Here is a 115,343-nt window from a genome sequence, read left to right as displayed (position 1 = left end):
CTTTAATCGCCTTTGATTGTTCGTTTGATTTTATCGAATAATGAACTTTCCTGTTCTTCTGGAATGTCACCACTGATTTCAGCAAATTCTCTCAACAATTGGCGTTGTTTCTCGCTGAGTTTTGTCGGTGTTTTCACGCGGATGATAACGTGCTGATCTCCGATGCCATAGCCGTGGACATTTTTTACGCCTTTTCCTTTCAGGCGGAATCGTGCACCACTTTGTGTACCAGCCGGAATTTTCAGTTTCACTTTGCCGTGGACCGTCGGCACTTCAATTTCATCGCCAAGTGCTGCCTGCGGATAAGTGAGACCCAATTCCAGATAGATATCATCGCCTTCGCGTTCGAATTCCTTGTGCGGTTTCACGCGGAAAACGACATACAGGTCTCCGGATGGTCCTCCGTTATAACCTGGTCCACCTTGTCCGCTGACGCGCAATTGCTGGCCGTCATCGACACCTGCTGGAATGCTGACTTTGATTTTTTTGACTTTACGTACTTTCCCTGCACCTTTGCAAGTTGTACATTTTTCTTCGATAATCTGACCAGTTCCTTCACAGTGCTGGCAGGCTCTGCGATTTACCATACGGCCGAATGGCGTATCCTGTGTAACATTCAATTGGCCGGTACCTTCGCAATATGGACACGTTTTCTTCTTCGTGCCCGGTTTCGCTCCGGAGCCGTCACATGTATCACAATTTTCTTCTTTCGGAATTTCGACTTCCGTTTCTTTGCCGAACACGGCATCCATAAAATCAATGGTCATGGAATATTGCAGATCGTCGCCTTTACGCGGTGCGTTCGGGTCACGGCGTCTTGTGCCGCCTCCGAAGAATGTGCTGAAGATATCATCAAAACCGAAACCTTCCGCTCCTCCGAATCCACCACCACCGAAGCCCTGGTTCGGATCCTGATGGCCGAATTGATCGTATTGCGCACGTTTCTGCTCATCGCTCAACACTTCATATGCTTCTTTTACTTCCTGGAACTTTTCAGATGCATCCGCTTCTTTATTAATATCCGGATGGAATTGCTTCGACAATTTCCGGTAAGCTTTTTTGATTTCTTCCTTGGATGCTGTTTTGGAAACACCAAGCACCTCATAATAATCTCGCTTATTCATATGTCACTCTCCCTCTAACAATCAACTGTAATTGTACACGGTTAGGTTTGGTGTTGCAAAGACATTGAAAAAGCCAAAGCATGTTGCTTTGCTTTGACTTTTTCGGGTCTTCCTTATTGCTTGTCTTTATCGTCGTTAACTTCTTCGAATTCTGCATCAACGATATCATCGTCTCCGCCTGCTGCGCCTTCTTCTCCGCCAGCTGCCTGTTGCGCTGCTGACGCCTGTTCGTAAGCTTTCATAGCCAAGCCCTGCAGAATTTCGTTCAATTTATCTTTTTTCTCACGGATGTCATCTGTGCTGTCGCTTTCTAGAGCAGCCTTCAATTCATCACGTGCTTCTTCTGCTTGTTTCTTCTCTTCTTCAGTGACCACTTCTCCAAGGTCAGCGATTGTTTTGTCTGTTTGGAAAACAGCTTGGTCAGCTTCGTTGCGAAGTTCTACTTCTTCTTTCACTTTCGCATCCGCCTCAGCGTTTTCTTCCGCTTCTTTGATCATGCGTTCGATTTCATCATCTGACAATGAAGTATTCGACTGGATTGTGATCGTTTGTTCTTTTTGAGTTCCAAGGTCTTTCGCTTTAACACTTACAATACCGTTTTTATCGATGTCGAAAGTAACTTCGATTTGCGGTACACCGCGTGGTGCCGGTGGAATATCAGCCAATTGGAAACGGCCAAGCGTTTTGTTGGCTGCAGCCATCGGGCGTTCACCTTGTAAAACATGGATATCAACAGCTGGCTGATTGTCAGCAGCAGTTGAGAATGTTTGCGATTTCGAAGTCGGGATTGTTGTATTGCGTTCGATCAATTTCGTGAATACGCCGCCCATTGTTTCAATACCAAGCGACAACGGAGTCACGTCAAGAAGAACTACATCTTTAACATCACCAGTCAATACGCCGCCTTGTACAGCTGCACCCATTGCTACAACTTCATCCGGGTTTACGCCTTTATGAGGATCTTTGCCTGTTTCTTTCTTAACAGCTTCCTGAACAGCTGGAATACGGGTAGATCCACCAACAAGGATTACACGGTCAAGTTCAGAAGCAGAAATCCCTGCATCTTTCAACGCCTGGCGAGTAGGTCCCATTGTACGTTCAACCAGTGAAGAAGTAAGCTCGTCGAATTTCGCGCGGCTCATTGTCACTTCAAGGTGAAGAGGGCCAGATTCGCCGGCAGTGATAAATGGCAATGAAATCTGTGTTGAAGATACGCCGGAAAGATCTTTTTTCGCTTTTTCAGCTGCATCTTTCAAACGTTGAGTCGCCATTTTATCTTTTGAAAGGTCGATGCCATTATCTTTTTTGAATTCCTGTACAAGATAATCGATGATCACTTTATCGAAATCATCGCCGCCAAGACGATTGTCGCCGGCAGTCGATTTCACTTCGAATACGCCATCGCCAAGCTCAAGGATAGATACGTCAAACGTACCGCCGCCAAGGTCATAAACAAGGATTGTTTCATCAGTTTCCATTTTATCCAAACCGTATGCAAGTGCTGCTGCAGTCGGTTCGTTGATGATGCGTTCCACTTCAAGACCGGCAATACGGCCAGCATCTTTAGTAGCCTGACGTTCAGCATCGTTAAAGTAAGCCGGTACAGTAATTACCGCTCTTGATACTTTTTCGCCCAGGTATTCTTCAGCATAGCCTTTGATATATTGAAGGATCATTGCTGAAACTTCCTGAGGCGTATATTCTTTATCTTCAGCCGTTACTTTTTCCTGCGTACCCATTAAACGTTTAACAGACTGGATTGTATTCGGATTCGTGATTGATTGGCGTTTTGCTACTTCACCGACCTGGCGCTCACCGTTTTTGAAAGCTACAACAGATGGTGTCGTACGGTTGCCTTCCGGATTCGGAATAATCTTCGGTTCGCCGCCCTCAAGAACTGCGACTGCTGAATTTGTTGTTCCTAAGTCAATACCAATAATTTTACTCATTTGAATTCCTCCATTTAACTATTATTCGTTTACTTTAACCATTGCCGGACGAAGGACTCTGCCTTTAAGGGTATACCCCTTCTGCAATTCCTGTAACACTGTGCCCGGTTCTGCATCTTCATCTTTTTCCTGCATCACTGCCTGATGGAAATTCGGATCGAATGGCTCTCCGACAGCTTTTATTTCTTCCAGCCCTTCGCGTTTTACCGCTTCAAGCAAGGATTTTTGAACCATTTCAACGCCTTTCATAATTGAAACAGCGTCTTCGCTTTTGGCTTCAACGGCCAATGCGCGTTCAAAATTATCCAATACCGGAAGAAGGTCAGTCAGCAGGGATTGCGAGCGGAATTTAGCTGAAATCTCTCTGTCTTTCTGTGTACGGCGTTTGAAATTGTCGTAATCCGCCAATAAACGCAGGTATTTGTTTTGTTCAGCTTCCAGCTCATCTTTCAGCATCGAAACTTCATCTTTTCCTTCTTCATTGATTTCATCTTCCTGGCTGTTTTCAGCCCCTTCAGACTCTTCCTTCAATGAAACGGTTGTCTTTTCGGCATTTTCATCCGACTGCTTGCCAGTTGGCGTTTCTTCGATGTCTGCTGCAGTTTCTTCCTCATTTGCTAGAGGTTTTTTTTCATTAGACAAAATGATGTTCCTCCTTTAATTCCGGAATATTCGATTTAGCTCTTTGGAGAGGTCGCCGCTCAATGTATCGAGCAACGACACAATTCTCTTATAGTCCATCCTTTTCGGCCCTATGATTGCAATCGAGCCTGTCTGTTCCTCGCCAATGTCATAGGACACGGTGATAACGGAACAATCTTCCATGGCTGTCAGCGCATTTTCGGAACCGATGCGGATATGGAGTCCCTGGTTGCCGACTGGAATGATCATCGGAATATGTTCTGATTCTTCCATGACATCCATTAAACTCCTGATCTTGTGAAGATCGTGGAAGTCCGGTTGATTCAGGATATTCAGCTTACCGCCATAATAGACATTTTTTTCCCGCGGAAGTATAACCGCTTGCCGGAAAGTGGAAAACAACTCACCATAACGTTCCATATGCTGTTTCATGATCATCATTGTTTCCTGCTCCAGCCGTGTATGAAGGTCATTGAGTGAGACACCGATCAGGCGTTCATTCAGTATATTGACCATCTTTTCAATCTCAGAAGGATTGAGCCCTTCGGGAATCGGGAAAACCCGGTTCTCGACATGGCCTGAATCCGTCACAATGATTGCGACTGCAGAATTGGATGTAAGAGGCACAATCGATAATTTCTTGACGATATGCCTGCGGACATCCGGTCCAAGCAGAATTGATGTGTAATTTGTCAGCTCCGATAAAATCATTGCAGACCGTTTGATCACTTCTTCAGTCTCGCTGATTTTATCTTCGAATATGGAACGCAATTGGATGATATCTTCTTTCGGAAGCGGACGCGGAGTCAGTAAATGGTCCACGTAATAGCGATAGCCTCTTTCCGATGGAATCCTGCCGGAAGATGTATGGGTCTTCTCCAGAAAACCCATCCCTTCCAGATCCGCCATTTCATTCCGGATGGTTGCCGAACTGAAAGTGATTCCGGATTTTTTGGCTAATTGGTTTGATCCTACCGGCTGAGCTGATTGAATATAATCATCCACCGTCACTTTTAAAATGAGCAGTTGCCGTTCTGTTAACATGATCATCACCTCTGTTAGCACTCTTATAGGGCGAGTGCTAAGACTACACTAAAATTACCAAATTCCTTTTGCCTTGTCAACGATTGCGCATCTATCTAGCTTAAATTAAATATTTAGCTTTGATACACCGCTTCGTCGCTTTGGACAAGCCTCACGCAATAAGCCGAGAAGAGCACTCGTCTTATTGCTCCGGCCAGTCCTGCGGCGCACCTTCGCTGGGGTCCACTTCTGGACATGACAGGAAGTTAAGAGGACTTAGGAACAAGAGTTGTGCTGCAAGCCACTCGGGCGAATGCCCGAGTTAAAAAAGTGTTATCCATGTTGAACAAAACAAATAATGTTTTATATTCTGATTTATTCTTAAGAGAAACTTCTATAGATATGGAGCAGAACAGCGAAGACGCCCTGGGGAACAGAAACGCAGTTGGCTTTCCAACTGTGTTTCGAGCGAAGTGTTGAGATCCACTCGGGCGAAGTGCAGCGAGCCCGAGTTAGCTCAACGCAAGCCAAGAGTTGGCCGTAGCTAGCAAGGCCGGCTTTTTGCGACGAAGCTAGCGCAGCGATGCAGGAGCACGGGTTTCGGCAAGCCCAGCTGTTTTGCGGAATATCGGTTCCTAGAAATTATTAATTCATCTTCTCTACTTTTTTATGCCAGCAAAAATTGCTCGAATACATTGTTGCCGATGAAACGGCCCTTATGCGTCAATTTGACCCTGCCGTTTTCAATTGCCAAATTCTCGCTGTCGATTTCTTTCTTCAGGATATCGCCGTAAATAGCTTCCATCCCGATTCCGAATTTCGTTTCGAAGTGTTCGAGCGACACGCCGGCAGTTTTGCGGAGTCCAAGGAACATCTCTTCTTCCATCTGCTCTTTCTTCGGAACTTCATGTGAATTTAAAATCGGACGTTCATCCGTTTCCAACGGCTCCATATACTTTTTCAAAGGACCGTGGTTCGAATAGCGGATGCCCTGGACATATCCATGCGCTCCCGCTCCTGCTCCGATATATTCTTCATTGTCCCAGTACAGAAGGTTATGGTGTGATTCCATTCCTTCACGGGCAAAGTTCGAAATTTCATATTGCAATAAACCGCGCTGATTCATTTCAGTCATCAGCTTTTGGTACATATCGGCTTCGAGGTCTTCCGTCACCGTATTCAGTTTCCCTTTGGTCATGAGATTATAGAAGACGGTTTTCGGTTCGATAATCAATGAGTAGGCCGAGAAATGTGGAAGGTCGAACGCAAATGCCTGCTCAAGCGTATCTTCCCATTGTTTCATCGTCTGTCCGGGCAAACCGTACATCAGATCAAAACTGATATTCGTAAAGCCGACCTTGCGGGCATCTTCGACGGCTCTCGCAACATCGTTATTGCTGTGTGTGCGCCCCAGCCGCTTCAATAGATCTTCATCGAATGACTGGACACCCATGCTCAGGCGGTTGACGCCGCCCTTAAAAAGCACCTGCATTTTTTCATACGTCAATTCATCAGGATTTGCTTCCGAGGTCCATTCGACGTCATTCGTCATCGGTACATATTCGTGAATATACCCCAGCAATTTTTCCAATTGGCGCGGATCCAGTGAAGTCGGTGTACCGCCGCCGAGAAAAATTGTTTCCAGCGGCTGCTCGAGTGCTCCCTGCTGTTTCCAGAGGGACAATTCCTTCCCGAGTGAATCGATATAGGCATCGACCGGCTGGTCTTTGAAAAAGACTTTATTGAAATCACAGTAAAAACAGATCTGGTGGCAGAATGGAATATGGATATACAATCCCTTTACCATGTTATTCCTCTTTTCTAATAGGAAAAGGAGGCTGAAAACACCGCCTCCTTTTTTCGTTTATTTTGATTGGTCGTCCATTTTTAAAATTGCCATGAAAGCTTCCTGCGGCACTTCAACATTACCGACTTGCTTCATGCGCTTCTTACCTTCTTTTTGTTTATCAAGCAATTTACGCTTCCGAGAAATGTCACCGCCGTAGCATTTCGCCAGTACGTTCTTGCGCATCGCACTGATCGTTTGGCGAGCGACAATCTTCTGGCCGATTGCAGCCTGGATCGGCACTTCAAATTGCTGTCTAGGAATAAGGTTTTTTAACTTGTCGACTATTACTTTTCCACGTTCGTATGCAAATTCACTATGGACAATAAAGCTCAAAGCATCCACTTGCTCAGAATTCAATAGGATATCCATCTTCACAAGTTTCGATTCTTTATAGCCGATCAATTCATAGTCGAACGAAGCATAACCTTTTGTTCCGGACTTTAATTGATCGAAGAAATCGTAGACGATTTCAGCAAGCGGCAATTCATAAATGATGCTGACGCGTGAATTATCCAAATAATCCATCGTCAAGAAATTTCCACGTTTTTTCTGGCAGATTTCCATTACAGCTCCGACGTAATCATTCGGTACCATGATTGTCGCTTTTACATAAGGCTCTTCTACGTAATTGATTTTTTGTGAATCCGGCATCATTGCAGGGTTATCAATCTTCAGGATTTGTTGATCTGTCATATGGACATTGTAGATAACACTTGGTGCAGTAGTGATCAGGTCGATATTAAACTCGCGTTCAATCCGCTCCTGAATAATTTCCATATGCAATAAACCAAGGAAACCACAGCGATAGCCAAAGCCAAGCGCCTGTGAAGATTCCGGTTCAAACTGAAGTGCCGCGTCATTCAATTCCAATTTCTCAAGTGCATCACGCAAATCATTGTATTTCGATGTATCGATCGGATAAAGTCCGCAATAAACCATTGGGTTCAAGCGTCGGTATCCCGGCAATGCTTCCGCTGCCGGTTTTCTTGCATGAGTGATGGTATCACCCACCGGTGCGTCACCCACATTTTTGATGGCGGCCGTCAGGAATCCTACATCACCGACCGTCAATTCTTCACGGAGCGTTGCTCTTGGTGTAAATACACCAGCTTCAATAACTTCGAACTCTTTGTCGCTGGACATCATTTTGATCTTGTCTCCAGGCTTCACTGTTCCTTCGACGATTCTTACATAGGAAACGATTCCACGGTAAGGATCATAAAGGGAATCGAAAATCATCGCTTTTAAAGGCGCACTCGGGTCCCCTGTCGGAGCCGGCACTTTTTCAACGATCTGTTCAAGGATCTCTTCAATTCCGATACCTGCCTTCGCTGAGGCAAGGACAGCTTCTGATGCATCAAGACCGATAACCTCTTCCACTTCCTGGCGCACACGCTCAGGATCTGCAGCAGGCAAATCGATTTTATTGATGACAGGCAAAATCTCAAGGTCATTGTCCAAGGCTAAATAAACATTCGCCAACGTCTGGGCTTCTATGCCCTGTGCAGCATCAACGACCAATACGGCGCCTTCACAGGCAGCAAGGCTGCGTGAGACTTCGTAAGTGAAATCGACGTGCCCTGGTGTGTCGATCAAATGCATGATATAAGTTTCGCCGTCTTTTGCTGTGTAATTCAATTGGACAGCGTTTAATTTGATGGTAATGCCGCGTTCACGTTCCAAATCCATGGAATCAAGCAGCTGCTCTTTCATTTCCCTGGCAGTAAGGGCATTTGTTCTTTCCAGTATGCGGTCGGCAAGCGTAGATTTCCCGTGATCGATATGGGCAATGATCGAAAAATTACGTATTTTGCTTTGACGCGCTAATCTCTGTTCTTGGTTCATGGTCCACACTCCTATACAAACTACTATGAATTATAGCAGTACCACGGCTAATGGGCAATGAAAGCACCGGAAATGATTTCTGTGTCAAGGAAAACTTCTTTGCACGTATCTATTGCATTCCGTTCCCCGGTTTGATAAAATAACTCATGTTGTATAGAGACATAAAAGAGTTGAGGTGTTTCCGCCTCTTTCCCTATTTGTCTAGGAGGTGAAAGATATGCCAAACATTAAATCTGCGATCAAACGTGTGAGAACGAACGAGTCTAAAAACGCTCAAAACACGCAAGCTAAATCAGCAATGCGTTCATCTTTGAAAAAAGCTGAGCAAGCTTTGTCAAACAATGACGAAAACGCAAACGCAACGGTTAAAGCTGCGATTAAACAAGTGGAAAAAGCGGCTTCAAAAGGCTTAATCCATAGAAATACTGCAGCCCGCCAAAAATCTCGCTTGATGAAACAAGCGTAAAAATGTGAAAAGCCGGTTCCTTTATAGGAGCCGGCTTTTTTTCTTTGATTTTTTTGATTCAGCTGTTCTTGGCTCCGCGTTTCATCAAGAAGAATTCCAGTACGCGTTCACGGTTGCCGCTTACGGTTTTTAATTGAAGATCGATATCAGCCAGGTCGCCCAATACTTCCAGCAGGCGCTGTTCGGAAATTTGCTGGCGCTTTTCGACGAGCAGTTTCACTCTGTACGGATGTGCTTTTAACTGTTTGGAGATTTGCTGGGCATGGTAGCCCTTCTTCTGGAGATAATAGACATGCACCATGAAACGGATTTGCGAAGCCAACAGCGCTGCAAGTGCAACAGGCTCCTCTTTCTGCCTGAGGAGATCGTAGTAGACGCTGAGCGCTGTGCTGATATTGCCATCCAGATAGGCCTGCAGCATTTTGAAGGCATCCTGTTCCAATGTGCGGGCAGTCATCTGCTCGACCAATTCTTCCGTAATCTCCCCATCCGCCCCTAGGTAAAGTGACATCTTTTCAACTTCAGAAGACAGCAAAGTAAGATTAGTGCCGGCCATTTCCACCAATTTGCGGACAGCGTTCCGGCTGATTTCCTTGCCGAACGATTTTGCTTCGTGCGCCAGCCAGGATTCCAGATCATTTGCCTGAAGTGATTTTGCCTCCACTACTACAGCATGCTGCTTCATGAGCTTGACCACTTTTTTCCGTTCGTCCAGTTTTTCGTATGGTGCCACAAAAACGGTTACGGAACTGGAAGGTGGATTTTCGAGCCATGCCTCAAGAACTTTCATGTCATGATTTATTTTTTCTTTCCCGCGTTCAGCGGCTTTTAAAAAAGAGGCATTTTTCGCGATGATCAGTTTGCGGTCACTGAAGAACGGAATCGTGTCCGCTTCATCGATGGCGTGATCGACCGGCACTTCATCCATATCAAAGAATGACAGCTCCAATTCTCCCGCTTGAGTCAGGCTGGACTTCAGCAAGTCCAGTGTTTTTTCAATAAAATAACTTTCTGTGCCTATAATAAGATAAACAGGGTCAATTTGACCGCTGCGTATCGATTTCCAAATTGAAGTGATCATATTTCCGCCTCCTCCCTCTACTATATCGGATTTTGTGTGATTTGTGGGATTTGTCTTTTCTGTGACGACACATGAAATTCGGCTGTTAAATAAAGTTCTATGTGGATTTTTCAGATGCAGTAGCTTATAATTAGAGGGAATTAGGAGGGATAGCCATGAATGAATTTGAAAATAATGTACAATCGAAACGTAACGACGCAATCGATGCCGGTATGGGATTTGTGGTATCATTCGTGTTCTTCGCAGCTATCTTTATCATCGCTGCAGTCGTACAATACGTAGCATTGTAGTAAAGAAAAGCGTAAGCGCCCGTTTAGATTCGAAAGGCATAAGACAATCTGGCGAAGCGGCATGTTTTCAGCCGCACAGCCAGATGGGCTTACGACCCGAGAATCTGGGCGCTGGAGTCTGGACAGGGATACTTTCTTTTTTAAGAGCCTTAAGACTAAAAAAGTTATACTTTCTTATCCATTCAAAAGGTTCCGGCTATCCAGCCGGAGCCTTTTTTCGTTTCACCGGTTAAACAAATTCACCTCCCGCTCCGATTACTCCATCGTCGATATACTATACCCACCATTTTGAAAGACGATTTTAATTGTGCCGACATCAGCCGTATTAAGTGTAGGCAAAGAGAGGGTGTCAAACCTTTCTTTAACTTCTTGTGCGGGATGGCCGTACCTATTGTCTTCGCCTGTGGAGAATATTGAAAGTTCCGGATCCAGCCTGGACAAGAAATTTTCACCACTGGAAGTCTTGCTGCCGTGGTGTCCCACTTTCAAAATCGTCGTATCTTCCAGCAAATCACCGTAGTTCTTGAGAATTTCATTTTCACCGTCAACTTCAAGGTCCCCCGTAAACAGCACTTTAAATTCTTCGTACTCCATCAGCAACACCAAAGAATCATTGTTTCCGGTATATTCAGTATCGGACGGACTTAGATAAGTGAATGTCGTATTTTTATTGCTCCAGACACTGCCGCGTCCTGGCAAGCGAATTTTCACGTCGCCCAATTCTTTCCCGAGACCAATTGCCAGATCCGTCTTTTGTGTACCTGGCGACATATGGAGTTCTGCCACATCGAACATCTGAAGAATTTCATCTGCCCCTTCTGCATGATCAGCATCGGGATGAGACAGGATCAAAGCATCGATTTGGGATATGCCGTTGCCTTGCAGATAAGGTGCAACCACCTGCCGTCCAATTTCAAAAGGGCGGCTTCGGTCACTGAAGCCTTCCCTGCCGAACCGCAGCACTCCTCCTGTATCAATCAGATAAACCCCTCGCCTATGGGGCAGCTCGATCAATGCACTGTCCCCCTGTCCAACATCTATGAAAGTCACACGAAGCGCCCCGTCCAAAAACGGCATGAATGTAAAAACAATCGGCGGCAAAATACCGATGCCGAATTTCCACCACCGGAATCCTTTTTCCGCCAAACTGTAAAAAAGAATGATAGCGGCGACCATTACGGCAAACATATAGCCATCCGGCCTCCCGGGTATCCACATCTGGTTCGGCCATTCCGCCAGCCAGGCTGTCCAGTGCTCAAGAAAGTTCCGGAACGGTTCGTAAAAATAAAACAGGAAATCAGCTGCAGGCTGAAACAGTAAAGTCAGCAGCAACAGCAAAATATTAATTGGTAAAATCAACAAGGTATACAACGGAACAAACAGGCTGTTCACTAAAAACGACGAAAGTGACAATCCATAAAAATGAACCAGCAGAATGGGATAAAGAGTGAATTGTGACAAGAAGGTAATTATCAGCCCCTGCTTTATCGGCGACTTGGCGGATTCCAGGAATCTCATCGAATAGATGATGCCAAAACTTGCGCCATATGACAGCTGGAAACCAATTTTATAGATGACATACGGATCAACAACGATAAAGAAGATGAAACTCAACAGCAGAATATAGGCTATGGAAAGACGAATTTTGAAAAGGCGAAATACCAGCACTGCTGCAGTCATACTGACAGCCCGCCAGACAGATGGCGCCCCGCCTGCCAATAATGCGTAAAAAGGCAGAATAACCAGCAGCATAATCAGCGCATCTTCTTTTCTGATTCCAAGTCGTATCATCAGAAAATACATCAAGCCGCTAATAATTCCGACATGCAGTCCGGATATTGCAAAAAGATGGGAAATGCCGAGTGTCTGTTGTATTCTTTGCTGTTCGGTGCTGAGTGTCTCCCTTTCACCGATTAATAATGCTTCTGCTTCCGCTTGTAAACTTTCCGGAAAACGTTGCCGAATATGCTCCTTCAGCTTTTGCCTCCGTTCTGACATAGCCGCAAAAAATCCAGTCGCATCTTTTTGATAATCCAGTTTTTCAATAGTTAATGCAGCGGAAGCTCCATTGCTTTTCAAGTATCGGGCCATATCGAATGCATACTCGTGAGATGGTAATTTCGGTTCCTCAAAAACTCCCGAAATACTGAACACTGAATTATGGATCAAATCCTTTTTCTCCAGCTTTTCGTCCGGTGTACCGAACCGGTAATTGGCATAGACGATGCCGCCATCTTCAAGCACAAGAAAGCCCCTGACCGTATCGCCGTCAACTTTATAGCCTTCTTTAAACGAGGCCGTTCCCGAGTAAGCCCCGGAGTAGGCCGGCATATCAGCATGCCGTTCATCCTGCAGGATATAGGTTAAACCCGCTGTAATCAACAAAATAAATATAAAAGAAATGCTTTCCTTTTTCCACGCCATCCATAAAAAAAGCAGCGCCATGAACACTAGAATTTCCGGTGTTTCATGCGCTGCTATTGTAACTATTGCCATTGCTGCGGCAAAATAGATGATGCTATTGCGGCTCAGACTTCGATTTCTTCTCCGAATAATTCCTTCACCCGTTCATTATAATGGGCCAATTCTTCATCACTGCCGCCTTTTTCTTTCAATTTGCCGATCAGTTCCATATAAAGTGCCGCTTTTTCAACACTCAAGAAATCGATTTGCCGTTCGTCAAATATGACCTGGACCACTTCCACTCCTGCCTGTTCCAATAATTCAATGGCATATTCATGGTTTTTGTAATCCGCTGAATAATAAAGACGGGAAATTCCTGCCTGAATAATTGATTTTGTGCATTGCAGACAAGGAAAGTGGCTGACATATATATCTGCACCGCTGACACTCACACCGTATTTCGAGCACTGCAGCAATGCGTTCATCTCTGCATGTATCGTCCGGACACAATGGCCGTCAACGACATAACAGCCTTTATCGATGCAATGGTCACCACCGGAAATTGAACCGTTATAGCCTCCTGCAATGATCCGGCGATCGCGGACAATGGTTGCTCCTACAGCCAGCCGGGTGCATGTGCTCCGTAACGCAAGCAAATGGCTTTGCGCCATGAAAAATTGATCCCAAGTTATTCGCTTCATTTAATTGCCCCCTGCTTTTTACTGTTAGTTTAAGTTTAGCAGAGGTGTTAAGTTCGTCAACAATCAGTTTATCGAAATCGAATCTTTCAATTGTTCAAAAGTTTTATCACCGATGCCGGTGACATCCTTTAGCGCATCAATAGTCGCAAAAGGTCCTTGCTCTTCCCGGTATGCGATGATTGCAGCAGCTTTTGACGGTCCGATTCCCGGCAAAGTTGCGAGCCCGGCTTCATCCGCCGTGTTGATATTAATCAGGCCGCCGCCCGACGGACCAGCAGCTGATGGGACGGGCGATTCAATTACAGGCGGCGATATGACTGTTTCACCGATTTCCGGCACATAGACGCTCATTTCATCTGTCAATTTCATAGCCATATTGAGCGACAAAGCATCTGCTTCCGGAAGAAAGCCGCCGGCAAGATCAATCGCCATGTGCAGGCGGGATTCTGCCGGCAATTCAAATACACCCGGTTTTTGGACATGTCCCTTTATCTCGATAAGGATATTTACCGGCTCGGTTTCTTTCATTGTTTCAGTTTCGTTGTTTAAGGTTGGAGTTTCACTCAGCTGAGGGGATTCAGCTTCTATCAGATCGGATGGCGCCGCAATAATCTCTTCGGATTCGCCACGGGGAAACAAAACATAAAGTGCCAGCATGATTAGGACGGCTGCGGGGATCAGCAGTCTGCTGTATTTACTGAAAATCTGTTGGAAATTCAGTTTGCATCCCTCTTTCCAGCGAGAGCAATTAAATGGAAGCTGTCTGAATTATACAATTATTAGAATCCTTTTGTCCAGTTCGCAAAAGAATATTTTTATAAATAAAAAAACCGCCAAAAGGCGGTTCAATATTGTGCATCAAACTTTTCTGGCGCAGAAAAAAATGCGTTCGCTTTCCCTGCCAGGTTCAGCTTCCGTAAAGTCAGCTGTAATGGATTCGATGACAAAGCCGGCAGCTTTCAACCAGGTGATGTATGTTGCCACCGGGAAAGTCCGCTGTTCATGGGTTTCCTCAAAGCGCTGATATAGATCTTCCTGCTGGCGTACAAAAAACGTAATGTCATGGATGACACTATGCTTGGCTTTGCCGGGTTCCGTATGCCAGATAAAAGAAACTTCTTCATCGTCAAGGATAAATGGGCTGTCCATATAAATTTCATCGACTTTATAGACCGAGTGCACATCGAAAAAGAGCATGCCGTCTTCATTTAAAGCTTTATGCACTTCGTTGAAGGTTTTCTGCACTTGTTCACCGTTCTTCAGGTAATTCAAAGAATCGATAGCGATTGTCACTGCATCAAATCCCTGTAGACCTTCAAGATTGTCCATGGACAATTGATAAGTCGGAATCCTGAGATTCGATTCATGGAATCGCTGATTTGCCATCGTAAGCATTTGCTCCGATAAATCACTGGCCGTCACTTCATATCCTAGTTCTGCAAAAAGCTGCGCAAGTGTTCCTGTGCCGCATGCGAGATCCAAAAGTTTACCGGAAGTTTTCCGTGATGCCACCCACTCCACATATTGGTCATATGGAATATCCTGCATTAAACTGTCATAAATTGAAGCGAACTTGCCGTAACTCATATTTCCATTTCAGGCGCTTCTCTCCAGAGGCGCTCCAAATTGTAATAAGAACGTTCATCTTTGTGGAAGACGTGAGCTACTACATCTCCAAGATCGACCAGGATCCAGCGTGCAGAATCAAACCCTTCGACGCTCTTGACTTCATTTCCAGCTTCGTTTGATTTTTCGATCAGTTCACGCGCAATCGCTTGAACCTGACGATCCGAATTTCCGCTGCAGATGACGAAATAATCCGCCAGCAGGGAGATTCCTTCCATATTAAGGACAACGATGTCCTCCGCTTTTTTTTCTTCAGCTGCTTGATAAGCCATTTGTAATAATGTATGTTCAGTCATTCTTTCACTTTCCCTTTCTGTTGCACGAAGTATTCATAACACTTCAGTGAATCCGGATAGACCGGCTGATTTTTTGATACCAGAAAATCGATGCTGTGTTTGACGCAGGCTTCCATCATAACATCCAATCCCTGTTCTTTTAATTGACGCAATTCTTCGACGCCTTTGAATTTCCTGCCAACTTCCACAAGGTCTGCAATATAGATTACTTTTTCAAGATCGGACATGCCGGCACGGCCGGTAGTATGATACCGGATGGCGTTGAGGATATCCTCATCTTTCACGCCGAATTCATACCAGGCGACATAAGCGCCGACCGGAGCATGCCAGAGTTCTGCGTGATATTCCAACAGCAGCGGATCCATTTTTTCTTTTTCAATAATGGATTTCATCCAATCCCTGTCAGAGAATTTTGCAACGTCATGCAGGATTGCAGCTATTTGAGCCTTGTCCTGTGGCACTCCAAAACGGATTGCGAGTGCAGTCGCCATATTTAAAACGCCAATAACATGGGCATAGCGATTATCCGGCAAACGTTTTTTAACGAGTTGAAGCATCTTGCTCTGGTCCATATAAACCCTCCTTCCGGATATAGGCTTCGACTTTCTCGGGCACGAAAAACGTTAATGGCCGATTGGCTGCGACTCTTTCACGCAGCATCGTCGAAGAGAGATGCATTTCAGGTGAATCGATCATCATCACCGGGAAGTCGGTAGCTGAATCATAGCCTGGACGGCCTATTCCGACAAACTGAATCAAATCTGCCAGTTCGTGGATACGGTGCCAGGAGTTCAATTGTGCCACTGAATCCCCGCCGATAATGAAGTAAAACTCCTTATCACTTTCCTGCTCCACCAACTGGCGTATCGTATTATAGGTATACGACACACCGCCGGTTTTGATTTCGTAATCTTCAATGCGGAATTGAGGAAAGTCTTCAATCGCCAGTTCGGTCATCTTCAGCCGCTGTGCTGTATCTGCTCCGTGGACTTCTTTATGGGGAGCAGCTGCATTCGGCATGAACCTGACTTCCTCAAGACCCAGACTATGATAAGCTTCGTTGGCCATGATCAGATGGCCGAAATGCGGTGGATTGAAGGTACCTCCCAATATCCCGACTTTTTTCATCGCTTCACCGGAAGCTCGATTCGTTTATTGTTCACAGATTGTTTATACAGAACCACTGTATGGCCGATTAATTGCACCAATTCTGCTTTTGTCCCTTTGGCTAATGTTTCTGCCACTTCATTTTTATCATCTTCATTGTTTTGAAGAATGCTGATTTTCACCAGTTCGCGCTTTTCCAGTGCTTCTGAAATTTGAACGAGCATCGCTTCGTTGACTCCGCCTTTGCCCACCTGGAAAATCGGGTCGACGTGATGTGCTTCACTTCTTAAAAAACGCTTTTGTTTACCTGTTAACATAATTTCCTCCTAGTTTTTCCGTTATCACTTGAATCATTTTTTCAGTATCCGGTTTAATGCCTGTCCATTTTTCAAAGCTGATAGCTCCCTGGTATACGAACATGCCTACACCATTCAATGTTTTACAGCCTTTTTCCTCTGCTTTTTTCAAAAATGGAGTATCAATTGGATTATAGACGATATCTGCAGCCAATGTGCCTTCTCTCACTTTTTCAAGTGAAATCGGCAAAGCCTCGTCTTCTGCCAATCCGACAGAAGTGGTTTGAATGATAATATCGAAGCCATTCAGGATTTGCTCGGCTTCCGCCTTCGTTACCGCTTTACTGCCAGTTTCAGCTGCCAGTTCTTCCGCTCTGCGGAAAGTTCGATTGGTGATTGTGACGTCTTTGAAACCTGCACGATTCAGCGCAAAAGAAATGCCTCTTGCAGCGCCGCCTGCACCGACCAGGAGAATTCTGGAATCGACTTTTGGATTTGCGGTCCGTAAAGACTGAACAAAACCATCGCCGTCAGTATTGCTTCCTTTAAATTTTTTGCCGTTCCGGACCACAGTATTGACCGCGTTCATCTTGGCAGCTGTATCATCAATCCCATCAAGCAAAGGTATAATCGCCTGTTTGTGCGGCACCGTCACATTAAAGCCGCTGGCCCCGAGCAGGTGCAGCGCCTCGCACGCCTGCTTCAATTTAGAAGGTTCAACATGGATCGGTAAAAAAGATGCATCGATATCATTTTCCTGAAACCAAATTTCATGCATGAATGGTGATAATGAGTGTGCAATCGGATCTCCGATCACTGCATACCATTTCTTCATCCAATTCCTCCTATATAAGAGATGGCCGCAGCATCACTTCGACGCCTTTAGGGGCATGCGCCGCGACAGTTACATCGGGGTGCTGAACCGTAACCCAGCCCAATCCCGAAAAGACAATATCGGTTTTTCCTTCTTTGATGCGGAATTCGTGGCGAACCAATCCCGGATAATCTTCTTTATATTCTTCTGAAGGCGGAGCAAGCATACCGCCGAAATGCTGTTCGTACAATGCATCTGCATTATCCAGTTTCGTCCGGTGAATCGGCAGTTCATTGGCAACATGGAATGTAAATGAAGAACGATCTCCTTTTACAAAATCGAATCTAGCAAGGCCTCCGATAAACAAGGTTTGTTCCGGATTAAGCTGGAACACACGCGGTTTGATTTCTTTTTTCGGCATGATCATCTTCAAATCAGCAGTGTGCAAATAATGAGCCAATTGATGATGGTTGATAATCCCCGGAGTATCGTACAAAGATCTTTCATCGTCCAGTGGAATTTCAATCATATCAAGAGTTGTGCCTGGAAAATGCGATGTTGTAATAATATTATCCTGTCCGGTAGCCTGTTTGATGATCCGGTTGATGAAAGTTGATTTTCCGACGTTCGTGGAACCGACAACAAACACATCGCCGCCTTTGCGGTAATGGTCGATCGCTTCCATCGCCTCTGCAACCCCTTTTCCTTTTTGTGCAGAAACAGTCAAAATGTCGACCGGCTTCAACCCCAATTTATTCGCTTCCCGTTTCATCCATTGAAGAAGTTTTTGCTCCTTCACTGACTTAGGCAATAAATCCGCTTTATTGGCAATCAATAAAATATCATTATTCCCTACAAAACGGTGAAGTCCAGGCAGCCAACTGCCATTGAAATCGAAAATATCAACAATCTTCACGATCAATCCTCTTCGTTCGCCAAGACCGTTTAAAATGCGCAGGAAATCATCATCAGTCAACGATACTGGCTGCAACTCGTTGTAATTTTTCAGTCTGAAACATCTTTGGCAAATGATCTCTTCTTTATCCAATGACGACGCTGGCGCATAGCCCAGCTTTCCAGGATGTTCTGTTTGTATCTGTGCACCGCAGCCGATGCAAGTTGGCATTTCGCTCACTTTTCTTCCTCCCAAGTCATATAACCTTTATCTTTAAGCCTCTTCATGATACGGCGCTCGACCATCCGATTGAAACGGGTAAAGAACCCGTCGGATTGAGCGACCGGCAAAACAAGAATCGTATGCAGTTTATTGCGGTTTCCGCCAAAAATGTCTGTCAGCATCTGATCCCCGATAACCACTACATTTTCGCGCTTGACACTCATGATCTGCAGAGCTTTTCGGAAAGCCTTGCCCATGGGTTTACGCGCCTGGAAGATGAAAGGAATTCCGAGTGGATCTGCAAACGATTTGACTCGCAGCTCATTGTTATTGGAAACAATAACGACCTGGATGCCTGCATCCTTCATATTTTTTAACCAATCGATGAGCATTGGAGTCGCTTCCGGGCGATCCCATTCCACCAGCGTATTATCAAGATCCGTGATAATACCACGAATGCCGTTCTCAAGCAAAGTTTCAGGGGTGATGTCAAACACCGTTCTGACGTATTGGCTCGGTATAAATTTTTGATACACTATCAACAACTCCCGTATCTTCGAACTTAATGTTAATGATTATAGCATATTTGCCAAGGCTTCTCCCACTCTGATCGGTTCACCAGCCACAATATTATCAGTAAAGCGGAAACAATCCGGCTCAAAAAACAAAACAACGGTGGAACCGAAACTGAAATACCCGACTTCCTCCCCTTTTTTCCACCGATCGCCCGTATTCGTCAATTCAATCGAGTTCACGAACATAGCCCCTACTTTTACCACCAATACGCGACCGCCTGCTGTCTCCAGTTCTGTAATCAGCCGATAATTCCCGCTGATCGGTGACTTGCCATAAAGCAACCCCGATTGATTGACCGGATATGATTTTTTCCCAAGCACAAATTGCCTGCTGACATTCCCGTCCACCGGGCTATGAATTCGGTGGTAATTGGCCGGGGAAAGATAAAGCACGGCATAATCGCCGTTTGCATAACGATTTGCCGACTCTTCACTTCCCAATAACTCAGCCAGCGAATAGTTCTGCCCTTTTACAATGAATCGGCTGTTTTCATGAAGTTTTCCGGCTATTTCAACCTTGCCATCTACCGGCGAAATCACCCCAGTGTCAGCCAGTGGCCGGCTGCCGGGACGCAATTTTCTGACAAAAAAGTCATGCAATGAAGGGAAAGAACCAACTTCCTCTTCTATATCATCCAACGCTATCTTATATGCCTTAACATAATTTGGAATGATTGAGCGACTTCCTGATGACCGTGCAAAACGCTGCAGCAGGTTGGAAGTAACAGGTCCATTGGTCAACTCAATTGTATACTGATATAATTTTTTCTTCATTTAGATACCCCCGTCCTGATAAAAGTCTACCATTATTTCCAAAGGGACAGTATAATGAAAGGAACATCATTATGTGCTTAAGGAGGATTCTCCATTGATTTTTATAGAACGGATGGACCATAACTTTAAAAAATTAAAATCACAGACAGCTAATATGCTGACAATCGGGAATATGGCGTTCGGCGGTGCGGCCGTCATGGCAGCTCTCAACGACGCATATAGCTTCAGTGTATTATTCATCTTCATCGCCGCTTTCCTGGATCGCTTTGACGGAATTGTCGCCAGGAAGTTTAATCAGGAATCTGCACTCGGCAAACAACTGGATTCCATGAGTGACATCATTTCTTTTGGGGTAGCGCCTGCAATCCTGATATATGAGCTCGCATTGAGCGATTTCGGCATCGCCGGTATGGTCTTTACCGTTATTTATATTTCCAGCGGCGCATTTCGCTTGGCCCGTTTCAATATCAGCGAATCAAATGGATACTTCACCGGTCTGCCGATTACTGCTGCAGGAACTGTACTGACTCTTTCCTATTTTGGCCTTTCAGCATTTCCTTCGGTCTTCTATATGTTCCTGATGCTGATTTGCTCCCTGCTTATGATAAGCACTTTCACATTAAAAAAAGTATAAACAAAAGCTGCCGGAATTTCTCCGGCAGCTTTTTGATTTCTCGTTTTTCAGCGTTCAAGCCTGGATGTTAAGCGCTCCACAACGCGCAGCACAATTTTCGTCGAGTGCTCCGCAGCCTTTGGCAGAAATTCATCAAATGATACAGAAGATTCTTTTCCGGCGATATCCGATAATGCACGGATAACCACAAAAGCAGTATCGAATTGATAGCATACTTGAGCTACTGCTGCCGCTTCCATTTCGGCAGCTTTCATTTCAGGGAAGTGGCCGCGAACAAGTTCAACGCGCTCAGGATCATTCATGAACGAATCCCCAGTGGCAATGAGTCCAACTGCGTATGGCAGCTCTTCCAACTCGCTGACCGCTTTTTCCGCCAACTCAACCAATTCCGGATTTGACTGGAATGCTGCCGGCATTTGTGGCACTTGGCCCATTTCGTAACCGAAAGCGGTGACATCCACATCGTGATGGCGCACTTCGTTTGAAATGACAATGGATCCAACTTCCAAATCTTTATCAAATCCACCTGCTGATCCAGTGTTGATGACCAACTCCGGTTTAAAATGCTGCAGCAGAATCGTTGTTGACATTGCCGCATTCACTTTGCCAATGCCACTTTTCAACAGAACAACTTCCTGTCCTTGATATGTACCTGTTGTAAATTCACAATTCGCGATTGTTTCAGCTTGTGCATTTTCCAAACTCGCACGCAGCAATTCCACTTCTTCTTCCATTGCACCAATTATCCCAATTTTCATCTGTCATTTCTCCTTTGCTATTTATGTTGACCTCTTGATTTGTAAGAGCCGATATTCCGCAAAACAACTTCGAAGACATTAGCCGACGCTTGCGAGGCTAAGTCTTTGCGACGAAGCAGCGCAGCGATGCAGGAGCACGGTTTTCACCTCCGAGTAGCCTTCTCGGCTTATTGCGGGAGGCAAGGTTCGCCATACGAAGATGGCGCAACCTTTGCGACGAGCAGTGCGCAGGAGCATAATCTTTGCACTGTCCTAAGCGCCGAAGCGGTCTATAAAAGCTGATTCTTTAATTTAGCATTTATAGTTTCTTCTCAGAAAAAAAGACGCTTTATCAATAAGCGCCTTCTACTGTATTCAGTATATCCATTTTAACAGGTTTCCAACCATCTTTACCAACCCATTCCAAATGTACACGGTATTTTTTCGACATATCTTTCGATTGGACAGTTCCTATGGATTTTTGTGGACCGCCGCCATTGCCGATATGCATGATATACATATCTTTTTCTGCAAGACCTGTGGCGTATGTGATAGCGTCAATTTTCTCCTGCCAATCCACCGAGTTGGTGTCATAAACAGAAACATGTTCGCCGGTCTGCTTGGTTCCTACCGGTTTCCAGCTCGTGTTAATGATTGTCTCTTTGACAACTGGATCGTCCGATTCCTGACGGGTAATTGTTCCGCCCGTTACAGTGCCTTCTTCGTCAGCTTTTTCTTCTTTTTCTTTATCTTTTTCTTTATCTGCCTCTTTGTCTTTATTTTCTTTTTCATCAGCAGATTCTTTGGATTCCTCATCTTTTTGCTCATCTTCTGAAGCTTGTTCCTGCTGTTCTTCATCTTCAGTTGCCTCTTCGGCATTTTCAGCTTGTTCTTCGCTGTTACCCTCTTCACTCGCTTCATTATCTGTATCTGTGGAAATCTGTACGGATTCAGGTTCCTGTGCGTTTTCCGAGCCATCGGTTTGACCCAGGAAAATAAATGCTCCCACGATAAGAATTAATGCAAATACCAGTCCGATCATTACATTCAGCATTGAATTAGTAGTGGAACGGTTCTTCTTATTTACACGAGAGGGATAAGGTTTTTTTTCTTCTGTCATTGTTATTGCCTCCCCTTCCTTGATATTCTATCATAATTAAATGTAACAAATTTAACTTTCATGATAAGTTTATGTTTCAATATGAATTATATTCCTTAAACAGAAAAAGTAAAACATTTTTTTGAAAAAACCAAAGAAAATGGATGCTTCGATGATCTCCGGATAATAAAAAAAGCAGCCATCCTTTAAAGAATGGCTGCAAGGATTACGTGATGGAAACGATTTCGATTTCCATTTCCCCGCCGGGAGTCAATACTTTTACACGGTCGCCGATAGTTCGGCCAATCATGCTTTTTGCAATCGGCGAATCATTTGAAATACGCCCTTCGAGAGGGTCTGCTTCTGCAGAACCTACGATTGTGTAAGATTCCTTATCACCGTCCGGCACTTCTACAAATGTTACCGTAGTACCTAACCGCACGATGTCGTTGCTCAAGTCGTTTTCATCTATGATCACCGCATTGCGGATCATTGATTCCAATGTTGAAATGCGTCCTTCTACAAACGCCTGGTCTTCTTTAGCTGAATCATATTCAGCGTTCTCAGATAAATCACCGAAATCACGGGCGATTTTAATCCGTTCAACCACTTCTTTGCGTTTAATTGTTTTCAGGAAATCCAGTTCGTCCTCCAACTTCTGCTTTCCTGCAGCTGTCATCGGAAATTGTTTTTCGTTAGCCATTGTTCCCCACTCCTTCAACTGCTGACTTGAGATTTTTGAATAATCCGTCAGTCTTGTCTCATCATAGTATAATTTACCAATCTATTCAAGAATTGTTTTAATTTTTGTAACCATCAGATCAATTGCTACTTCGTTTTGGCCGCCTTCTGGAATAATAACATCCGCGTAGCGCTTTGTCGGTTCGATAAATTGGTTGTGCATAGGGCGGACCACGTTCAAATATTGCTCAATAACAGAATCTATCGTGCGGCCCCGTTCATTGATATCACGAAGCAGACGGCGGATGATCCTAAGATCTCCATCTGTATCGACGAATAACTTGATGTCCATCAAATCCCGCAGCCGTTTATCTTCAAGGACCAATATCCCTTCAAGAATGATAACGTCTTTCGGCTCGATCAGGACCGTTTCTTCCGAACGTGTATGGACGGCATAATTATAGACCGGTTTTTCAATCGGTCTGCGCTCCAAAAGCTCGTTTATATGTTCGATTAGCAGATCTGTATCAAATGCCAAAGGATGGTCATAGTTTGTCGCCAGACGCTCTTCAAACTCCAGATGGCTTTGGTCTTTATAATAGTAGTCCTGCTCGATCACTACAACGGAATGTTCTTTGAACACTTCGTAGATGGAATTAGTAACACTTGTTTTGCCGGACCCCGAACCACCGGCGATGCCGATCACTACCGGTCTGTTTTTTGACATAGTAAACTGCTCCTTGCATCTTATCATTATTTTTACTTACCGCTTTCTGCAAACCATGATGCCGTCTCCTATATCGAGCAGCCTTGTTTCATATCGGGCATGTTCCATCATGGACTCCTTGAACTTCCTGAGATTCCGGATCATCGTCCGTTTTCTCCGCGGAATTTCCTCCAAGGGAACTGCGGACATGCCGTGCATATGCATATTATCACAATATATAACTCCGCCGCTGTTTAGTAAAACTTCATACTTTTCAAAAAAGCGCTCGTATTGGCCTTTTGCCGCATCGATGAAAATAGCGTCATAGGCATTATTCAGCAATGCCAGATCCATTTCCAGAGCGTCTGCCTTGAATATGCGGATCTGTTCCTGATAACCGGAATCATTGATGAACTCGGTTGCTTTCAGATAACGTTCTTCATCACGCTCGATTGTATCAATCAGTGTTCCTGGCAGTGCATCTGCCATTTTTAAAGCAGAAAAACCGATTGCTGCACCAATTTCCAGAATTGCATCCGGCTTCTGTTCCTTTAATAATGAAGTCAATTGGCTAATGCCTTCGTCTTCCATTATGGGAACATGGTTTTCCAGAGCAAACTTTTTCATGGCAGCGACCGTGTTTTCAAATTGTTCCTTATGCATTATGGAAAGCCCCTTTTCGCAACAGCAAAAATTCTTTCAAATGATAACATAAAACAAGAAGGAATGCGAGGTCGCTTCCTTCTTGTTAGTTTTTGTGATAAGAAAATATAATTTTTTTAAGTTGAAGGCGCTTAGGAAAAAATGTTGTTTTGTCCAGACTCCAGTGCCTAGCTCTTCGGGACATAAGCCGGTTCAGCTTTGCGGCAAAGATCGCCGCGCCGCTGCTCCGTCTTATGCCTTTCAGAGCTGGACAGGCACTTCCGCTTTTCCTAATTCCCTATATATTCATCACGTTTCTGAAGATGTTCTTCATAAGTGACAGAGAAATGATTGGTTCCTTCAGAGTCGGCAAGGAAGTAAATGTAATCTGTCTCTGCCGGATCGAGCACAGCTTCGATGGATGATGCGCCGGCACTGGCAATCGGGCCTGGCGGCAATCCTTTATTGATATATGTGCTGTAAGGATGCTCAAATTCGTAATCTTCGTTGAACAAGCGCTCCCGATGCTCACCCATTGCGTATATTACCGTTGGATCGGTCTGAAGCGGCATATCCAGTTCCATCCGGTTATAGAAGACGGAAGCGATAGTTGCCCGGTCAGCTTTGGCTGTCGCTTCTTCTTCAAGCAATGAAGCGAAAGTCAACAGCCAATGCGGCGATTCTCCCCGTTCTTCCAAGATGGACGTATAAGGCGCAATATTCGCCTGTGTCGCGTTCAGCATCTGCTCGATTATCAATTCAAGTGAAGGGTCTTCTTCATAGAATTGATAGGTGGCAGGGAATAAATATCCCTCAAGAGCATATCTGACGTTTTCGCCTTTGATTTCATCCGTCAAAAGATCCGGATAGCTCGCCATCAATTCGTCGATGTATGCTTCATCAGTCACTTTAGCCATGAAATCTTCAGCTGTATGATCTGTTTTTTCGGCAATGACGTTCTCGGCAATTTGCTCGAGTGTCAAACCTTCCGGAAAGTTGATCGTGTATAAAGGCTCCCGGTATACTTTCCCGGTTTTCAAACTCTCCGTTATTTCATCCAGAGTCATGGATGGCAACAAGCCATATGTTCCAGCCTGAAATTCTGATTCATTATTGAACTTCACATAATATTTATAGATCCGTGCATCTTCGATAATGCCATTTTCTTCAAGCAATTCTGAGATGCTGTCCAAATTGGAACCAATCGGTACTTCGATTTCAATTACTTCTTCAGAATCCGGATCTACCGGCTCCAAAGCGGATGTTACATAGTTATAGCCCTGATAACCTGCAATCGCAACAACGATCAATAACACCAGGGTAATGACAAGAACGATGCGCCGCACGATTCTAACTTCTTTTTTCTTCTCTTTCATGCGGTCAAACATGATATCAATTTTCGATTTCTTTTCCACGGGTTCCCCCCCTTAACTATTCTTTACTATTATACAAGAAAGCAGACAAAAAGAAAAAGGCGGAATTGAAACTCAATTCCGCCTTACTTTTTAAAGCTCTTCGTTTTCCTCTTCTTCAGCAAGGAAAGTATTAAGCATTTCTTCGATCATGTCCCATTCTTCATCAGTTTCAACCGGTAAAAGATCGCCGCCTGCCACTTTTCCATCAACATCTGTGTTTTCAGTGAAAGATGATGCCTGAATTTCGATTTCGCCTTCTTCATCTTCTTCAGCGCCAACCGGGAAATACAAAACGTACGATTTTCCGAATTCTTCTGAGTCAAATGTAAACAAAATTTCGAATAACTGCTCGTTGCCGTTTTCATCAACGACTGTGATGTGCTCTTGTCCGTGTTCCATTGTCGTCACCTCATTATTTTTTAAAATCAAGATAGCCTTGCAAAATCATTACTGCAGCCATCTTGTCGATCACTTTCTTACGGTTCTTTCGGCTGACATCTGCAGAGATCAGCATTTTCTCAGCTGCCGCTGTTGTGAGACGTTCATCCCATAAAACCACTGGTATAGCATACGCTTCTTTCAGCAATGCTGCAAACTTTTCTGATGCTTCTGCACGTGGACCGATTGAATTGTTCATGTTTTTCGGGTAACCTACCACGATTTCTGAAACTTCATACTGGCTGATCAGTTCACCCAGGCGGTCAAGTCCATACTCTTCAATTGCTTCATTGATTTTTACGGTCTCGATTCCCTGTGCCGTCCAGCCGAATGCGTCGCTGATCGCGACGCCGACTGTTTTAGAACCTACGTCCAGCCCCATTATTCTCATAAGTTATTCCTCATTATTCTTTTTGATATAAAATTTCACAAGTTCTTCAAGGATTTCATCCCGTTCGAGTTTGCGAATCTTGTTCCTTGCATCCTGATGGCGAGGAATATAAGCCGGGTCCCCGGATAAAAGATAGCCGACAATCTGATTAATCGGGTTATAGCCTTTTTCTTCTAAGGATGCGTGTACTTCCAGCATCACTCGTTTTACATCTTGCTCCATCGATTCATCAGACGAATCAAACTTCATAGTGCGATCGAATGAACTCACGACAAGCACCTCGCTTTCGGATTTAGATAGGAAAAACCTTTTCCGCTGCCTAATTTCCATTATATACGATAAAAGGCATTTATTAAACCTATTTGACTAAGTCGTACACAGACTCCAGTGCTGCATCCAATTTTTCCGGCTCTTTTGCTCCAGCCATCGCCATATCCGGACGTCCGCCGCCTTTTCCGCCGCATTGTTCCGCCACATGTTTGACGATTTGGCCTGCATGATAGTTCCCGCCAGCTAATTCTTTTGTAACACCTGCAGCAAGCATGACTTTTTCGCCATCCACAGCACCCAATACGATTACCGCATTATCAAGCTTTTGCTTCAGGTCATCCATCATCTGGCGCAATTGGTTATTGTCTTTTGCCTCAACACGTGCTGACAGCACTTGGACATTGCCAACTGTTTTCACAGCATCCAGGATACCGGCGGATTGTGCGTTTGAAATCTTCGCCATCAGCGATTCGTTTTCACGCTGCAGCGCTTTTTGGTCTGCAAGGAAAGTCTGCACCTTCTGAATCAGGTCTTTTGGATTCGATTTCAGTAAAGATGCCGCTTCTTCCAAAGTCCGCTCGCTGTTTTTTAAGTTTTCGTAAGCGCCTTTTCCTGTTAAAGCTTCAATGCGGCGGATACCTGCGCCGATCCCGCTTTCCGATACAATTTTGAACAAGCCGATTTCAGCTGTGTTGCCGACATGGACGCCACCACAAAGCTCCAGTGAATAGCCGCCGATTTCAACAACGCGCACCACATCGCCATACTTTTCGCCGAACAATGCCATAGCGCCCATCTCTTTTGCTTCTTGGAGATTATGGTAACCGGTTGCGACTGCAATGCTGTCCCAGATTTTATTGTTCACGATGCTTTCAATCTGCTCAAGTTCTTCTGCTGTTACCTGGCCGAAATGCGAAAAGTCAAAACGCAGACGGTCCGGTCCGACATAAGAACCTGCCTGGTTGACATGGCTGCCAAGAACATCTTTCAGTGCCTGGTGCAAAAGATGCGTTGCAGTATGGTTTTTCACTGTGTGGCTGCGTTCTTCGACATCCACTTTCGCTTCAACTGCCGACTTCGTCAATTCGCCGGAGTCGATTCGGATGGAATGGATATTCTGTCCGTTCGGCGCTTTTTTGACATCGAGAACAAATGCCTGTACCAAGTCATTGCGCAAAATGCCGTGATCCGCAATTTGTCCGCCGCTTTCCGCATAGAAAGGAGTCCGGTCAAGAATTACCTGCACTTCTTCACCTTCTTGCGCATGTTCGACAAGCTCGCCATCTTTAATTATGAATAAAACATTCGCTTCTGCGACTGTATCTGTGTAGCCGATAAATTCACTCGGTTCTTTGATGTTGCCGAGAACTTCTGATTGCGTCTGCATTGAATTGACGTTCTGGCGAGCGCTGCGTGCACGTTCACGCTGTGCCATCATAGCTTGTTCAAAGCCCGGATGGTCGATTGTCATTCCAGCCTCTTCAGCGTATTCTTCTGTCAGTTCGATCGGGAAACCGTACGTATCATAAAGACGGAATGCATCTTCACCAGGAATTTCGTTGCTTCCTGCGGCTTTTTGCTTGTCTGTAACATTCGATAAAATAGCTAGGCCTTCGTTTAAGGTTTCATGGAAACGTTCTTCTTCAAGCTTCATGACCCGTACGATAAAGTCTTCTTTTTCATTCACTTCCGGATAGAAGGCTTTCATGATATCGCCGACAACCGGCACCAATTGGAACATGAACGGTTTTTCGATGCCTAATTTCTTCGCGTACCGGACTGCACGGCGCAAAAGTCTGCGAAGTACATAGCCGCGTCCTTCGTTGGACGGCAGCGCGCCGTCACCGATTGCAAATGCAACAGTGCGGACATGGTCGGCAATCACTTTAAAAGCAAGATCACTTTCTTTGTCTTCGCCGTATTTCTTACCGGAAATCTCTTCCGTTTTTCTGATGATCGGCATGAACAGATCCGTATCGAAATTCGTCGGCACATCCTGCACGACACAAGCCATACGCTCAAGACCCATCCCTGTATCGATGTTCTGTTTTGGAAGCGGCGTATATGTGTGGTCCGCGTTATGGTTGAACTGGGAGAATACCAGATTCCAGATTTCAAGGTAACGGTCATTTTCACCACCAGGATATAATTCCGGATCACTTAGGTCGTTGCCGTAGCTTTCGCCGCGGTCATAGAAGATTTCCGAGTTCGGTCCGCTTGGGCCTTCCCCTATATCCCAGAAATTCCCTTCCAAACGGATGATCCGTTCAGCCGGTACACCGACTTCATTGAGCCAGATACCATAAGCTTCTTCATCTTCGGGATGCACTGTCACCGATAGAAGTTCCGGGTCAAAGCCGATCCATTTTGGATCCGTCAGGAATTCCCAAGCCCAGTGGATCGCTTCTTTTTTGAAGTATTCACCGATCGAGAAGTTGCCGAGCATTTCAAAGAATGTATGGTGGCGGGCAGTTACGCCCACATTTTCGATATCGTTCGTGCGGATGGATTTTTGCGCATTGACGATCCGCGGGTTTTTCGGAATGACGCGTCCGTCGAAATACTTCTTCAAAGTCGCGACGCCGCTGTTGATCCAAAGCAACGACGGATCTTCGAATGGCACCAAAGGAGCGCTCGGCTCCTGGTCATGTCCTTTTTCTTTGAAAAAGTCCAAATACAGCTGTCTGATTTCTTCTGCTTTTAAATTCTTCATTTGTTTTCCTCCTATCAAGATAAAAATTCAAAAATGAGCGCTTGGGACAATAAAAATAGCCTCCATCCCTTGCGTAAACGCAAGGGACGAAGGCTATTGATTCGCGGTACCACCCTAATTACACGGAAATATTCTTCCGTGTCTCTCATTGGTGCCTTAACGCGGCTTTACGGCAGGGATTAGCTGCACTCAGGAGTAGCTTTCTAAAATATCATCGCGAAGATCCTTTCAGCCGGGGGACCTATTTCTGGACGCATGCTATTTTATACTTTCTCCATCAACGTTTTGAATATGCTATAGGTTGAATTATAGAAAAGTTATTTGGTCCTGTCAACAACTGGTGTTTCATTGGCAAATATCTGTCCAGACTCCAGCGGCCTAGCTCTTCGGGTCATAAGTCAATCCAGCTGCGCGGCAAAAAACGCCACTTCGCTGGTTCGCCTTATGCCTTTCAGAGCTGAACAGGCGCTTACGCATTTCTTATGACTCAATAAAATCACGGGGCGTAACGCCTTTCATGCCGATCAGCGGATGGATGGCATGCACATTGTCATTCGTCAGAGAAGCTGGTCCACTTGTATCTGCAGTCACTGGCTCTTCTTCCAGCTTCTGCTGTTCAACCGTTTTCTGAGGTGCAGCCGGACTGGATGCAGCGGCTTTTGGCTGCTCAGCGGAATTTCCGGTTTTATTGTCCTCCGCTGCTTTAGGTTCTGACAGCGACAGCCGATCTTTTAATGTCGTCATCCGCTTTGTGTCGTCCGTGCGTTCGACACCATAGCGGAATACGCCGGGATCGCCGCAAAGGATCAGAAAATCCTTGCTGCGGGTGATTCCGGTATAGAGCAGATTGCGGCGCAGCATTTTCATATAGCCGCGGACAACCGGCATGATGACAGTCGGAAATTCAGAGCCCTGCGATTTATGGATGGAACAGCAATAAGCCAATGTCAGCTGATTGAGGTCGCTGCGCTGATACGTCACTTCGATGCCGTCGAACGATACGACCAGAACGTCCTGCTTCTCGACCGTTTCACTCGCTTTCATGATGGCGACCACTTCGCCCATATCGCCATTGAAAACATTGCTTTCCGGCTGATTGACCAGCTGCAGCACTTTATCCTTAACGCGGTAGGTGATGTCACCAAATACAAGTTCTTTTCGTTTACCGTCTGTATTGGGATTGACCATCTGCTGAATCATTTTGTTCAACGCGTCAATTCCGGCTGGCCCCTTGTACATCGGCGCAAGAACCTGGATATCTTTAATATGATGTCCTTTGGCAAGTGCGCTCTTAACTACTTTCTCAACCACTTCCGGTATTTGTTCGGCGCCCGCTTTGATGAACGAACGGTCTGCTGTCTTGGCAGTAATATCCGCCGGCAATTGGCCGTTTTTCATTTGATGAGCAAGTTCTATAATAGAAGATCCTGAAGTCTGGCGGTAGATATCCGTCAATTCAACCGTCGGAATCCGTTCGGACTCAAGAAGATCACGCAGCACCTGGCCGGGTCCGACCGGCGGCAGCTGATCCTGGTCGCCGACGAAAATAATCTGGGCGTCATCCGGCACCGCTTTCAGCAATTGGTGCGCGAGCCATGTATCGACCATCGACATTTCATCGATGATGATCAATTTCCCTTCGATTTCTTTTTCCGTTTCTTCTTCTTTTTCCTGTCCGTTAAAGCCCAGTAACCGGTGAATCGTCATCGCCGGAAGTTCCGTCGATTCGCTCAGGCGTTTTGCTGCGCGTCCCGTCGGTGCAGCAAGAATAATAGGAAACGGCTCTTTTTTCTTGGCGTAATCTTTCGGGTCGAGCGACAAACCGTGAAGTTCCGCATACACTTCAACTAGCCCCCGGACCACTGTCGTCTTACCGGTTCCTGGCCCACCTGTCAAAATCATGACCGATGAATTAAGGCTCGATTCGATTGCCTGGACTTGCGTTTCCGCATAATTGACTCCAAGACGTTCTTCAGCTTCGCCTAGCGCTTTCCGGACTTCTGATGATGGGAAGCCATCGCGGTTTTCCTGAGATGCTAGCAACGTTTCCAGTTTTGTTGCAATGCCTACTTCCGAATAATATAGCGACGGCAAATAAAGGCGTGTTTCTTCCCCCGCGACTTTGCTTTCTTCATTCAATTCAATGGCGGCCTTCGAAATGGCTTCGATTGTAATTTCTTCCTGCTGTCTTGCTTCTAGCATTTCCTTGACCTGTGGAATCAATGTCTTCGCATCCATATAAACGTGCCCTTCAGAAAGAGAAGCCTGGTTCAATATATGAAGGATCGATGCTTTGATGCGGTCGGGATGACTGCCTGTCAAACCCAGTTTCGCGCCAAGTTCATCGGCACGCTGAAACCCGATGCCTTCAATCTCTTCGATCAGGCGGAAAGGGTTTTTCGTCAGGATGTCAATCGTCTCTTCCCGGTAGGCCTGGAAAATGCGCATTCCTACCTGCGGACCGAATCCCCAGTCATTGAGCTGAATCATTACCCGTTCAAGCCCAAGATTCATCTGCAGTGTAGAGCGGATCGTGTCTTTCTTTTCATCCGACAAGCGCGGCACTGCATCCAGCGCTTCCGGGTCTTCGAGAATTTTCTTGATGGCGTCCCTGCCTAATTTCTTGACGATGGTTTCCGCCGTCTTCCTGCCGATGCCGTTGAACATATCGCTCGACAGGTAATGGATGATGCCCTGCTCCGTCTCCGGCACTTCTTTTGTGAAAGTTTCCACCTGGAACTGGATGCCATAGCGCGGATGATTTTTTACCGCTCCGGTAAAACGGTATTCCTCTTCCATTGAGAGTTCGGGAAAATAGCCGGACACAATAATTTCTTTTTCTGCGTAGGAGGTGTTGGTCTGTTGGATTTTCACTTTCGCGATGGAGAAAAGATTCTGGGGGTTATGAAAAATTGAAACGACCGGCCGACCAAGCACAAATTGCGTTTCTTCCTGAAATAAATCAATTTGTCCTGTCATGCCGATCGTTCCCCTTTCAAATTCCTATTGAAGATTTGTTTTAATCATATCATATGCATAGCGTGCCATTTCATTTTCTTCATCAAGAGTAAACGCCTGCTCGAGATGATGCATGGCATCTTCCGTGCGGTTGGTTGAAACAGCGTATAAAACGCCTAGATTGTAATGGGCGTCTGAATGGTTCGGCGAAAGTTCGAGAACTTTTATGAATTGGGGTTCTGCCAATTCAAATAACTCCATCGATGCCAGCGTCACGCCATAGCTCATCCGGGCAGCAACATCTGTCTCGTCAAGTTCAACTGCACGCTGCAGGTAAGGAAGCGCCAATTTTGTCTGTCCAAGCCGCTCCAGGCATTTGCCGATCATGAAATGTGCATCCGCGCCTTCCAATTGATACTGCACCGCTTTTTCGTACAGCTTTAATGCTTCTTCATAGCGTTCAGCGTTGAAATACAGATTAGCCAGCCCGTAATAAGCGGTTGCTGACGTTTCATCCAGCGTGATCGCTTTCTGGAAAAAGCGCTCGGCACGCTCTGTTTCTTCCATTGAAGTCAATACATGCCCGAAGTTGATGTAACCAAGCGGATTTTCCGGTTCTTCTTCAATGGCTTTTGTGAATGCCTGCACCGCTTCTTCGGTTTTGCCATCCTGGATGGCCTGTATGCCGATTTCATTGTAATTCATCCGAATCTCTCCCATTAACCTACATATTCAAGGCGTGCGCCTTTTTTAAACACTTTATCGATCGTTCCGCCGCCTAAGCATACATCGCCGTCATAAAACACGACTGCCTGCCCTGGTGTGATGGCGCGAACCGGCTCATCGAATATTACAATCGCTTCGCCGTCTTTCAGTTCAACCGTTACGCCCGTGTCTTCCTGGCGGTAGCGGAATTTAGCCGTGCAATGGAATTTTTCCGCAGGCATGTTGCCTGACGTAAAGCTAAGATTAACTGCACTTAAGCTGTCGGAATACAATGCATCGTGGTGGAAATTTTGGCCGACATATAAGATATTGCGGTCGAGATCCTTGCCGATAACGAACCATGGATCGCCTGCTCCGCCTATGCCAAGCCCTTGGCGCTGGCCGATTGTGTAATACATCAAGCCGTCATGGCTTCCCATTTTAATACCGTCAAGAGTTTCCATCGAACCCGGCTGCGCCGGAAGATATTGGCCCAAGAACTCTTTGAAATTACGTTCGCCGATAAAGCAGATGCCTGTTGAATCTTTTTTCGTGGCAGTTGCAAGTCCGGCTTCCAATGCGATTTCACGCACTTTTTTCTTTTCCATATGGCCGATCGGGAACATCACTTTCGATAATTGCTCCTGATCCAATTGGTTAAGGAAATAAGTCTGGTCTTTATTGTTATCCTTGCCGCGCAGCATTTTTGTTTCGCCGTTCTCCGCATGTTCTACTTGTGCGTAATGGCCGGTCGCCAAATAATCTGCTCCAAGGCTGAGTGCATGCTCCAAAAACGCTTTGAATTTGATTTCTTTATTGCACATTACATCCGGATTCGGAGTTCTGCCGGCTTTGTATTCATCCAGGAAATATGTGAAAACCTTATCCCAGTATTGTTTTTCAAAGTTGACTGCATAATACGGAATGCCGATTTGGTTGCATACGCGAATAACGTCTTCGTAGTCTTCCGTCGCTGTGCAGAAGCCGTTTTCATCGGTGTCATCCCAGTTTTTCATGAAGATGCCGATAACATCATAGCCTTGTTCCTTCAATAAATAAGCGGCAACCGAAGAGTCCACCCCTCCGGACATGCCGACAACAACCCGCGTATCCTGCGGTGTTTTTTCTGTCATATTAATCACCTTTTCACTTTAGCGCCAGGCGCTTGCTGATTTGGGCCGTTTTCTCGGCCGCTTTTAATACCTGTTCCAATGTCAGCCCAAGGCCGAAACTGAAACGGATGGAATTGCGGATCTCTTCCGCCTCTTCCCCGTACATCGCCACAAGAACGTGTGATGGGTCGATCGAGCCGGCAGTGCAGGCAGAACCGCTCGAAGCGGAAATACCTGATAGATCCAGATTAACAAGGAAGGATTCAATTTCGATTCCTTCTATGCTGAGATTGAGGATATGCGGCAGCTGCTGCTTGCCGTTCTCCTTATATACAACACCCGCATCATTGAGTGTTTTTTTGAAAATTTCTTTGTATTGCTCATATTCAGCCGTTTTTTCTTCTCTGGATTCCATAGAAATGGAAACGGCTTTTGCAAATGCGCTGATTGCCGGAACATTTTCCGTTCCCGCACGGCGCTTACGTTCCTGTTCGCCGCCGTAACTTAGCTGCGCCAGGTTTGTGCCTTTACGCTGATACAGGAAACCAACGCCTTTTGGTCCGTTCAGCTTATGGGCCGAAACGGACAATAAGTCCACCTTCAGTTCGTCGACATCAATCGGCAGAACGCCATAAGCCTGGACAGCGTCCGTATGGAACACTGTTTCAGTGCCTTCAAGTAAAGCTCCGATTTCTGCAATCGGCTGTACGCTTCCGACTTCATTGTTGCCGAGCATCACCGTCACAAGAATTGTATCGTCCCTGAGCGCTTTTTTCACGTCATCTGCCTTCACAAGCCCATCGCTGTCAACAGGCAGGTACGTCACTTCGTAGCCATCCCGTTCAAGTTTCTGACAGGCGTGGAGTACAGCATGGTGTTCAATCTGCGAAGTGATGATGTGCTTGCCTTCTTTTTTCAGCGCAGTTCCGAAGATTGCCAAATTATCCGATTCCGTGCCGCCGCTTGTGAAAATGATTTCCGGATCGTCCGCACCTATGCTTTTCGCCAGTATGCTGCGGGCTTCGTCCAGAATTTTTCTGGCTTCACGGCCTGTACCGTGAATACTCGAAGGATTGCCATAAACTTCCGCCAGTCTGTTTGAAAATAATTCGACCACTTCCGGATGCATCGGAGAAGTGGCCGCATGGTCAAGATAAATTCGATTCATCGTCTAAACTCCTCTATATATAAAACATATAATTTTCTGTTGTTGATTCCTGCTGGTTTGCAAGGTCTTCAATCGTCGTTGTATCAAGTACATTCTTAACAGCATCCCGTATGCGGATCCATAGTTCACGCTGCGGCTGTGCCTCGTCCTCGATTCCTTCGACCGGTTGGATCGGCCCCTCCAGAACGCGGATGACATCTCCTGCCGATATTTCTTTCGGATGGCGTGACAGCATATAACCGCCGTAAGCACCTCTCACACTTTTCACCAAACCGGCATTGCGGAGTGGTGCAACCAATTGTTCCAAATATGCTTCAGACAAATCGTACTCTGCCGCAATCTTGCGGAGCGGCAGCGGTCCTTCGCCATATTCTTTGCCCAGTGCAATCATTATTGTTAAGCCGTAGCGGCCTTTTGTTGATATTTTCATAAATACACCTCTGCATCAGATTCCATTATTCTTCAAAATAGTATAGCATAAATCCGGCCTATGGACTTGCAATGACTTTTGAAAGCTGTCGCGATATACTAATGGAACAGATGTACGGAAGGAGTTTTTTCATTGCAGAACGAACCATTGGCTTTTCGCATGCGGCCGCGCACCATCGATGAAGTGGTGGGACAGCAAGATGTTATCGGCCCGCATACCGCTTTATACAAAATGATCCAAAACGGCCATGTGCCGTCCATGCTGCTGTACGGCGAGCCGGGAATCGGCAAGACGTCGATCGCCCATGCCATAGCAGGCACTTCGAATCTGCCGTTCATCGCATTGAACGCGACAACCTCCGGCAAGAAAGATGTCGAGGACGTTGTCCGTGAAGCACGCGTTACGGGAAAAGTCCTCCTATTCCTCGATGAAATCCATCGATTCAATAAACTGCAGCAGGATGCCTTATTGCCTCATGTTGAAAGCGGTTCGATCGTATTGATCGGCGCCACGACGGAAAATCCGTTCCACGACGTCAATCCGGCAATCCGTTCACGCTGCGGCGAAATAAAACAATTGAAGCGGCTGACGCATGAAGATATCGTCCATTTGCTCGAGTCGGCTTTGAAAGACCCGAAGCGCGGACTCGGGCGGGAAGAAATCGAAATTTCTCCTGCGCAGGTCGAACGCATTGCTGAAGGAACCAACGGAGATGCCCGAAAGGCATTGACGATGCTCGAGTCGATTGTCATCGCGTCTGATGAAATTGACGGCAAATACATTGTCGAAGACCAGATGATCGAACAGATGATCAAGCGAGTCGGCGTCTTCGGCGATAAAAAAGGATCGCATTTCTTCAATCTCCTGTCGGCTCTGCAGAAATCCGTGCGCGGCAGTGACATCAACGCGGCTATGTATTATCTGGCACATCTTTTGGAAAACGGCGATTTGACCGCAGTCACCCGCCGCCTTCTGGTCATGGCCTATGAAGATATCGGACTTGCCAGCCCCTCTGTCGGCCCGCATGTTCTTGCAGCCTGCCAGGCAGCTGACCGTCTTGGATTGCCGGAAGCACGCATTCCGCTAGCGCAGGCTGTGGCTGAAATGTGCCTGTCTGAGAAATCCAATTCCGCTTATAAAGCAATCGATGCGGCAACTGCTGCCATCAATAAAGGATTGACAGGCGATATCCCGATGCATCTCCGCGATACGCATTATGCCGGCAGCGCCGAGCTTGGACACGGCGGCTATATCTATCCGCATGATACACCGATCGGATCATTCGGCGGCTGGGCCGATCAGGACTACCTGCCGAAAGAAGTGCAGAAAACCGAATTCTACAAACCGGTCATCGCCGGCGAAGAGAAAAAGTTTGCGGGTATCTATGAAAAATTGAAGTCGTTCCGGAAGAATAAAAAATAATAGCTTTTTGTATGGCCATTCCTTCGGGAGTGGCTTTCTTATATGGGATTCTGAAATTTTTGGGGAATTGTCTTGCATTTTGATAAGTCCATAGCGTTTTTGAAGAACATTTACTGCTGAAAAGCTTTCCGAGAACTAGTTTTAATGGTTATGCGCGGTCAGGCTTTTTTATGCGCGATTAAATTTTTTTATGCACGATTAAATAATTTTGCGCGCGTTCCTGAAGACTTATGCGCGATTAGAAACTTTTATGCGCGTTAATGGGTTTATAAAACGTTGTCACCCATAATCGTCCACAAAAAAACCGGCTCATCCGAAATGAGCCGGTTCATCTTAATTATTTCTTACACGGTTGATTGGAATCGACGAGGTAATATCGTTAACTACCCAGCTGGCGCAAATTAGGCCGACAGTGGAAGGCGTAAATGCGTTGGATGATGGCGGCATTTTCGCTTTACGGATTGCCGCATCCGGTTTCCCTACGTTTCCGACTACGTCTTCCCGTACGATTATCGGGCTTTCATCCGAAAACACTACAGGAATCCCTTTACGGATACCCGCTTCACGCAATTTCTTGCGAATGATTTTTGCCAATGGATCCGTGTGCGTTTTAGAGATATCCGCAATCTTGAAGCGCGTTGGATCGGTTTTATTGGCAGCGCCCATACTGGAAATGATCTTAACTCCGCGTTTATAACATTCCTGCATCAAATGGACTTTATAAATCATTGTATCCGAAGCATCAATGACGTAATCCGGATTGTAACTGAAAAATTCTTCATATGTATCTTCTGTATAGAACATATGCAGATCAATGACTTCGCAGTCTTCGTTGATATCAGCGATGCGGTTTTTCATGACGGCGCTTTTTGATTGGCCGACCGTGGATAGATTGGCAACCAGCTGCCGATTGATGTTAGTGATGTCGACATTATCCTTATCGACCAGGATGATGCGGCCGACGCCGCTTCTTGCGCAGGCTTCAGCTGCGAATGAACCCACTCCGCCGACTCCAAGGATTGCTACTGTGGAGTTTCTCAGCATCTCGATTCCTTCTTTGCCAACTGCCAGTTCGTTTCGTGAAAATTGATGTAACATAGTTCTCCTGCCTCTCTAATGTAGATTAACCTAGTAGGAATTATACACAAAGAAAAACCCTCCAGCAAATAGCTGAAGGGATGATTAACATTTTAAGTGAGAATCCCGATCGTGCCGTCCTTGACTTGCATATCGTTTTTGAACCCGCTTCTAGCAGGTGGGTGACCTCTTCAGCGCTTATAACTTCCCGTTAAGGCATGTTAGCCACGTCGAAATTCGGTCTCCCGACGACAAAATGTTGGGTCAAAACTGAATTGCTAGTAACGAACACATCAGGATTCTCTACTAAGGTTATATTAGCACACGCCACAAATTTCTACAACCGTTTTACTCTAGCCCTTTAGAATTATTCTGAACATTCAGTAATAGGCTTAATTCATCAAGCTGTTCTTGTGCAACTGGGCTTGGCGCGTTCGTCAACAGATCAGTAGCACTCGCTGTCTTCGGAAATGCAATGGTGTCACGAAGATTTGTGCGTCCTGCAAGCAGCATTACCAAACGGTCAAGACCAAAGGCAATTCCCCCGTGCGGAGGCGTTCCGTATTCAAAGGCTTCCATCAGGAAGCCGAATTGAGCGCGTGCTTCTTCTTCAGAGAAACCAAGCACTTCAAACATTTTTTCCTGAATGTCACGGCGGTAAATACGTGCAGATCCCCCGCCTAATTCAAAACCGTTCAATACAAGGTCGTAGGCTTGCGCACGGACATTTTGCGGTTCAGTTGACAATTTATCGATGTCTTCTTCATATGGCATTGTAAACGGATGATGTGCCGCGTAATAGCGTCCGTCTTTTTCATCATATTCGAATAACGGCCAGTCAGTGATCCACAGGAATTTATACACTGACTCATCGATCAAGCCAAGTTCTTTGCCGAATTTCATCCGCAAAGCGCCAAGTGCGTCAGCTACAACAGATTTTTTATCAGCAACGAATAAAAGAAGATCTCCAGCTTCAGCTCCAGCCGCTTCGATCAAGCCTTGGGCTGCTTCCCCTTCGAAGAATTTCGCGATCGGTCCTTTAATGCCGTCTTCTTCGACTTTCATCCATGCCAAGCCTTTTGCTCCGTAACGGCCTGCAAATTCACCAAGTGCATCAATATCTTTACGTGAATAGTTGGCTGCCTGGCCTTTGACGTTGATCAGTTTTACCTGGCCCTCGTTTTGGACTGCACCTGCAAAAACTTTGAATGAAGAATCCTTCACCAAGTCAGAAACATTTATAAGCTCCATACCAAAGCGGACATCCGGTTTATCCGAACCATAACGTTCCATTGCCTCTGTGTATTCCATCCGCTCGAATTTCGGCTCGATATCGATGCCTTTGACCTCTTTCATCATCTGCACCATCAAGCGTTCGTTCATTTCCAATATTTCTTCCATCGTTTGGAAACTCATTTCCATATCGATTTGAGTGAATTCCGGCTGGCGGTCAGCACGCAAATCTTCATCGCGGAAACAACGGGCAATCTGGTAATATTTATCGAATCCAGAAACCATCAGCATCTGCTTGAATAATTGCGGTGACTGAGGCAACGCATAAAATTCGCCATCATGCACACGGCTCGGCACCAAGTAATCACGCGCGCCTTCTGGAGTCGACTTCGTCAAAATCGGCGTTTCAACTTCCAGGAATCCTTCTTCATCAAGGAAGCGGCGAATTGACTTTGTTACTTCTGAGCGCATTTTGAAAGTTTCATACATTTCAGGGCGGCGAAGGTCCAAATAACGGTATTTCAATCTCAAGTCTTCACTGACATCCGTATTGTTTTCAATTGCGAACGGCGGGTTTTTCGCTGCATTGATAATGCTTGCTGAATCCACCTGAATCTCGATCTTGCCGGTCTTCAATGCCGTATTGATCTGACCGTCTGCACGTTCCACTACCAATCCTTCAATGTGGACGACGAACTCATTGCGCAATCTTTCACCAATTTCAACGGTTTCTTTAGAAATTTCTGGATTAAAAACTGCTTGAACAATACCCGAACGGTCACGGACATCAACAAATATCAAACCGCCAAGGTCGCGTCTTTTCTGTACCCAGCCTTTAATCGAAACGCGCTGCCCGATAGCAGTTTCGTTCACTTCACCACAATAATGCGTTCTAGTCATAACTATTCCTCCAATTGTTTCTTCACATTTTTCTTCTATATAAATAAAGCTGTTTTTTATCTATTCTCTAAAATTGCTCCCGCAATCGCTTCAAACTCCAGCTCCTGCTGTTCACCAGTCGCCATATATTTGAGAGCTACTTTTCCGGATTCGAGTTCTGTTTCACCGATGACAATGACGTAGGCCGCTCCTTTGCGATCGGCCGATTTCATCTGTGCTTTAACCTTCCGTCCGTTGAAGTCCATATCGGCTGAAATGCCGTTTGCACGGAGGTCACGAACCACCGTAAATGCTTTTTTCTTGGTCGACTCATCCATTGCCACGACGTAGACTTCCAAATCTGCTGACTGGCCGATTTCCACTTTTTCCATCTCCAGCGCCAATAAAAGACGTTCGATACTCATCGCAAATCCGATTCCCGGAGATTCCGGTCCGCCTAAATCTTCGACAAGGCCATTATAGCGTCCGCCGCCGCAAAGAGTGGTAATTGCGCCGAACCCTTCTGCGTCACTCATGATTTCAAATGCCGTGTGGTTGTAATAATCCAGCCCTCGCACCAAATTCGGATCAACGACATAATCGATGCCGAGCGCTTCAAGGTACCCTTTGACTCCGTCAAAATAGACTTGAGATTCCTCGTTCAAGTAATCCGCCAAAGAAGGCGCAGTTGCCATCAATTCATGGTTGCGGTCTACTTTACAATCAAGGATGCGCAACGGATTCTTTGTTAAGCGCGATTGGCAGTCCCCGCAGAATTCATCGATTCTAGGTTCAAAATGTTTGATCAACGCTTCTTTGTGCGCGATTCGGCTTTCTGTATCCCCAAGTGAATTGATGACCAGGCGCAACTGTTTCAAACCAACGGAACGATAAACTTCCATTGCCAGTGAAATAACTTCTGCATCGATTGCAGGGTCTTTTGAGCCGATCGCTTCAACGCCGAACTGGACAAACTGGCGCGTACGCCCTGCCTGCGGACGTTCATAGCGGAACATCGGACCCATATAAGACAGTTTCACCGGCTGATCCGGCAAACCGAATAATTTGTTTTCAACATATGAACGCACGACCGAAGCAGTGCCTTCCGGACGCAATGTCAACGAACGGTCGCCTCGGTCCTGGAATGTGTACATTTCTTTTTGAACGATATCCGTCGTATCACCGACGCCGCGCTGGAACAATTCTGTATGTTCAAAAACCGGCGTCCGGATTTCTTTGTATTGATAAAGTCTGCAAAGCTCATTGATTTTTTGTTCTACTTCCTGCCATTTGGCGGACTGTTCCGGCAGCACATCATAAGTGCCGCGCGGCAATTGAATATTCTTGCCCATGTCTTTCACTCCTCTTTTTTTCCATACAAAAAAGCTCCCGCCCCTTGCTTGCGCAAGGGACGAGAGCCTGTATTCAAGCTTCCGCGGTTCCACCCTAGTTGATGCGAAAATCTCGCACCCTCTCATTCCCGGATAACGGCCGGTTCCGTTTTCCCCTAGTAAATGCGGTATATAAATACCTTGCATCTTTCGAAGAAAAGCCTCTTAAGTGTTGTTCACCACACATTTCTGCAGGGAAGTTTGCAGCCTGGGACTTCCCCTCTCTTATCAGCCAATCATGCGGTTACTTTCTTCGTCATCGGCGTTTTAATTCATATAATAAGCTTAATCTTAAATTTTCCTATCCCCCTTGTCAACCTTTTTCACATTTCGTATGATTTATTTGCTAGAATAAATATACCGTCTTAAGAGGAGGTACTATATGAACCGTAAAACCACAATTGCATACATAATCCTGATTTTATTGATTACCCAGGCATTGCCTTTCCCTGATAATTCTACTGCGCTCGCCAATACTTCAGGAATTGAAGTATCGGAATCATCCATAAATGTACGAAGTGGCCCTGGCTTAAGTTATCCAGTAATCGCTTCAATGAAAAATGGAGATGCCGTAGATGAAGTTTCCAGAAGCGGCGATTGGATCGAAGTCTCCATTTCCGGCGAAACAGGCTGGATCGCATCCTGGCTGACGAAAAGCTCTGAACAGGCAGCATCAGCAGCATCCAGTAAAACTGCTGTATCTTCCGTAAACCGATTGAATGTCCGTGCACAGCCTAATCTTTCCGCCTCAGTCCTGGCGCAAATGAACGCAGGAGAGCAAGCGAATATTATCAACGATTCGGATGGCTGGGTTGAAGTCGAATTCCGTGGAAGCCGCGGATTTGTTTCGAAAGAATACATAAGCATCAACGACAATACGCAAGCGAATCCCGCTCCTGCCGCTAGCGACGTTTCTTCCATTGAAATCGCGGTGGATGTGCTGAACGTGCGCAAGAAAGCGGATCTCAGTTCTTCAAAACAAGGAACTGTCAAAAAAGGTGAAATTTATCCTGTCCTCGAACTTGCGGGCAATTGGGTAAAAATTCAACTGGACGGAGATAAAACCGGTTGGGTCTATTCATTCTACGGCCATCTGTCCAACGAAACTGTCGAGAAAAAGACCGACAGCAGTGTTGAAACCATAACCGTCCAGACAAATGGCACCAATATCCGGACACAGGCCTCCACTTCATCCGAAGTCGTCGCCCGTGCCAATGCCGGCGAACAATTAGCCGTTCTCGCCAAGCAAGGAGACTGGTATCAAGTACAGCTTTCCGGCGGCGGAACCGGCTTTATTGCCTCGTGGGTAGTTGCAGCAGGCGCGCAGGAAATCAAAGCTGAAAAAGAAAAAGCCGAACGAAAAAAAGGAACCTTGAACGGCCTTACGATAGTTCTTGATCCGGGACATGGCGGCAATGACGGCGGCACAGTCGGCGCCCGCAAAACCGAAGAAAAAGGGTTGACCCTGAAAACAGCGGAATTACTGGCTCAGCACCTTCAAGCCGCTGGCGCAGAAGTGCATATGACCCGCCAGTCGGACGTCTATGTCGATCTTCGTAAACGCGTGGCTGAAGGACATAACTCTGCGGCAGACGCCTTTATCAGCATCCATTACGATGCAACCGAAGACAGCACCGTCTCCGGATTCACGTCTTACTATATGCATGACTACCAGAAAGAACTCGCCAGTTACCTGAATGCCGGCCTCGGCAAGAAGCTGACCATCCGCGACCGCGGTGTGCAGCCGGGCAACTACCTCGTACTTCGTGAAAGTCGCCAGGCAGCGGTTCTTATCGAACTCGGCTTCCTTAGCAATTACAACGAAGAGCGCATCATTTCTTCCGAGCAGTTCCGCGAGCAGGCAGCACTTGGCCTGTATCAGGGAACCATCAATTATTTCGATGCACAATTGGAGAAATAAGAAAAAAGCTGTCCATTGCGGGCAGCTTTTTCTCGTTCTACTTTGAGTCAATTCAGTTGAGATGGAAAAATTATGCATTAAAGTTTTTTTAGTTGCGCGATTTGCAGTTTTAGTTGCGGTTAAAAGCTAGTTAGTTGCGGTACGCTTCTGTTTAGTTGCGGTTAACGGCCAATTAGTTGCGGTAGCAGAGAAATGCTCTTAAAATGGCCCGCAACAAAATGAAGCGACCCCTTAATACTTAAAAAAACGGCAATGCTGAACAATCAGCATCGCCGTTCTAACTTCTATTTCGATTCTACGATCATAGTCACCGGTCCATCGTTCACCAGTTCGACGTCCATCATGGCGCCGAACACCCCTTCTTCGACGCGCAGGCCTTCATTTCGGAGCACTCTATTGAAATAATTCCATAGAGGCTCCGCTTTTTCCGGCCGGGCGGCTTCTACAAAGCTCGGCCGGCGCCCTTTACGGATATCACCGTAAAGCGTAAATTGCGAGATGGATAGGATATCGCCGCCGTTTTCGAAAATCGAACGGTTCATCTTGCCATCTTCGTCTTCGAAGAGACGCATTTGCGCAATCTTGCGCGCACAATAATCAGCGTCTTTTTCTGTATCTTCATGCGTGATGCCGACGAGCAGCACATAACCGGATTCGATCGATCCGGTAACGCTGCCTTCGACGGTCACAGATGCTCTTTTGCTTCGTTGAAGAATAACTCGCATAATTCCTCCTTAATTCGTGACACGCGTTACCGAATAAACATCCGGCAATTGCTTGATCCGCTCCACTACCCGGTTCAGGTGTGAAATATGCGGAATCATGATTGACAGGTTGATGGTCGCGATTTTATTGTTGTCGGCACGGCCGCTGACGGCAACGATTGTCGTTTTCGTTTCGCTGACCATATGCATAACTTCGTTGATCAAGCCGGTGCGGTCATAGGCCTGCACTTCGATGTCGATTTGATAGGATTTATTTTCAGGTGTTTCACCGTTTTCCCATTCTACAGGAATGAGACGGTCGGTCTCATTGGCCTGCACATTCGGACAGTCGGCACGATGGACGGAAACGCCGCGGCCTTTTGTAATGAAACCGATGATGGCATCCCCTGGGACCGGGTTACAGCATTTCGACAGGCGGATCATCATGTTGTCGATGCCACGTACAATAACACCTGACTCGGTTTGTTTGCGCGGCTGGTTCGATTTCATCTCGACAGTGATTTTCTCGAGTGCTTCTTCCTGCTCGCGTTTTTTGCGTTCTTTTTCTGCAAGGCGGTTGACGACTTGCTGAGCGGTGATTCCTGTGAAACCAACAGCTGCATACATATCATCTTCACCGGCGAAATTGAATTTCTCGCAGACACGCTTGATGTTTTCATTGGTAAGAATGTCTTTCGGCACAAATTCCTGCGCTTTGATTTCGCGCTCGATCATTTCCTTGCCTTTTTGGACATTGTCTTCACGCAATTGCTTTTTGAAGAATTGCTTGATCTTATTTTTCGTCTGCGTCGACTTGGCGATTTTTAGCCAGTCGCGGCTTGGACCGAATGATTGCTTGGATGTCAGGATTTCAACGATATCCCCTGTGTTCAATTGGGTATCCAGCGGCACCATCTTGCCGTTCACTTTAGCGCCGATGGTTTTATTGCCAATTTCGGAATGCACACGGTAGGCAAAATCAATCGGGCAGGAACCTGCCGGCATTTCAATAACATCACCTTTTGGCGAGAATACATAGACCATATCAGAAAACAGGTCGAATTTAAGCGACTCCATGAATTCCTCGGCATTGTCCGACTCATTCTGGAAATCCAGGATTTCACGGAACCAAGACAGACGGGAATCGACGGAACTAATCGGCTTATCAGAAGTTTTTCCTTCTTTATAGGCCCAGTGAGCCGCCACACCGTATTCAGCTATGCGGTGCATTTCTTCCGTACGGATCTGCACTTCAAGCGGATCGCCCTGAGGACCGATCACTGTCGTATGCAGCGATTGGTAAAGATTCTGTTTCGGCATGGCGATATAATCCTTGAAACGTCCCGGCATCGGTTTCCATGTGGAATGGATGATACCAAGCACCGCATAGCAGTCCTTGATGCTTTCAACCGTAATGCGCACTGCCAACAAATCATAGATTTCGTTGAATTGCTTGTTTTGGATGGCCATTTTTTTATAGATGCTGTAAATGTGTTTCGGGCGGCCGAAAAGATCCGCTTTGATATCCACTTCATCAAGCTGGACGCGGATTTCATTCATAACATTGTTCAGGTATTCTTCCCGCTCGGTACGTTTCTTCTTCATCAGATTGACGATGCGGTAATATTGCTGTGGATTTAGGTAACGGAGAGCAGTGTCTTCGAGTTCCCATTTTATGGTGTTAATACCCAGGCGATGCGCAATCGGCGCGAAAATTTCAAGAGTTTCGTTGGCCTTGATGCGCTGCTTCTCAACCGACTGGTATTTCAATGTGCGAAGATTGTGCAGGCGGTCAGCGAGTTTAATGAGGATGACTCGTATATCCTGTGCCATCGCCACGAACATCTTGCGATGATTTTCCGCCTGCTGCTCTTCTTTCGACATATATTTAATCTTGCTCAGTTTCGTTACGCCGTCCACCAGCAAAGCGACTTCTTCATCAAAATCACGGACGATGTCTTCCCGGCTGACTTCCGTATCTTCCACGACGTCATGCAAAAAGCCCGCTGCTACCGTAGCGGGGTCCATTTCCAGTTCTGCGAGAATTCCAGCAACCTGTACCGGGTGCACAATATAAGGTTCACCGGATTTGCGGAACTGTCCCATATGGGCATCATATGCCACTTGATATGCTCTTCGGATCATTTCAACATTTTCTTCATTCATATACGAAGCAACAGTATCAAATACATCATCAGCTGTCTTTACTTGGTCTTTCGCCATAATTGCCCACCTTGCTCCTCTTTTTTCGAAAAGTATATCTACATATTATAGAAAACAATGGGGCTAATTGTAAAGCTTGGCTAACTGAAGAAAGATATTAATCCCCTGATTTTCACAGGAACTGGAAAACATGTCACCGATTAATTGAGATGCTTTACAAAGATTATGTTTCCGCCCGCAAAATATTATTTATTTGAACCGTCGAATCATCATTGCCTAGGTCCAACATCTCGGATGCCGAATTATAAGAATGAACATTTTGCACCAACACATTCCGGACATTCTTTTCGCCGGAAGCAATCGTTAAGTCAGTTTTCGCGCTCCTGAAACCCTGAATGCGCCCATTTGCCAGCGCGACATTGCCGGCCCGGAATTGAACCGAAGCCGCCGTCTCCCCCCGGTAATCATAATCCGGATCCCCTGCGAATAAAAAGCGGTTCACCGCCACATTCCGGTAACCCGATACTACCAATGCGCGCGGTGAAGAGTTTTTATACAGTTCGGTGTGGACCGGATGAATGGCCACCAGTTTCTGCGCCGTTATCGTAAACGCTGATTTCGACTCATCATCTTCCGCATGGTGATGTCCGATATGGCGAAAATTGAATGCCCTGTTATCATTCACTGACAGATGGCCTGAAATATGTACGCCTGCTGCAGCAGAAGAAGTGGCATGGGCTTTAATCTCAACTCCTCCAAAACAGCGCGCGCTTGAATTATTCACGAGCCAGACACGCCGGGAGCCGTCATCAATTTCAAAGCCGTTGGAATTGGAGAATCCTTTTTTATGGGAACGTCCGCCTGGATCATGAAAATGGCTGTTGGAAATGAAGATGAAATCGCTGTGATGCGTCGTCACCCCGTCATCTCCGAAACCATAACCGGTAACCTGGTCGAGCCAGACATATTGGCTGCCGCCTTTTGCCTTAGTCCCGTCCCCTGCATAACTATAGAAAGACGAGGAAATATCAAAACAATGAAGCCCAGGATTGATGGCTTCGACATTTTTCACCCAGCCGTTCTGCACATTTGCGAAAGTCAGGCAGCTGGAGAAATTATTGCCGGTTGCTGATTTTTGAGTGGGATCTAACCGTTCGATATTCCAATCCAGCGTCAGCCCCTCCACCGAAATATTACGGTTACCGCTGATCGGGTTTTTATTTGCGAGAAGCGTTCTGCGTCTTGGCGCATCATCGTGCAAGCGAATCACCGTCTTGCCTTTGCCGGCGCCGACTAACCGTGTCCAGGAAGGCAGATTTAATCCTTTAACTATATAGACTCCTTCCGGCACGAAAATTTTCTTGCCGCCGTTGCCGAACGCTTTCTTGAATGCGGCGGTCGAATCGGTCTGGCCGTCTCCGCGCGCTCCGAATTCCGTCACTGATATGTAATTGCCGGTTACTTTCTGCAGTCGGTCGTATTGGCGGTCGAGTTCCTTTTTCCAATAAGGATAAATCTGGTTTTCTTCTACTTGAAAGCCGATTTCTTTTTTGTCATCGATTGTGAAGTCGGTGGAAATTAATGACCAGAACCTTTCCTGGAGCGTTTTTTTACGCGTGGTTGTTTGCGGACTTACCTGCTTTCTGATTTGGTTGAACAGCTGCTGTGTTTCTTCGGTGATTTTTTTTAGCGGCTTATCTTCTATGTCCAACAGCAGGTCGATCAGCCGCGCATTATTAGATGGATAATGATTGTCATCCCATTTCAGCATAGTTGCACCTCTTTACTAATCGCTTTTCTTTCCATACCCGCTTGGGGAATAAAAATTCATAGAGGGTGTTTGTGTTATCTAATTTAAAATAAATCTCTCAACTTTCCACGGAAATATTTAACATAAATAAAATCCAATCTTTAATTCTCATGAAAGCACTTATCAAAATATCAGATTAATACTAAGTTGAGCATAAATCATGGTTTTCCGCGCACAAATCCTGTTTTGCGCACACAAATCTCATTCTCCGCACATAAATCTCGTTTTGCGCACATAAATTCCGTTTGCGGCTGACTTTGCTAAACTCATGAAAAAATAAAGAAAATATTTCCAGATATTATGACATGATTTCTTATTCCTCTAACAAAAAAACAACCCAAAACGCAATATGCGTCCCGGGCTGTCTCCATTTTTCATTAGTATTGCAATAAGGTACAGACTTCGTAGCCTTCGAGTTTGTCGCGGCCGTCGAGGTATGTCAATTCGATCAGGAATGCACAGCCGGCAACGATTCCGCCAAGCTGTTCGACAAGGTTAATCGTCGCTTCGATCGTTCCGCCTGTCGCCAAAAGGTCATCAGTGATCAGGACGCGCTGTCCCGGTTTGATGGCATCTTTGTGCATTGTCAGAACATCTTTGCCGTATTCAAGGCCGTATTCCGCGCGAATCACTTCGCGTGGCAATTTGCCTTCTTTGCGGACAGGGGCAAAGCCAAGTCCAAGTGCATAAGCAACCGGGCAGCCGATGATGAAACCGCGGGCTTCAGGCCCGACGATGATATCGGCATTCACTTGTTTTGCATACTCGACGATCTGGTCAGTTGCGTATTTATAGGCAGTACCATTATCCATCAAAGAAGTAATGTCCTTGAAACGGATTCCCGGTTTCGGCCAGTCTTCAACAATTGTAATATACTCTTTTAAATCCATACCTGTTCCTCCTTGGCAGACACTTTCGCGTCGAACCACTCTTTTAAGTCTCGATAAGATGCATACAGAAGCTTCTGTTCCAGGGCAATCTGTTGTTCACGCTTTTTGTAGCTCGGCGCTTCGGCCAAATCACGTTTGCCTGGAGATTCTGCAATCTCAGTAAGTCCATTGTTAAGTGTAACAAAACCGAGTTCAAAAAACACCTGCAACATGAAAAATAACGAATCACGCGTCCATCCTTTATGCTTCGCAAGTTCATCACAATGCTTTTTGAAGTCGAAAGTTCCACGTTTTTTAATGAAAGCAAACAGCCATTTAAATTGATCACGTGTTGGAATCTGCTCAAAATACTGTGATTCCTTCGCATAGAAATGCGCGTAAATCCGCTTCGGAGTCAACCTCTTCAGGACTTCCTCCAATTGTTCTTCCGATTCAGGCAGGTCCAGCAGCACAAGATGATGCTTGTCCCCTGCCAGCTCATCAATCGATTCAATCGAGTGGATCGGATGCGGTATCAAAGTTTTGAAAACCGCCACAGTTTCAGGATTAAATGCCAGGTAAACCTGGTCTTTTTCCGGAATCATCTTCGACCAGCGGGACACCTGACGGATGCCGCGGATGTCAAAAAGCTGCCATTGATCGGTCCGGATATCTTCAATCAGCATCTGTGCTTTTTTGCGGCCATTCCATTCATTGATTTGAAGATCGCCAATAACATCAATCAACACATCCGGCGTCAATTGATCACCAATTTCACCAATACCGAATCCAACAGCATCAAGTGTTGAACCGCCTGAAGCAAGTTCGACTTTCAAATGGTTCTGTGCAGCCCCGATTTTACGGATAGACGCTACTTTAACACCTTTGATATAAAATTTCGGTTTGGCAAAGCCCATGCCGAATGGCGCAAGAAAGCGCATGGATTCAATCGTATCGGTATCTATTTCCTCCAGCTGCACCGGAATATCGATATCGACAACCGGCACCAGGTCTTCACTTGTCAGACAAGCTTCCGCCTGTTTGTTCAAACGGCTGCGGAGCTCTGCCACATTTGCAGCTTCAAGCGTCATACCCGCTGCCATCGGGTGGCCCCCGAATGCCGGCAGGATATCACGGTTTTCCGCCAATTCGTTGTAAAGGTGGAAACCTTCAATGCTGCGTGCCGAACCTTTCGCTTTGCCCGTTTCCGGATCCAATGAAAGAACGATGGTCGGTCGGTAATATTTCTCAACCAATTTGGACGCCACAATTCCGACGACTCCCGGATTCCAGCCTTCCTGCTCGACGATGATGACATGCGGCGGCCCGTCCGGATATTGCGACTCTACTTGTGCTGTCGCTTCGTCCGCTATTTGCTTGACGATTGCCTGCCGCTCTTTATTCAGTACATCAAGTCCGTCTGCCAAAGAACGCGCCTGAGCCGCATCCTCCGTCAGCAGCATATCCACTGCCGGATCTGCATCCTGCAGCCGGCCGATTGCATTAATCCGTGGACCGAACATGAAGCCGATCGTTTCTTCATTGATTTCTTCCTGCTTGACGCCTGCGACTTCCGCCAGAGCCTCAATCGCGGGACGCGGCGTATCGCGCAATGCCTGCAAACCTTCTTTTACAAAAATACGGTTTTCCCCGTGCATCGGCACAAGGTCGGCAATGGTGCCGATCGCCACAAGCTCAAGCAGGTGGTCCGGCATTTCTTCGTATAACGCGTGTGCCATTTTGAATGCCACACCGACGCCCGCCAATTCGCCGAACGGATAATTCCCTTCCGGATGGCGCGGGTGGACAATCGCCAATGCATTCGGCATGGTTTCACCGATATCGTGATGGTCGCTGATGATTACGTCCATGCCAAGTTCGACAGCGAAATCCACCTGTTCGATGCCGGAAATTCCGTTATCGACCGTGACAATCAATTTCGCGCCTTTATCATATGCCTGCTGGAACAATTCTTTATTTGGGCCGTAGCCATGTTTAAAACGGTTTGGGATCATGAATGAAACATCCGCTCCCAAATCCTGCAAAACAGTCATCATGACGGCGGTGCTCGTTACACCATCCGCGTCATAATCTCCGTATACGATTATTTTTTCCTGGTTATCGACAGCTCTGCGGATACGCTCCACTGCGATGTCCATATCTTTCATCAAATAAGGATTATGTATGGCCGAAACGTCCGTCGCCATAAACGCGCGCGCTTCTTCTGCCGTACGGATTCCCCGAGTCACGAGGATTTTCGCCAGCACAGAAGAAAGGGATAATTCCTGTTGGATGTCCCGGACTGCCTGCTCGTCGGGCTCTGTTAAACGCCATCTTTTTTTGGATTCTATCATATCAGTCACTTCCTCACTGATTCATTATACAAGAAAAAACGGCAGACAAAAACCTTTCGGCGCAATTGCCGAAAGGTTTCTTGTTTAATAATTATTCCGCGGTTTTTCTTCGTAATTTTCAACACGTTCATCCCGCGTCACTTCATCGCTCGTAACGACCTGCGCATCCGGGGAGACGCCCGCTTTCTGGTACTCGGCGATTTCATTTTGCTGCGTAGCAATCAATGATTCCTTTACCGCCATTTCCTTCTGCAGGGATTTTACTTTGCGCTGTAAAGTATAACCTCGTGCGAGCGCCACTACTCCGCTCAACAGGAACCCGAGCAGTGCAGAAGCCAGAATGACCAGGATCAGCGGGAATTCAGCTTCTCCGAAAATATAATTTACTGGCACAGCGTCGACGTTGACGACTGCAAAGGCTGCGATGATAACTGCAAAAATAAGTGCGATCAGTAATAGCCATTGTATTTTCAAATCGTACAACTCCTTTCTGAATATAAAAAATGGAACAGGGTCATTTTTACTATACCCTGTTCCATTTCCTTTATAAACTTATTACACAACAGGCTCGTCAGAACCCCATTTTGTTTCCTGTTCTTTCTTCTCTACATCGATCGGGCCTTTTTTATTCAGTTCCTTCTTCTTAAGCACTAGCCACAACTGGGCTGCGATGAAGATGGATGAATAAGTTCCGGCAATCAAACCGATCAATAATGCGATCGAGAAGTTCGTGATGGAAGGTGCACCGAAAATCAGAAGCGCAAGAACAACCAGCACAACCGTCATGACGGTATTCACCGAACGGACAAGCGTCTGGCGCAAGGAAACGTTGACAACGTTCTCCAATTGTTCGACTGTCTCGATTTTCTTCATCCGTTTCATATTTTCACGGATCCGGTCAAACGTAACAATCGTATCGTTTATCGAATAACCGACTATCGTCAGAACCGCCGCGATAAATGTGAGATCGACTTCCAGACGCAGGAGACTGAATACCGCTACGATGAAGAACGTATCGTGAATCAACGCCACAATGGATGCAACACCCATGCGCCATTCAAAACGGAAGGCTACATAGATGATGATGCCAAGAGCGGCAATCGCCAATGCATATAAGGCATTTTGGGCAAGCTCAATGGAAACTTGATTCGAAACAGTGGAGACGTTTGGTCTCTGTCCGTACTCATTCATCGCAGCCTGTGTCAATTCGTCGATTTGATCCTGTGAGAAGTCATCCGTATAACGGGCAACGCCGATATCGGATTGATCTCCGGAAATAACCACGTCATCCGAAGGATAACCCGCCTCTTCAAGGAACTCTTCAACTTCCTGTTGGCTAAGCGCCGAATCAGAAGTTACTTCAACTCGCGTACCACCAGAGAAGTCAATTCCCAGATTCAACTGGAACAGTCCAAGCACAATTGCTCCCGCCGCAATCAATGCCAGTGACGCGGCAAAAAATTTATTGCGGTTGCCGGCAAAGTCATAACGGTCGAACGGTGTAGTCAAATCCGTAATCTCTTTCTCTTCAGAAGGACTATGGATTTTATCGGGTTTCAAACCGAACCAGCCGAATTTGCTGTCGAGGAATCCACTGTGGACCCAAAGCCCAAGCAATAGACGTGATCCCCAAACCGCTGTGATAAAGCTGGCAAGAATCGAGATGATCAATAGAGTCGCAAATCCTTTAACAGAACTAGTACCGAAATAGAACAATACAGCTGCCGCAAGAAGCGTCGTTACGTTGGCATCAATGATAGCCGAGAACGATGAACGTGCACCGATGCGGAACGAATCCTTAACGGATTTACCTGTCCGCATTTCCTCGCGGATCCGCTCGTATGTGATGATATTGGCATCAACTGCCATACCGACACCGAGCATGATTGCTGCGATACCCGGTAAAGTCAGTACCCCGCCGATCCATACAAATATCAATAGGATCAAATAGACATATACCGACAAAGTAATGAACGCAATAACCCCAGGGAAACGATAGAACACAAGCATGAACAATAACACGAGGCCGATACCGATTGCAGCGGCAAAGGTCGTTTTATCCAAAGCTTCTTCCCCGAACTGGGCGCCTACAGAAGTGGAATAGATTTCTTCCAGTTCAACCGGCAATGCACCGGCATTCAGGATACCCGCAAAGTTTTGGGTTTCTTCAACAGTGAAAGAACCTGTGATCTGGACGCTTGGTGAATTGATTCGCTGGCTGACAGTCGGAGCCGAAACAAATTTCGGATCTGCCTCCATCCGTTCTTCCTGGTAAGAATCCTCGCCTTCTTCAAAGTCCATCCAGATGACCAAAACGTTTTCTCCAGGAGGACGCTGTGAAATTTCGCCTGTAATTTCAGCGAATTTCCCTGGATCTTTCAGTTCAAGCGATACGATCGGCTGACCATTTTCATCAAATGTCCCCGTCGCTCCGCCTTCTTTAAGGTCAGAGCCATCCATCAGCAAATTATCATCTGCATCACGGAATGTAAGGTTCGCTTCCGTTGACAGAAGTTCCCGCGCTTCTGACTGATCTTCTATACCAGCCAGCTGCACCCGTATCCGATCATCGCCTTCAATCTGGATGACCGGCTCGCTGACACCAAGAACGTTGATCCGGTTCATTAACGCGTCCGTCGTGTCAGACAAGATCTCATTCGTGATTTCCGGTCCATCATTCAATGGCTGGACTTCATAAAGGACTTCAAAACCACCTTGAAGATCCAGTCCCAATTTAATGTCTTTAGCTATCGGTAAGCTTGTGGTGCCAATCATTCCTAACAGTACAATGACCAGTAAGAAAAAGGCTATTATACGACCTCTTGCTTTCATATGTATAGTTCCTCCTCATTATCTAAAACACAGCAACTTCATTATGAAACACGCATCAAAGCGTGTCAAATTCATTTTGGTTTTTTCTGGGTGGGCCGAAGCAGCTGTTCCAGATCATCGGAATTCCCTTCTGAAAACCAATTGTCTCCCTTAAAGCCTTCAATCTGGTGATAAGCCACAAATTCCGAAGCCCTCATTTCCATGATTTCATTGACCATTTCATGCAGCGGCATATCGCCGATATCTTTCTTGCGCCATTTCTTCTTAATCAAATATTGCCAAATATCTTCCGGTGTAAATGTATCGTAATCGGAAAACTGGAATTCCTCACATTTACTTTTTAAGAATGGCAATACGACATCATATTGCTCGGTATATTTCGGCATGGTTTTTCCCTCATTTATCAGTTGAATAAAGAAATAGTATATATACACCGCTTCGGCGCTTTGGACAAGCCTCTCGCAATAAGCCGAGAAGACCACTCGTCTTATTGCTCCGGCCAGTCCTGGGGCGCGCCTGCGCTAGAGAACTCTCTACAGATATGAAGCAAAACAGCGAAGACGCCCAGGGGAACAGAAACGGAGTTGGCTTTCCAACTCTGTTTCGAGCGAAGTGATGAGATCCACTCGGGTGAAGTGCAACGAGGCCGAGTTAGCTCAGCGCAAGCCCACAGGCAAGCTGAGCTGTTTTGCGGAATATCGTGTATTTAAATTATTTATTTAACTATTTTTTATTTGTTTGAACAATCCGTGAATTATCTCTAAAAAAAATCGCCTTCAGTTCGAAGGCGAAGATTTCTTAGACTGTCGTTTTTGCCTGATCCACAACGCGGGCAATTGCCTGGCGTTCGAATTGCATACGAGTACCGTCCGCAACTGTGATGTAGATTGTTGCATCATCCACAGCATCAATCGTGCCGTGAAGTCCCCCGATCGTAACGATACGATCGCCACGTCTCAATTCAGACTGCATGTTGGCCGTAGCCTTCTGGCGCTTCTGCGCTGGGCGGATAATAAAGAACCACATCAAAACGAACATTAGAAGTAAAGGTGATAAAGCAACTAAAGTTTCCATTATTCATATTCCCCCTTTCACTCTCTATCTGTGTCTTAGAAATTCTTTGCGTTTGGTTTATTGAAGCCGTAAGCCTCAAAAAATTCTTCGCGGAAATCTCCCAGGCGGTCCTCACGAATCGCTTGGCGCACCTGTTCCATTAAGTTTAACAGAAATTGCAGATTATGATAACTGGTAAGTCGAATTCCGAACGTTTCATCTGCACGAATTAAATGATGGACATAAGCACGTGTATAATTTTTGCACGTATAGCAATCGCATTTTTCGTCGATAGGGTTGAAATCACGCTTGAATGCTGCATTCTTGATGTTCAAACGGCCTGTGCTGGTCATCAATGTACCATTACGGGCAATGCGTGTCGGCAAGACACAATCGAACATATCGATGCCGCGGATTGCTCCGTCAATCAATGAATCAGGTGAACCGACACCCATCAGGTAACGCGGTTTATTCGCCGGCATCAATGGTGTAGTGAATTCGAGTGCACGGTTCATAACATCTTTCGGTTCGCCGACAGAAAGTCCGCCGATTGCGTATCCCGGGAAATCGAGTGACACAAGATCCTGGGCGCTTTGTTTACGAAGGTCTTCATACTCGCCGCCTTGAATAATGCCGAATAAACCTTGTACATCTTTGCGGGCATGCGCTTCTAAGCAGCGTTCTGCCCAGCGTGATGTACGCTCAACAGATGATTTCATATATTCATGGCTCGCTGGATAAGGCGGGCATTCGTCGAAAGCCATCATGATGTCTGATCCAAGGTCGTTCTGGATTTCCATCGCTTTTTCCGGGCTTAAGAATAATTTGTCGCCGTTCATGTGGTTGCGGAAATGAACGCCTTCTTCTTTGATATTGCGGAATTCGCTCAACGAGAATACCTGGAAGCCGCCGGAATCCGTCAGAATCGGACGGTCCCAGTTCATGAATTTATGAAGGCCGCCCGCTTCTTTGATGACGTCGTTTCCTGGACGCAGCCATAGATGGTAAGTATTACTGAGAATAATTCCTGCGTTCATCGCTTTCAATTCTTCCGGCGACATCGTTTTGACAGTCGCTTGTGTACCGACCGGCATGAAAGCAGGTGTTTCGAATGAGCCGTGAGGCGTATGGACGATGCCTAAGCGCGCGCCAGTTTGTTTACAGGTTTTGATGTGTTCATAACGGATTGCTTCAGTCATGATGAGTCTCCTTTTTCTGTGGTTCAATGAACATGGCATCTCCAAAACTGAAGAATCTATAGCGTTCATTTACTGCTTCGTTGTATGCGTTCAATATATTGTCTCGGTTTGATAAGGCACTGACAAGCATCACCAGCGTCGATTTCGGCAGATGGAAATTCGTGATCAACCCGTCGATTGCCTTGAAATCGTAGCCGGGGAAGATGAAAATGTCCGTCCAGCCGCTGTCTTCCTTGAGCTCGCCGCCGAATTTATTGGCTACGGATTCAAGCGTGCGGGTTGAAGTGGTACCGACCGAAATCACACGGCCGCCTTGTGCTTTTGTGTTATTGATAAGTTCTGCCGTTTCTTTATTGATGCGATAGAATTCAGCATGCATCTCGTGATCTTCAATCGATTCGACCGACACCGGACGGAACGTTCCAAGGCCGACATGCAAAGTGATAAAGGCGATATTGACGCCTTTTTCTTCAATCTTCTTCAATAATTCATCGGTAAAATGAAGCCCCGCAGTCGGTGCCGCAGCGCTGCCGCGTTCTTTTGCGAAAACCGTCTGATAGCGGTCCTGGTCCTCCAGTTTTTCGCGGATATACGGTGGCAACGGCATTTCGCCGAGCTGATCAAGGATCTCATAGAAAATCCCGTCATAGATCATTTTGAAATGGCGGCCGCCGTGGTCAAGAATTCCGGTGCATTCCGCACGTAGCAATCCTTCACCGAAGCTCACGACCGTGCCGACTTTCACTTTCTTCGCCGGTTTAACAAGCGTTTCCCATACATCATCTTCGATCTGTTTCAATAGAAGCAACTCGATATTGGCACCCGTGTCTTCCTTGACGCCCATCAGGCGCGCCGGAAGAACGCGTGTGTCGTTCAAAACGAGTGTATCTCCTTCATGCAGATAATCAATGATGTCGCGGAAATGCTTATGTTCGGTCTTGCCGCTTTCTTTATTCATGACCAACAGCCGGCTTGACGTGCGGTCAAGAAGCGGCGTTTGGGCAATCAATTCTTCAGGCAGCTCAAAATCAAAATCATTTACATTAAGTGTATTGGGTTGTTGTGTAGTTTTCATCATTCAGGCATCTCCAATTTAAAATGTTCGTAGGCTGTGGCTGTGACAGTTCGGCCTCTCGGGGTCCGCTGGATAAATCCGATCTGCAGCAGGTACGGTTCATAGACGTCTTCAATCGTCGTCGACTCTTCCCCGATGCTGGCTGCAATCGTATCCAGTCCGACCGGTCCACCGCGGAAACGTGAAATCATACCGGTGATCAGTTTATGGTCGATGTGATCCAGGCCAAGCGGGTCGACCTGCAGCATCTCCAAAGCCTGATCCGCCATGTCCATTGTAATCGAGCCAGTACCGCGCACCATCGCATAATCGCGTACCCGCTTCAACAAACGGTTCGCTATACGCGGTGTTCCGCGTGAGCGCCGTGCAATCTCAACAGCGGCATTCGGATCGATATCCGCTTCAAACAGTTTCGAACTGCGGACAACAATTTCAGTCAATGCTTCAGTGTCGTAATAATCGAGGCGTGCAAGCACACCGAATCGGTCACGAAGCGGCGCGGATAAAGCACCTGCCCGCGTCGTTGCACCGATCAAGGTGAAAGGCGGCAAATCGAGGCGCACAGAACGCGCCGTCGGTCCTTTGCCGACTACAATATCCAGGCAAAAATCTTCCATTGCCGGATATAGCACTTCTTCGATCGAGCGGTTCAGACGGTGAATCTCATCGATGAATAAAACATCTCCGGGTTCCAAAGAAGAAACAATCGCCGCCAGATCACCCGGACGTTCAATTGCCGGGCCGCTTGTCATTTTGACGCCAACTTCCATTTCGTTGGCGATGACCGCTGCCAGCGTCGTCTTGCCGAGTCCCGGAGGTCCGTAGAGCAGCACATGGTCCAGGCTTTCTTCGCGCATTTTCGCCGCTTCGATGAAAATCCCAAGATTCTGCTTCACTTTGTGCTGCCCGATATACTGGGACAGATATTGTGGACGCAACGATTGTTCAAAACGCTCATCAAATTCGGAAATTTCGCTTCCTATCACCCGTTCTTCCATGGTCTGCACCTCCTTTATTGTTTATGTTTCTTATATGAATAAAAAGTTATTTAAAAGCCGATATTCCGCAAAACAGCTTCGCTTTCCTGGCTGCTTGCGCCGAGCTAACTCGGACTCGTTTCACTTCGCCCGAGTGGATCTCGTCACTTCGCTTGGTCGCCTGGGAGTCTTCGCTGTTTTGCTCCATATCTATGATGCTCTTTCATATTAAGCTACTGATTTAGCGTAGGCGCGTCAATGGACTGAGCGAAGCAATAAGACGAATGGTTTTCTCGGCTTATTGCGGGAGCTTTGTCCTAAGCGCCGAAGCGATATAAATAGAATACTTATTCTAAAATCAATTCTGCTTCAGCAATAACTGCAAAGCCTTCTTCATATAAGCTTCCGTGTTCAGATCCATATCCTTGAGCTTCGGTTTGACTTTATTGATTTCGCGTTCGGAATAGCCGAGTGCACCAAGAGCCAGCATCGCTTCCTCAAGTTCATTGTCTTCACCGGACAACAGGCCGCCCGTTTCTTTATTGTCATCAAACGGATCGCCGAAGAATTCTGCGAGTTTGCCTTTCAGATCCAAGATCATCTGGCGTGCCGTCTTCTTGCCGACGCCCGGGAATTTGACGAGATACGACTCATCTTCCCGTTCGATCGCTTCGATGACATGCTGCGGCTGGCCGCTTGCTAAGATGGCCAATGCGCCTTTTGGACCGATGCCCGAAACTGAGATCAGCTTGCGGAAAAGTTCGCGCTGCTCGAGAGTCGGAAAACCGAATAATAATTGGGCGTCTTCGCGGACGTGGTGATGCAAAAATACCTGCAGCTCATCCGAACCGAACGAATACGGATTCGGAGCAAAAATCTGCCAGCCGATCCCCTGCTGCTCTATCACTAAATATTCAGGCGTCACTCGCGTAACCCGCCCTTTTATGTAATCGTACATATGCTTTCTCCCCTTCAATTCAACTCTATGATTATAGCATATCCGGCGCCTTTAGACGAAATAAACCCGCTGGCAATTGCGCCGTGTTAAAATGGAAATATGACGAAATAAAGCGAGGGATCCCTTATGAAGAAAATTCCCGGAGAACAGCGCCGGCAAATGCTGCTGGACAAAATGAAAGCAACGGCTGATCCATTAAAAGGCGGCGAGCTTGCATCACTTATGGGTGTATCGCGCCAGGTTATTGTCGGTGACATGACTTTATTGAAAGCGAAAGGCGAACCGATCATCGCCACCAGCCAAGGCTATCTGTACATGCGTGAAACTGCAGATGACGACCTTTACCGCGTACTGGCTTGCTTCCACAAGCCGGAAGATACACAGGACGAATTATACGTTCTCGTCGATGCCGGTGTAACCGTCAAAGACGTATCGATTGAACATCCTGTCTACGGTGAACTGACAGCCGGCATCCATGTATCATCTAGACGCGAAGTCGACATGTTCATGCAGCGCGTCCGCGAAACCGGCGCCAGCTATCTGCTGGAATTGACCGACGGCTTGCATCTGCATACCATCACCGCACCGAATGTCGCCATACTCGAGCAGGCAATGAATGATATGAGAGCAGCTGGGTATTTACTGGAGGAAAGTGAGTAAAATTAGGTGTTTTACCCATGAATCTGTTAAAGATTCATGGGTTCTTCTTTTTCGGGGAGGATTTGTTGCTTGAAGAGTAAAGTAATCCCGACTTTTAGAATGATTTTAGCTTTTATGATCGGCTACCGATGATTTGTGATCGGCTACCACCTGTTTATGATCGGCAAGCAATATTTTCTATATCCTAGTATCCCAAGCGGAAGTTTTCGCGTAGCGAAAACTCCAATCTTTTAAGGGAGCCTTCGCATCCGCGAAGGCTTTTCATTCCAAAGCTCTTAGAACAGAAAAAAGCTCCGCTGCCAATCCGGCAGCGGAGCTTTCGTTATGTCTAGACTCCAGCGGCCCAGCTCTTCGGGTCATAAGCCGGTCCAATTACGTGGCAAAAACCGCCACTTCATTGTTCCGTCTTATGCCTTTCAGAGCTTAACGGGCGCTGTCGCTTTTCTGATTCATTCATACGTGTAATACGAGCCCAGCGTTTTCACTGTGCAGCCTAGAGCCGCAAGTTCCATGAAAGCTCCCTGCATCATCGGCGACATTTCGTCATCCATCACGTCGGCGATGAAGAAGTAATTTCCGAGACCCGTCTTCAGCGGCCGCGACTCGATTTTACTCAAGTTGAGCTGGCGCCAGGCGAATACGGAAAGCACTTGGTGAAGGACACCCGAACGGTCGTCTTTCGGCGGGGAAATCATCAACGTCGTTTTCACTTCCTCATTATGAGCAGGATTCTCCAGTTGATGGTTCGTTTTCGACAGCACGAAAAAACGTGTGTGATTGAAATGGAAATCATGGATTTCCCGGTGGACAATGTGCAGGCCGTATTTTTCGGCCGAGAATTCATTGCCAATCGCTGCAATATTTCGCTCCGGCAGTTCGCTGACCATTTTGGCCGCAGCCGAAGTCGAGCTGTATTGCTCAAGCGGCGTGTTTTTGTAAGTGTAATAAAGGAATTTATGGCATTGCGCCAAAGCATGCGGATGCGAATAAATCGCTTCGAATGCATCCGATTCCGCGTTATCCGGGTGAACCATCAAATGCTGCTCGATCGGCGACAGCACTTCCGCCGTCACGTAAAGCTGCACTTCATGGAACAAATAATCGATCGTCAGCGGCACCGAGCCTTCAAGTGCATTCTCGAGCGGCACCACTGCATAATCGACTTTATCTTCCGCTACTGCTTCAATGCATTCCGGGATTGTCGTATAGGCAATCAATTCACTGTCCGGAAATGCCTTCAATGCCGCTAAATGGGTGAACGAAGCGTCCGGTCCCAAAAAAGAAATTCGTTTTTTCGTCTGCTGCTCAGCCATCAAACCACTCCCAAATTAAAATGATCCGCTTGATACCACATCTGCCGACTCGACGAAATCGAGTTTTTTCAGCTGCTGCAAAAAGACATCAAGCTCCTGCTCCATCGCCGTCACATCCAGCGAAAGCGTGACATTGGCACGCCCCTGGATGGGAATCGTCTGATGGATCGTCAATATATTGCATCCAGCTTGGGCAACTGCTTCGAGCAATGTGGCAAGCGTCCCCGTCCGGTCCTCCAATTGTAGGAAAACCGTCAGGATCCGTTCTTTGACAATGGAATGGAAAGGAAAAACAGCGTCCCGGTATTTATAGAAAGCAGATCGGGACAAGCCGGTCTTTTCCACAGCATCGAGTATGGAAATGTTACCGCGCTGCAGCATCTTTTTGACTTCCAGCGTTTTTTGCATCGCCTCGGTCAAAACATCTTCGCGCACCAAAAAATACCGCTGTTCTGAAATATCCTTCATCCATGTCCCCTCCAGATTTACTCAGTAAATTCGAATTCAAACTCAAGCAAACGAACTGTGTCGCCGTCTTCAGCACCTTTTTCGCGCAACGCATCATCAATTCCCATGCCGCGCATCTGGCGGGCAAATCGGCGAATTGAATCTTCACGCGAGAAGTCGGTCATCTTGAACAGACGCTCGATGGCATAGCCGCTGATTACATAAGCACCGTCCGGATCGCGTGAAATTGAGAACCCATCGCTGTCCGATTCGTGACGGTAAAGTACTGCACTTTCTGATTCGTCAGTTTCATCATCGATCATCGGGAATTCCGATGTTACTTCAAGAAGATCCGCGATGGCGAATAATAGATTGTTCAAGCCTTGGCGGCTAAGTGCAGATATTGGGAAAACCCGTGCATCTTCCGGCAATTTCTTGCGGAACGCTTCAAGGTTTTCTTCCGAATCCGGCATATCCATTTTATTCGCAACGATTAATTGCGGACGCTCCGTCAAACGCATGTTGTACTGTTTTAATTCTTCATTGATTGTTACATAATCTTCGTAAGGATCGCGGCCTTCCAGACCGGACATATCGATGACATGGACGATGACGCGTGTCCGTTCGATATGGCGCAGGAATTGATGGCCAAGGCCGATTCCTTCGTGAGCGCCTTCGATCAGTCCAGGTAAATCAGCCATAACGAAGCTGCGCTGGTCTTCCGTTTCAACCATTCCGAGGTTAGGCACGATTGTCGTGAAATGATATTCGGCAATTTTCGGTTTGGCAGCGGAAACGACTGACAATAAAGTCGATTTCCCGACACTTGGGAATCCGACAAGCCCTGCATCTGCAAGAACTTTCAATTCCAGAATGACGTTGCGCTCAAATCCTGGTTCACCTTTTTCAGATAGTTCTGGTGCCGGATTGGCAGGTGTCGCAAAGCGCGAGTTCCCGCGTCCTCCGCGTCCTCCTTTTGCAATAACCGCTGTTTGGCCGTGTTCAACCAGGTCAGCAATCGTTTCGCCGGTATCAGCATCTTTTACAACTGTGCCCGGTGGAACTTCGATAACCAAATCTTCAGCTTTAGCACCGTGTTTATTGGCACTCATGCCATGTGTTCCGCGGTCAGCCTTGAATATCCGTTTATAGCGGAAATCCATCAGCGTGCGCAAACCTTCCTGTACGATAAAGACTACGTTCGCGCCTTTACCACCGTCACCGCCGGCTGGTCCGCCGTTCGGTACATATTTCTCGCGGCGGAATGCTACCATGCCATCCCCGCCGTCGCCACCTCTAACATAAACTTTTACGTGATCGACAAACATATTATCCCTCCATCTTTGCGCTGACAATTATTTTTAAGCTGTCTGCTGCAATCTCTTTCCGTGCCAATAAACCCGGAACCTCCGGCAACTGGGTGTCCGGCAGGTTTCCGTTCAAATCCAATCCGATTTCAAAATCGGATTGCTGTTCTTTCAATACTGTTCGGCAGCTGATGTCCGATGCAGTATCCGCCTGCTCCTTCAGGCTGGAGAAAAACTGTTCCAGCCAGTCGGCAAATGCTGCATCTTTTGTGGTGATCCCCGCTTGCGCAAGGCATTCCAAATGGAAACGAAACTCCGGAAAACGCCATTCTGCCGTCAGCAGCCAATGTTCGGCCGCCGGCATCTTAAGCGCTGACAGCCTGTTCAGCTGCACAGCCGCTTCGGCACGCGATCGAATTATCGATTTCACGTCCTGCCCACGTCCAAGATCAAGTTTCATCTGAATCAATTGAAGCTCATTCAAGAAATCGTGGCGCGCATGCCGAAGCGCTTGTGCCACCGTAATCGAGTCATCCATTACACTCACGTCCTAAACTTTCTTCTTTTTTCAGTATACCAATTTTATTCGTGAAATTCCTAAAAAAGAAAAAGGACTGCGAAAGCAGCCCTTTTCGTTTTTATTAAGCTTCTTGTGCAACTACTGGGTATACGCTCACTTTTTTCTTGTCGCGGCCGTAACGCTCAAAGCGCACAACGCCGTCGATTTTAGCGAAAAGTGTGTCGTCTCCGCCACGTCCAACGTTTTCTCCTGGATAAATTTTAGTACCGCGTTGACGGTATAAAATTGAACCACCAGTAACTTCTTGGCCGTCTGCACGTTTAGCGCCAAGGCGTTTAGATTCTGAGTCACGTCCGTTTCTCGTTGAACCTACACCTTTTTTGGATGCGAAAAACTGAAGATCTAATCTTAACATTCTGTCCCACCTCCTAAGCTGTGAAGGTTATTTTAATATATTCTTCATAGTCTTGTTCAATCGTTTTTAATGAAACAATCATGCTGCGAACAAGCAATTGCACTTGCCCATCCGTTTTCTCGTCAAGGTCATCCGGGAAACCGACTTTCAAATAGCCGCTTTCAGTCTGCTCAATATACGGCTCGATTCCGGTAAGTTCCATAATGGCGTTCACTGCTCCAAATGAAACAGCTGATGCGCCGGCACATACCAGGTCTTGCCCATGTTCAGCAAAGTCCGCATGGCCTGACATCTCGAAAGACGAAATGCGACCTGACGTCTCTTTAATTTTAACTTTGATCATTCTTACAGGTTGATCGCGTCAACAGTCAATTTTGTGTATGGTTGACGGTGACCTTGCTTTTTACGGTAGTTCTTTTTAGCTTTGTATTTGAAGACAGTGATTTTTTTCTGTTTGCCGTGTTTTTCAACTTTAGCTGTAACAGTAGCTCCTTCAACAAAAGGAACACCCACTTTAGTGTCATCTCCACCTACAAATAGAACCTTGTCAAATGTGATCGTGTCACCAGCTTCTCCGTTCAATTTCTCAACGTAGATCTCCTGACCCGCTTCAACTTTGATCTGTTTACCACCAGTTTCAATAATTGCGTACATATCCTTGCACCTCCTCTTAGACTAAGACTCGCCTATCCAGGTGATCCACATTGCTGCGAATGCTTGCTGACCCGGTTCGAGCGGTTGTAGCACAGGTGCGCTACAAACATAACATTAAAATAGTATCACGCCGGAGTAGGCCGCGTCAATAGATATTGTCGGATTGAGTGGGTATTGGTTAACGATTTTAATGATTTAAATAAAAATGGATTTGATTTAGGAAGAAATGAATAAGATTTGAACAGAAATGAGCTGGTTGAGAACTGAACAGGTCGGAATTGGTGGTGAAGTTGTTGAAAAGTTAGCTTCCGGCTGGAAATATTATGCATATTCATTTCTGAGATGCGGGTTGAATGCTCTGGGGTGCGGAAATAGCTGTCTGAGGTGCGGAAATCTTCATTTGAGGTGCGGTTATTCCCTTTTGAGGTGCGGTCACGAATAAATCTCCTTAAAATGGTCAATTAATAGGCTCCTGTTTTCAATAATATAGCGTGTCCCTCTTTTGTTACTTTTAATGGTGCAATTTCCCAACAGGCGATACAGAACATACTTATCTTTTATCCCAAGCCATTTATATGCGAATTCTGTCGTCAATTCACTCCCAAACAATATTGTATATTCCTGCAGCGCAAACTCATGAGCGTTCGAAGATATAGATCCACAATAACTGCAGCGCCACTTACGATCCCGCCACTCACACATTACCCTACGACACCCCAAACACCGAACCCCCACCTCCAAACAATCCCTCGTCAGCTTATGCTTCAACAAAAGATCAGGACCGTTGAATTGCCCGCGGCTACGCCGCACTAAACCCTCAAGACCTTCAACGTCGAACGATAAAAGAGGGTCCACCATCTTCTCGATATGAAACGGCAGATAGTCGAGCGCGATGACCGGATAGAGTTTCGGCGGTACGGCGACTCTTCCCGAGCGGCTAGACATAACGATGGTGCCATGAACTTTAAATCCGAAAAACTTCTCGGTCGCTTTGACTGCGCGGTGCAGCTGCGACTCCGGATTGCGCATGCCTTCTTTTCGCCCATCGACTATTCGATAAAATTGAAAATTATCTTTATCAAAATAGAACTCGCCCACCATATTCTTCACCTCGAGCGCACATATAAAATTCGGGTGCAGCAACAGAACATCCACTTGAGCAAAGCCATCCATATAAGGTAGCCACACGCCGCGAAAAATCTTCGCCTTCTCCGCGAGATCCAATTCCCGCTCCAGCAATTCCGCTGTCCGCTTCTCTCCCGCCGCTCCCGCCAACGACCTCTTCACTTCACCGAACACTTTGTCTTTTGCCGCATGCCTCACCGGCAATCTATCAAATAAAACCATCCCCTTCAGCATTTGCACGTCCAACCTGCACCCCTTTTCGTTATTCGAGCTTTAGTATTTATTCAATAAAATATTTTGTAAATTCGCTTCGGTTCTATAAGAGCATTAGATAAACTCTATGTTGCCAATTTGACTCTTTCCAAAAATCCACAAAAAACCCCCGCAATCTTCTGCGGGGGTCTCAAGTAGAATTCTTATCATTTTGTCTTCGAAAGTCTCAAGTAGAATTTTAACGCTTTGAACTTCGAAAATCTCAAGTAAAATTTTTATCACTTTTATCTTCAAAAGTCTCAAATAGAATTTATTTAGCAAAAATCGCTTTAATCTTCGAAAACACACCAGTGTTCTGTTTATCCATCGTCATCAGCGGCACGGATTCGCCGAGAAGGCGGCGCGCGATGTTGCGGTAGCCCATGGCAGCCGGATTGGCCGGATTCATGACGACGGGTTCGCCGCGGTTCGAGCTGGAGATGACGCTTTCGTCATCGGCTACGATGCCGAGGAGGTCGATGGACAGGTGGGTCGTGATTTCGTTGATATCAAGGGCTTCGCCGGCTTTCATAAGATGCTGGCGGATGCGGTTGATGATGAGTTTTGGCGGCTCGATGTTTTCTTCGAGCTCGAGCAGGCCGATGATGCGGTCGGCGTCGCGCACGGCTGAAATTTCAGGCGTGGTGACGACGATGGCGCGGTCAGCACCGGCTACGGCATTTTTATAGCCCTGCTCGATGCCCGCAGGACAGTCGATGATGACGAAATCGTAATCTTTCTTGAGTTCCGTCACAAGTGCCTTCATCTGCTCAGGATTGATGGCGTTCTTATCAACCGTCTGGGCGGCTGGCAATAAATAAAGCATATCTTCAAAGCGCTTGTCTTTTACGAGAGCCTGGTGCACTTTGCAGCGGCCTTCTAGAACATCGACAAGGTCATAGATGATGCGGTTTTCGAGACCAAGAATAACATCAAGATTGCGCAGACCGATATCGGTATCGATCAGGCAAACCTTTTTCCCCTGAAGAGCCAATGCAGTGCCGAGATTGGCGGTTGTCGTCGTTTTACCGACGCCTCCCTTACCTGATGTTATAACGATTGCTTCTCCCACACTAGCTTCCTCCTTTAAACGTTGAAATTTGCGGCCGGATATACCGCAATTCCTGCAGACGATCGATGACGATGTTCTGGCCGTTGCTATGTATATACGCACATTCCATTTCCGGCTGTTCAGACAGCACCGACAATTCGTCGGTCATCGTTTCAATCAGATCGTCGATCATTAGATGGGTCGCTTCCAGCCAGGATGCAGCAATGACAGCCTCGCGGTTGCCATACGCACCGGCATGGGCGATTCCTTTCAGACGGCCCAGCACGTAGATATTGCCGCCGGCCACTACCCGGCCGTTCGGGTTGATGTCGCCGACTACGACGAGATCCCCTTCAGCTTTCACTACCTGCCCGGAACGGACAATGCCGACATACGTCTCGGACTGGCGTTCCTGGATCCGTTTATTGCTTTCTTCGACGGAAATCACTTCGCTCCGCATCTTTGATACCCGCAGATGCGAATTGTTCTGGATGGTTGCGACAATTTCCTTGTATTGGGCTTCGGTACAATAACGATAGCCCAGATGGAGCTGCACTTCGGCGCTGCCATCAAGCGCAGGGTCCGAAACCTTGGCTTTCAGTTCGTTTAGCATGTCCGTGTAGGCACACTGGTCGTCGAGCTGCAGCACAAGGCCTTCTTTCGTTCCTCTTATATAGACAAGATTCTTCAAAAATGCGTCACCTGCGCTTTCAATCAATAATATTAAAGTTTATTTTTTAATTTAAGAAAGCTTCTGAAATGGCGTTTTCCTGTCCAGACTCCAGCGTCCAACTCCTCGGATCATAAGCCATCTCAGCTCTGCGGCAAAGTACGCCGCTCCGCTGATCCGTCTTATGTCTTTCGGAGCTGAACGGGCGCTTCCGCTTTTCTGGTGTCCAGACTCCAGCGCCCAACTCCTCGGATCATAAGCCATCTCAGCTCTGCGGCAAGGTGCGCCGCTCCGCTGATCCGTCTTATGTCTTTCGGAGCTGAACGGGCGCTTCCGCTTTTCTGTAAATCAAGCTTTACTATTTTCCCGTTCAATCAAGCGGGCGACGATCACTGATTTAAAAGCCCAGCCAAGCATGACCAGGAATAATGAATTTGCAATCATTGTCGGCAGCAATCGGGAGGTCAGGAAAATATTCACTGGCATTGAAGTCATGGAAATAAATGAAAAGAATAAATACAGCATAAATTCGAAAAGTGCTGTCAGGACCAGTGTCAGGAAGGTTGCAACGACTAAATTCCGGTGCACCGACTTGACGATGTAACCGGCGATAAGACACATCATCGGATACAAGAATGAATATAGTCCAATAATATCAATGAAAAAGACATCGTACAAGAGGCCGAAAAATAATCCATAGAACATTGCATGTTTGGCATCATAATAGACCGTTACGAAGATCAGGAACATCAATAAAAAACGAGGCACAATATAATAATAATCCCCGTCAAGCTGCAACGGGGAAAATAATCCAAAGACGGGTTCAAGGAAAAACAGGACGAGGGCGATGAGCGGGAGGATATAGCGGATCATGATCCTTCTTCCTCTGCTGCAGCGCCATTGTCTTCGCCATCTGTTTCAGGCATTTCACGATCAGCGATCATGACATGGTTCAACAAAGTGAAATCGGCTGCCGGTTTGACGTAAGCCAGTTTCGTCAGACCGAATTCATCGATTGTGATTTCCGTAATTTCGCCGATGACCAGGCCTTTCGGGAAAATGCCGCCAAGACCGCTTGAGACGACCTGCTGGCCAACTTCAAGTTCAATTTCAGCGTCGATTCGTTTCAGCAATAATTCACGGCGTTCAGCGTCGTAGCCTTCGATCAAACCGAAGACGCCCTCTTCCCCACCGATCACCATAGCAGAAACCCGGTAATTAGGATTTTGCGTCGAAATCAGTTCAACAGTTGAAGTTAAGTCGGTCACAAGACTCACTTTGCCGATCAGGCCTTGTGCTGTCATAACCGCCATGTTTAATTTGACCCCGTCCGTTTCGCCTTTATTCAAAATAACTTTTTCTTCCCATTGATCCGGGTTCCGTGCAATGACGGTTGACTGGATCGGGTTATAATCCCGCAGGTCGGCTTCTTTGCCGACGATTTCCTTCAATTGACCGTTCTCCGAACGCAGGTCGGTTACTTCCGCCTGCACTGCCGCAAATTCTTCCAGACGGCCTTTCAAATGCTGATTTTCCTTATATGTATTCAAGAGTGAATCAACGTTGTCGAAAATGCCTGTTACAAAATGCGCCGGGCCGGAAAATAAGGATTGTCCCGCACCCACAGTGTCTTTAATGATTTGTTCCGGAAAGGATACATTGTCGCGATCCCGCAAGGAATAGGAAATTAATGCTACGAGAAGGATAACCCCGAGCATTAACAGAATTAGCCGCTTGTTCGAAAAGAACCTAGACATGGCAGCAATCCTCCTTATTTAGTTGATTGCATGCGACGGATTTGATCAATATTGTCAAGTGCTTTCCCTGTGCCGATTGCCACGCAATCCAGCGGGTTCTCTGCAATAAGTACCGGCATTTGAGTTTCATCCGAAATGACTTTGTCGAGATTTTTAAGGAGAGCGCCGCCTCCGGTAAGAACGATTCCGCGTTCCATGACATCAGCCGATAATTCCGGCGGAGTCGTTTCAAGCGTTTTCTTAACGCCTTCTATAATAGAAAGAACGGATTCCTTCAAAGCTTCAGCGATTTCTTCCGAAGAAATCTCAATCGTTTTCGGCAAACCTGTCAACAGGTCACGTCCACGGATATCCATCTTGACTGCTTTTTCTTCAGGTGTTGTAACCCGTGCAGCGCCGATTTCCATCTTGATGTTTTCAGCTGTACGTTCACCGATTGTCAGGTTATACGTTTTACGGATATATTGCGTGATTGCCTGGTCCATCGCATCCCCGGCAACACGGATGGATTCGCTCGTTACGATGCCGCCAAGTGAAATGACTGCAACTTCGGTAGTTCCTCCACCAATATCGACGACCATTGAGCCCATTGGTTCCCAAACCGGCAAACTTGCACCGATTGCGGCTGCAAACGGCTCTTCAATCGTGAATGCTTCACGAGCGCCAGCCTGGCGGGATGCATCGATGATTGCGCGCTGTTCAACAGAAGTGATTCCAAAAGGAACACAAATCATGACGTTCGGCTTTTTCATCGACCCTCCAACTTTTTTCATCGCTTCCTTCATATAATATTGAATCATAGCAGTTGTTGTATCGTAATCAGCGATAACGCCATCGCGCATCGGGCGGATTGCCACGATGGAGCCAGGTGTACGGCCGATCATATTGCGCGCGTCGTTTCCGACAGCGACGATTTCGCCAGTTTGCGTATTTTTTGCGACAACGGATGGTTCTCTGAGAACAATCCCTTTATTTTTAATAAATACTAAAGTGTTAGCAGTTCCTAAGTCGATTCCTACATCTTTTGATCCCATTCCAAACACGTGAATTCTTCCCTTCTTTATATGCCAATAAGCCATAGAGTTTACACAATACTACTTATTATAGCTGAAAAGTAAAGAAAGTAACAGTGCTACATATATCCCTTTTCATTTAAAGATATGAATTGATGGTCCCCGATAATGATATGGTCCAAAAGCTCAATGCCCACGATGCTCCCGGCTTCCATCAGCCGCTTCGTGACCGCGATGTCCTCAGGCGACGGGGCGGGATTGCCGGATGGATGATTATGGGCGCAGACGATCGAGGCAGCAGAACGGCGCACCGCTTCCCTGAAAATTTCACGCGGATGGACGATGCTGGCGTTCAAACTTCCGACAAATATTGTCTGTCTATGCAAAACCTGGTTTTTTATATTTAGAAATAACACAACGAAATGTTCCTGTTTGAGTGAAGTCATATCCGCCATCAAATAAGAGGCGGCATCTTTTGGAGAACGGATGGTGAATTTAGCATCCGTCTGTTTGGAGGAAAGGCGGCGGCCAAGTTCGACAGCAGCGAGTAATTGCACAGCCTTCGCCTGGCCGATGCCGTTAATCGAAGTAAGTTCTTCAATGCTGGCGTCTTTCAGTTGCTGGATCTGTTCGAAATGATTGAGCACGCGGTTCGACAAATGCAGGACAGACTCCTGCCTTGTGCCGGTGCGCAGCATGATGGCGATTAATTCCTGGTTTGACAGGCTCGTGGCCCCTTGATTGATCAGCCGTTCACGCGGCCGGTCTGCTGTGTTGACGTCACGAATCATCAATGTCTGTTCTTTCAGCATTCGACACGGCTCCCCGACAGGCTGATCCAACCGGCGTCTGAAAGTTTCCTCGCCAAACGGGCAATTGGCAGCCCGACTACCGCATTGTAATCACCATTGATTTTCTCGACAAATAAACCCGACAGCGTCTGGATGCCGTAAGCTCCCGCTTTATCGTAAGGATCGTCCGTATTCGTATAAGCTTCGATCCAGCTATCCGGCAAATCGAAAAATGTCACTTCCGTCGTTTCGTGAAATTGCATCCCGCTGTTTCCTGCTTTCACTGAAACTGCCGTAATCACTTCATGGCTGCGGCCGGAAAGTTTGTGCAGGTACTCTATCGCCTGCTTTTTGTCTTCAGGCTTCAACAGGATTTCACCGTCGCATACGACGACAGTATCGGAACCGATCACCACGGCATCCGGATTCTTTATCGCAACATCCGCCGCTTTCACTTCTGCACAATTCAGGACATAGTTCAGCGCATTCTGGAATTGTTCCGGTTTCGGCTCTTCCTTTTTGCTTGGAATCACACGGAAATCAAATCCGAGCATCTCGAGCAATTCGCTTCTTCGCGGCGACTGCGATGCCAGGATGACTGGTTGTTGGGCTTTGAAATACATAAAAACGCCTCCTTTTTCTTTCCTTAAGAATACCACCTCCCGAACGGACAATTCAAACTGCGAAAAACAGTTTTTGCGGCCTATGGACCATTCAAAAATGAGATTTGCTGCATATGAAAAAATTATCCAGCGGCAATGCTGGTTTCATTTTTGGGATTTCGTAAATTCATGCTGATGCTTCTTCTTTTGAATTAATCACATAATTTCCATTTTGGTTCCATTGTCAAAACAATAAAACATTATTCATTTTTCCCATTATTAATACTTCTTCAAAAGCCTTTATTCCGTGATTATAAACCTATACAATGGTAACGGATTTTAATTTCTGAAATTTCCTATTTCGAAATAATGAATAGGAAGTTTAACTTTTGAAAAGAGGTAGATTAAATGGAAAAAAAGCGAAAAGGGTTCTTCCAGAAGTTTCTGGACGGAATCGAATTTGCAGGCAATAAACTTCCGCATCCTGTAACTTTATTCGCCTTGCTTGCCCTGCTCGTGCTGGTGCTGTCAGCCATCATTTCGAGCTTCGGCATCTCGGTCGAACACCCCGGACAGGAAGGCGAGATGGTCGAAGTTAAAAACTTGTTGAACGCGGAAGGTATCCAGTATATCTTCACCAGCATGGTTGATAACTTCATCGGATTCGCACCGCTCGGCGTCGTTCTGGCAACAATGCTCGGAATCGGAATCGCAGAACGCACAGGGTTAATCAGCGCCATGCTGCGCGGATTCGTATTGTCCGTTCCCCGTTTCCTGATTACGGCAGGACTTGTATTCGCCGGTATCATGTCGAGTGTCGCATCTGACGCAGGCTATGTTGTCCTTCCTCCACTTGGTGCAGTAATATTCGCTGCGCTCGGCCGCCATCCGCTTGCCGGTCTTGCTGCTGCGTTTGCCGGTGTATCCGGTGGATTCAGTGCCAACTTGCTACTGTCGGCAACCGACCCGATGCTTGGTGAACTGACGATTGCCGCTGCGGCGATCATCGACCCGGCGTATGCGGAAGGCATGAACATCGCGATGAACTATTACTTCATCATCGCTTCGGTATTTGTTCTGACGATTGCCGGTGCATTCGTTACTGAAAAAATCGTCGAACCGCGTCTTGGTGAATACAAAGGCGAGTACCGCGAAGAATTGACTGGCCTTAGCGCCGAAGAAAAGAAAGGTATGCTGTGGGCTGCGATTTCATTCCTTATCGCTGCAGCTGCATTTGCCATGCTGATCGTTCCGGAAAATGGCGCACTGCGCGGCGAAGACGGCGGCATCGTCCAATCGCCGTTCATGTCGTCACTGGTTCCGATCATCACCATCCTGTTCTTCATCCCTGGGCTGTTCTACGGAATCGCCACGAAGAACATCAAGAATGATAAAGATGTTGCCAGCCACCTGACTGACACGATGGCCTCAATGGGAATGTTCATCGTCCTGGCGTTCACTGCCGGACAGTTCGTTGCCTACTTCTCCGAATCAAACATGGGGATGGTCATCGGCGTCTACGGTGCAGAATTCCTTGAAGGTGCAAACCTGACCGGCATCCCGCTGATTCTCGGCTTCATCTTCATCACTGGCGTCATCAACCTGTTCATCGGCTCAGCGTCGGCGAAATGGGCGATGATGGCACCGGTATTCATACCGATCATGATGCAGCTCGGCTATTCGCCGGAGCTCACGCAGATGGCTTACCGCATCGCGGATTCAACGACGAACATCATTTCGCCGCTGATGACGTATTTCGCGATCATCATCGCGTTTGCACAGAAATACGATAAGAAGATGGGAATCGGAACATTGATTTCGGTCATGTTCCCGTACTCGATCATCTTTGCGATTGTATGGACCATCATGCTGATCATCTGGATGATGCTTGGTCTCGATCTCGGACCTGGCTCACCGTTGCATTATAATAATTAAGGATAAGAATAAAGCCAACTCAGATTTTTCTGGGTTGGCTTTTTTAGATTTAATAATTGATATTCCGCAAAACAGCTTCGAAGACATTAGCCGACGCAATGCGAGGCTAAGTCTTTGCGACGAAGCAGCGGAGCGATGCAGGAGCACGGTTGTTTAGCCGCACACTTCGCTTGCTCCCTCAGGAGTCTTCGCTGTTTAACTTCATATCTTTATTTGCTATCAATAAACAGAAATCTAAAAACTGCCCAAAAAATTATGGATAATTTTTCATGTCTATCTTCCAACTTGTACGGGTATGTCAGTTACAAGAGCAAAAAAGAGTCATTTAAACAAATTTGTGCTAATTCACTACAAAACTCTGCCCACGAAACGAGGTGCAAAACATGCCAATCCCTGATAACAGGGCTCCCTTAAAAAAATACATTTGGCTTCTGATTATATTAAACGGCCTTGATGGCATCCTGACTTATCTTGGCTTGAGCCAAGGACTCGTTACCGAAGCCAATCCCTTATTAAGTTCATTTGCTCCTTTCACGATTCTTGGCATTAAACTATTTTTGTCTATTTGTCTATTCGGCCTACTGTTCACGACCTTCGCCGGCATACGCAAAACGTTCTGGCGCTACACATTCATTTTCGCAAATGTGCTCTACACCATGATTCTCGTTCTTCATATGTATTGGCTCCCATTTTTATTCATCTAAAAACTCCACTCAAAAACTCCCTGGAAAGTTATTTCCAGGGAGTTTTTTGTCCAGACTTCTGCGTAGCTCTTCGGATCATAAGCCACTCTGGCTATGTGGCTGGAAAGACGCCACTTCGCCAGTTCGTCTTATGCCTTTCAGAGCTGAACAGGCGCATACACTTTTCGTTTTACATCCACAAATTCATATACCAACTCAACAGAGGCTCGCCGTAGAAATAAACAATAACAGCACCCGCTGCTATCGACGGACCAAACGGAATCGGTGTTTTACGCCCTTGCTTAGTAACACGCAGAACAATTATTCCGACAATTGCTCCGATCAACGAAGCGAAGAACAGCGTCATCAATGTTCCGCCAGTGCCGAGCACCAGTCCGATGACGAAGAACAATTTGATGTCGCCGCCACCCATTCCGCCTTTCGATACAACCGAAATTAGCAAAAGGATCAGGAAGCCTGTTGCGGCACCAAGTAAACTGTCCCACCACGGATCGAGTGGTATAAAGAATCGCAAGCCGAGCAATGCGATTCCAAACGGCAGCAAAACTTTGTCCGGAATGAGCATATAAGCGATATCCGATACCGTAATGATAACTAACATCGATACGAATAAAATCGCGACAATCAGTTCAGGCGTAAAGCCGAAATGCCAAAACGATAGTGCGAACAAACCAGCTGCAATAAATTCCATTAATGGATACACCCAATGGATTTTCTCACCGCAGCCGCGGCATTTTCCTTTCAGGAATAAGAAGGAAAATACCGGCACCAAATCAAGTGCCGTCAGCCGTCGGTCACACGATGTGCAATGAGAAGGCGGAAACGCAATCGATTCCTTTTTCGGCACACGCAAGCCCACAACATTGAAAAATGAACCGAACACAAGACCAAAAAGATAGAAGAATGCTGTATAAGTAATTGTCATAGGAACCCTCATCACTTTATAAATTTAGAAAAAAGGAGAAATCATGATGATTTCTCCTTTCAAGGTTTTTCAGGGATTGTTAATGTTGTCCCGGTTTTTACGATATAGTCCGTCATGTTATTAGCTTTTCGGATCAAATCGACTCCACTGCGGTCGCCATAATATTTCTCCGAAATCGAAAACAGCGTATCGCCTTTGACCACTTTATGGGCTTTGGCAGTCTGTGTGCCAGCCACCTGGTCATTCGATTCAGCTGAAGCTTCACCATCGACCATTACATCGACATCAACTTCCACATCAGAGGCTTCATCTTTATCCTCAGCCTTAGCCAAATCGACGCCATCATTTTTCGGCAACGGATCGACTTTATTGGCTGGTGGCGGCGCATCGACTTTCGGCAATGTATCAGCCAACGCGATCAAGTCAGGACGGTAGAATGCCGAGAAGCTTAACGTGACTTCCAGAATATCGTCTTCCGCCTCGACAGTCGTCACTTCACCGTTTGAAGCAAAATCGATTGAATCGATAATCAGAATGCGTTTCATAGATTCAATTTCTTTGATGAATTTTGTAATACCAGCATAGTCATCTGTTTCAAAAGCAACCGTCGTCTGGATTTTCTGTACGTTTTCAATGCCTTCAACAGGCGTCAATAACTCAAGCGGCGACTCTGCAATCTGAAGTGATTTCACTTGTGAACGCGACAACAATTCCGCCTGCTCCAATTGCAGCACGATCAATTCAGATAACGGCTCGACTGAAACGCGTTGCTGCAATTCAGCGGTCGAGACGCGCTCTTCTTCCGGCAATGCTTTTACTTGCTCCTGCAAGGCCATCAGCACTTCGCGTTCAGATTTAAATGTCTGTTCCGCCATTAACCTTGCTTCTTTGGCCGGCGTATAGACCATGAAATAAGCGTAAGCGGATATTGCCAAAAGGAATACAACAGCTAACGCAATTAACCCATTCTCTTTCTGTTTCTTCGTCAAACTACTCATTTGTATCCCCCTCCGTTTCTTCTGGAGTGGTTTCGGTTTCTTCGATAACTTCGACTTCCACATCTACATCCGCTTCAACATTTTCTTCCGCGTCAGCAGCTGGTGTTTCTTCCACCGGCTCCTCGATGATATTGCCCTCTGCGTCAAGCACCGGCAGGCGGTCATCTACGAATACCAATGTATATGTAGCGAGATATCTCGGCGTTTCGATTGGTTCATCTTCATTTTTAGTTTCGCCTTCTTCATCTTCAGTTAACAAGTCACTTTGACTTTCAACTGAGTCCAATGAAGCAAAATCAAGAAGCTCCGATCCTTTTAATTGAGCCAGATAATAGGCCGCATCACGCGTTGCGTCGAATTGGACAGTTAATGTAGCCGTATTCGGCTCAGCGAAACCAATCTGATCAAAGAATCCGCGTGCAGGAAGCAATGCTGCCAACTCTTCCAATAAAGGAATTGTGTCATATTGATAGCTTTCCGCCCAATCGACAGTCGCTTTCAGTTGCTGCTCTTCATTCAAACCTGCAGTAGCTTCAAGCTGCGCGCGAATTTCGGCTTGCTGCGTGGCAAGTTCAGCGCTTTGCGCCGCCAGTACCGCTTGTTCGGTCTTCTCCGATTTTGCCATGAAGAACAGCGCTGCGAAGACGACCAGACCAAGAAGTAAAACAGAAAGCGCCGCAATGAGGAAGGCGGGGCGATCCCGCTCCTTCTGCGGCAATAGATTAATATCAACTAACATATGGTCACACCTCTTTCAGCGCTAGACCGATGGCACGGTTGAAACGTCCGGAGACGCTGTCGCCATGTTCGGTAGTGATGGGTTTTAGAACAATCGGTGATACCGGAATTGAAAAGCGCCCTTCAAAACGGGCCTGGAATGTGTACCATTCTTCAAATTCGCCATTGCAGATGATTTTCGTTATTCCGCTCTCGCCTTCATTCATATTGTAGCGATAGAAATTGGCTAACTTCTCAGTTTCGGAAATGATGACGTCCATTAATGCGGATGAATCACCGCCAAGAGAATTAAATTCCGATAAATCGACCGGTCGCATAAATAAAGGAAAATGTTCATGGAAGATGGAGACTGTCATTTTAGAACCGTGCACATCGATAATCATAATATGGTCATCTTCTGAAATGTCATGCTGCAGATATGCCAAACGGTATAAGGCAAGCGGCGTGATATCCGCTACAACTGGCACCAGTTTTGAATCGCTGAATGCCCGCTCAAAATCATGGACGACCGATTCTTTCGAAGCGATGATGATCGCTTCGGGATTGTCCGATTCGGGATGGTAAGGTACCACATCGAAAACGGGATCTTCAAAAGGAAGATAAAGCGTCGAGCCGATTTCAATGAAGAAATGGCCCTTCAATTCATCAGCTGCAACGTCATCGGGGTAAGGTACTTTGCGGATAATAACAAATTCGTCAGGGGCGAGGAATCGGACTGACTTTTTGGTGAGACCCCACTGATTGACAGCCTTATCGAGTACCGAGCCAAGCTCGTCGAAATTTACAATTTTACCGTCTTCAATGACACCCGCCGGGAGTGGATACTCCTCGGCTAGGCTCAATTGAAGCGGATCGACCGATTTCAAATCGACATGGCGAATTGCATCTTCTTCTATTGTAATGGTCGCAACGCGCGTTTTTCTCGATAAAAACGATAAGGCCATTCGATCAGCTCCTAGAGATTATTTAATTTACAGTTACTACGACAGGGGTCCCTGCAGTTTGGTTTCTATCACTATTTTTCACAGCGTTAATATTTGCTCTTGTAGCGGTTGTGAAAACAATTTTCACATTACCAGCTACGCCAGTACCGCCTATAGAAGCAGGCGTCGTAGTAGTAGCTCTTGTAACAGAAGGTTCAGCGGCTCCAGCGGCTTCAAATGAACCTCCATTATCTAAATACTTTCCAGCTTTTAACTGAGTCATGGTCACTACAGTTCCTGTATTCCCATCAGTAAAATATAAATCAGCTGCTGCCATAACATTTATAGCATCTGATTTTACCGCTCCAACTCTACTATTCTCAATAATATTCCCAATCGCCGGAATCGCGATTGCTGCGATAATCGCCAAAATTACGATTACTGCCAAAAGCTCGATCAGCGTCATACCTTTTTCATTGCCCAATTTCTTTTTCAAAAATTTCTTCATTTCATTTCCTCCCTTTGTCCTAATTTTTTAGTACTTTATGAGTACATCTTTAGTATAGCAATAGCTGGAAATAACGCAACACATTTTTTCGATATTTTTACATTATTTTTAAATAATATAGTCAAAAACAAACTACATGTTGTCAATATTTTGAAACATTTCAAACATAGGTAGCATAATAGACATGACAATAGTCCCTACTAACGCCGCCAGAACAACAATCATCAGTGGTTCTATTAAAGCTTTAAGGCGATCGGTTTCCGCTTCCACTTCTTTCTCGTAGAAATCGGCTACTTTATCTAGCATATGGTCCAGTGATCCGGTCTGTTCTCCGATTAATATCATGTGTGGAATCAGCGGTGGAAACGCCCAGTGATTTTTCATGGGCTCAGTTAAGGAACCACCACGTTCAAGGTTATCTCTGGCAGCAAGAATCACTTTTGACATAACTGCGTTGCCCACAACTTTTTCAACCATCGTCAATGCCTGAAGAATCGGCACAGAACTGGAAAACAGTGAACTCAACGTTCTCGTCATACGTGCAAGTGCAGATTTTTTCAACATACGGCCGAAAATCGGCATTCTGAGGAGCAAAGTATCTAGTATCATTTTGCCCTGTTCATTCCGTTTCATCATCCAAATTGTTGCCGCAATTCCAAATCCAGCAAGAACAAGAAGATACCAGTATTGCTGGACAAGATCACTTGCCAACATTACTATCTGAGTAAGCATCGGCAATTCGCCGCCAAAGCCTTCGAACATTTCAGCGAACATCGGAACAATGGAAGATAAAAGGAAAATAACTACGCCTATTGCGAGCACTCCTACCACCAATGGATAAGACATTGCGGATTTAACTTTTTGTCTTGTCTGATACGCTTTATCGTAGTAAGTAGCAAGCCTATCAAGAGACTCATCAATATTCCCCGATAATTCTCCCGCTTTTATCAAGTTAATTGTCAGCGGTTCGAAAATTTTTGGATGCTTGCGGAGTGAATCCGACAGAGAATTTCCCTTCCGTAAATCTTCATCAATATTGACCAAAGTTTTGCGCAGCGCTTTCGATTCTACTTGTTGCGACAGAATCTTTACAGAATCGACAATCGTCACACCCGCTCGCATCAATGTTGAAAACTGGCGCAGGAACATAATGAACTGATCGCGTTTGACTGGATTCCCTATAACAATATCTTTTTGCAGCGCTGTAGCGGCGATTTCACGGATTTCGATAACTCGTACACCTTGATCGCGCAGCTGTTCAATCGCTTCACGGCGGTTGCCAGCGGTTACAACGCCGGCCCGTATTCGCTTGCGGTCTCTTCCTTCATATTTAAATCGCGCCATCTTACTCCTCTCCTTCCAGGAAAGGTTGAGCGATTTGTCTGGTTATCCTGCCTTGAGCCAAAAGTTCCTGGACGGAAGTCGACATCATATGCATACCGGCTGCCCGGTTGGTCAGGATTACGTTCGGTATCTGGTGAACTTTTTCTGTACGGATTAAGTTGGCGACTGCCGGATTTGAAATCAAGATTTCAGTTGCAGCGACTCGACCCTTGCCATCTGCTGTCGGCAATAACCGTTGAGCAACAACAGCTTTCAAAATACCGCCAAGCTGCGTCCGAATCTGAGATTGCTGTTCTGGCGGAAAGACGTCAATAATCCGCTCGATTGTTGTAGCGGCACTCGATGTATGCAGCGTACCCATAACCAAGTGACCCGTTTCAGCGGCGGTGATAGCGGTCATAATCGTTTCCAGGTCACGCATCTCACCGACCAGAATTACATCCGGATCCTGTCGAAGCGCTGCGCGTAATCCGTTGGCAAAACTGTTCGTATCGAATCCGACTTCGCGTTGATCGATAATCGATGTGCCGTGTCTATGAAGATACTCAATCGGATCCTCCAGCGTAATGATATGTTTCGTCATTTCTTCATTGATATGACGAATCATTGCCGCTAGCGTCGTTGATTTACCTGAACCAGTAGGGCCAGTTACCAGGATAAGTCCCTGATGAATTTCTGCCAGTTTCTTTAAAATCTGCGGCATTTTCAAATCATCGACTGTCGGAACCACGGTTGGAATCGCACGGAATGCGTGTGAAATCGAGCCGCGCTGATGGAAAGTGTTGACCCGGTAACGGCCGACTCCAGCAATTGCGTAGGAATAATCCATCTCTCCTTTTTCAAGGAACGTTTCCCATAACGATTCCGGCATGATAGCTTTGCCGATAGCTTCTGAATGATCAGGTGTGATAATTTCTTCTCCGTAACGGCGCAATGTGCCATGCATCCGGAAAACCGGTGGGATACCCGTGGTCAAATGGATATCGGAAACATTCAATTCCTTGGCTGCAGTCAAAACATTATCGATAAATGTTGTAGTAGTCAGCATAGTCTATTCTGCAATCGCAACGCGGAGTACTTCTTCCGTGCTGGTCATGCCCTCCTTCACTTTTAATAAGCCGTCGTCGATCAGGAAGATAGTTTTATTCTTCACTGCAATTTCGCGAATTTCTGCCGCTGTGCCGTTTCTGTTGATGATATTTTTCATCGCTTCGTCTACAACCAGCACTTCGTGAATCGCCATTCGGCCACGATATCCGGTCATATTACATTGCGGGCAGCCGGTGCCGCGGGCCACTACATCAATCGTTAAGCCGCGCTTAGCGAAAATTTCTTTCTCACGGACAGTAGCCGGTTCGACGGTACGGCAATCACGGCAAACTTTCCGGATTAAACGCTGCGCCACGACAGCATTCAATGAAGCCGTTACGAGGAACGGCTCGATGCCCATGTCCATAAGACGGGTAATCGAAGCAATCGAATCATTCGTGTGAATCGTGCTTAAAACCAAGTGACCTGTGAGCGATGCACGGATGGAAATATCCGCCGTTTCCTTGTCCCGGATTTCCCCTACCATGACGATGTCGGGATCCTGACGAAGAATAGAACGGAGACCTGCAGCAAATGTCAAACCGACATTCGAGTTTACCTGGATCTGATTGATGCCTTCCAGTTGATATTCAACCGGATCTTCAACCGTAATGATATTCACTTCTTCGCTGTTGAGTTTGTTCAATGCCGCATAAAGCGTCGATGATTTACCAGAACCGGTTGGACCAGAGATCAATACGATGCCGTTCGGCTTTTCGATTTCTCTCATGAAGCGTTCCATATTCGTATCGTTAAAGCCAAGTTTCGAGATATCGGTCAGGTTCGCGCTGAGATCGAGTATCCGCATAACGATTTTTTCACCGAAAACGGTCGGCAGTGAAGATACGCGGAGATCAATCGGCCGGAAGTCGACATTCGTTTTGATGCGTCCATCCTGCGGGATACGGTTTTCGGTGATATCCAGATTCGCCAGGATTTTAATCCGTGCTGTGACCATTTGCTGCATCGTTTTCGGCAAAGTGCGTTCCGTTCGGAGTGAACCATCTATGCGATAGCGCACCAGGACTTTATTTTCCTGGGGATCGAAATGGACGTCACTCGCTTTTTGCGACACGGCGTTGGAAAGAATCTGATTGACGAGGCGCACAATCGGCGCATCCAAATCATTCAGTTCTTCCTGCTGCTCTTTCGTCACTTCCGGCAATTCGTCCAGCAGGTCATCGTAGGATTCTTCGTCGTAATATTTCGCGATGGTCTTCATGATATCGTCTTTTGACGCGATCGCCGGTTCGATGTTGAAACCGGTTGTCAAACGCAAATCATCTATCGTAATGATATCCATCGGATCGGTCATCGCAATATATAATTTATCGTTCTCCCGTTTTAGCGGGACAAGCATCTTCCGCTTGGCGACTTCTTTGGGCACCATATTAAATAATTTCGGGTCAAATGGATAACGGTAAAGCGTAACGTGTGGGATGCCAAGCTGCACTTCCAGTGTTTCGATCAATTGCTGCTCGGTGATGATCCCTCTTTGCAAAAGAGCATCCCCGATTTTCTGGTCAGTTTGCTTGCCTTCAAGTACGCTGAGTAATTCTTCTTCGGTCAATAGGCCTTGTTCGATCAATAAATCGCCAAGTTTCTTTCTTCTGACTGCCAAAGTCCCACCCCCTTCATAACGGTTAAGGATCAATCTGATTTCCACCTTTATCATAATCTGGATCTTTCTCTTCATCATCCGGTATGCCGTCCAAATCGGTATCAATTACCGGATCAGTTGTTGGCGGTGTCGTCGGAGTTGGAATTACGATTGTGCCGTCCGGATTTTTTATTGTGCCATCAGGATGTGTTATCGTTCCGTCCGGATTCGTTATTGTGCCATCCGGGTTTGCCACAGGTGCCGGAGCTTCCGCTTTCGTCAGCGGATACACTTCGATGCGGTGTACTGGCGGATAGAAATCTGTTGAAACAGCTTCCACTTTCAGTTCCTTGCCGTCCGACTTGATAGCACGGGTTACTTCGACAATCACGCCGTCACTGCCTTCTTCTTCCACTACTCTCCCGGAAGATACGAATGCACTGAATTGGCGGATTAAGCGCGGCTCCAGTTCCTGCTCACTGCCGGTAAGAATTTCATACGTATTTACAAAAGGCATGCCCGCGATTTTTGTAGTTAAGCGCGAACCGTCCGCTGATAATTGCAGATTGAATGCACTGGCGTTTACATTCGTAAATACCAAATCGATTCCAAGATTCCGGTTGATGGCAGCTTCCTGTCCTAATGGAATCGAAGTCGGCACCGCTGCTCCTATGCTGCGTTCGTCGACCAGGAAATTCGTTTTTAATACGGAAGCGTAAATGGCAGAAGCGATTTCTGTTAGGTCTTCGTCTGTAACATCAGCAGGCTGCATTTCATTGATAAAATCAAGGAATGAAAATTGAGTACCCGCTTCTATTTTGTAATCGCTCAAAGCTTTGACGACTTCCTGTGCACCTGAGCTAGTGAAGGAATGGCTCCAAGACGTTTCAGAAACCGTTTCATAGCTGACACCCAAGGTGTCATCACTGATCGTCACACGGCTCATTGCCTGTCCTGATTGCAGTGCAAATTCCAGCTTTTCATTGATTAACGTAATGTCAGCTGCTGAAAAAACTGATACCGGAAATTGTCTTTCCAGGAATGTGCGCGTTGAATCTTCCGAAAGCTCGAAGACAAAATCATTCTGTGTGCCGGTCTGCGCGTTGGCCACCGTCTCATCCAATAAGATCTTCGCATTGTCCAAAGGATATGATGCAGTAACATCCTGGTAAGTGACCATCAGTTCGGCAGTCGAGCGCCATGATTCCACTTTTCCTGTGAACAGTAGGCGTGCATCGGTCAATTCCATGTTAGATACATCCGTCGTACCGATATATGTATTGCTCCCAAACTCCTGAGCCGGGAACAGCCATTTATCTGCAGCAAACGATCCGGCGTTGGCAACGCCGAAGACGAGAAAGGCGGAAGAAGTGATTGTCAGTAAAGTTTTTCCAAATACTTGATTATCCAACTTAACGCTCCTCCCCGCCCACACCGATTGTCTGCATGGCAAATGATTTCTTCTCTTGTGCTGGTTCATCGTAAAGCGATCTTTCTGCTTTTGCTGAAGTTGCAGTTTCTTCTATAGAACCTGTTTCCACATGAACAGTCTTTTGGCGCTTTTCTTTGCGTTCTTCAGCCATGCGCCGTTTTTCCGCTTTTTCCAATTCATCGATTTTCGCGTAAACAATCGCTCCGATCATTGAAATTGCGACTATCGCCAGTAACGGCACATAAAATGCTAATTCAAACAATTGAAGAAAAGCTGAAACGATTGCTGCTGCGACAATTGATCCTGCAATCAGCATTCTCTTTGGAAGAGGAGTCTCTTTAAACTGGAAGTAAGCAAGCGGCAGGATGATTGCCGCTGCTATGACGGTGATGAAGATTTGGATCATATGTGAATCCCCCTTTGTGTATCGTATCTTTTATGGATTGTAATCTACATCTAGTTCGAAATCTGGGTCAAGAGTATTTGGGATTGGAAGATCCGTCAATTCCTCTATCGTGTCAGTTAAACTTACTCCGCACGTGCTTAGAAAATTAGCATAAGTATCTCTTGGCTGTACATATAAGTCTGTACGCACTGTATCAACTACGTAATTGTTTCCCTCTTTTTTCATCAATTCAAAACTCTTATTTGCTGGATCACTAGTGTAATAAATGATGTATGAGCTGTTCTGGATAGTAATTTTCTTTGCCAATTCATCTAAATCACTTTTAGATATCCGATCAATATCTATGCAAAGCTTTGAGTTATTGAGTAATGAGAAGTTGTTCTTGACATACAGCCGTGCATTATCTCCAGTCGCGTTTCCGAGTACCAGTAAATTGGTATTGTCCACATTCTGAATATTGTTATCTGTATAAAGTTCTCTAAGAACAATTGTTTGTGTACTAATGGTCCCTGATAAGTTATTTATATTGTTCCCAATTGCAAAATAACCATCAATCACCAAATTTGCACTATCCATATTATTTAAGTTATTCTCTACCCCCGGTCCAGGAGGAACCACCACAGCAATACCTTCAAAATCTAGGGTATTGCAATTACTATCGCAAACATTATCTTCAAAATCAGATGCATATACACGAAAGTCTGCTGGATTCAAATTTGCATTCTTAATAAGTGCAATAAATTCACTCACCGTCTGATCCTCACCCAACGTGCATTCATTCAAACCTTCATGATTCCCAGCAGCAATACTAGCTAAAAGTTCTGCAGTGCATATAGTGCTCGGCCAAACTGGCGAAAAAACATTCTCATACGTTAAGTTCTCTTTGGCAATGGTCTTAACTATCAAAAGCTCCTGGCTATCTAAATAAGAGTCTGGCACTTTGACTTTAAAAATAGCGTTTAATTCTTTTGTTACTTCTTTTGAAGTTCCTGTCATTCCAAGATTCACGCGAATTGAAGCTGTATCACTATCATCAATTGCTGGTCCTCCTGCTGCATTCAACTTTTCATCACTGGCCGATACAATGGTATATTTTATTGGATCTCCGGAAAATGGAGAAACTTCGGTATTAGTTATGGAGTTAAGCTCATTCACTTTGTTAGTTACTAAATCTATATATAACTCTCGCATTTCTTTATTAAGTAAGTCAGTTCGAGCTAGAATTTCGGACTCTTCATCACATGCAGTAGTATGAGCACAAGCAATAATCTCATTAACTTTCTCTTGGGTCACTCTCCATAGTTCTTCTTCAATCAATTCCATTTCTTTTTGAAAATCAGTCGAAAAATACTTCACACCCATTTCAGCTGATGCAACTGCCTGGTTGGAAGTGTCTACTGTTTTTTCCTGCTTTGCATTACTTAAAGACCCTGCCATGAATGTTGCGGATAATCCTAGAAACAAAACAACCATCAATAAAACAATCAACAATGCATAACCATTTTGGTTTTTAATAAACTTCATCTTTTTTTACTCCCTTCAAATAATTAATTTGTAATTATTCTGGTTAAAGACGTTTTAACATTTACTGCTCTCGCAGTTTTAACGGGATCTGCTACATTCAAGATGAAGTTTACATGCTGTTTTTTGGGTTCTATTAAAGTTGTACTGCTCCAAGCTGAGAAATCCGTTCCATTGATACTTCCTGAGTAAAGATAGGAATTGTCAGTTATTCTCCTAAAAAGAGTATCGCATTCCACACTTCCATCATCTTTATCATTACAAGTTTTAATTTCTAAATTACCACCAACAAATTGAAGGTAATAATAATCATTCATTCTATGAGCTGCCGAGAGCTTTGAAATTACTAAATTAGCGTCCTGTTGCAACATCGTTTTGCTGGTTTCGGCTGCACCATGTTTCATGCCAATCGTTAAAGTAGTCCAGGCTGCCACCGCTATGATGGAAACCAAAGCCAGAGCTGCAACTAATTCTACGAGTGTGATGCCTCTTTGATTTAAGTTCATAAACCTCCACCAGCCTCCTATTTAATGTCGATCTCCTTGTAAGGAATGTATGAAAATGTTTCGCTGCTGACTCGGTAAGTTCCGCTTCCAGGTTGAGTTTCCATTAGAACTTTCAAGTGAACCTTATGCAGCTTAACCAAGTCGGTAGGTTCACAGCTGCCGGCTGCCGGTGGTGGTGGAAATGGTTCGCATTGAGTATAAACATCCGCAATGAAGAGGTAGTCTGCTGAACTTGTATTATAGAAGCGTTCATAATCAGCTGTTCCAGGATCTGCTGTATTTTTATTATAAGATAGACTGGACATGACAGTTTTCATGTTAATATCAGTTCCAGCAACGGGACCAATCGCCTGTAAAAAATCTGGATTTTCACCAAGAGAAGAATCATATTCCCTCACCCACAAAGTACCATCACTAATATTAGCCATCTCCTGCCTCGCCAAGTTCATGGTATCCAATTTTGCTTCCGTCTTTTCATTAAACAATGTCATCTGCGGGAAAATCGTCATGATGCCGACAAACAAGATACCCAGAATAACCAGTGCTGCCAATACTTCGACGAGCGTTAATCCTTTTTCATTGCTGCCTGAGCATTTCCTCATTCCCAACCCCCCATGTACTATATAATTGTTGAAATACTAATTATGGTAATTATGAATGTCTTATGTTGTGAATCCTAATAACTAACATTATTACACTTATATTCTTTTTCTGCACTATATTTTTGCATATTTTTCTGCATTTTTTCTTAAATATTTACCAATTATTTTTCCTATATAGTAAAAAAGACTGAAAACCGGTGTTAATTCCGGCTTCCAGTCTTATTTCGTGTAGGCTGCTACTTTATTGCGCCCCGCCTGTTTGGCTCCAATATATAGAGCGCGGTCGGCGTTGCGTATCATTGCCATGCCGTCGTCACTGTCATCCGGTGCGGATGACACGCCAATGCTCATGGTGATTTTGATAGGAATCGTGCTGCGGTCGGCATCCAGATCGCTTTGAATCATGAATTCGCGTTTTTCAATTTCCTTGCGGATGTTTTCTGCAAATAACAATGCAAGCTCTTTGCTGTAGTTCGGCAGCAGCACAACAAACTCTTCTCCGCCGTAACGGGCGATGGTTCCTTCTTTGCCAATAATCTCTGTCAGCAGGTTTGCCAGTGCTACCAGGATTTCATTGCCGCTTTGGTGGCCGTACTTATCATTGATCCCTTTAAAACGGTCAATATCCATCATGACTACTGACAGATTGCGCAGTTCGCCATTTTTGACTTTCGCCATGCTCTTTTCAAGCGCTTCGTCGAGGTAACGGTAATTATACAATTTCGTCAGGCCGCAGCGTTCACTTTTCGCGATGGCTTTTTGGATCAGTCCTGCTTTTTCCAGCGACACTGCAAAATAGGTGCTCAGGATATCCAGAATCTGCAGCTGGTGATGGACGAATGCGTGTTTACTTTTTGAACCAAGTACCAGCACACCTTCGATTCTATTGTTCCGGGAAATCGGTGTCGCCATCAGGCTTTCCGTATCGGCCGGCATATAACCGCTTGCTATTCCCTTCCACTGGGCTTTGCTGTCATAGATATAGGAATTGTTATTGACAATGGCATTGCCGGCAATCCCTTGATTGTACTTAACCGGTTCAACGTTCAACGGTTGGAATTCATTGTTCTCGAACATTCTCAGCATCAGGAGCTTGCCGTCCCGGTAATCAATTACATAGGCATAATCCGCCTGGAAAAGGTCGCTCACCTGAATGACGAATTGGTCTAGCACTTCATCTGATGAAAGACGGGCTGCCAGTTGATGGCCGATTTCCCCCGCTTTTTTCAAGTCGCTGTTTACTTTTTCCGAGTTATTATACATGCGCATAATGGCGGTCATCGTAAAGAACGGAATGCCGAGAAGCAGAAGTGCCGTCAAGCCGATATAGGTTTCAGAAATGTATAATGCGATAGCCAATGGAAACACCAGCAATGTAATGGAGAAATCCCAAATGGTATCGGTCGAGAAGAAATCTTTATGTTCTCCTAAGCTTCTGACATAAAAGTAAAGAATCATCTGATTGGAGACAACCGAAACAATTTGGAACAGTAAACCGTATGCTAAAATATGCAGCAAATCCAGTGATCCTATTTCACCGCCGGCAAGAAGAAAAGTCATCCCAGCTAACGTGGAAATACTAAAAAACATCATTGAATTGAATGGTATGCGGATAGTCAGGCTTTCGGATGTACGTAGACGCAATATGACAATCAACATCGTAATCTGGGATAGGATGACTTCAGCAAACAGGCCGAATTTCAGGAAGACGGCAACTGTCAGCCATTGCACCAGATAGGTCGGCACACCGTTAATATTCATTGGCAGGAGACAGGCAAGGATAAAGAAGGCCAGATATGCGGCGGCATCAACCGGAGATATGGCAGGCGGTGGATAATATTGATATATCAGGTAGAGTCCCGGTGGCACAATGAGAACCCAGAGTATCCAAAGGACTGCTTTTCTTTTCTGTAGATTATCCATAGCAACTTCTCCCCTACTAGGTTCTCTCTATTGCCAAAGAAATATGATTAATCGGGTCTGTAATGCTCAAACATCGAATAATTCCGTTTTCTCAGGATTGCTAAAAGGTAAAGCGAACCTGTGACTATTGTCACTTCATTTTTACTAGATACAGGTAATATATCATAATGATTTAGAATTGTCTTTATTTTACTACTACTTTTTGAAAATAAAATCTTAGCTGGTAACGCACGTTCATTTTCAAAATCCAAGAAGGTGAAATGATCGCTTACCGTTTCCAATTTCCGCAAGATCGCTTCATGATCTTTATCCTTCAACAAGCCCATAACTACGTGTATTGCGCGGTCTGGGTAGATTTCTCTCACCGTTTCGATCAATGCTTCAACACTCGCCTCATTATGTGCTCCGTCGAAAATTACATCTGGAAAGACTTCTTCAAAGCGATAGGAGATTGCCGCTTGAGATAAACCTTTTATTGCCATTTGTTCTTTAAATTGGTTTTTCAATATTTTTTCGGTTGCAACCCACGCTAAGCTGGCATTTGCTTTTTGGTGCTGGCCTTTTAATTTTAACGGGCCTTCATATAGGTCTTTAGACTTTAATATCTCCGATGACATGTCTTTAGCTATGGTACTGATTACCTTTTCGGCTTCTTCAGGAAGGTCTCCGATTGCTACTGGCTTCCCTTTTTTGATAATTCCAGCTTTATGCCAGGCAATTTCCGCGATTGTGCTCCCGAGGAAATTGGTGTGCTCCAAAGAAATGCTCGGTATCACGGAAATCAGTGGATCGATGACGTTCGTACTGTCAAAACGGCCGCCCATGCCGGCTTCGATGATGGTGAAATCCGGCTTTCTTCTATTAAATACAAGATAAGCTGCCGCCGTCAGTAATTCAAAATCGGTTAAGGGGGTCAGTATCTTGGACAATTGTTCAAATGCCGCATCAAAATCCTCTTCGTTCACTGGTTCCCGGTCGATTTGGATTTGGTCGTGCACATCTTCAATAGCCGGTGAAAAGAAATTGCCCACTGTCTTGCCATGCTGCATAAGTATAGCGGCGATGAACGCCGCTGTAGATCCTTTGCCGTTTGTGCCGGCGATATGTATAAAGTTTTGATTTTTATGCGGATTGCCCAATTCTGCAAGTGCCTGTTCAATTGCATCCAATCCCGCTTTAATGGATGTGTCGGATGCAATATGCCATTTATTTTTATAACGATCAAGTCCCGTAATCATCGAAAACCTCTTTTCTGCTCCTAAACATGATACAATTTTTTTATAAGTATAGCATGAAGGTGGAATGGAAATGTCCGTATGTTGGATCATTTATAATGGAAGTTTAATCTCCGAAAAATTTATTGACCAGGCAGAATTGGTTGCGGAAGCTGCTGAAAGAGCCGGTGTCGGAGCCCGCATCATGAAAAATAATGATGCCGTAATGGACCTGTCGGCGGATATGGATTTGCCCGATTTTGCGGTCATGCTCGACAAAGATATCCTCCTCGGATATTTCCTGAAAAGCCGAGGCGTCCCCGTCTATAACGATCCCGCAATCATCGACCTCTGTGACAATAAAGCCAAGCAATACATAGCACTTGCTTCTGCCGGACTGCCAATGCCGGCAACGATCATAGCACCGAAAGTCTACCCCGCCTTCTCCATCCGTAAATCGGGTTATTTTGAGAAAGTGCTCGAGCGCTTCGGCCTGCCGATGATCATCAAAGAAGGTCACGGCTCGTTCGGCATGAAAGTCTATCTGATTGAAACGGAAGAACAATTTTATGAAAAAGTGGAAGCGCTCCGCGGCATCGATTTCGTCTTTCAGGAATTCGTGGAATCGAGCCGTGGCCGGGACATCCGAGTCAATATTGTCGGCGGTGAAATCGTCGCTGCCATGTACCGTGAATCGAAAACCGATTTCCGCGCCAACATCACAAATGGCGGCGAAGCTTCCCCCATCGAATTGACGGAACAGCAAAAAGTCATCGCCATTGCAGCCGCCCGTGCCACAGGAGCCATATTCGCCGGCGTGGATTTATTGTTCGATATCGACGAACAGCCGCTTGTCTGTGAAGTGAATGCCGCAGCCCATATCCGCAATATCTTAAACGTCACAGGCATCAACGTCGCGGACGCCATGATCGCCTATATACTGGAGGACGTGCGATGATCCTATTGTACGAAACCCTGGACGCGAAGCGCAATGAAGCTTTTATCCTGGAACTGCAGCGATTTGCAGAGTTCGAATTGGTCTGCTGGGACGCTTGGGACGAAGCTGGGTTAGATGTCCTGGTTGCGAAATTTAAAGACCAGACAGTGCTGTTCCGCTGCAGGCGTCCCGTTGCAGCAAGAATTTTAGAAGACCGAGGCGTCCGTATTGTAAACCGCGCGGAAGTGAACCGGATCGCCAATAATAAATGGCTGTCCCATCAATTATTTCAGCTGCTCGGCGTGCCATCCATACCGACATTCCGCGAACCGCAGGAATTTCCGTGTGTCGCTAAGACTGTCGACGGCCACGGCGGGCAGGAAGTTGAGATTGTGGAGTCGGCTGAAGCATTGCCTGCTTTTGCTTCAGAAGTGATTTTCCAGCCAGTCGTTTCACATACAGCTGATGTCCGCGTGTATATCATCGGTGATGAAGTAGTCGGTGCGGTTAAGCGCAGCTCGGACTCTTCCTTCAAAAAAAACTTTTCACTCGGCGCCGAAGTAGAACGGTTTGCATTAAACTCCATTCAAGAACTTCAAGTGTTGAAAATAGCCCGTGCTGTTAAAGCCGACTATATCGGAATCGACTTTCTTTTGCTGGAAGATGGCCGCCACCTCTTCAATGAAATCGAAGACCCAGTCGGCGCCCGCTCCTTCTACCAGACGCATGAGGAAAATATAGCTGAATTGCTGGTACGGCATATTGAGAAGAAGTATACCTGACATCAATCTTCTTTTCTAGAGCGCGAGGGCTTGGTTTGAAGAACATTCGCCTCGGCGAATGTTCCTGGGATGGTTGCCGCTGCGCGGGAACCATCCGATCCGTCCGGGTTTTCCCCGGAAAGGTGCTCGAATTGCTTGTCTGGGACCGAGAGAAGTGAGTGGAATTTCCAGTTTATTGGATATACTGTCCGTTACAGGTGCAATACTGTCCGTTATGCATCAAAAACTGTCCATTAGAGGTTGAATACTGTCCATTAAGCTTCACTTACTGTCCATTACGTTTTTTAAGATGTAGTTTTATAAATAAAGGAGCTTATATTCGCTAGTCTGAGCTCAAATCTCAAATTGTATTTCCAATATTTGGACTTACTTTCCAAATCACTTAAAATACTTTCTATTTGCACCTAAATACTTTCCAAATCAGCCTGATTACTTTCCAATTTGGCTGAAATACTTTCTATTTTAATACTTGTTGAAATTAGAATTTATTTTAGTTAATATTTCCAGCTAGCAATCTAAGTGATCTGACTCTTCTGTCCACAAATCTACTAACTTTTAAGCAATTTTAAAAACCCCAATCAACTTCTATAAATTAAGAAGTTGATCGGGGTTTTTTTTATTACTATCTCTTTTATTACTGAGAAATCTCCAAAGATATGGAGTTAAACAGCGAAGAGTTGGTCGAAGCCAGCGAGAGCAACTCTTTGCGACGAAGTAGCGTAGCGATGCAGGAGCACCTATTTTCGCATACTTGTTTAGCGGAATATCTGTTACTTAAAGATTCTTCAATTCCTCAATGCGCTTCTCAACCGTCGCGTGTTTCTCCAGATAGTCCGCTTCTTTCGCGCGTTCCTCTGCAACAACCGCTTCCGGCGCTTTCGAAACAAAGCGTTCGTTCGACAGTTTCCCTTGAACAAGCTTAACTTCCTTCGCCCATTTCTCAAGCTCTTTATTCAAACGCGCAAGCTCTGCATCGATATCGATCAGGCCTTCCAGCGGCATGAACAATTCAGCGCCGGATACTACAGCCGACATGGATTTTTCAGGAGCTTCGATATTCTGCCCAATCGTCAATGTTTCCGGGTTGCAGAAACGTTCGATGTAAGCGGAGTTCGCTTCAAGCACTCGATGCGTTTCCGCGTCTTTCGCTGAAATCGTCAATGGCACTTTCTTGCTCATCGGCGACTGAACTTCAGCGCGGATTGTCCGTACGGATTTAATTACATCCACCAACAGTTTCATGCTCGACGACTGGCTTTGGTCAGACAATGACTCATCCACTTTCGGCCACTCGGCAATAGTGATTGACTCGCCTTGCGTCGGCAGGTTCTGCCAGATTTCTTCCGTGATGAATGGCATTAATGGATGCAATAAACGCATCGTGTTGTCGAGTACATAAGCAAGAACGGAACGCGTCATCCGCTTCGCGTCTTCATCTTCCCCGTATAACGGCAATTTCGCCATCTCGATGTACCAGTCACAGAAATCATCCCAGATGAAGTTATAAAGCAGGCGGCCCACTTCACCGAACTCATAGCGTTCAGCAAGCGACGTCACTTGTTCAATTGTTTCATTGAGACGAGTCAGGATCCATGAATCGGCTACAGATTTTTTGCCGCTGAGATCGATTTGCTCGTATGTCATGCCTTCCATGTTCATCAATGCAAATCGGGAAGCATTCCAGATTTTATTGGCAAAGTTCCAAACGCTCTCTACTTTCTCCATCGAGAAGCGAAGGTCCTGGCCGGGCGATGAAGCTGTTGCCAGGAAATAGCGCAGTGAATCGGCGCCGTATTGCTCGATGACATCCATTGGGTCAACGCCGTTGCCGAGTGATTTCGACATCTTGCGCCCTTCGGCATCACGGACAAGACCGTGGATCAGTACATCGTCAAACGGTTTTTCTTCTGTGAATTCCAACGCTTGGAAGATCATGCGTGATACCCAGAAATTGATGATATCGTAGCCCGTAACGAGCACGTCTGTCGGATAGTATTTCTTCAGCTCATCATTTTCTTCCGGCCAGCCAAGCGTCGAGAACGGCCATAACGCTGATGAGAACCACGTATCCAGAACGTCTTCGTCCTGCGTCCAGTTTTCAGCGTCTTCCGGCGCCTCGTGTCCTACATAGATTTCACCGGTTTCATTGTGATACCAGGCAGGAATCTGATGGCCCCACCATAATTGGCGTGAAATACACCAATCGCGGATGTTTTCCATCCAGTGCAGATACGTTTTCTCAAAACGTTCCGGCACGAAATTGACGCCGTTTTCGTCTTTCTGCAGATCCACCGATTTCTGTGCCAGCGGCTTCATGTCAACGAACCATTGCGTCGACAGATAGGGCTCAACAACTGCCCCGCTGCGTTCTGAATGCCCAACGGAATGCAAATGCTCTTCAATTTTGAATAAAACATCCATGTCCTGTAGGTCTTTAACAATTTGCTTGCGGCATTCGAAGCGGTCCATGCCTTCGTACTTGCCGGCGTTTTCATTCATTGTGCCATCTTCATGCATAATCAATACGCGTTCAAGATTATGGCGATTGCCGATTTCAAAGTCATTCGGGTCATGAGCCGGTGTAATCTTCACCGCGCCGCTTCCGAATTCCATGTCGACATAATCATCCGCCACAATTTCCATTTCGCGCCCGATGATCGGCAGTGTTACGGTTTTCCCGATCAAATGCTTGTAGCGCTCATCTTTCGGGTGAACCGCCACCGCTGTATCGCCGAGCATCGTTTCTGGACGAGTCGTCGCGATTTCAATGTGCCCGCTGCCGTCTGTCAACGGGTAGCGCATATGGTAGAATCCGCCCTGTACATCTTTATAGATAACTTCAATATCCGAAATCGCAGTTTTTGTCGCCGGATCCCAGTTGATGATGTATTTGCCGCGGTAGATCAATTTTTTCTCGTATAATTTAACAAATACTTCACGAACCGCTTTCGACAAGCCATCGTCCAATGTAAAACGTTCGCGTGAATAATCAAGGCCAAGACCGAGTTTCGACCATTGCTGGCGGATATGCCCCGCATATTCTTCTTTCCATTTCCATGATTCCTCAAGAAAAGTTTCACGTCCAAGATCATAACGTGATTTCCCTTCTTCTTTCAGCTTGCCTTCAACTTTCGCCTGTGTCGCGATGCCGGCGTGGTCCATGCCCGGCAGCCATAGAGCATCGTATCCCTGCATGCGCTTCATGCGCGTCAGAATGTCCTGCAGCGTCGTATCCCAGGCGTGGCCAAGGTGCAGCTTGCCTGTTACGTTCGGCGGCGGAATCACGATTGTATACGGCGTTTTACTGCTTTCGGGTTTTGCTTCAAAATACTTGTTGTCAATCCACCAATCATAACGCCCTTTTTCAATCGATTGTGGATCATACTTGGTCGACATCTGTTCTGTCATAGAGATTCCTCCTCTTCTAGTCGCTGCGGGTTTTATTGCCATAGCGCTTGGTTTTGATGGGTTGAAGCACCTTCTTGAGCTTAAAAAAGGGTACAAAAAAACTCCTGTCGTCTCTACTTAAAGGACGAAGGAGTTTTCGCGGTACCACCTTTATACACAGGCAGAAAAAAGCCTGGCTCTCAAGTTCGATAACGGATTCGCATCCGGGTTCCGCTACTCGTGTTCACGGAATCTGCTCGGAGGTGACATTCAAATGCTGGTCCATGAAAACCTCTCACCACTCGGTTTCCTCTCTGAAATGCACGCACATTCTACTATCCTCTTCAACGCATCAGTATCTGATTAAATCCATTGTACTCAATTTCCTGTTTTAGCGTCAAGTTTTTTCAGCACATACGCCACTGCAGGCGCCGCAAGCAATAAAATAAAGAACAGGCGGAACAGATGGAAACTTGTGATGAGTGCAACATCCGCACCGGCAGCGAGCGCCGTAATCCCCATCTCGGCCATACCGCCGGGTGCCGCACTCAGGAAGAAATCGAGGAACAGGTATTCCGGAAGAAGCGCGGATAAGATATAAGCAATCAAAACCGTGAACGCGATGAGCAAAACGTTATTGACCACAATCGCAAACGCCAGCCTCATGCTCATATTCTCCCGCAGTTTCTCCATCTGCAGGCCGAGATGCGCACCGACGAGCAGCTGGGCCAGGATTGTGAGAAGCGGCGGCATCTCGATAAGTGTGGCGCCGGTGAATGACTGGACGATAGCCATGACGAGTACGGGTGCCAATAGCTCTTTTGCGGGGAATGAAAAACGCTTCATTAACAAATAAAAGATGATGCCGAGAATGATGGCGGCTGTAAATGCTATGGGTGAAAAGGAGACGGCGGGAGTCTCCGCAATTTTGGATGCTTCCCTGCCGGCCAAGAAAGTTGTCAGCAGCGGCACAATTGTCACCACCAGGAAAATCCGGAACGTCTGCATCACCGACACGACGGTGACGTTGGCGTTATTGACTTCTTCCGAAATCAGCACCATCTGCGATAAGCCGCCCGGCATCGACCCTAGCAGACTCGACTGCAGCGATTCGTTGGCCATCTTGCTGAACAAGAGTCCGAATAATAATGCGGCGATTATAACAGACACCGTCATAAACAGCATATACGGCAAATCCACCCACATCAGCAGCACCGACTCACGCGTAAACGATGCCCCGATCATGACGCCCAGTAAAATTAATCCGACCGTGCGGAATATACGCGGCCAATAAAATTCCATCTCCGTAACCTGCCGAAGCACTAACAGCGCAATCATCGGTCCGAGCAGCCACGGCAAAAACATGCCGATTTGCTGAAAAATAAAGCCGGCAACAACCGCAACCAGCGCTGTACGCAATAATTTCAAAACTAACTCTACCTTCTTTCGCAATATAGCCTATCTCTATATCCTAACAGATAAATTGCGGGCGGTGAAAAATTCTATGAGCACTTTTTGGGGTTCTATGATCACTTATTCGATTCTATGATCACTTATTCGATTCTATGATCATTCAGGAGATTCTATGATCACTCATTGGGGTTCTATGATCACTCGCTACTCTTTTCTCCCCATTCATAAAAAAAGAGCAGCCAGATCCACCGGCTGCTCCCTCCTCTCCGCACTTTCGGACGAAGTCCTGTAATCGGCCCTTTCCTTACATGGCAAAACCTGATTACAAGCTTTTCGCTGGCGAAAAGCGAAAGTGCTGACTTCAAAATGGCTGTAGGATATTCTATGATCACTCAGAGGATTCTATGATCACTCAGCCGATTCTATGATCACTCAAATGATTCTATGATCACTCAAACGTTTCTATGATCTCTCCGGAGATTCTATGATCACTCGCTACTTTTTACTCCCTATTCATGAAAAAAGAGCAGCCAGATCCACCGGCTGCTCCCTCCTCTCCGCACTTTCGGACGAAGTCCTGTAATCTGCCCTTTCCTTACATGGTAAAACCCGATTACAAGCTTTTCGCAGGCGAAAAGCGACAAAACCGAGATTTAGCTACGATACTACCGGTATTCTGACTCTATGCATTATTTAAAAGTACCAAACAAATAATACTCATACCATAATGAAAAATAACCAGAGATATGGAGCAAAACAGCGAAGACTCCTGCGGCTCTGCGACACGACCGATACACCGCAGGGAGCGCAGCGGACGAGGAGGATTGGGCGGGAGCCCGCTGGAAAGAGTAGCTGTTTGGCAGAATATCGACTTTTAAGCATAGTTTATCCACAAACAAAAACAGCCGGAGAACGTTCTCCGGCTGTCTCTCACTTCTATTAACGTGCCAGTTTTGCAAAGACGTTGTGGAATGCTTCCACTGTTTTGGCGATATGCTCTTCTGTATGAGCTGTCGACAGGAACATGCCTTCAAACTGGGACGGCGGCAGGAAGATGCCTTCTTCTGCCATCAATTTATAATAATCTGCGAACAGGTCCAGATCGGATGTTTTCGCTGATTCGAAATCAACCACTTCTTCGTTTGTGAAGAAGAAACCGATCATCGAGCCCGCACGGTTTACTGTGTGCGGAATATTGTATTTCTCTGCGGCTTCACGGAAACCTTTTTCAAGCTGGTCGCCGCGTTCGATGAATGTCGTGTAGCTGTCTTCAGACAAACGTGACAATGTTTCGTAGCCTGCACGCATTGCGAGCGGGTTACCTGACAGCGTACCTGCCTGGTAAATTGAACCGCTTGGTGCAACCTGCTGCATGATTTCACGGCGTCCGCCGAATGCACCGACCGGAAGTCCGCCGCCGATAACTTTGCCGAGGCAAGTCATGTCAGGCGTCACGCCGTAATAGCCCTGTGCACAATTATATCCGACACGGAAACCGGTCATGACTTCATCAAAGATAAGAACAGTACCGTTTTCAGTCGTCAGGTTGCGCAGTTCCTGAAGGAAGCCTTCGTTTGGCGGAACAACGCCCATATTGCCGGCAACCGGTTCAACGATTACCGCTGCAAGATCGTCGCCGAACTCTTTGAATGCGTGGCGTACACTTTCCAAATCGTTATAAGGAACAGTGATCGTGTTCTGTGCAATTGACGCTGGCACTCCCGGTGAATCCGGAAGACCCAGTGTCGCAACGCCGGAACCTGCTTTGATCAACAGGCTGTCGCCGTGGCCGTGATAGCATCCTTCGAATTTAAGGATTTTATTGCGTCCTGTAAAGCCGCGTGCCACACGCAATGCGCTCATCGTCGCTTCCGTACCGGAAGACACCATGCGCACCATTTCGATGGAAGGAACACGGTCCATTACAAGTTTCGCCATTTCATTTTCAAGGACAGTTGGAGCTCCGAATGAAGTGCCGAGTTCCGCTGTCTCTTTGATTGCTGCAACTACGTCCGGTTGTGCGTGCCCCAGAATAAGCGGACCCCAAGATAAGACATAATCAATATACGTATTGCCGTCGATATCCGTGATTGTGGCGCCGCTGCCGGAAGCCATGAAAATCGGATCCATATTTACGGATTTGAATGCTCGGACAGGTGAGTTAACACCGCCCGGCATCAAGCCTTTCGCTTCATCAAATGCTGCTGTAGATTTTTCGTATGCCATTTATTTCCCCTCCAGCCAGCGTACCGCGTCTTTCGCGTGATACGTCATGATAATATCAGCTCCAGCACGCTTCATGCTGAGCAATGTTTCAAGGACGATCTTCTCTTCGTCGACCCATCCGTTCAAAGCCGCGGCTTTGACCATGGCGTATTCGCCGGAAACGTTATAAGCAACGATTGGCAAATTGAAGTTGTCGCGAACTTCACGGACAACGTCCAAATACGACAATGCCGGTTTGACCATCAGGTAATCGGCTCCTTCTTCCACATCTGAAGCGGCTTCACGTAGCGCTTCGAGGCGGTTGGCAGGGTCCATCTGATAGGTTTTGCGGTCACCGAATTGGGGCGTTGAGTGAGCAGCTTCGCGGAATGGGCCATAATAGGCCGACGCATATTTCACTGCATAGCTCATAATCGGAATGTTCTGGAATCCAGCCTGGTCCAGCCCGTAGCGGATTGCTGCCACAAAACCGTCCATCATGTTCGATGGAGCGATGATGTCCGCTCCCGCTTTCGCCTGGGATACAGCTGTGCGTGCCAACAGGTCGAGCGACTCGTCATTCAAAATGACGCCGTCTTCGATAACGCCGCAATGGCCGTGGTCTGTATACTGGCAAAGGCATGTATCAGCGATGACCAGCAATTCCGGATGGCGTTCTTTCGCGAAACGGATGGCTTCCTGTGTGATGGCGTGGTCATGATAAGCTTCGGAACCGACAGCATCCTTGTCGTTCGGCACACCGAACAGGATGACTGAAGGTATCCCCAAATCGACGACTTCGTCCAATTCTTCACCTAGGCGGTCCATTGAAAAATGATAGACGCCAGGCATTGACGAAATCTCCTGTTTGACGTTTTCGCCTTCGACGACGAAAATCGGGTAGATGAAATCTTCTTTATAAAGTCCAGTTTCACGCACCATGGCACGAATATTCGCGGATCCGCGCAATCTCCGGTGGCGGTTGAATTTCAAGTCTTTCATTGTTTACATCTTCCTTTCGCTATTTCATTGACGACGTCCAAATACGTATAGGTGGCGGGGATAAAATCGATATGCCCGCCTGCATCCTTGATCGCCTTTTCGGTTACGTGGCCGATTGCCGCAACCTCTATATCCCTCCAATCCCCTCCCGCTTTCCGGTAAGCCGAAACAGCTGAGGGGCTGGCAAAGATAATCGTTTGTTGTTTCATTTGGGATAATGCTTTTGCATTTTCCAATTTCAGTTCTGTGTCGTAAATGACCCATTCATCCACCGGCAAAGGCATGTTCGCAATGGTGTTTTTAGCCAAAGCACCTTTGATGAATAAACATTTCTGGCCGTCCGCCGCAGCTGGGAACTCCTCGACAAAACGGTCGGCACTGTAAACGCTCGGAATAAAATCCACACGATAACCGTTGTTCTGAAGAACTTCCGCCGTTTTTTCACCGACAGCCGCAATGTGCGGTACATCGTCCGCATGCAGCTGGCAAAATGCTTCCGCACTTGTGCGGCTCGTGAAAATGAGCCAGCTGTAATCAGTGAAATCCGGTTTATCCGTCTGGCGGATCGAAGTTTCTATAAGCGGCAGGTAAATGGCCTGGCCTCCGAGCTCTTCGACTTTACCGGCAGCTTCTTCCGGAAAGTTTGAACCTGTAAAAACGATTGTTTTTCCTTCGAGCGATTTTTCGTTGTTACACATTGCTCTCAGCAATGACACGCTGGATCAGGTCATAGCCGCCTTGTTCGCTGATTTTATCAGCAACGATGCGCCCTGCTTCAATCGGATCTTTACTTGTTGCTGTTTCTTTATAGACCTGGTCAGCTTCCGGTGAGGAAATCAATCCTGTAAACGTGATTTCACCTTCAGTGACAGTCGCATAGCCCGCAATCGGAACCTGGCAGCTGCCGTTCATATCTTTCAGGAATTTACGTTCCGCGTTAACCGCAAGCATCGTTTCTTCATCATTGATTTTCGCAAGTTCTGAGAGTAATTCCATGTCGTCTTCACGGCATTCAATCGCCAAAGCACCCTGGCCGATCGCCGGGAGACATTCTTCGATGCTAAGGAATTCAGTAACGATATCGTCTTTCCAGCCCATGCGTTTCAAGCCGGCAGCCGCCAAAATGATGGCGTCGAATTCACCGGATTCCAATTTTCCTAGGCGGGTATCGATGTTGCCGCGGATCCACTGGATATCCAGATCCGGACGTATCAACAATAACTGCGAACTGCGGCGCAGGCTGCTTGTTCCGACTTTCGCGCCAACTGGCAGATCCATGAATTTCACGTGGCCATTGGCAATAAAAGCATCACGCGGATCTTCGCGTTCCGGCACACAGCCGATGACGAACCCTTCAGGAAGGACCGATGGCATATCTTTCATGCTGTGTACGGCAAAATCGATTTCTTTGTTAAATAGCGCCTGTTCGATTTCTTTTACGAATAAACCTTTGCCTCCGACTTTCGAAAGGGTTACGTCCACAATGCGGTCGCCTTTAGTGACGATTTCTTTTATTTCAAATTCAAAAGGGGCTCCTGCCGCCTTCAATTTATCGATGAACTGATTTGTCTGCGTTAAAGCAAGCTTACTTCTTCTAGATCCTACAACGATTTTTCTCAAATGAATCCTACCTTTCCTTAATACCAAAAATGAAATTCCGATAAACGGCTGCCGAGGAAGAAATTAATCAGCAGCACTAAAAATGCGTAAATATGGGCCAGTGAATAGGACATGCCATTCAACGTGCCTTTTTGATGGCGCCACAGGATTACACTGTAGACGACCACAAGTATAAATGAACCGATGATCTTCAAATCGAAAATCGAGAAATCAAAGAGCGCTATGTACGCCCATTGCAGGCCAAGTACCAGGGACACGAACAGCAGTGAAATGCCGACGCCGATCGAAATCGACATCCCTTTTTCGGTTTGGCCGAGTGATGGCAGGCTGTTCCATTGTTTCGTCCATTTTTTCCGTTTCAACAGCCGATATTGCAGCAGATTGAGCAGCGAAAAGACGAATGACAGTGAAAATGCTGCATATGATAGAATCGCGAAACTGATATGAATGAGCAATAGTTCGGAAATCAACGATTCCCCGACCGGCGATCGCTCAATCTGAACCGGCGCGAATGTATGAATCGTCATGAAGATGAATCCGATGATATTGATCAGGAACACTGCAAAATCGAATCGGTAGAATATCCGGAGTACGAGCGACACCGTGACAAGCAGCCAGGCATAAAAATAAATGCCTTCAAATAGCGTAAGCACCGGGAACCTCTGTGTTTCTATGATATAAAACACAAGAAACACCGTTTGAAGCACCCAGACGCCGCCAAGCAGCGACATCGCTATTTTTGCCGCTTTTTTCTCTTTATATACATAATCCAAAAAATAAAAAACAAGGCTGACAGCATATAGAATAACCATAGCTTCATGCAGCCTTGCCATTGTTATATCAGCCATCCCATTCCCCTTCATTTCCATAGTAAAAGGCGTTTCGTCTCTACATTTTAACATATAGATTCGAAAACGCCTCTTTCCAACCGATTAAAATGAATATCCGGGTGATTCCTGTTGTTGCTGCTTTTGTTTATCTTCCGCAGCTTTTTCAGCTTTGACCATAGCAGCTTTTGACTGCTGCTCGATCTGTACTTGCACTTCCTCTTCAATTCCGAAAATCTGCTGGAACAACTGGAGCTGTTCGCGAGATTTCGGTGAACCGGCCATTTCCTTTGCCTGAGAGACCGGCTCTTTCAGCAATTGGTTGATGATCGATTTTGTATGTTTGTTCAAGATTTTTTTCTCACGGTCAGTCAGGTCCGGCATCTTGTTCTCGATGCTCGCCATCGTTTCCGCCTGGATGCCAAGTGCTTTTTCACGCAATGCGGAAATCACCGGAACCACGCCAAGAGTCGTCAGCCAGTCATTGAATTGACCCGTTTCCTTATCAATCATGGAGACGATTTGAGTCGCAGCGCGTTCGCGTTCCGCCAGATTGGCGTTAACGATGCCTTGCATATCATCGATGTCGTAAAGGAATACATTCGGCAAATCGCCGATGCGCGGATCCATATCACGCGGCACAGCAATATCCACAAGGAATAAAGGCTTGCCTTTGCGCAATTTCTCAACGAATTGCATCAATTCAAGGTCGATAACGAAATCCTGAGCACCTGTTGATGAAATCAAAATATCCGCATCCAGCAATGCACATTGCAATTCATTTAACGGCTTCGCTTTGCCGCCGAATTTGTCAGCAAGAACTTCCGCTTTTTCAAATGTGCGGTTGATGACCGTAATCCGGTCCGCTCCGCTGCCTTGAAGATTTTTGATTGCCAGTTCGCCCATCTTGCCGGCGCCCAGGATGACAACGTGCTTGTTTTTAAGCGTGCCAAAAATCTTCTTGCCAAGTTCAACTGCCGCATACGAAACCGATACGGCATTCTCGCCGATCGCTGTTTCCGAATGCGCCCGTTTGGCAAGCGTTACTGCCTGTTTGAATAATTGGTTGAAAACCGTACCCGTCGTGCCGATTTCCTGTCCGGCAAGGAAGCTGCCCTTCACCTGTCCAAGAATCTGCGTTTCACCAAGCACCATTGAATCGATCCCGGCAGTTACACGGAATAGATGCTCGACCGCCTCATCTTTTTCATGGACAAATAAATACTGCGAAAACGACTCCTGCGGAATATCAAAATAATCCGCCAGGAATTGCTTCACATAGTATTTGCCTGTATGGAGCTGATCGACCACCGCGTAAATCTCTGTGCGGTTGCACGTTGATACGATGACGTTCTCCAATACGCTTTTTTGTTTATTTAAAGCCTGCATGGCCTGTGGAAGTTCGTTTTCGATAAACGATAATTTTTCACGGATCTCCACGGGTGCAGAGCGGTAGTTTACCCCGACTACTAATGTATGCATGGGTTCAAAACACCTTTCACGTTCCATATTTCATATATATAAGTATACCACCAACAATGCTTTATAAGCCTCCGAAATTGTGAACAAGCAATGAAGTATGTTTATTTATAATGATTATAATCTAATTCTAGCACTGGGGAAATTGTAGGACAAGGATTACGCTCGTATTCGAATTTGTCAGTTTACTTGGGGGTTAAAATGGGGCTGTGCGCGGTTTTTCGGGGGGATTTGAGTGGTTCGCCAGTTCTATGATCACTTTTCGGGGTTCTATGATCATTCAAACGATTCTATGATCATTCAAACGATTCTATGATCACTCAAACAGTTCTATGATCACTCAGGTGAAAATTGACCGGATCAGCCGGCACCTCCACCACAATCGTTATCCTTAAAAGAAAAGACATCCCTTTTGAAAGCAGTCCGCAACCGCGGACTGCCCAGTGGGCGGGGCGAACCCCGCCCAATCCCTTGCCAATCCTTTTTTTACATAAAAAAAGCGCAGCCTCAGCTGCGCTCATCCTTCTTACATTCTGCTTTCGATTTCTTTCCAGGCTTCGTCTTTGCCGAGTCCTGTCTCGGAAGAAAAGACGATCAATGGATCGGTTTTCTCCATCTCCAGCGTGTCGCGGACAATTTTCTTGTGCTTGTCCCATTTGCCTTTTGGAATCTTATCCGCTTTCGTCGCGATGATGATGCACGGAATACCGAAATGCTTCATGAAATCATACATTGCGATATCGTCGCGGCTTGGCGGGTGGCGAAGATCGACAATCTGAATCACTGCGCGAAGCGGTTCGCGGTCAGTGATGTAGCGTTCGATCATCTTGCCCCATGCTTCACGTTCACCTTTTGAAACTTTGGCATAGCCGTAGCCGGGAACATCCACATAGAATAGTTTTTCTTCTATCTTATAAAAATTCAGTGTCTGCGTCTTGCCGGGTTTCGAGGAAATACGTGCCATGCTTTTGCGGCCGATCATTTTATTGATAAATGAAGATTTACCAACATTTGAACGTCCTGCTAAAGCGAATTCCGGCAGGCTGTCTTCCGGATACTGATCCGGACGGACGGCACTGATTACAAGTTCTACGTTATTAACTTTCATTTGTTTACTCCTTCTAAAGCGATTTCAAGCGCTTCGTCTGCTTCGGATACAAATTTGAACGTCAATTGTTCGCGGACTGTTTCCGGAATATCTTCGATGTCACGTTCGTTGTCCTTCGGCAAAATGATAGTAGTGAGCCCTGCACGGTGTGCGCTCAATGTTTTTTCCTTCACGCCGCCAATCGGCAATACGCGGCCGCGCAAAGTAATTTCCCCGGTCATCCCCACTTCACGGCGGATTGGCCGTTTAGATAATGAAGACACCAAAGCTGTCGCGATGGCCACACCCGCTGATGGGCCGTCTTTTGGAACAGCACCTTCCGGAACGTGGATGTGGATATCCTGGGATTCATGGAAATTCGGATCAAGGCCAAGCGATTCGGCTCTTGAACGGACAAACGATAAAGCTGTCTGCGCCGATTCCTTCATGACATCTCCCAGTTTACCGGTCAATTGCAATTTGCCTTTGCCCGGTGACAGCGATACTTCAATCTGCAGTGTATCCCCGCCGACTGTTGTATAAGCAAGTCCTGTTGCAACACCGATCTGGTTTTCCGTTTCAGCCATGCCGTAACGGAATTTGCGTTTGCCGAGATACTCCTCGACTTCTTTCTCCGTAACTTCCACAGCTTCCGTCTCTTTCGACACGATCTGCTTGGTCACTTTCCGGCAAATTGAAGCCAGTTGGCGTTCAAGTCCGCGGACTCCGGCTTCCCTTGTGTAGTAACGGACGATAGACAATAAAGCCTCATCTGTAAACTGCAATTGTTCAGCTGTTAATCCGTGTTCTTCCAATTGCTTCGGTGCCAAATGGTTTTTTGCAATCTGCGTTTTCTCCGCTTCCGTGTAGCCCGCAATCGAAATTACTTCCATACGGTCGCGCAGCGGTCCAGGAATTGAGCTGAGATCATTCGCTGTCGCAATGAAAAGCACATTCGAAAGATCATAGGTTTCTTCAATATAATGGTCGCTGAATGAATTATTCTGTTCCGGATCCAACACTTCCAGCATTGCTGATGATGGATCGCCTCTGAAATCATTCGACATTTTCTCGATTTCATCAAGCAGGAATACCGGATTGACCGTCCCCGCTTTTTTCATCCCTTGGATAATCCGGCCTGGCATTGCGCCGACATAAGTACGGCGATGGCCGCGGATTTCGGATTCATCGCGAACTCCCCCAAGTGAAATGCGGACGAATTTGCGATCAAGTGATTCGGCGATCGATTTCGCCAGGGACGTTTTACCGACTCCTGGTGGTCCGACAAGGCAAAGGATTGGGCCGCGCAGTGATTTCGTCATCTGTTGGACAGCCAAATATTCAAGGACGCGTTCTTTGACGCTCTCTAATCCGTCATGGTCACGGTTTAAAACTTCCTCTGCGTATTTGATATCCAAACGGTCTTCCGTTTTCTCAGACCACGGAATCGTCACGAGCCACTCGATATAATTACGGATAATGCCGCTTTCCGCTGCTGCAGAAGGCAGTTTTTCGTAACGGTCAAGCTCTTTAAGCGCCGTCTTTTTCGTCGATTCCGGCATACCGGCTGCGTCAATCCGCTTTTTCAAGTCGGAAATTTCACCCGTTTTGCCGTCTTTATCGCCCAGTTCCTGTTGGATTGCTTTCATCTGCTCGCGCAAATAAAATTCTTTTTGAGTCTGCTCCATCGCTTTTTTGACACGCTGATTGATGCGTTTCTCCAAATCGATGACTTCGTGTTCATTGTGCAAACGGCCAATCAGCATTTCAAGACGCTTGCTGATGTCGAAAGTCTCAAGGACTTCCTGTTTACCGGCCATTTTCAGCGGCAGATGTGATGCAACCATATCCGCCAGGCGGCCTGGTTCTTCAATATCCGCTACCGTTTTATAGGTTTCATTCGTTACTTTTTTCGACGCTTTTGTATACTTCTCGAAATGCTCAACCAACAAACGCATCAACGCGTCCTGCTCAGCATCCCGCTCAGTTTCGTCAGGGAACGAAGTCACTTCCACAACCGGGAAGTTCTCTTCTTCTTCATAAGACTTCCACTGACCGCGTTCCAGTCCTTCGACCAGCACACGGATTGTGCCATTCGGCAACTTCAGCATCTGTTTTACGTATGCCAGCGTGCCGATTTTCTGAAGATCTTCTTTTTCAGGCTGCTCGACACTGATATCTTTCTGAGTTGCAAGGAAAACAATATTGTCTTCCAATAATGCCTGTTCCAATGCAGCCACCGAACGCTCGCGTCCGACATCTATATGCAAAACCATAGTCGGGAAAACAAGAAGTCCGCGCAGCGGCAATAAAGGCACTCGTTTTGTAACTTTCTTCTTAGCCATCTATAAGCCACCTCCGGGAATGTGTTTCTTTAATTACAAACTATTATATAAAGAGAAGTTGAAATCACTTAGATATGGAGCAAAACAGCGAAGACTCCCAGGGGAACAGTAACGGAGTTGGCTTTCCAACTCCGTTACGAGCGAAGTGCTGAGATCCACTCGGGCGAAGTGTAACGAGCACGAGTTAGCTCAGCGCAAGCCCCCAGGAAAGCAAAGCTGTTTTGCGGAATATCGTTTATTAACTATATATAAGAATATAAAGCCAAAAAAATGGACTGAGCCCAGACCGCGCGGATGTGCACAATCTGAGTCAGCCCATATCATCCTAAATTATGCGGATGTTTTCTCATTATTATCTGCAATGTATTCAGAGCCATCTTCCAAGATGAGTTTTGGCTGAACTTTATCGGTAATCGTCTCTTTTGTAATGACACACTCAACAATGTCTTCACGCGAAGGCAAGTCGAACATTACATCAAGCATGATGTTCTCGATAATTGAGCGTAGTCCACGGGCACCAGTTTTACGTTCAATCGCAAGTTTTGCGATTTCCACAAGTGCTTCGTCTTCAAACGTCAATTCAACGCCATCAAGCTCCATCATTTTCTGATATTGCTTGATCAAAGCATTTTTCGGTTCAGTCAAAATCTGTACCAATGCATTTTCATCAAGCTGTTCAAGGCTTGCCAATACTGGCAAACGGCCGATGAACTCAGGGATCAGACCGAATTTAAGCAAGTCTTCAGGAATCAATTGGCTGAGCAATGATTTCTCGTCAAGCTCTTCTTTGTTCGGGTCTGCACCGAAACCGATGATTTTATTGCCGAGACGGCGTTTGATGATTTGATCTACTCCGTCAAAGGCACCACCCACGATAAACAGGACATTCGTCGTGTCGATCTGGATGAATTCCTGATGAGGATGCTTGCGTCCGCCTTGCGGGGGAACACTTGCAGTTGTACCTTCAAGAATTTTCAGCAAGGCTTGCTGAACGCCTTCACCCGACACGTCACGTGTGATTGACGGGTTTTCTGATTTACGGGCCACTTTATCGATTTCATCGATATAGATGATCCCTTTTTCAGCGCGTTCAACGTCATAGTCCGCGGCCTGAATCAGTTTCAACAGAATGTTCTCGACATCTTCACCGACATAGCCGGCTTCCGTCAGAGATGTTGCATCCGCGATAGCGAAAGGAACATTAAGGATGCGGGCCAAAGTTTGGGCCAATAGAGTTTTACCGCTTCCTGTAGGTCCGATCAATACGATGTTCGACTTGGAAAGCTCAACATCATCTATCTTGCTTTGCGAATTGACGCGTTTGTAGTGATTGTAAACAGCAACAGCAAGCGATTTTTTCGCTTTATCCTGGCCGATTACATAGCCTCCGAGGATATCCATGATTTCCTTCGGTTTTGGCACTTCCTTGAATTCAACTGCTTCATCCGTACCAAGCTCTTCTTCTACGATTTCCGTACAAAGCTCAATACATTCGTCACAAATATATACACCCGGTCCTGCAACCAGTTTACGAACCTGCTCTTGTGGTTTGCCACAGAATGAACATTTTAGATGGTCTTTTTCGTCATTAAATTTGAACAATGTATTCACCCCTATTCAAGCCATAATCTTACAAGATTCTATAGCTTTGAGCAACTAATTAGATTCGCCCAGCTGCTCATAGCCTATGTGAAATCAAAAATCTTCTATGTAGAGAAAACAAGGCGCGTCTCCGCGCCTTGTTTTTTTTGAAACTTATGTGTTCTGCAATATTAGTTGATTTTAGCGTTTTCTACAAGGAATTCAACAGTGTTTTGCATGCGGATATCGTTTTCAAGCATTTCAGTGCCGCCAAGTGCTGCTTTGATCTGCTCAACATCCATGTTGAATTGGCCAGACATCTTCTCAAGTTCTTTGTCGATATCTTCAGAAGTAACTTCCATGTTTTCAGCTTGTGCAATCGCTTCAAGAGTCAATGATACACGTACGCGAGTTTCTGCGTCGCCTTTCATCTGTTCGCGAAGAGCTGCTTCGTCCTGTCCTGAGAACTGGAAGTAAAGCTCAAGGTTCATACCTTGTTGAGTCAAGCGTTGTTCGAAGTCCTGCATCATGCGATCCATTTCTGAATCGATCATTGCCTGCGGGATATCGATTGTTGCGTTTTCAGCTGCTTTTTGAACCAATTCATCGCGCAAAGCTGCATCAGCATTTGAAGCTTTTTCAGCTGCAGCCGCTTCTTTCATTTTTGTGCGCAGTTCATCAAGGCTTGAAACTTCTTCGTCGATTTCTTTAGCGAAATCATCGTTCAATTCAGGAAGTTCTTTCCCTTTCACTTCATTTACCTTCACTTTGAAAGTTGCAGCTTTACCTGCAAGTTCAGCAGCGTGGTATTCTTCAGGGAAAGATACTTCAACTTCTTTTTCTTCTCCAGCTTTAACGCCTACCAATTGCTCTTCAAAGCCTGGGATGAATGAATTAGAACCGATTTCAAGAGAGTAGTCGCTTCCTGCTCCGCCTTCAAAAGCTTCGCCGTCGACGAATCCTTCAAAGTCGATAACTGCAGTATCGCCTTCTACGATCGCTTCGTCTTCTTTAACAGCAAGTTCAGCGAAACGCTCTTGGTTTTCTTTCAATTTTTCTTCGATTTCTTCGTCAGTCACTTCAGTATCCGGTTTTGCAACTTCAAGGCCTTTGTACTCGCCAAGCTCAACTTCCGGTTTAACTGTCACTTTAGCAGTGAATACAAGCGGCTGGCCTTTTTCGATTGTTTCAATATCGATTTCAGGGCGGTCAACTGGGTTGATTCCCGCTTCTTCAACTGCGTTTGCATAAGCATCCGGCAAGATGAAGTCCAAAGCATCCTGGTAAAGAGATTCGACACCAAAACGTTTTTCGAACATTTGGCGCGGCATTTTCCCTTTGCGGAATCCTGGTACGTTGATTTCTTTTACGACTTTCTTGAACGCTTTGTCCAGTCCGGCATTTACTTCTTCTGCTGGAACTTCAACTGTAAGTGTTCCTGTGTTACCTTCTTGCTTTTCCCATTTTGCTGACATATATAAGCCCTCCAAACATTTTTTACAAAGTCATTCATACGTTTATACGAATTTTGACAACTTCAATATTATATCACACATGAAACGAGGTTCAACTATTTCTATCCGTTGCGCATTTCAAACCACATTTCTGCCTGTATCAGCAGATTTCGCAGGTCTTCATCACTTGTCTCATCCATTTCTCCCGTGAACAATAAATCCAGATAGGACATATAGGCTTCCGCCACTTCTTTCCCGTCGTACTCATCCATAAGGAAAGGATAAAACAAATAGATATGCCGTTCAAAAAGTTCGTTTGCCATTTCAAGCCGTGTCGGGTCTTTCGCCAATTGTTCCGCAAAAATTGCCCGGATTTCAGCCACCCTCGGGCTCTGTTGCGGATCTGGCAGGTCTGTGATCTTAAACTCGCCAATATAGTGGAACTTATGTATGTTGACCTTTGCTGCCACCTTTTCCTGTTGCATGATAAATAATATGTATGTTTTCGCCAGTAAATCGATCTCCGGATGTTCAACAAGCGCCACCAGCTTATCCTTGAGCGGCTTAAACGAGGACGGTGGCAACTCCATCACTTTGCGTTCCTGTTCAAATGGATTAAGAGACAGAAAAGCTTCAGGCGTATATTGATCCGCATCAATCTTTTCAATCGATTTGGATGCTATCCGTTCGTTCAGATCCCTCAGCAAATGGAATTGTTCCAACCGCTCTTCCGGCAATACCTTTTCCTCAATCAGCGCTTCGATCACATGTTCAGCTTCTTCGAATTCACGCACCTGCATAAGTATGCTTATGTATAATTCCATCGTCTCGAGGTAGTGAATCGGACCCACCTTCAATAATTCCCTGCACACTTCCAGCGCTTCATCATAATCCCCCAGCTCATAGAGACAGTAGGAATAAGCTCCCAGCGCAGCCGGATGCTCCGGTTCGTAGGTAAGCACCTGATAAAGGCCGTCCCTCGCTTCTTCATAACGTTCCTGTTTCAAAAGTGTCATAGCCTCTGTCAGCAAACGGTTGATCGTAGTCGGAAAGACGACAACATTGCCTTTTCGCTTCAACTCCCTGTACTTTTTACGCATCAAATCACCTCCATCGCGCAAATATTGTCTTTACCCTAGAACATTGCCTAATTTGAGAAAATTAAACCTTTCCTCCATACGGCTTATTGCGGCAGTCACCGCATTTATTTTACTATACCACTTACTTCTGCAAATAATGAATGGAATTTTCGAAAAGCGGAAGCGCCCATTTAGATTCGAAAGGCATAAGACGCTCTGGCGAAGCGGTGTGTTTTCAGCCGCACAGCCAGAATGGCTTATGTTCCAGAGAATCTGGGCGCTGGAGTCTGGCCAGTGCAACACTCTTTTTTAAGAACCTTTGAATTAAAACAGCTATACTTTCTCAGCCAAAAAATAAAAAATCCCTTCCCGGCAGGAAGAGATTCATTTTGACCATTTAGTCACCGAATGACAGCGTATAAGCGACATAAGCGCCGACTTCACGGAAGAAAAACGGCACAATTGATGTCAACGAGTTGTATTCAGATGTTGTGGTCGGAGAAGTAAAAGCCTCGAAGCCCGTATCTTCCGCCATTTGGATTGCGCGTTTCATATGCAGCGGATCACTCACTACGAGAAAATCCGACAGCTCATACAACTCAGCGATTTCTGATACAAAGCGGAAATTTTCAATCGTCACCATCGATCGGTCTTCTATATAAATATTTTCTTCCGGAATGCCGTGGGCCATCGCATAGTTTTTGGAAACCACAGCCTCGGCCAATTCGGAACCATTGGTCTTGCCTCCGGTGAAGATAATCTTGTCTACGTAATCATTTTCATAGAGCCAGATCGAATGGTTGATGCGCTCGCGGAGCACCGGCGATGGTTCATCTCCCCAAACCGCCGTTCCAAGAACGATGGCGGCATCCGCTTTCACCAGCTCGGAAGTTTGTGCGTATGTCCAAATATCATAAGCGGCACAGCCGCTGAATCCTGTAAGAAATATCAAAGTAGCTAAAATTATTTTAACCGGCAGTTTCGTCAGCAATTCCAGTTCATCCTACTTTCTGTAATTCTTCTTTAACCTCAGAACAGTTTAGCAAACACAGCTGTTCGATTGGAAGAGTTTCTGGAAAATAATTTTAATTTTTTCCTGCTGCTTCACAAAATGTCCATGCATACAAAAAACCTTCCAGCCGGTGGTCCGGTTGGAAGATTATTAACAGCCGCTATATAACATTCAGCACTAACTTTACTCACCTAGATAAACAACTCACCTTTTCCAATTGTGACTGAGTTGCCGCCGATTTTTACTTCTGTAATATTATCAGGCGTTCCATGTACGGTGATTTCGATGAAACTTGGGCGTTCCATTTCAAATCCCTGCTCGCTTGTAATGCTGTATATGCCATTTTCAGCGTTCGGCAGAATTTTGTGTTTGACTAAATATGCACCAAGTGGACCGCTTGCACCCCCAGTGGCTGGATCTTCGGAAATCCCCATTGCAGGAGCAAACATTCTTCCATGAACTGATGCTGCTGCACTTTCCGTTTCTGCGGTAAAGGCGAAGATGTGTTGGAAATTCGGTGTCCCTTTGAAATGCTGCTCCCAAACGTCAAGCCTGAATTGGATTCGGCGAATTGCCTGAAGAGACTTGACCGGTATAAACAGAAATGGCACGCCCGAGGAGACAGGCTGAACCGGCAGGTCGGGATGAAGTTCTGCTTCTGTCAAAGAAAGAAGATCGGCAGCGAGTTTTCTGTTCTCGAACTTTTCATTGAAAACAGGCAGAGGCTGCTTCATTTCTACTTTCACAATTCGACCGTCTTCTTTGAGAACTGTTACAAGTATTTCTCCGACTTCTTCTTCAAATACACATTCATTTCGCCCTTCTTCTGTCTGCACTGCACCAGCGGAAGTTAACACATAAGCAGCTCCGATTGTGGGATGTCCTGCCATCGGCAATTCCATTTGCGGAGTGAAGATCCGCAATTTCCTCGTATTATCGCTTTTCTGCGGCGGAAAAACAAAAACCGTTTCGGAAAGATTTAACTCCCTGGCAATCTTCTGCATTGTTTCTGTTGATAAATCGTTTCTTCCTTCCACAACAGCCAGCTGGTTTCCACCAAAAGGAGTGTCAGTAAATACATCTACCAAAGTATACTGTAAATTTTTCAAAGTCAGCCTCCTCACCAATATTCTTTTCAGCAAATTAAATTAACATAAATTCAATCACCCTGATTCGATTCGAATTAAGGTTGCGGGTTATATTCTTTATTCAAAACCACTTCCTCGGAAACCATCTTTTTACGCTCGAGATAAAGCTGGATTAATTCGGCATCTTTTTCATCGAACTCTTCAATTTCTTCGATTGTCTGAAGAATCTGCAGCACCTTTTTATCATGTGTCATTTTATTTTCCTTACTTAAATAACTGGTTATAGCACTGGTGAACGTCCCGATTATGCCTATTCCTACTAACATCAAAACTACCGCCAGTATTCTCCCCAGTCCTGTAGTTGGTGAAATATCACCATAACCTACTGTTGTGGTCGTGACGATTGCCCACCAAAGAGCATCAGGAAAAGTATTGATAGCCGGTTCAACAATAATAACGGGTATCGGAATTAAAAAGAGCAGAATCATCGTGACAATCAGTAATTTATCAAGCCCATTGGTTTGCAGGACACCATAAACTGGTTTAAAGAATCTCGATCCAATGCCCAAAAGCCGAATAACCCTAAAAATCCTTACAAATCGTGCAGCACGAAATAAAGAATCCAATGGAATGATTGCGATTAATTCAAATGGATGCGACTTTATGTAATTCCAACGCTTCTCAGAACGCCATAATCGGATGCTGTAATCGGCAACAAATATTAACCAGATGACTTTGTCATACAATAAAAGCTGGTCATTTTCTGAAAAAGCGAAGAAAAGCGAAATAATTACCAGGATAAACATGAAAATTTCATACATCACTGTAAGCTTTTTAATTTCTTTTACCCCCTTTACCTTCTTCTATGTTCTCTAACTATTATATCCTTTTACACTTCATGATTCGATGAATACAGAAAAATGAATATTGCACTGTGAATGAGCCACGTATGCGTAAAATTAATCCATCAATTGCGGAAGATAGAGCCACCGTTTGCGATGTAGAGAGCCACAAACATATTTCCGTTATAAATACCTCCGGTATACTTAAAAAGCATGCGTAAAAGCATGACATTTAAGTAGAAGGAGGATTTTTTTATGGTCAAT

106 protein-coding genes, 1 other RNA gene and 4 other annotated features are annotated in these 115,343 nt (G+C 46.1%); of the genes, 10 read left to right on the top strand and 97 right to left on the bottom strand.

All coding sequences use genetic code 11. The features are described from left to right. Positions 1-2: 2 nt before the first annotated feature. The 6 genes from dnaJ to lepA all read right to left on the bottom strand — a co-directional run bounded on the left by dnaJ (position 3) and on the right by lepA (position 8,432). Positions 3-1,124 carry a molecular chaperone DnaJ gene (gene dnaJ, locus DP120_RS11375; protein ID WP_112223800.1) on the bottom strand — a complete coding sequence of 374 codons (1,122 nt, stop codon included), beginning with the start codon at positions 1,122-1,124 and terminating at the stop codon, positions 3-5. A gap of 113 nt (positions 1,125-1,237) precedes the next feature. Beyond that, a complete protein-coding gene (gene dnaK / locus DP120_RS11370; protein ID WP_112223799.1) occupies positions 1,238-3,073 on the bottom strand; it encodes a molecular chaperone DnaK in 1,836 nt (611 codons plus the stop codon). A gap of 21 nt (positions 3,074-3,094) precedes the next feature. Further along, entirely contained in the window at positions 3,095-3,715 is a 621-nt protein-coding gene (grpE, locus tag DP120_RS11365) for a nucleotide exchange factor GrpE (RefSeq protein WP_112223798.1), read from the bottom strand. A gap of 15 nt (positions 3,716-3,730) precedes the next feature. Beyond that, positions 3,731-4,759 carry a heat-inducible transcriptional repressor HrcA gene (hrcA, locus tag DP120_RS11360; protein ID WP_112223797.1) on the bottom strand — a complete coding sequence of 343 codons (1,029 nt, stop codon included), beginning with the start codon at positions 4,757-4,759 and terminating at the stop codon, positions 3,731-3,733. A 646-nt stretch (positions 4,760-5,405) separates the two neighbouring features. After that, the gene (gene hemW, locus DP120_RS11355; RefSeq protein WP_112223796.1) at positions 5,406-6,545 is read right to left on the bottom strand and encodes a radical SAM family heme chaperone HemW; all 1,140 of its coding nucleotides are present in this window, start codon (positions 6,543-6,545) and stop codon (positions 5,406-5,408) included. Between the two features lie 57 nt (positions 6,546-6,602). Next, a complete protein-coding gene (lepA, locus tag DP120_RS11350; protein WP_112223795.1) occupies positions 6,603-8,432 on the bottom strand; it encodes a translation elongation factor 4 in 1,830 nt (609 codons plus the stop codon). A 217-nt stretch (positions 8,433-8,649) separates the two neighbouring features. On the opposite strand from lepA, the gene rpsT reads away from it, so the two are divergent. Continuing rightward, positions 8,650-8,898, top strand: a complete 249-nt coding sequence (gene rpsT, locus DP120_RS11345; RefSeq protein ID WP_112223794.1) for a 30S ribosomal protein S20 — start codon at positions 8,650-8,652, stop codon at positions 8,896-8,898. Between the two features lie 58 nt (positions 8,899-8,956). Here the strand turns inward: rpsT and holA are convergent, their stop codons facing one another. Continuing rightward, positions 8,957-9,979 carry a DNA polymerase III subunit delta gene (holA, locus tag DP120_RS11340; RefSeq protein ID WP_112223793.1) on the bottom strand — a complete coding sequence of 341 codons (1,023 nt, stop codon included), beginning with the start codon at positions 9,977-9,979 and terminating at the stop codon, positions 8,957-8,959. 155 nt (positions 9,980-10,134) lie between these two features. Between holA and DP120_RS11335 the strand changes: the two genes are divergently transcribed. Next, entirely contained in the window at positions 10,135-10,269 is a 135-nt protein-coding gene (locus DP120_RS11335) for a YqzM family protein (RefSeq protein WP_084246179.1), read from the top strand. Positions 10,270-10,524: 255 nt separating this feature from the next. Here DP120_RS11335 and DP120_RS11330 read toward each other — a convergent pair whose 3' ends face one another. From DP120_RS11330 to DP120_RS11275, 12 genes are all read right to left on the bottom strand, one after another. Continuing rightward, positions 10,525-12,765 (bottom strand): DNA internalization-related competence protein ComEC/Rec2, encoded by a 2,241-nt coding sequence (locus DP120_RS11330; protein ID WP_233785912.1) that lies wholly within the window; start codon positions 12,763-12,765, stop codon positions 10,525-10,527. A gap of 32 nt (positions 12,766-12,797) precedes the next feature. Continuing rightward, complete coding sequence (locus DP120_RS11325) at positions 12,798-13,373, bottom strand: ComE operon protein 2 (RefSeq protein ID WP_112223791.1); 576 nt, start codon at positions 13,371-13,373, stop codon at positions 12,798-12,800. A gap of 63 nt (positions 13,374-13,436) precedes the next feature. Continuing rightward, the gene (locus DP120_RS11320) at positions 13,437-14,030 is read right to left on the bottom strand and encodes a helix-hairpin-helix domain-containing protein (RefSeq protein ID WP_112223790.1); all 594 of its coding nucleotides are present in this window, start codon (positions 14,028-14,030) and stop codon (positions 13,437-13,439) included. A gap of 201 nt (positions 14,031-14,231) precedes the next feature. Beyond that, positions 14,232-14,960, bottom strand: a complete 729-nt coding sequence (locus DP120_RS11315; RefSeq protein WP_112223789.1) for a class I SAM-dependent DNA methyltransferase — start codon at positions 14,958-14,960, stop codon at positions 14,232-14,234. Continuing rightward, the gene (gene rsfS, locus DP120_RS11310) at positions 14,957-15,295 is read right to left on the bottom strand and encodes a ribosome silencing factor (RefSeq protein WP_112223788.1); all 339 of its coding nucleotides are present in this window, start codon (positions 15,293-15,295) and stop codon (positions 14,957-14,959) included. The genes DP120_RS11315 and rsfS overlap by 4 nt, the downstream gene beginning before the upstream one ends. Further along, complete coding sequence (yqeK, locus tag DP120_RS11305; protein WP_112223787.1) at positions 15,292-15,867, bottom strand: bis(5'-nucleosyl)-tetraphosphatase (symmetrical) YqeK; 576 nt, start codon at positions 15,865-15,867, stop codon at positions 15,292-15,294. The genes rsfS and yqeK overlap by 4 nt, the downstream gene beginning before the upstream one ends. Next, entirely contained in the window at positions 15,836-16,423 is a 588-nt protein-coding gene (locus tag DP120_RS11300; protein WP_112223786.1) for a nicotinate-nucleotide adenylyltransferase, read from the bottom strand. Before DP120_RS11300 ends, yqeK begins: the two co-directional genes overlap by 32 nt. Beyond that, entirely contained in the window at positions 16,420-16,719 is a 300-nt protein-coding gene (gene yhbY, locus DP120_RS11295) for a ribosome assembly RNA-binding protein YhbY (protein ID WP_112223785.1), read from the bottom strand. Before yhbY ends, DP120_RS11300 begins: the two co-directional genes overlap by 4 nt. Next, the gene (gene aroE, locus DP120_RS11290) at positions 16,706-17,533 is read right to left on the bottom strand and encodes a shikimate dehydrogenase (protein ID WP_112223784.1); all 828 of its coding nucleotides are present in this window, start codon (positions 17,531-17,533) and stop codon (positions 16,706-16,708) included. Before aroE ends, yhbY begins: the two co-directional genes overlap by 14 nt. A gap of 10 nt (positions 17,534-17,543) precedes the next feature. Further along, positions 17,544-18,647, bottom strand: a complete 1,104-nt coding sequence (gene yqeH / locus DP120_RS11285; RefSeq protein WP_112223783.1) for a ribosome biogenesis GTPase YqeH — start codon at positions 18,645-18,647, stop codon at positions 17,544-17,546. Further along, positions 18,644-19,174 carry a YqeG family HAD IIIA-type phosphatase gene (locus DP120_RS11280; RefSeq protein WP_233538988.1) on the bottom strand — a complete coding sequence of 177 codons (531 nt, stop codon included), beginning with the start codon at positions 19,172-19,174 and terminating at the stop codon, positions 18,644-18,646. Before DP120_RS11280 ends, yqeH begins: the two co-directional genes overlap by 4 nt. Positions 19,175-19,204: 30 nt before the next feature. Beyond that, positions 19,205-19,978: a phosphatidylserine decarboxylase gene (locus DP120_RS11275; RefSeq protein WP_112223782.1), complete on the bottom strand. Its 774-nt coding sequence runs from the start codon at positions 19,976-19,978 to the stop codon at positions 19,205-19,207. Between the two features lie 94 nt (positions 19,979-20,072). Here DP120_RS11275 and pssA point away from each other — a divergent pair, with 94 nt between their 5' ends. After that, on the top strand, positions 20,073-20,612 hold the full coding sequence (gene pssA / locus DP120_RS11270; RefSeq protein WP_112223781.1) for a CDP-diacylglycerol--serine O-phosphatidyltransferase: 540 nt from the start codon (positions 20,073-20,075) through the stop codon (positions 20,610-20,612). Between the two features lie 47 nt (positions 20,613-20,659). Here the strand turns inward: pssA and mtnN are convergent, their stop codons facing one another. From mtnN to cymR, 15 genes are all read right to left on the bottom strand, one after another. Next, positions 20,660-21,370, bottom strand: a complete 711-nt coding sequence (gene mtnN / locus DP120_RS11265; RefSeq protein WP_112223780.1) for a 5'-methylthioadenosine/S-adenosylhomocysteine nucleosidase — start codon at positions 21,368-21,370, stop codon at positions 20,660-20,662. Positions 21,371-21,701: 331 nt separating this feature from the next. Continuing rightward, the gene (locus tag DP120_RS11260) at positions 21,702-22,469 is read right to left on the bottom strand and encodes a YrrS family protein (protein ID WP_112223779.1); all 768 of its coding nucleotides are present in this window, start codon (positions 22,467-22,469) and stop codon (positions 21,702-21,704) included. 205 nt (positions 22,470-22,674) lie between these two features. Then, the gene (gene greA / locus DP120_RS11255) at positions 22,675-23,151 is read right to left on the bottom strand and encodes a transcription elongation factor GreA (RefSeq protein ID WP_112223778.1); all 477 of its coding nucleotides are present in this window, start codon (positions 23,149-23,151) and stop codon (positions 22,675-22,677) included. Positions 23,152-23,232: 81 nt separating this feature from the next. Next, a complete protein-coding gene (gene udk / locus DP120_RS11250; RefSeq protein WP_112223777.1) occupies positions 23,233-23,856 on the bottom strand; it encodes a uridine kinase in 624 nt (207 codons plus the stop codon). A 36-nt stretch (positions 23,857-23,892) separates the two neighbouring features. Continuing rightward, a complete protein-coding gene (locus DP120_RS11245) occupies positions 23,893-24,498 on the bottom strand; it encodes an O-methyltransferase (RefSeq protein ID WP_112223776.1) in 606 nt (201 codons plus the stop codon). Positions 24,499-24,767: 269 nt separating this feature from the next. Then, positions 24,768-25,892, bottom strand: coding sequence for an endolytic transglycosylase MltG (mltG, locus tag DP120_RS11240; protein WP_112223775.1), 1,125 nt, complete (start codon positions 25,890-25,892; stop codon positions 24,768-24,770). A gap of 90 nt (positions 25,893-25,982) precedes the next feature. After that, complete coding sequence (locus DP120_RS11235; RefSeq protein WP_084246213.1) at positions 25,983-26,291, bottom strand: DUF1292 domain-containing protein; 309 nt, start codon at positions 26,289-26,291, stop codon at positions 25,983-25,985. Positions 26,292-26,304: 13 nt separating this feature from the next. Beyond that, positions 26,305-26,721, bottom strand: a complete 417-nt coding sequence (ruvX, locus tag DP120_RS11230) for a Holliday junction resolvase RuvX (protein ID WP_112223774.1) — start codon at positions 26,719-26,721, stop codon at positions 26,305-26,307. 3 nt (positions 26,722-26,724) lie between these two features. Next, a complete protein-coding gene (locus DP120_RS11225) occupies positions 26,725-26,991 on the bottom strand; it encodes an IreB family regulatory phosphoprotein (RefSeq protein WP_071151980.1) in 267 nt (88 codons plus the stop codon). Positions 26,992-27,079: 88 nt separating this feature from the next. Continuing rightward, complete coding sequence (gene alaS / locus DP120_RS11220) at positions 27,080-29,704, bottom strand: alanine--tRNA ligase (protein WP_112223773.1); 2,625 nt, start codon at positions 29,702-29,704, stop codon at positions 27,080-27,082. A gap of 79 nt (positions 29,705-29,783) precedes the next feature. After that, positions 29,784-29,994: a binding site (T-box leader), on the bottom strand. Between the two features lie 190 nt (positions 29,995-30,184). Beyond that, complete coding sequence (gene recD2, locus DP120_RS11215) at positions 30,185-32,683, bottom strand: SF1B family DNA helicase RecD2 (protein WP_112223772.1); 2,499 nt, start codon at positions 32,681-32,683, stop codon at positions 30,185-30,187. A gap of 24 nt (positions 32,684-32,707) precedes the next feature. Next, positions 32,708-33,367 (bottom strand): tetratricopeptide repeat protein, encoded by a 660-nt coding sequence (locus DP120_RS11210; protein WP_205854534.1) that lies wholly within the window; start codon positions 33,365-33,367, stop codon positions 32,708-32,710. Between the two features lie 14 nt (positions 33,368-33,381). Beyond that, positions 33,382-34,500, bottom strand: coding sequence for a tRNA 2-thiouridine(34) synthase MnmA (gene mnmA / locus DP120_RS11205; RefSeq protein WP_112223770.1), 1,119 nt, complete (start codon positions 34,498-34,500; stop codon positions 33,382-33,384). Positions 34,501-34,513: 13 nt separating this feature from the next. Beyond that, a complete protein-coding gene (locus tag DP120_RS11200) occupies positions 34,514-35,647 on the bottom strand; it encodes a cysteine desulfurase family protein (protein ID WP_112223769.1) in 1,134 nt (377 codons plus the stop codon). A gap of 13 nt (positions 35,648-35,660) precedes the next feature. Next, positions 35,661-36,077 (bottom strand): cysteine metabolism transcriptional regulator CymR, encoded by a 417-nt coding sequence (gene cymR, locus DP120_RS11195; protein WP_112223768.1) that lies wholly within the window; start codon positions 36,075-36,077, stop codon positions 35,661-35,663. Between the two features lie 132 nt (positions 36,078-36,209). Here cymR and DP120_RS11190 point away from each other — a divergent pair, with 132 nt between their 5' ends. Then, entirely contained in the window at positions 36,210-37,499 is a 1,290-nt protein-coding gene (locus DP120_RS11190; RefSeq protein WP_112223767.1) for a replication-associated recombination protein A, read from the top strand. Between the two features lie 333 nt (positions 37,500-37,832). Here DP120_RS11190 and DP120_RS11185 read toward each other — a convergent pair whose 3' ends face one another. The 4 genes from DP120_RS11185 to hisS all read right to left on the bottom strand — a co-directional run bounded on the left by DP120_RS11185 (position 37,833) and on the right by hisS (position 42,040). After that, positions 37,833-38,597, bottom strand: coding sequence for a tRNA threonylcarbamoyladenosine dehydratase (locus tag DP120_RS11185; RefSeq protein ID WP_112223766.1), 765 nt, complete (start codon positions 38,595-38,597; stop codon positions 37,833-37,835). 98 nt (positions 38,598-38,695) lie between these two features. After that, positions 38,696-38,879, bottom strand: a non-coding RNA gene (ssrS, locus tag DP120_RS11180) — 6S RNA. A gap of 45 nt (positions 38,880-38,924) precedes the next feature. Next, positions 38,925-40,709 carry an aspartate--tRNA ligase gene (aspS, locus tag DP120_RS11175; protein ID WP_112223765.1) on the bottom strand — a complete coding sequence of 595 codons (1,785 nt, stop codon included), beginning with the start codon at positions 40,707-40,709 and terminating at the stop codon, positions 38,925-38,927. A 56-nt stretch (positions 40,710-40,765) separates the two neighbouring features. Continuing rightward, positions 40,766-42,040 (bottom strand): histidine--tRNA ligase, encoded by a 1,275-nt coding sequence (gene hisS, locus DP120_RS11170; RefSeq protein ID WP_112223764.1) that lies wholly within the window; start codon positions 42,038-42,040, stop codon positions 40,766-40,768. 52 nt (positions 42,041-42,092) lie between these two features. Beyond that, positions 42,093-42,348 (bottom strand) — a binding site (T-box leader). Between the two features lie 113 nt (positions 42,349-42,461). Between hisS and DP120_RS11165 the strand changes: the two genes are divergently transcribed. Then, entirely contained in the window at positions 42,462-44,000 is a 1,539-nt protein-coding gene (locus DP120_RS11165; RefSeq protein WP_112223763.1) for an N-acetylmuramoyl-L-alanine amidase family protein, read from the top strand. A 284-nt stretch (positions 44,001-44,284) separates the two neighbouring features. On the opposite strand, the gene dtd is transcribed toward DP120_RS11165, so the two are convergent. The 13 genes from dtd to ruvA form a co-directional block, all read right to left on the bottom strand. Further along, the gene (gene dtd, locus DP120_RS11160; RefSeq protein ID WP_112223762.1) at positions 44,285-44,725 is read right to left on the bottom strand and encodes a D-aminoacyl-tRNA deacylase; all 441 of its coding nucleotides are present in this window, start codon (positions 44,723-44,725) and stop codon (positions 44,285-44,287) included. A 9-nt stretch (positions 44,726-44,734) separates the two neighbouring features. Then, positions 44,735-46,927, bottom strand: a complete 2,193-nt coding sequence (locus DP120_RS11155) for a RelA/SpoT family protein (protein ID WP_112223761.1) — start codon at positions 46,925-46,927, stop codon at positions 44,735-44,737. A 163-nt stretch (positions 46,928-47,090) separates the two neighbouring features. Next, complete coding sequence (locus tag DP120_RS11150) at positions 47,091-48,638, bottom strand: glycosyl hydrolase family 28-related protein (protein ID WP_112223760.1); 1,548 nt, start codon at positions 48,636-48,638, stop codon at positions 47,091-47,093. A gap of 416 nt (positions 48,639-49,054) precedes the next feature. Continuing rightward, complete coding sequence (locus tag DP120_RS11145; RefSeq protein ID WP_112223759.1) at positions 49,055-49,567, bottom strand: adenine phosphoribosyltransferase; 513 nt, start codon at positions 49,565-49,567, stop codon at positions 49,055-49,057. Next, positions 49,558-51,900 carry a single-stranded-DNA-specific exonuclease RecJ gene (recJ, locus tag DP120_RS11140; protein ID WP_112223758.1) on the bottom strand — a complete coding sequence of 781 codons (2,343 nt, stop codon included), beginning with the start codon at positions 51,898-51,900 and terminating at the stop codon, positions 49,558-49,560. Before recJ ends, DP120_RS11145 begins: the two co-directional genes overlap by 10 nt. An 84-nt stretch (positions 51,901-51,984) precedes the next feature. Beyond that, the gene (locus DP120_RS11135) at positions 51,985-52,374 is read right to left on the bottom strand and encodes a LapA family protein (RefSeq protein ID WP_112223757.1); all 390 of its coding nucleotides are present in this window, start codon (positions 52,372-52,374) and stop codon (positions 51,985-51,987) included. Between the two features lie 81 nt (positions 52,375-52,455). After that, positions 52,456-54,732 (bottom strand): protein translocase subunit SecDF, encoded by a 2,277-nt coding sequence (gene secDF / locus DP120_RS11130; RefSeq protein ID WP_112223756.1) that lies wholly within the window; start codon positions 54,730-54,732, stop codon positions 52,456-52,458. Between the two features lie 71 nt (positions 54,733-54,803). After that, the gene (locus tag DP120_RS11125; RefSeq protein ID WP_112223755.1) at positions 54,804-55,118 is read right to left on the bottom strand and encodes a post-transcriptional regulator; all 315 of its coding nucleotides are present in this window, start codon (positions 55,116-55,118) and stop codon (positions 54,804-54,806) included. Positions 55,119-55,530: 412 nt separating this feature from the next. Beyond that, complete coding sequence (yajC, locus tag DP120_RS11120; protein ID WP_084246252.1) at positions 55,531-55,806, bottom strand: preprotein translocase subunit YajC; 276 nt, start codon at positions 55,804-55,806, stop codon at positions 55,531-55,533. Positions 55,807-55,841: 35 nt separating this feature from the next. Next, entirely contained in the window at positions 55,842-56,984 is a 1,143-nt protein-coding gene (gene tgt / locus DP120_RS11115; protein WP_112223754.1) for a tRNA guanosine(34) transglycosylase Tgt, read from the bottom strand. Next, a complete protein-coding gene (gene queA, locus DP120_RS11110; RefSeq protein WP_338046829.1) occupies positions 56,977-58,059 on the bottom strand; it encodes a tRNA preQ1(34) S-adenosylmethionine ribosyltransferase-isomerase QueA in 1,083 nt (360 codons plus the stop codon). Before queA ends, tgt begins: the two co-directional genes overlap by 8 nt. Further along, positions 58,059-59,057 (bottom strand): Holliday junction branch migration DNA helicase RuvB, encoded by a 999-nt coding sequence (gene ruvB, locus DP120_RS11105; RefSeq protein WP_112223752.1) that lies wholly within the window; start codon positions 59,055-59,057, stop codon positions 58,059-58,061. The genes queA and ruvB overlap by 1 nt, the downstream gene beginning before the upstream one ends. A gap of 337 nt (positions 59,058-59,394) precedes the next feature. Beyond that, the gene (ruvA, locus tag DP120_RS11100) at positions 59,395-59,994 is read right to left on the bottom strand and encodes a Holliday junction branch migration protein RuvA (protein ID WP_112223751.1); all 600 of its coding nucleotides are present in this window, start codon (positions 59,992-59,994) and stop codon (positions 59,395-59,397) included. Positions 59,995-60,120: 126 nt separating this feature from the next. On the opposite strand from ruvA, the gene DP120_RS11095 reads away from it, so the two are divergent. Beyond that, the gene (locus DP120_RS11095; RefSeq protein WP_112223750.1) at positions 60,121-60,654 is read left to right on the top strand and encodes a transcription repressor NadR; all 534 of its coding nucleotides are present in this window, start codon (positions 60,121-60,123) and stop codon (positions 60,652-60,654) included. A 449-nt stretch (positions 60,655-61,103) separates the two neighbouring features. Here DP120_RS11095 and pheA read toward each other — a convergent pair whose 3' ends face one another. From pheA to DP120_RS11015, 15 genes are all read right to left on the bottom strand, one after another. After that, a complete protein-coding gene (pheA, locus tag DP120_RS11090) occupies positions 61,104-61,967 on the bottom strand; it encodes a prephenate dehydratase (RefSeq protein WP_112223749.1) in 864 nt (287 codons plus the stop codon). A gap of 15 nt (positions 61,968-61,982) precedes the next feature. Further along, the gene (locus DP120_RS11085) at positions 61,983-62,435 is read right to left on the bottom strand and encodes an ACT domain-containing protein (protein ID WP_112223748.1); all 453 of its coding nucleotides are present in this window, start codon (positions 62,433-62,435) and stop codon (positions 61,983-61,985) included. 17 nt (positions 62,436-62,452) lie between these two features. After that, complete coding sequence (obgE, locus tag DP120_RS11080) at positions 62,453-63,742, bottom strand: GTPase ObgE (protein WP_112223747.1); 1,290 nt, start codon at positions 63,740-63,742, stop codon at positions 62,453-62,455. Between the two features lies 1 nt (position 63,743). After that, on the bottom strand, positions 63,744-64,259 hold the full coding sequence (locus DP120_RS11075) for a Spo0B domain-containing protein (RefSeq protein ID WP_112223746.1): 516 nt from the start codon (positions 64,257-64,259) through the stop codon (positions 63,744-63,746). A 103-nt stretch (positions 64,260-64,362) separates the two neighbouring features. Next, positions 64,363-64,656: a 50S ribosomal protein L27 gene (rpmA, locus tag DP120_RS11070; protein WP_084246269.1), complete on the bottom strand. Its 294-nt coding sequence runs from the start codon at positions 64,654-64,656 to the stop codon at positions 64,363-64,365. 13 nt (positions 64,657-64,669) lie between these two features. After that, entirely contained in the window at positions 64,670-64,999 is a 330-nt protein-coding gene (locus tag DP120_RS11065) for a ribosomal-processing cysteine protease Prp (RefSeq protein WP_112223745.1), read from the bottom strand. A 2-nt stretch (positions 65,000-65,001) separates the two neighbouring features. Beyond that, positions 65,002-65,310 (bottom strand): 50S ribosomal protein L21, encoded by a 309-nt coding sequence (rplU, locus tag DP120_RS11060; protein ID WP_084246273.1) that lies wholly within the window; start codon positions 65,308-65,310, stop codon positions 65,002-65,004. A gap of 14 nt (positions 65,311-65,324) precedes the next feature. Then, positions 65,325-65,406 (bottom strand) — a sequence feature (ribosomal protein L21 leader region). Positions 65,407-65,742: 336 nt separating this feature from the next. Beyond that, complete coding sequence (locus DP120_RS11055) at positions 65,743-66,675, bottom strand: nuclease-related domain-containing protein (protein WP_233786243.1); 933 nt, start codon at positions 66,673-66,675, stop codon at positions 65,743-65,745. Positions 66,676-66,958: 283 nt separating this feature from the next. Continuing rightward, complete coding sequence (gene minD / locus DP120_RS11045) at positions 66,959-67,759, bottom strand: septum site-determining protein MinD (protein WP_112223742.1); 801 nt, start codon at positions 67,757-67,759, stop codon at positions 66,959-66,961. A gap of 1 nt (position 67,760) precedes the next feature. Beyond that, on the bottom strand, positions 67,761-68,456 hold the full coding sequence (gene minC, locus DP120_RS11040; RefSeq protein ID WP_240612010.1) for a septum site-determining protein MinC: 696 nt from the start codon (positions 68,454-68,456) through the stop codon (positions 67,761-67,763). Between the two features lie 300 nt (positions 68,457-68,756). Beyond that, positions 68,757-69,281, bottom strand: a complete 525-nt coding sequence (mreD, locus tag DP120_RS11035) for a rod shape-determining protein MreD (protein ID WP_112223741.1) — start codon at positions 69,279-69,281, stop codon at positions 68,757-68,759. Then, positions 69,278-70,165 (bottom strand): rod shape-determining protein MreC, encoded by an 888-nt coding sequence (gene mreC, locus DP120_RS11030; protein ID WP_112223740.1) that lies wholly within the window; start codon positions 70,163-70,165, stop codon positions 69,278-69,280. Before mreC ends, mreD begins: the two co-directional genes overlap by 4 nt. Before the next feature lie 14 nt (positions 70,166-70,179). After that, complete coding sequence (locus DP120_RS11025) at positions 70,180-71,208, bottom strand: rod shape-determining protein (RefSeq protein WP_112223739.1); 1,029 nt, start codon at positions 71,206-71,208, stop codon at positions 70,180-70,182. Positions 71,209-71,297: 89 nt separating this feature from the next. Further along, positions 71,298-71,990: a RadC family protein gene (gene radC / locus DP120_RS11020; protein WP_112223738.1), complete on the bottom strand. Its 693-nt coding sequence runs from the start codon at positions 71,988-71,990 to the stop codon at positions 71,298-71,300. Then, positions 71,984-72,592, bottom strand: coding sequence for a Maf family protein (locus DP120_RS11015; RefSeq protein WP_112223737.1), 609 nt, complete (start codon positions 72,590-72,592; stop codon positions 71,984-71,986). Before DP120_RS11015 ends, radC begins: the two co-directional genes overlap by 7 nt. 387 nt (positions 72,593-72,979) lie before the next feature. On the opposite strand from DP120_RS11015, the gene DP120_RS11010 reads away from it, so the two are divergent. Next, a complete protein-coding gene (locus DP120_RS11010) occupies positions 72,980-74,506 on the top strand; it encodes an AbgT family transporter (RefSeq protein WP_112223736.1) in 1,527 nt (508 codons plus the stop codon). Between the two features lie 383 nt (positions 74,507-74,889). Next, positions 74,890-75,210, top strand: a complete 321-nt coding sequence (locus tag DP120_RS11005; protein ID WP_112223735.1) for a DUF5658 family protein — start codon at positions 74,890-74,892, stop codon at positions 75,208-75,210. A gap of 169 nt (positions 75,211-75,379) precedes the next feature. Here DP120_RS11005 and DP120_RS11000 read toward each other — a convergent pair whose 3' ends face one another. From DP120_RS11000 to DP120_RS10930, 15 genes are all read right to left on the bottom strand, one after another. Further along, positions 75,380-76,135 (bottom strand): prepilin peptidase, encoded by a 756-nt coding sequence (locus DP120_RS11000; RefSeq protein WP_112223734.1) that lies wholly within the window; start codon positions 76,133-76,135, stop codon positions 75,380-75,382. A 59-nt stretch (positions 76,136-76,194) separates the two neighbouring features. Continuing rightward, on the bottom strand, positions 76,195-77,133 hold the full coding sequence (locus DP120_RS10995; protein ID WP_135815760.1) for a LysM peptidoglycan-binding domain-containing protein: 939 nt from the start codon (positions 77,131-77,133) through the stop codon (positions 76,195-76,197). Next, a complete protein-coding gene (locus DP120_RS10990) occupies positions 77,126-77,872 on the bottom strand; it encodes a fimbrial assembly protein (RefSeq protein ID WP_112223733.1) in 747 nt (248 codons plus the stop codon). The genes DP120_RS10995 and DP120_RS10990 overlap by 8 nt, the downstream gene beginning before the upstream one ends. A gap of 4 nt (positions 77,873-77,876) precedes the next feature. Then, entirely contained in the window at positions 77,877-78,815 is a 939-nt protein-coding gene (gene pilM / locus DP120_RS10985) for a type IV pilus biogenesis protein PilM (RefSeq protein ID WP_112223732.1), read from the bottom strand. A 22-nt stretch (positions 78,816-78,837) separates the two neighbouring features. After that, on the bottom strand, positions 78,838-79,302 hold the full coding sequence (locus DP120_RS10980) for a prepilin-type N-terminal cleavage/methylation domain-containing protein (RefSeq protein ID WP_112223731.1): 465 nt from the start codon (positions 79,300-79,302) through the stop codon (positions 78,838-78,840). A 132-nt stretch (positions 79,303-79,434) separates the two neighbouring features. Beyond that, positions 79,435-80,646, bottom strand: a complete 1,212-nt coding sequence (locus tag DP120_RS10975) for a type II secretion system F family protein (protein WP_112223730.1) — start codon at positions 80,644-80,646, stop codon at positions 79,435-79,437. A 1-nt stretch (position 80,647) separates the two neighbouring features. After that, positions 80,648-81,694: a type IV pilus twitching motility protein PilT gene (locus DP120_RS10970; protein ID WP_112223729.1), complete on the bottom strand. Its 1,047-nt coding sequence runs from the start codon at positions 81,692-81,694 to the stop codon at positions 80,648-80,650. A 3-nt stretch (positions 81,695-81,697) separates the two neighbouring features. Continuing rightward, complete coding sequence (locus DP120_RS10965) at positions 81,698-83,356, bottom strand: GspE/PulE family protein (RefSeq protein WP_205854541.1); 1,659 nt, start codon at positions 83,354-83,356, stop codon at positions 81,698-81,700. A 22-nt stretch (positions 83,357-83,378) separates the two neighbouring features. Then, on the bottom strand, positions 83,379-84,746 hold the full coding sequence (locus DP120_RS10960; RefSeq protein ID WP_165843784.1) for a VanW family protein: 1,368 nt from the start codon (positions 84,744-84,746) through the stop codon (positions 83,379-83,381). Position 84,747: 1 nt separating this feature from the next. Next, entirely contained in the window at positions 84,748-85,173 is a 426-nt protein-coding gene (locus DP120_RS10955; protein ID WP_112223726.1) for a hypothetical protein, read from the bottom strand. Positions 85,174-85,203: 30 nt separating this feature from the next. Further along, a complete protein-coding gene (locus tag DP120_RS10950) occupies positions 85,204-86,697 on the bottom strand; it encodes a hypothetical protein (RefSeq protein ID WP_112223725.1) in 1,494 nt (497 codons plus the stop codon). A 23-nt stretch (positions 86,698-86,720) separates the two neighbouring features. Further along, positions 86,721-87,200: a PilW family protein gene (locus tag DP120_RS10945; RefSeq protein ID WP_112223724.1), complete on the bottom strand. Its 480-nt coding sequence runs from the start codon at positions 87,198-87,200 to the stop codon at positions 86,721-86,723. 17 nt (positions 87,201-87,217) lie between these two features. Further along, positions 87,218-87,802, bottom strand: coding sequence for a PulJ/GspJ family protein (locus tag DP120_RS10940; RefSeq protein ID WP_112223723.1), 585 nt, complete (start codon positions 87,800-87,802; stop codon positions 87,218-87,220). Between the two features lie 219 nt (positions 87,803-88,021). After that, the gene (locus tag DP120_RS10935) at positions 88,022-89,725 is read right to left on the bottom strand and encodes a sensor domain-containing diguanylate cyclase (RefSeq protein WP_112223722.1); all 1,704 of its coding nucleotides are present in this window, start codon (positions 89,723-89,725) and stop codon (positions 88,022-88,024) included. A 47-nt stretch (positions 89,726-89,772) separates the two neighbouring features. After that, positions 89,773-90,963, bottom strand: coding sequence for a bifunctional folylpolyglutamate synthase/dihydrofolate synthase (locus DP120_RS10930; protein WP_112223721.1), 1,191 nt, complete (start codon positions 90,961-90,963; stop codon positions 89,773-89,775). A gap of 70 nt (positions 90,964-91,033) precedes the next feature. Here DP120_RS10930 and DP120_RS10925 point away from each other — a divergent pair, with 70 nt between their 5' ends. Both DP120_RS10925 and DP120_RS10920 read left to right on the top strand, forming a co-directional pair. After that, positions 91,034-91,897, top strand: coding sequence for an ATP-grasp domain-containing protein (locus DP120_RS10925; RefSeq protein WP_112223720.1), 864 nt, complete (start codon positions 91,034-91,036; stop codon positions 91,895-91,897). Then, complete coding sequence (locus tag DP120_RS10920; protein ID WP_112223719.1) at positions 91,894-92,658, top strand: ATP-grasp domain-containing protein; 765 nt, start codon at positions 91,894-91,896, stop codon at positions 92,656-92,658. Before DP120_RS10925 ends, DP120_RS10920 begins: the two co-directional genes overlap by 4 nt. Positions 92,659-93,432: 774 nt before the next feature. Here DP120_RS10920 and DP120_RS10915 read toward each other — a convergent pair. From DP120_RS10915 to DP120_RS10835, 16 genes are all read right to left on the bottom strand, one after another. After that, positions 93,433-96,066, bottom strand: coding sequence for a valine--tRNA ligase (locus tag DP120_RS10915; RefSeq protein WP_112223718.1), 2,634 nt, complete (start codon positions 96,064-96,066; stop codon positions 93,433-93,435). Between the two features lie 117 nt (positions 96,067-96,183). Further along, positions 96,184-96,402: a binding site (T-box leader), on the bottom strand. Between the two features lie 21 nt (positions 96,403-96,423). After that, positions 96,424-97,473 carry an AbrB family transcriptional regulator gene (locus DP120_RS10910; protein ID WP_240612008.1) on the bottom strand — a complete coding sequence of 350 codons (1,050 nt, stop codon included), beginning with the start codon at positions 97,471-97,473 and terminating at the stop codon, positions 96,424-96,426. Positions 97,474-98,397: 924 nt separating this feature from the next. Next, a complete protein-coding gene (hemL, locus tag DP120_RS10905) occupies positions 98,398-99,684 on the bottom strand; it encodes a glutamate-1-semialdehyde 2,1-aminomutase (RefSeq protein WP_112223716.1) in 1,287 nt (428 codons plus the stop codon). Beyond that, positions 99,685-100,665: a porphobilinogen synthase gene (hemB, locus tag DP120_RS10900; protein WP_112223715.1), complete on the bottom strand. Its 981-nt coding sequence runs from the start codon at positions 100,663-100,665 to the stop codon at positions 99,685-99,687. Continuing rightward, positions 100,662-101,381, bottom strand: a complete 720-nt coding sequence (locus DP120_RS10895; RefSeq protein ID WP_240612007.1) for a uroporphyrinogen-III synthase — start codon at positions 101,379-101,381, stop codon at positions 100,662-100,664. The genes hemB and DP120_RS10895 overlap by 4 nt, the downstream gene beginning before the upstream one ends. Continuing rightward, positions 101,356-102,285, bottom strand: a complete 930-nt coding sequence (gene hemC / locus DP120_RS10890; RefSeq protein WP_112223713.1) for a hydroxymethylbilane synthase — start codon at positions 102,283-102,285, stop codon at positions 101,356-101,358. The genes DP120_RS10895 and hemC overlap by 26 nt, the downstream gene beginning before the upstream one ends. 17 nt (positions 102,286-102,302) lie before the next feature. Then, the gene (gene ccsA / locus DP120_RS10885) at positions 102,303-103,133 is read right to left on the bottom strand and encodes a cytochrome c biogenesis protein CcsA (protein ID WP_112223712.1); all 831 of its coding nucleotides are present in this window, start codon (positions 103,131-103,133) and stop codon (positions 102,303-102,305) included. Between the two features lie 84 nt (positions 103,134-103,217). Then, entirely contained in the window at positions 103,218-104,594 is a 1,377-nt protein-coding gene (gene hemA, locus DP120_RS10880; RefSeq protein WP_112223711.1) for a glutamyl-tRNA reductase, read from the bottom strand. 523 nt (positions 104,595-105,117) lie between these two features. Further along, entirely contained in the window at positions 105,118-105,699 is a 582-nt protein-coding gene (gene yihA, locus DP120_RS10870) for a ribosome biogenesis GTP-binding protein YihA/YsxC (protein WP_112223709.1), read from the bottom strand. Continuing rightward, entirely contained in the window at positions 105,696-108,023 is a 2,328-nt protein-coding gene (lon, locus tag DP120_RS10865; RefSeq protein WP_112223708.1) for an endopeptidase La, read from the bottom strand. Before lon ends, yihA begins: the two co-directional genes overlap by 4 nt. A gap of 330 nt (positions 108,024-108,353) precedes the next feature. Next, a complete protein-coding gene (gene clpX / locus DP120_RS10860; protein WP_112223707.1) occupies positions 108,354-109,625 on the bottom strand; it encodes an ATP-dependent protease ATP-binding subunit ClpX in 1,272 nt (423 codons plus the stop codon). 170 nt (positions 109,626-109,795) lie between these two features. After that, complete coding sequence (gene tig, locus DP120_RS10855) at positions 109,796-111,079, bottom strand: trigger factor (protein ID WP_112223706.1); 1,284 nt, start codon at positions 111,077-111,079, stop codon at positions 109,796-109,798. Positions 111,080-111,180: 101 nt separating this feature from the next. Further along, positions 111,181-112,158, bottom strand: coding sequence for a tetratricopeptide repeat protein (locus DP120_RS10850; protein WP_112223705.1), 978 nt, complete (start codon positions 112,156-112,158; stop codon positions 111,181-111,183). Positions 112,159-112,534: 376 nt separating this feature from the next. Beyond that, positions 112,535-113,128 (bottom strand): YdcF family protein, encoded by a 594-nt coding sequence (locus tag DP120_RS10845; RefSeq protein WP_205854532.1) that lies wholly within the window; start codon positions 113,126-113,128, stop codon positions 112,535-112,537. A gap of 212 nt (positions 113,129-113,340) precedes the next feature. Further along, positions 113,341-114,258, bottom strand: a complete 918-nt coding sequence (locus DP120_RS10840; RefSeq protein ID WP_112223704.1) for a PhzF family phenazine biosynthesis protein — start codon at positions 114,256-114,258, stop codon at positions 113,341-113,343. Positions 114,259-114,332: 74 nt separating this feature from the next. Then, positions 114,333-115,058, bottom strand: coding sequence for a potassium channel family protein (locus tag DP120_RS10835; RefSeq protein WP_233785917.1), 726 nt, complete (start codon positions 115,056-115,058; stop codon positions 114,333-114,335). Positions 115,059-115,343: the final 285 nt, after the last annotated feature.

Origin of the sequence: Planococcus halotolerans (assembly GCF_003289955.1) — a bacterium.
GTDB classification, from domain to species: domain Bacteria; phylum Bacillota; class Bacilli; order Bacillales_A; family Planococcaceae; genus Planococcus; species Planococcus halotolerans.
Note: the sequence above shows the minus strand (reverse complement) of the source record. Positions and strands in the feature narration are given on the sequence as shown.

What these genes read in the sequence shown, in the direction of transcription:
- DP120_RS10915 (WP_112223718.1), bottom strand. Translation starts at nt 96,066, where the DNA reads ATGACAGAACAGATGTCGACCAAGTATGATCCACAATCGATTGAAAAA.
- ruvX (WP_112223774.1), bottom strand. Translation starts at nt 26,721, where the DNA reads ATGAGAATAATGGGGCTGGACGTAGGTTCTAAAACAGTCGGCGTCGCG.
- mreD (WP_112223741.1), bottom strand. Translation starts at nt 69,281, where the DNA reads ATGATCCGCTATATCCTCCCGCTCATCGCCCTCGTCCTGTTTTTCCTT.
- holA (WP_112223793.1), bottom strand. Translation starts at nt 9,979, where the DNA reads ATGATCACTTCAATTTGGAAATCGATACGCAGCGGTCAAATTGACCCT.
- rplU (WP_084246273.1), bottom strand. Translation starts at nt 65,310, where the DNA reads ATGTACGCAATTATTGAAACTGGTGGTAAACAGATCAAAGTTGAAGCG.
- obgE (WP_112223747.1), bottom strand. Translation starts at nt 63,742, where the DNA reads ATGTTTGTCGATCACGTAAAAGTTTATGTTAGAGGTGGCGACGGCGGG.
- yajC (WP_084246252.1), bottom strand. Translation starts at nt 55,806, where the DNA reads ATGGAAACTTTAGTTGCTTTATCACCTTTACTTCTAATGTTCGTTTTG.
- DP120_RS11185 (WP_112223766.1), bottom strand. Translation starts at nt 38,597, where the DNA reads ATGTTACATCAATTTTCACGAAACGAACTGGCAGTTGGCAAAGAAGGA.
- DP120_RS10945 (WP_112223724.1), bottom strand. Translation starts at nt 87,200, where the DNA reads ATGAACTTAAATCAAAGAGGCATCACACTCGTAGAATTAGTTGCAGCT.
- DP120_RS11005 (WP_112223735.1), top strand. Translation starts at nt 74,890, where the DNA reads ATGCCAATCCCTGATAACAGGGCTCCCTTAAAAAAATACATTTGGCTT.
- DP120_RS11330 (WP_233785912.1), bottom strand. Translation starts at nt 12,765, where the DNA reads ATGGCAATAGTTACAATAGCAGCGCATGAAACACCGGAAATTCTAGTG.
- DP120_RS11145 (WP_112223759.1), bottom strand. Translation starts at nt 49,567, where the DNA reads ATGGATTTAAAAGAGTATATTACAATTGTTGAAGACTGGCCGAAACCG.
- rpsT (WP_112223794.1), top strand. Translation starts at nt 8,650, where the DNA reads ATGCCAAACATTAAATCTGCGATCAAACGTGTGAGAACGAACGAGTCT.
- DP120_RS11015 (WP_112223737.1), bottom strand. Translation starts at nt 72,592, where the DNA reads ATGTATTTCAAAGCCCAACAACCAGTCATCCTGGCATCGCAGTCGCCG.
- ruvA (WP_112223751.1), bottom strand. Translation starts at nt 59,994, where the DNA reads ATGTACGATTACATAAAAGGGCGGGTTACGCGAGTGACGCCTGAATAT.
- yhbY (WP_112223785.1), bottom strand. Translation starts at nt 16,719, where the DNA reads ATGTTAACAGGTAAACAAAAGCGTTTTTTAAGAAGTGAAGCACATCAC.
- DP120_RS11260 (WP_112223779.1), bottom strand. Translation starts at nt 22,469, where the DNA reads ATGACAGAAGAAAAAAAACCTTATCCCTCTCGTGTAAATAAGAAGAAC.
- DP120_RS10920 (WP_112223719.1), top strand. Translation starts at nt 91,894, where the DNA reads ATGATCCTATTGTACGAAACCCTGGACGCGAAGCGCAATGAAGCTTTT.
- DP120_RS10970 (WP_112223729.1), bottom strand. Translation starts at nt 81,694, where the DNA reads ATGCTGACTACTACAACATTTATCGATAATGTTTTGACTGCAGCCAAG.
- yihA (WP_112223709.1), bottom strand. Translation starts at nt 105,699, where the DNA reads ATGAAAGTTAATAACGTAGAACTTGTAATCAGTGCCGTCCGTCCGGAT.
- hemA (WP_112223711.1), bottom strand. Translation starts at nt 104,594, where the DNA reads ATGCATACATTAGTAGTCGGGGTAAACTACCGCTCTGCACCCGTGGAG.
- DP120_RS11210 (WP_205854534.1), bottom strand. Translation starts at nt 33,367, where the DNA reads ATGAATTACAATGAAATCGGCATACAGGCCATCCAGGATGGCAAAACC.
- DP120_RS11085 (WP_112223748.1), bottom strand. Translation starts at nt 62,435, where the DNA reads ATGAAGGATATTTCAGAACAGCGGTATTTTTTGGTGCGCGAAGATGTT.
- hemL (WP_112223716.1), bottom strand. Translation starts at nt 99,684, where the DNA reads ATGGCATACGAAAAATCTACAGCAGCATTTGATGAAGCGAAAGGCTTG.
- DP120_RS11075 (WP_112223746.1), bottom strand. Translation starts at nt 64,259, where the DNA reads ATGGATGACTCGATTACGGTGGCACAAGCGCTTCGGCATGCGCGCCAC.
- DP120_RS11200 (WP_112223769.1), bottom strand. Translation starts at nt 35,647, where the DNA reads ATGAATCGAATTTATCTTGACCATGCGGCCACTTCTCCGATGCATCCG.
- DP120_RS10955 (WP_112223726.1), bottom strand. Translation starts at nt 85,173, where the DNA reads ATGATCCAAATCTTCATCACCGTCATAGCAGCGGCAATCATCCTGCCG.
- DP120_RS11095 (WP_112223750.1), top strand. Translation starts at nt 60,121, where the DNA reads ATGAAGAAAATTCCCGGAGAACAGCGCCGGCAAATGCTGCTGGACAAA.
- DP120_RS11155 (WP_112223761.1), bottom strand. Translation starts at nt 46,927, where the DNA reads ATGGCGAAAGACCAAGTAAAGACAGCTGATGATGTATTTGATACTGTT.
- dtd (WP_112223762.1), bottom strand. Translation starts at nt 44,725, where the DNA reads ATGCGAGTTATTCTTCAACGAAGCAAAAGAGCATCTGTGACCGTCGAA.
- hemB (WP_112223715.1), bottom strand. Translation starts at nt 100,665, where the DNA reads ATGAAAGACTTGAAATTCAACCGCCACCGGAGATTGCGCGGATCCGCG.
- dnaJ (WP_112223800.1), bottom strand. Translation starts at nt 1,124, where the DNA reads ATGAATAAGCGAGATTATTATGAGGTGCTTGGTGTTTCCAAAACAGCA.
- DP120_RS11000 (WP_112223734.1), bottom strand. Translation starts at nt 76,135, where the DNA reads ATGACAATTACTTATACAGCATTCTTCTATCTTTTTGGTCTTGTGTTC.
- aspS (WP_112223765.1), bottom strand. Translation starts at nt 40,709, where the DNA reads ATGACTAGAACGCATTATTGTGGTGAAGTGAACGAAACTGCTATCGGG.
- DP120_RS11325 (WP_112223791.1), bottom strand. Translation starts at nt 13,373, where the DNA reads ATGAAGCGAATAACTTGGGATCAATTTTTCATGGCGCAAAGCCATTTG.
- yqeK (WP_112223787.1), bottom strand. Translation starts at nt 15,867, where the DNA reads ATGGACCAGAGCAAGATGCTTCAACTCGTTAAAAAACGTTTGCCGGAT.
- tgt (WP_112223754.1), bottom strand. Translation starts at nt 56,984, where the DNA reads ATGACTGAAGCAATCCGTTATGAACACATCAAAACCTGTAAACAAACT.
- DP120_RS10995 (WP_135815760.1), bottom strand. Translation starts at nt 77,133, where the DNA reads ATGAGTAGTTTGACGAAGAAACAGAAAGAGAATGGGTTAATTGCGTTA.
- aroE (WP_112223784.1), bottom strand. Translation starts at nt 17,533, where the DNA reads ATGAAGAAATGGTATGCAGTGATCGGAGATCCGATTGCACACTCATTA.
- DP120_RS10835 (WP_233785917.1), bottom strand. Translation starts at nt 115,058, where the DNA reads ATGTATGAAATTTTCATGTTTATCCTGGTAATTATTTCGCTTTTCTTC.
- ruvB (WP_112223752.1), bottom strand. Translation starts at nt 59,057, where the DNA reads ATGGAAGAACGGGTGATAGGAAGCGAAATTTCCGAATTTGATGAGCGT.
- DP120_RS10850 (WP_112223705.1), bottom strand. Translation starts at nt 112,158, where the DNA reads ATGCGTAAAAAGTACAGGGAGTTGAAGCGAAAAGGCAATGTTGTCGTC.
- DP120_RS11300 (WP_112223786.1), bottom strand. Translation starts at nt 16,423, where the DNA reads ATGAAAAAAGTCGGGATATTGGGAGGTACCTTCAATCCACCGCATTTC.
- recJ (WP_112223758.1), bottom strand. Translation starts at nt 51,900, where the DNA reads ATGATAGAATCCAAAAAAAGATGGCGTTTAACAGAGCCCGACGAGCAG.
- recD2 (WP_112223772.1), bottom strand. Translation starts at nt 32,683, where the DNA reads ATGACAGGACAAATTGATTTATTTCAGGAAGAAACGCAATTTGTGCTT.
- rpmA (WP_084246269.1), bottom strand. Translation starts at nt 64,656, where the DNA reads ATGTTAAGATTAGATCTTCAGTTTTTCGCATCCAAAAAAGGTGTAGGT.
- tig (WP_112223706.1), bottom strand. Translation starts at nt 111,079, where the DNA reads ATGTCAGCAAAATGGGAAAAGCAAGAAGGTAACACAGGAACACTTACA.
- lon (WP_112223708.1), bottom strand. Translation starts at nt 108,023, where the DNA reads ATGGCTAAGAAGAAAGTTACAAAACGAGTGCCTTTATTGCCGCTGCGC.
- alaS (WP_112223773.1), bottom strand. Translation starts at nt 29,704, where the DNA reads ATGAAGAATTTAAAAGCAGAAGAAATCAGACAGCTGTATTTGGACTTT.
- cymR (WP_112223768.1), bottom strand. Translation starts at nt 36,077, where the DNA reads ATGAAAATATCAACAAAAGGCCGCTACGGCTTAACAATAATGATTGCA.
- DP120_RS10975 (WP_112223730.1), bottom strand. Translation starts at nt 80,646, where the DNA reads ATGGCGCGATTTAAATATGAAGGAAGAGACCGCAAGCGAATACGGGCC.
- DP120_RS11010 (WP_112223736.1), top strand. Translation starts at nt 72,980, where the DNA reads ATGGAAAAAAAGCGAAAAGGGTTCTTCCAGAAGTTTCTGGACGGAATC.
- DP120_RS11165 (WP_112223763.1), top strand. Translation starts at nt 42,462, where the DNA reads ATGAACCGTAAAACCACAATTGCATACATAATCCTGATTTTATTGATT.
- udk (WP_112223777.1), bottom strand. Translation starts at nt 23,856, where the DNA reads ATGTCAAAAAACAGACCGGTAGTGATCGGCATCGCCGGTGGTTCGGGG.
- dnaK (WP_112223799.1), bottom strand. Translation starts at nt 3,073, where the DNA reads ATGAGTAAAATTATTGGTATTGACTTAGGAACAACAAATTCAGCAGTC.
- mreC (WP_112223740.1), bottom strand. Translation starts at nt 70,165, where the DNA reads ATGTCTAGGTTCTTTTCGAACAAGCGGCTAATTCTGTTAATGCTCGGG.
- lepA (WP_112223795.1), bottom strand. Translation starts at nt 8,432, where the DNA reads ATGAACCAAGAACAGAGATTAGCGCGTCAAAGCAAAATACGTAATTTT.
- pilM (WP_112223732.1), bottom strand. Translation starts at nt 78,815, where the DNA reads ATGGCCTTATCGTTTTTATCGAGAAAAACGCGCGTTGCGACCATTACA.
- DP120_RS11125 (WP_112223755.1), bottom strand. Translation starts at nt 55,118, where the DNA reads ATGCCGAAATATACCGAGCAATATGATGTCGTATTGCCATTCTTAAAA.
- DP120_RS10930 (WP_112223721.1), bottom strand. Translation starts at nt 90,963, where the DNA reads ATGATTACGGGACTTGATCGTTATAAAAATAAATGGCATATTGCATCC.
- DP120_RS11320 (WP_112223790.1), bottom strand. Translation starts at nt 14,030, where the DNA reads ATGCTGGCACTTTATGTTTTGTTTCCCCGTGGCGAATCCGAAGAGATT.
- DP120_RS11065 (WP_112223745.1), bottom strand. Translation starts at nt 64,999, where the DNA reads ATGATCAAAGTTAAAATTAAAGAGACGTCAGGTCGCATTTCGTCTTTC.
- ccsA (WP_112223712.1), bottom strand. Translation starts at nt 103,133, where the DNA reads ATGGCTGATATAACAATGGCAAGGCTGCATGAAGCTATGGTTATTCTA.
- queA (WP_338046829.1), bottom strand. Translation starts at nt 58,059, where the DNA reads ATGAAAACTACACAACAACCCAATACACTTAATGTAAATGATTTTGAT.
- rsfS (WP_112223788.1), bottom strand. Translation starts at nt 15,295, where the DNA reads ATGACTGAACATACATTATTACAAATGGCTTATCAAGCAGCTGAAGAA.
- hisS (WP_112223764.1), bottom strand. Translation starts at nt 42,040, where the DNA reads ATGGGCAAGAATATTCAATTGCCGCGCGGCACTTATGATGTGCTGCCG.
- greA (WP_112223778.1), bottom strand. Translation starts at nt 23,151, where the DNA reads ATGGCTAACGAAAAACAATTTCCGATGACAGCTGCAGGAAAGCAGAAG.
- hrcA (WP_112223797.1), bottom strand. Translation starts at nt 4,759, where the DNA reads ATGTTAACAGAACGGCAACTGCTCATTTTAAAAGTGACGGTGGATGAT.
- DP120_RS10925 (WP_112223720.1), top strand. Translation starts at nt 91,034, where the DNA reads ATGTCCGTATGTTGGATCATTTATAATGGAAGTTTAATCTCCGAAAAA.
- DP120_RS10990 (WP_112223733.1), bottom strand. Translation starts at nt 77,872, where the DNA reads ATGTTAGTTGATATTAATCTATTGCCGCAGAAGGAGCGGGATCGCCCC.
- DP120_RS11245 (WP_112223776.1), bottom strand. Translation starts at nt 24,498, where the DNA reads ATGCATAAGGAACAATTTGAAAACACGGTCGCTGCCATGAAAAAGTTT.
- DP120_RS10950 (WP_112223725.1), bottom strand. Translation starts at nt 86,697, where the DNA reads ATGAAGTTTATTAAAAACCAAAATGGTTATGCATTGTTGATTGTTTTA.
- DP120_RS11315 (WP_112223789.1), bottom strand. Translation starts at nt 14,960, where the DNA reads ATGAGTTACGGCAAGTTCGCTTCAATTTATGACAGTTTAATGCAGGAT.
- mtnN (WP_112223780.1), bottom strand. Translation starts at nt 21,370, where the DNA reads ATGAAAATTGGGATAATTGGTGCAATGGAAGAAGAAGTGGAATTGCTG.
- DP120_RS11275 (WP_112223782.1), bottom strand. Translation starts at nt 19,978, where the DNA reads ATGAAGAAAAAATTATATCAGTATACAATTGAGTTGACCAATGGACCT.
- DP120_RS10980 (WP_112223731.1), bottom strand. Translation starts at nt 79,302, where the DNA reads ATGAAGAAATTTTTGAAAAAGAAATTGGGCAATGAAAAAGGTATGACG.
- mnmA (WP_112223770.1), bottom strand. Translation starts at nt 34,500, where the DNA reads ATGACAGAAAAAACACCGCAGGATACGCGGGTTGTTGTCGGCATGTCC.
- hemW (WP_112223796.1), bottom strand. Translation starts at nt 6,545, where the DNA reads ATGGTAAAGGGATTGTATATCCATATTCCATTCTGCCACCAGATCTGT.
- DP120_RS11335 (WP_084246179.1), top strand. Translation starts at nt 10,135, where the DNA reads ATGAATGAATTTGAAAATAATGTACAATCGAAACGTAACGACGCAATC.
- pheA (WP_112223749.1), bottom strand. Translation starts at nt 61,967, where the DNA reads ATGGCTGAGCAGCAGACGAAAAAACGAATTTCTTTTTTGGGACCGGAC.
- secDF (WP_112223756.1), bottom strand. Translation starts at nt 54,732, where the DNA reads ATGAAAGCAAGAGGTCGTATAATAGCCTTTTTCTTACTGGTCATTGTA.
- DP120_RS10935 (WP_112223722.1), bottom strand. Translation starts at nt 89,725, where the DNA reads ATGGATAATCTACAGAAAAGAAAAGCAGTCCTTTGGATACTCTGGGTT.
- DP120_RS10940 (WP_112223723.1), bottom strand. Translation starts at nt 87,802, where the DNA reads ATGAGGAAATGCTCAGGCAGCAATGAAAAAGGATTAACGCTCGTCGAA.
- DP120_RS11235 (WP_084246213.1), bottom strand. Translation starts at nt 26,291, where the DNA reads ATGGAACACGGACAAGAGCACATCACAGTCGTTGATGAAAACGGCAAC.
- radC (WP_112223738.1), bottom strand. Translation starts at nt 71,990, where the DNA reads ATGCTGAAAGAACAGACATTGATGATTCGTGACGTCAACACAGCAGAC.
- DP120_RS11150 (WP_112223760.1), bottom strand. Translation starts at nt 48,638, where the DNA reads ATGCTGAAATGGGATGACAATCATTATCCATCTAATAATGCGCGGCTG.